The 112713-nt window shown below is 66.1% G+C and carries 106 protein-coding genes (1 of these 106 only partly in view); 47 read left to right on the top strand and 59 right to left on the bottom strand.

Going from position 1 to position 112713, the window contains the following annotated elements:
• The 16 genes from BN60_RS24630 to BN60_RS24560 form a co-directional block, all read right to left on the bottom strand.
• A protein-coding gene (locus tag BN60_RS24630) for a heme lyase CcmF/NrfE family subunit (RefSeq protein ID WP_020698846.1) crosses the window boundary here: on the bottom strand, positions 1–361 show its beginning. 1598 nt of this gene lie to the left of the window's left edge; the window shows 361 of its 1959 coding nt (coding positions 1–361); its start codon is at positions 359–361; the stop codon falls past the left edge of the window.
• 28 nt (positions 362–389) lie between these two features.
• Positions 390–824: a cytochrome c maturation protein CcmE gene (gene ccmE, locus BN60_RS24625; RefSeq protein ID WP_020698845.1), complete on the bottom strand. Its 435-nt coding sequence runs from the start codon at positions 822–824 to the stop codon at positions 390–392.
• Positions 821–961: a heme exporter protein CcmD gene (gene ccmD / locus BN60_RS30015; protein ID WP_020698844.1), complete on the bottom strand. Its 141-nt coding sequence runs from the start codon at positions 959–961 to the stop codon at positions 821–823. Before ccmD ends, ccmE begins: the two co-directional genes overlap by 4 nt.
• Positions 958–1692 carry a heme ABC transporter permease gene (locus tag BN60_RS24620; protein WP_020698843.1) on the bottom strand — a complete coding sequence of 245 codons (735 nt, stop codon included), beginning with the start codon at positions 1690–1692 and terminating at the stop codon, positions 958–960. Before BN60_RS24620 ends, ccmD begins: the two co-directional genes overlap by 4 nt.
• Positions 1693–1734: 42 nt before the next feature.
• Positions 1735–2400, bottom strand: a complete 666-nt coding sequence (gene ccmB / locus BN60_RS24615) for a heme exporter protein CcmB (RefSeq protein WP_020698842.1) — start codon at positions 2398–2400, stop codon at positions 1735–1737.
• A complete protein-coding gene (gene ccmA / locus BN60_RS24610; RefSeq protein WP_020698841.1) occupies positions 2397–3017 on the bottom strand; it encodes a heme ABC exporter ATP-binding protein CcmA in 621 nt (206 codons plus the stop codon). Before ccmA ends, ccmB begins: the two co-directional genes overlap by 4 nt.
• A gap of 345 nt (positions 3018–3362) precedes the next feature.
• Positions 3363–4544, bottom strand: a complete 1182-nt coding sequence (locus BN60_RS24605; protein ID WP_020698840.1) for an ABC transporter permease — start codon at positions 4542–4544, stop codon at positions 3363–3365.
• 7 nt (positions 4545–4551) lie between these two features.
• Positions 4552–5550, bottom strand: coding sequence for an ABC transporter permease (locus BN60_RS24600; RefSeq protein WP_020698839.1), 999 nt, complete (start codon positions 5548–5550; stop codon positions 4552–4554).
• Between the two features lie 2 nt (positions 5551–5552).
• A complete protein-coding gene (locus BN60_RS24595; RefSeq protein ID WP_020698838.1) occupies positions 5553–7511 on the bottom strand; it encodes an ABC transporter ATP-binding protein in 1959 nt (652 codons plus the stop codon).
• Positions 7508–8014 (bottom strand): hypothetical protein, encoded by a 507-nt coding sequence (locus BN60_RS24590; protein ID WP_020698837.1) that lies wholly within the window; start codon positions 8012–8014, stop codon positions 7508–7510. Before BN60_RS24590 ends, BN60_RS24595 begins: the two co-directional genes overlap by 4 nt.
• A gap of 25 nt (positions 8015–8039) precedes the next feature.
• Positions 8040–8792, bottom strand: coding sequence for a polysaccharide deacetylase family protein (locus BN60_RS24585; RefSeq protein ID WP_020698836.1), 753 nt, complete (start codon positions 8790–8792; stop codon positions 8040–8042).
• Positions 8789–9937, bottom strand: coding sequence for a glycosyltransferase family protein (locus tag BN60_RS24580; RefSeq protein ID WP_020698835.1), 1149 nt, complete (start codon positions 9935–9937; stop codon positions 8789–8791). Before BN60_RS24580 ends, BN60_RS24585 begins: the two co-directional genes overlap by 4 nt.
• Positions 9934–10527 (bottom strand): histidine phosphatase family protein, encoded by a 594-nt coding sequence (locus tag BN60_RS24575; RefSeq protein ID WP_020698834.1) that lies wholly within the window; start codon positions 10525–10527, stop codon positions 9934–9936. The genes BN60_RS24580 and BN60_RS24575 overlap by 4 nt, the downstream gene beginning before the upstream one ends.
• Entirely contained in the window at positions 10524–11681 is a 1158-nt protein-coding gene (locus BN60_RS24570) for a glycosyltransferase family 4 protein (RefSeq protein ID WP_148283520.1), read from the bottom strand. Before BN60_RS24570 ends, BN60_RS24575 begins: the two co-directional genes overlap by 4 nt.
• The gene (locus tag BN60_RS24565) at positions 11632–12924 is read right to left on the bottom strand and encodes a glycosyltransferase family 4 protein (protein WP_020698832.1); all 1293 of its coding nucleotides are present in this window, start codon (positions 12922–12924) and stop codon (positions 11632–11634) included. The genes BN60_RS24570 and BN60_RS24565 overlap by 50 nt, the downstream gene beginning before the upstream one ends.
• A 13-nt stretch (positions 12925–12937) precedes the next feature.
• On the bottom strand, positions 12938–14218 hold the full coding sequence (locus BN60_RS24560; RefSeq protein ID WP_020698831.1) for a glycosyltransferase family protein: 1281 nt from the start codon (positions 14216–14218) through the stop codon (positions 12938–12940).
• A gap of 187 nt (positions 14219–14405) precedes the next feature.
• On the opposite strand from BN60_RS24560, the gene BN60_RS24555 reads away from it, so the two are divergent.
• Genes BN60_RS24555 through BN60_RS24545 form a run of 3 tightly spaced genes read left to right on the top strand, consistent with a single transcriptional unit; the run spans position 14406 to position 18095 of the window.
• Positions 14406–17126, top strand: a complete 2721-nt coding sequence (locus tag BN60_RS24555) for an ABC transporter ATP-binding protein (RefSeq protein ID WP_020698830.1) — start codon at positions 14406–14408, stop codon at positions 17124–17126.
• 18 nt (positions 17127–17144) lie between these two features.
• Positions 17145–17597 carry a cyclic nucleotide-binding domain-containing protein gene (locus BN60_RS24550; RefSeq protein ID WP_020698829.1) on the top strand — a complete coding sequence of 151 codons (453 nt, stop codon included), beginning with the start codon at positions 17145–17147 and terminating at the stop codon, positions 17595–17597.
• Between the two features lie 9 nt (positions 17598–17606).
• Entirely contained in the window at positions 17607–18095 is a 489-nt protein-coding gene (locus tag BN60_RS24545) for a class I SAM-dependent methyltransferase (RefSeq protein WP_020698828.1), read from the top strand.
• Positions 18096–18108: 13 nt separating this feature from the next.
• On the opposite strand, the gene BN60_RS24540 is transcribed toward BN60_RS24545, so the two are convergent.
• Together BN60_RS24540 and BN60_RS24535 are read right to left on the bottom strand one after the other, a co-directional pair.
• Entirely contained in the window at positions 18109–18351 is a 243-nt protein-coding gene (locus tag BN60_RS24540) for a GlsB/YeaQ/YmgE family stress response membrane protein (protein ID WP_020698827.1), read from the bottom strand.
• A 22-nt stretch (positions 18352–18373) separates the two neighbouring features.
• Positions 18374–19195, bottom strand: coding sequence for an exodeoxyribonuclease III (locus tag BN60_RS24535; RefSeq protein ID WP_020698826.1), 822 nt, complete (start codon positions 19193–19195; stop codon positions 18374–18376).
• A 65-nt stretch (positions 19196–19260) separates the two neighbouring features.
• On the opposite strand from BN60_RS24535, the gene ypfJ reads away from it, so the two are divergent.
• Entirely contained in the window at positions 19261–20214 is a 954-nt protein-coding gene (ypfJ, locus tag BN60_RS24530) for a KPN_02809 family neutral zinc metallopeptidase (RefSeq protein WP_020698825.1), read from the top strand.
• A gap of 103 nt (positions 20215–20317) precedes the next feature.
• On the opposite strand, the gene BN60_RS24525 is transcribed toward ypfJ, so the two are convergent.
• On the bottom strand, positions 20318–21019 hold the full coding sequence (locus BN60_RS24525) for a fumarylacetoacetate hydrolase family protein (protein ID WP_020698824.1): 702 nt from the start codon (positions 21017–21019) through the stop codon (positions 20318–20320).
• Positions 21020–21071: 52 nt separating this feature from the next.
• On the opposite strand from BN60_RS24525, the gene BN60_RS24520 reads away from it, so the two are divergent.
• Complete coding sequence (locus tag BN60_RS24520) at positions 21072–21683, top strand: L,D-transpeptidase family protein (protein WP_020698823.1); 612 nt, start codon at positions 21072–21074, stop codon at positions 21681–21683.
• A 13-nt stretch (positions 21684–21696) separates the two neighbouring features.
• On the opposite strand, the gene hrcA is transcribed toward BN60_RS24520, so the two are convergent.
• Complete coding sequence (gene hrcA / locus BN60_RS24515; protein ID WP_020698822.1) at positions 21697–22806, bottom strand: heat-inducible transcriptional repressor HrcA; 1110 nt, start codon at positions 22804–22806, stop codon at positions 21697–21699.
• Positions 22807–22892: 86 nt separating this feature from the next.
• On the opposite strand from hrcA, the gene rph reads away from it, so the two are divergent.
• From rph to BN60_RS24495, 4 genes are read left to right on the top strand one after another with little or no spacing between them, the layout of a single operon-like run.
• Positions 22893–23612 (top strand): ribonuclease PH, encoded by a 720-nt coding sequence (rph, locus tag BN60_RS24510; protein WP_020698821.1) that lies wholly within the window; start codon positions 22893–22895, stop codon positions 23610–23612.
• Complete coding sequence (rdgB, locus tag BN60_RS24505) at positions 23612–24226, top strand: RdgB/HAM1 family non-canonical purine NTP pyrophosphatase (RefSeq protein WP_020698820.1); 615 nt, start codon at positions 23612–23614, stop codon at positions 24224–24226. Before rph ends, rdgB begins: the two co-directional genes overlap by 1 nt.
• Positions 24223–25389 (top strand): radical SAM family heme chaperone HemW, encoded by a 1167-nt coding sequence (gene hemW / locus BN60_RS24500; protein ID WP_020698819.1) that lies wholly within the window; start codon positions 24223–24225, stop codon positions 25387–25389. The genes rdgB and hemW overlap by 4 nt, the downstream gene beginning before the upstream one ends.
• On the top strand, positions 25386–26258 hold the full coding sequence (locus BN60_RS24495; protein WP_020698818.1) for a transporter substrate-binding domain-containing protein: 873 nt from the start codon (positions 25386–25388) through the stop codon (positions 26256–26258). Before hemW ends, BN60_RS24495 begins: the two co-directional genes overlap by 4 nt.
• A 55-nt stretch (positions 26259–26313) precedes the next feature.
• Here BN60_RS24495 and hspQ read toward each other — a convergent pair whose 3' ends face one another.
• Entirely contained in the window at positions 26314–26691 is a 378-nt protein-coding gene (gene hspQ / locus BN60_RS24490) for a heat shock protein HspQ (RefSeq protein WP_020698817.1), read from the bottom strand.
• A 233-nt stretch (positions 26692–26924) separates the two neighbouring features.
• On the opposite strand from hspQ, the gene BN60_RS24485 reads away from it, so the two are divergent.
• From BN60_RS24485 to BN60_RS29250, 9 genes are all read left to right on the top strand, one after another.
• The gene (locus tag BN60_RS24485; RefSeq protein ID WP_020698816.1) at positions 26925–27773 is read left to right on the top strand and encodes an MBL fold metallo-hydrolase; all 849 of its coding nucleotides are present in this window, start codon (positions 26925–26927) and stop codon (positions 27771–27773) included.
• A gap of 10 nt (positions 27774–27783) precedes the next feature.
• Positions 27784–28620, top strand: a complete 837-nt coding sequence (locus BN60_RS24480; protein WP_020698815.1) for a class I SAM-dependent methyltransferase — start codon at positions 27784–27786, stop codon at positions 28618–28620.
• Between the two features lie 10 nt (positions 28621–28630).
• On the top strand, positions 28631–29983 hold the full coding sequence (locus tag BN60_RS24475; RefSeq protein ID WP_020698814.1) for an adenylate/guanylate cyclase domain-containing protein: 1353 nt from the start codon (positions 28631–28633) through the stop codon (positions 29981–29983).
• A gap of 117 nt (positions 29984–30100) precedes the next feature.
• Positions 30101–30829, top strand: coding sequence for a Tim44/TimA family putative adaptor protein (locus BN60_RS24470; RefSeq protein WP_020698813.1), 729 nt, complete (start codon positions 30101–30103; stop codon positions 30827–30829).
• Between the two features lie 17 nt (positions 30830–30846).
• Entirely contained in the window at positions 30847–31950 is a 1104-nt protein-coding gene (gene mltA / locus BN60_RS24465) for a murein transglycosylase A (protein WP_020698812.1), read from the top strand.
• 244 nt (positions 31951–32194) lie between these two features.
• Positions 32195–32992 (top strand): (Fe-S)-binding protein, encoded by a 798-nt coding sequence (locus BN60_RS24460; RefSeq protein WP_425357818.1) that lies wholly within the window; start codon positions 32195–32197, stop codon positions 32990–32992.
• Positions 32992–34416, top strand: a complete 1425-nt coding sequence (locus BN60_RS24455) for a LutB/LldF family L-lactate oxidation iron-sulfur protein (RefSeq protein WP_020698810.1) — start codon at positions 32992–32994, stop codon at positions 34414–34416. Before BN60_RS24460 ends, BN60_RS24455 begins: the two co-directional genes overlap by 1 nt.
• Positions 34413–35087, top strand: a complete 675-nt coding sequence (locus tag BN60_RS24450) for a LutC/YkgG family protein (RefSeq protein WP_020698809.1) — start codon at positions 34413–34415, stop codon at positions 35085–35087. Before BN60_RS24455 ends, BN60_RS24450 begins: the two co-directional genes overlap by 4 nt.
• Before the next feature lie 10 nt (positions 35088–35097).
• Positions 35098–35874, top strand: a complete 777-nt coding sequence (locus BN60_RS29250) for a class I SAM-dependent methyltransferase (RefSeq protein WP_020698808.1) — start codon at positions 35098–35100, stop codon at positions 35872–35874.
• 88 nt (positions 35875–35962) lie between these two features.
• Here BN60_RS29250 and BN60_RS29245 read toward each other — a convergent pair whose 3' ends face one another.
• Positions 35963–37330, bottom strand: coding sequence for a porin (locus BN60_RS29245; protein WP_020698807.1), 1368 nt, complete (start codon positions 37328–37330; stop codon positions 35963–35965).
• A gap of 397 nt (positions 37331–37727) precedes the next feature.
• Here BN60_RS29245 and BN60_RS24435 point away from each other — a divergent pair, with 397 nt between their 5' ends.
• The 3 genes from BN60_RS24435 (at position 37728) to holA (ending at position 42106) form a co-directional block, all read left to right on the top strand.
• Entirely contained in the window at positions 37728–38303 is a 576-nt protein-coding gene (locus BN60_RS24435) for a DUF3576 domain-containing protein (protein ID WP_215905937.1), read from the top strand.
• Positions 38304–38460: 157 nt separating this feature from the next.
• A complete protein-coding gene (gene leuS, locus BN60_RS24430) occupies positions 38461–41055 on the top strand; it encodes a leucine--tRNA ligase (RefSeq protein ID WP_020698805.1) in 2595 nt (864 codons plus the stop codon).
• 7 nt (positions 41056–41062) lie between these two features.
• Positions 41063–42106, top strand: coding sequence for a DNA polymerase III subunit delta (holA, locus tag BN60_RS24425; RefSeq protein ID WP_020698804.1), 1044 nt, complete (start codon positions 41063–41065; stop codon positions 42104–42106).
• On the opposite strand, the gene BN60_RS24420 is transcribed toward holA, so the two are convergent.
• The 4 genes from BN60_RS24420 to BN60_RS24405 form a co-directional block, all read right to left on the bottom strand.
• Entirely contained in the window at positions 42103–42750 is a 648-nt protein-coding gene (locus BN60_RS24420; RefSeq protein ID WP_020698803.1) for a TIGR02466 family protein, read from the bottom strand. The genes holA and BN60_RS24420 overlap by 4 nt on opposite strands.
• Before the next feature lie 52 nt (positions 42751–42802).
• Positions 42803–43633, bottom strand: a complete 831-nt coding sequence (locus BN60_RS24415; protein ID WP_020698802.1) for a family 1 encapsulin nanocompartment shell protein — start codon at positions 43631–43633, stop codon at positions 42803–42805.
• 4 nt (positions 43634–43637) lie between these two features.
• On the bottom strand, positions 43638–44021 hold the full coding sequence (locus BN60_RS24410) for an encapsulin-associated ferritin-like protein (RefSeq protein WP_020698801.1): 384 nt from the start codon (positions 44019–44021) through the stop codon (positions 43638–43640).
• 61 nt (positions 44022–44082) lie between these two features.
• A complete protein-coding gene (locus BN60_RS24405; protein ID WP_020698800.1) occupies positions 44083–45453 on the bottom strand; it encodes an MATE family efflux transporter in 1371 nt (456 codons plus the stop codon).
• Positions 45454–45627: 174 nt separating this feature from the next.
• Here BN60_RS24405 and BN60_RS24400 point away from each other — a divergent pair, with 174 nt between their 5' ends.
• Positions 45628–46344 carry a response regulator transcription factor gene (locus BN60_RS24400; protein ID WP_020698799.1) on the top strand — a complete coding sequence of 239 codons (717 nt, stop codon included), beginning with the start codon at positions 45628–45630 and terminating at the stop codon, positions 46342–46344.
• Here BN60_RS24400 and BN60_RS24395 read toward each other — a convergent pair.
• The 7 genes from BN60_RS24395 to ligD all read right to left on the bottom strand — a co-directional run bounded on the left by BN60_RS24395 (position 46307) and on the right by ligD (position 54655).
• Positions 46307–46579 (bottom strand): hypothetical protein, encoded by a 273-nt coding sequence (locus BN60_RS24395; protein ID WP_148283519.1) that lies wholly within the window; start codon positions 46577–46579, stop codon positions 46307–46309. The genes BN60_RS24400 and BN60_RS24395 overlap by 38 nt on opposite strands.
• Before the next feature lie 113 nt (positions 46580–46692).
• Positions 46693–47655, bottom strand: coding sequence for a ParB/RepB/Spo0J family partition protein (locus BN60_RS24390; protein WP_020698797.1), 963 nt, complete (start codon positions 47653–47655; stop codon positions 46693–46695).
• Positions 47639–48469, bottom strand: a complete 831-nt coding sequence (locus BN60_RS24385) for a ParA family protein (protein ID WP_020698796.1) — start codon at positions 48467–48469, stop codon at positions 47639–47641. The genes BN60_RS24390 and BN60_RS24385 overlap by 17 nt, the downstream gene beginning before the upstream one ends.
• Positions 48470–48485: 16 nt before the next feature.
• Positions 48486–49121: a 16S rRNA (guanine(527)-N(7))-methyltransferase RsmG gene (gene rsmG / locus BN60_RS24380; RefSeq protein ID WP_020698795.1), complete on the bottom strand. Its 636-nt coding sequence runs from the start codon at positions 49119–49121 to the stop codon at positions 48486–48488.
• Positions 49122–49124: 3 nt separating this feature from the next.
• Positions 49125–50999, bottom strand: a complete 1875-nt coding sequence (gene mnmG / locus BN60_RS24375; RefSeq protein ID WP_020698794.1) for a tRNA uridine-5-carboxymethylaminomethyl(34) synthesis enzyme MnmG — start codon at positions 50997–50999, stop codon at positions 49125–49127.
• Between the two features lie 153 nt (positions 51000–51152).
• Positions 51153–52055 (bottom strand): non-homologous end joining protein Ku, encoded by a 903-nt coding sequence (ku, locus tag BN60_RS24370; RefSeq protein ID WP_020698793.1) that lies wholly within the window; start codon positions 52053–52055, stop codon positions 51153–51155.
• A gap of 5 nt (positions 52056–52060) precedes the next feature.
• Positions 52061–54655 carry a DNA ligase D gene (gene ligD, locus BN60_RS24365; RefSeq protein ID WP_020698792.1) on the bottom strand — a complete coding sequence of 865 codons (2595 nt, stop codon included), beginning with the start codon at positions 54653–54655 and terminating at the stop codon, positions 52061–52063.
• A 98-nt stretch (positions 54656–54753) separates the two neighbouring features.
• Between ligD and BN60_RS24360 the strand changes: the two genes are divergently transcribed.
• The 3 genes from BN60_RS24360 to BN60_RS24350 are packed head-to-tail and all read left to right on the top strand — an operon-like array spanning position 54754 to position 58492.
• A complete protein-coding gene (locus tag BN60_RS24360) occupies positions 54754–55413 on the top strand; it encodes a 2Fe-2S iron-sulfur cluster-binding protein (protein WP_020698791.1) in 660 nt (219 codons plus the stop codon).
• A complete protein-coding gene (locus tag BN60_RS24355) occupies positions 55410–56396 on the top strand; it encodes an FAD binding domain-containing protein (protein WP_020698790.1) in 987 nt (328 codons plus the stop codon). Before BN60_RS24360 ends, BN60_RS24355 begins: the two co-directional genes overlap by 4 nt.
• Before the next feature lie 2 nt (positions 56397–56398).
• Positions 56399–58492 carry a xanthine dehydrogenase family protein molybdopterin-binding subunit gene (locus BN60_RS24350; protein WP_020698789.1) on the top strand — a complete coding sequence of 698 codons (2094 nt, stop codon included), beginning with the start codon at positions 56399–56401 and terminating at the stop codon, positions 58490–58492.
• A gap of 9 nt (positions 58493–58501) precedes the next feature.
• Here the strand turns inward: BN60_RS24350 and mnmE are convergent, their stop codons facing one another.
• Both mnmE and BN60_RS24340 read right to left on the bottom strand, forming a co-directional pair.
• Entirely contained in the window at positions 58502–59848 is a 1347-nt protein-coding gene (mnmE, locus tag BN60_RS24345; RefSeq protein ID WP_020698788.1) for a tRNA uridine-5-carboxymethylaminomethyl(34) synthesis GTPase MnmE, read from the bottom strand.
• Positions 59845–60207: a ComEA family DNA-binding protein gene (locus tag BN60_RS24340; RefSeq protein ID WP_020698787.1), complete on the bottom strand. Its 363-nt coding sequence runs from the start codon at positions 60205–60207 to the stop codon at positions 59845–59847. Before BN60_RS24340 ends, mnmE begins: the two co-directional genes overlap by 4 nt.
• Positions 60208–60279: 72 nt before the next feature.
• Between BN60_RS24340 and BN60_RS24335 the strand changes: the two genes are divergently transcribed.
• A complete protein-coding gene (locus BN60_RS24335; RefSeq protein WP_020698786.1) occupies positions 60280–63072 on the top strand; it encodes a [protein-PII] uridylyltransferase in 2793 nt (930 codons plus the stop codon).
• Between the two features lie 15 nt (positions 63073–63087).
• Here the strand turns inward: BN60_RS24335 and BN60_RS24330 are convergent, their stop codons facing one another.
• From BN60_RS24330 to BN60_RS24315, 4 genes are all read right to left on the bottom strand, one after another.
• Complete coding sequence (locus BN60_RS24330) at positions 63088–63393, bottom strand: alkylphosphonate utilization protein (RefSeq protein WP_020698785.1); 306 nt, start codon at positions 63391–63393, stop codon at positions 63088–63090.
• 113 nt (positions 63394–63506) lie between these two features.
• Positions 63507–64490 carry a Bug family tripartite tricarboxylate transporter substrate binding protein gene (locus BN60_RS24325; protein ID WP_020698784.1) on the bottom strand — a complete coding sequence of 328 codons (984 nt, stop codon included), beginning with the start codon at positions 64488–64490 and terminating at the stop codon, positions 63507–63509.
• 10 nt (positions 64491–64500) lie between these two features.
• On the bottom strand, positions 64501–64908 hold the full coding sequence (locus BN60_RS24320; RefSeq protein WP_020698783.1) for a hypothetical protein: 408 nt from the start codon (positions 64906–64908) through the stop codon (positions 64501–64503).
• A gap of 17 nt (positions 64909–64925) precedes the next feature.
• On the bottom strand, positions 64926–65759 hold the full coding sequence (locus tag BN60_RS24315) for a pyruvate, water dikinase regulatory protein (RefSeq protein ID WP_043284311.1): 834 nt from the start codon (positions 65757–65759) through the stop codon (positions 64926–64928).
• 323 nt (positions 65760–66082) lie between these two features.
• Between BN60_RS24315 and hemE the strand changes: the two genes are divergently transcribed.
• Genes hemE through hemJ form a run of 3 tightly spaced genes read left to right on the top strand, consistent with a single transcriptional unit; the run spans position 66083 to position 68622 of the window.
• Positions 66083–67126 (top strand): uroporphyrinogen decarboxylase, encoded by a 1044-nt coding sequence (gene hemE, locus BN60_RS24310; protein ID WP_043284309.1) that lies wholly within the window; start codon positions 66083–66085, stop codon positions 67124–67126.
• A 39-nt stretch (positions 67127–67165) separates the two neighbouring features.
• A complete protein-coding gene (gene hemH / locus BN60_RS24305; protein ID WP_020698780.1) occupies positions 67166–68197 on the top strand; it encodes a ferrochelatase in 1032 nt (343 codons plus the stop codon).
• Positions 68197–68622: a protoporphyrinogen oxidase HemJ gene (hemJ, locus tag BN60_RS24300; RefSeq protein ID WP_020698779.1), complete on the top strand. Its 426-nt coding sequence runs from the start codon at positions 68197–68199 to the stop codon at positions 68620–68622. The genes hemH and hemJ overlap by 1 nt, the downstream gene beginning before the upstream one ends.
• Here the strand turns inward: hemJ and BN60_RS24295 are convergent.
• On the bottom strand, positions 68619–69560 hold the full coding sequence (locus BN60_RS24295; RefSeq protein WP_020698778.1) for a LysR family transcriptional regulator: 942 nt from the start codon (positions 69558–69560) through the stop codon (positions 68619–68621). The two genes, hemJ and BN60_RS24295, sit on opposite strands and share 4 nt — an antisense overlap.
• Before the next feature lie 120 nt (positions 69561–69680).
• On the opposite strand from BN60_RS24295, the gene BN60_RS24290 reads away from it, so the two are divergent.
• From BN60_RS24290 to BN60_RS24280, 3 genes are read left to right on the top strand one after another with little or no spacing between them, the layout of a single operon-like run.
• Positions 69681–70211 (top strand): thiamine pyrophosphate-binding protein, encoded by a 531-nt coding sequence (locus BN60_RS24290; RefSeq protein ID WP_020698777.1) that lies wholly within the window; start codon positions 69681–69683, stop codon positions 70209–70211.
• 1 nt (position 70212) lies between these two features.
• The gene (locus tag BN60_RS24285) at positions 70213–70833 is read left to right on the top strand and encodes a thiamine pyrophosphate-dependent enzyme (protein ID WP_020698776.1); all 621 of its coding nucleotides are present in this window, start codon (positions 70213–70215) and stop codon (positions 70831–70833) included.
• Between the two features lie 21 nt (positions 70834–70854).
• On the top strand, positions 70855–71991 hold the full coding sequence (locus tag BN60_RS24280; RefSeq protein ID WP_020698775.1) for a C45 family autoproteolytic acyltransferase/hydrolase: 1137 nt from the start codon (positions 70855–70857) through the stop codon (positions 71989–71991).
• Between the two features lie 3 nt (positions 71992–71994).
• Here the strand turns inward: BN60_RS24280 and BN60_RS24275 are convergent, their stop codons facing one another.
• The 4 genes from BN60_RS24275 to BN60_RS24260 are packed head-to-tail and all read right to left on the bottom strand — an operon-like array spanning position 71995 to position 74482.
• Positions 71995–72786, bottom strand: coding sequence for an enoyl-CoA hydratase-related protein (locus BN60_RS24275; protein ID WP_020698774.1), 792 nt, complete (start codon positions 72784–72786; stop codon positions 71995–71997).
• 4 nt (positions 72787–72790) lie between these two features.
• Positions 72791–73159, bottom strand: coding sequence for a nuclear transport factor 2 family protein (locus BN60_RS24270; protein ID WP_020698773.1), 369 nt, complete (start codon positions 73157–73159; stop codon positions 72791–72793).
• A gap of 15 nt (positions 73160–73174) precedes the next feature.
• Positions 73175–73540, bottom strand: coding sequence for a hypothetical protein (locus BN60_RS24265; protein ID WP_020698772.1), 366 nt, complete (start codon positions 73538–73540; stop codon positions 73175–73177).
• A 36-nt stretch (positions 73541–73576) separates the two neighbouring features.
• Positions 73577–74482 carry a LysR family transcriptional regulator gene (locus BN60_RS24260; RefSeq protein ID WP_020698771.1) on the bottom strand — a complete coding sequence of 302 codons (906 nt, stop codon included), beginning with the start codon at positions 74480–74482 and terminating at the stop codon, positions 73577–73579.
• A gap of 101 nt (positions 74483–74583) precedes the next feature.
• Between BN60_RS24260 and BN60_RS31700 the strand changes: the two genes are divergently transcribed.
• A complete protein-coding gene (locus BN60_RS31700; protein ID WP_020698770.1) occupies positions 74584–74715 on the top strand; it encodes a hypothetical protein in 132 nt (43 codons plus the stop codon).
• An 8-nt stretch (positions 74716–74723) separates the two neighbouring features.
• Here the strand turns inward: BN60_RS31700 and BN60_RS24255 are convergent, their stop codons facing one another.
• Entirely contained in the window at positions 74724–75290 is a 567-nt protein-coding gene (locus tag BN60_RS24255; RefSeq protein WP_020698769.1) for a TetR/AcrR family transcriptional regulator, read from the bottom strand.
• Between the two features lie 115 nt (positions 75291–75405).
• Between BN60_RS24255 and BN60_RS24250 the strand changes: the two genes are divergently transcribed.
• Positions 75406–76632, top strand: a complete 1227-nt coding sequence (locus tag BN60_RS24250; protein WP_020698768.1) for an MFS transporter — start codon at positions 75406–75408, stop codon at positions 76630–76632.
• 25 nt (positions 76633–76657) lie between these two features.
• On the opposite strand, the gene BN60_RS24245 is transcribed toward BN60_RS24250, so the two are convergent.
• The gene (locus tag BN60_RS24245) at positions 76658–79846 is read right to left on the bottom strand and encodes an efflux RND transporter permease subunit (protein WP_020698767.1); all 3189 of its coding nucleotides are present in this window, start codon (positions 79844–79846) and stop codon (positions 76658–76660) included.
• Positions 79847–79870: 24 nt separating this feature from the next.
• On the bottom strand, positions 79871–81013 hold the full coding sequence (locus BN60_RS24240) for an efflux RND transporter periplasmic adaptor subunit (protein ID WP_043284306.1): 1143 nt from the start codon (positions 81011–81013) through the stop codon (positions 79871–79873).
• 269 nt (positions 81014–81282) lie between these two features.
• Between BN60_RS24240 and BN60_RS24235 the strand changes: the two genes are divergently transcribed.
• From BN60_RS24235 to purT, 7 genes are read left to right on the top strand one after another with little or no spacing between them, the layout of a single operon-like run.
• Positions 81283–82311 carry an amino acid ABC transporter substrate-binding protein gene (locus BN60_RS24235; protein ID WP_020698765.1) on the top strand — a complete coding sequence of 343 codons (1029 nt, stop codon included), beginning with the start codon at positions 81283–81285 and terminating at the stop codon, positions 82309–82311.
• Between the two features lie 15 nt (positions 82312–82326).
• The gene (locus BN60_RS24230) at positions 82327–83220 is read left to right on the top strand and encodes a MurR/RpiR family transcriptional regulator (protein WP_020698764.1); all 894 of its coding nucleotides are present in this window, start codon (positions 82327–82329) and stop codon (positions 83218–83220) included.
• Positions 83217–84539, top strand: coding sequence for an aspartate aminotransferase family protein (locus BN60_RS24225; protein WP_020698763.1), 1323 nt, complete (start codon positions 83217–83219; stop codon positions 84537–84539). Before BN60_RS24230 ends, BN60_RS24225 begins: the two co-directional genes overlap by 4 nt.
• Positions 84540–84548: 9 nt before the next feature.
• Entirely contained in the window at positions 84549–85481 is a 933-nt protein-coding gene (locus BN60_RS24220; protein WP_020698762.1) for a diacylglycerol/lipid kinase family protein, read from the top strand.
• The gene (locus BN60_RS24215; protein ID WP_020698761.1) at positions 85478–86671 is read left to right on the top strand and encodes an efflux RND transporter periplasmic adaptor subunit; all 1194 of its coding nucleotides are present in this window, start codon (positions 85478–85480) and stop codon (positions 86669–86671) included. The genes BN60_RS24220 and BN60_RS24215 overlap by 4 nt, the downstream gene beginning before the upstream one ends.
• Positions 86671–89787 carry an efflux RND transporter permease subunit gene (locus BN60_RS24210; RefSeq protein ID WP_148283561.1) on the top strand — a complete coding sequence of 1039 codons (3117 nt, stop codon included), beginning with the start codon at positions 86671–86673 and terminating at the stop codon, positions 89785–89787. Before BN60_RS24215 ends, BN60_RS24210 begins: the two co-directional genes overlap by 1 nt.
• Positions 89784–90971: a formate-dependent phosphoribosylglycinamide formyltransferase gene (gene purT, locus BN60_RS24205; RefSeq protein ID WP_020698759.1), complete on the top strand. Its 1188-nt coding sequence runs from the start codon at positions 89784–89786 to the stop codon at positions 90969–90971. Before BN60_RS24210 ends, purT begins: the two co-directional genes overlap by 4 nt.
• Before the next feature lie 10 nt (positions 90972–90981).
• Here purT and purH read toward each other — a convergent pair whose 3' ends face one another.
• The 4 genes from purH to BN60_RS24185 are packed head-to-tail and all read right to left on the bottom strand — an operon-like array spanning position 90982 to position 95422.
• Positions 90982–92595, bottom strand: coding sequence for a bifunctional phosphoribosylaminoimidazolecarboxamide formyltransferase/IMP cyclohydrolase (gene purH / locus BN60_RS24200; protein WP_020698758.1), 1614 nt, complete (start codon positions 92593–92595; stop codon positions 90982–90984).
• A gap of 45 nt (positions 92596–92640) precedes the next feature.
• The gene (locus BN60_RS24195) at positions 92641–93870 is read right to left on the bottom strand and encodes a threonine ammonia-lyase (RefSeq protein WP_020698757.1); all 1230 of its coding nucleotides are present in this window, start codon (positions 93868–93870) and stop codon (positions 92641–92643) included.
• Positions 93871–93915: 45 nt separating this feature from the next.
• Positions 93916–95241, bottom strand: coding sequence for an NAD(P)/FAD-dependent oxidoreductase (locus tag BN60_RS24190; protein WP_020698756.1), 1326 nt, complete (start codon positions 95239–95241; stop codon positions 93916–93918).
• A 1-nt stretch (position 95242) separates the two neighbouring features.
• Positions 95243–95422: a DUF1674 domain-containing protein gene (locus tag BN60_RS24185; protein ID WP_020698755.1), complete on the bottom strand. Its 180-nt coding sequence runs from the start codon at positions 95420–95422 to the stop codon at positions 95243–95245.
• A 59-nt stretch (positions 95423–95481) separates the two neighbouring features.
• Between BN60_RS24185 and htpX the strand changes: the two genes are divergently transcribed.
• A complete protein-coding gene (htpX, locus tag BN60_RS24180) occupies positions 95482–96450 on the top strand; it encodes a zinc metalloprotease HtpX (RefSeq protein ID WP_020698754.1) in 969 nt (322 codons plus the stop codon).
• A gap of 3 nt (positions 96451–96453) precedes the next feature.
• Here the strand turns inward: htpX and BN60_RS24175 are convergent, their stop codons facing one another.
• Positions 96454–97506, bottom strand: a complete 1053-nt coding sequence (locus tag BN60_RS24175) for a DNA recombination protein RmuC (RefSeq protein WP_020698753.1) — start codon at positions 97504–97506, stop codon at positions 96454–96456.
• Positions 97507–97567: 61 nt separating this feature from the next.
• Here BN60_RS24175 and BN60_RS24170 point away from each other — a divergent pair, with 61 nt between their 5' ends.
• The 3 genes from BN60_RS24170 to rnk all read left to right on the top strand — a co-directional run bounded on the left by BN60_RS24170 (position 97568) and on the right by rnk (position 99845).
• Positions 97568–98263, top strand: coding sequence for a pyrimidine 5'-nucleotidase (locus tag BN60_RS24170; RefSeq protein ID WP_020698752.1), 696 nt, complete (start codon positions 97568–97570; stop codon positions 98261–98263).
• Positions 98260–99207: a 2-dehydropantoate 2-reductase gene (gene panE, locus BN60_RS24165; RefSeq protein ID WP_020698751.1), complete on the top strand. Its 948-nt coding sequence runs from the start codon at positions 98260–98262 to the stop codon at positions 99205–99207. The genes BN60_RS24170 and panE overlap by 4 nt, the downstream gene beginning before the upstream one ends.
• Positions 99208–99446: 239 nt before the next feature.
• Positions 99447–99845, top strand: a complete 399-nt coding sequence (rnk, locus tag BN60_RS24160) for a nucleoside diphosphate kinase regulator (RefSeq protein WP_020698750.1) — start codon at positions 99447–99449, stop codon at positions 99843–99845.
• Positions 99846–99852: 7 nt separating this feature from the next.
• Here rnk and BN60_RS24155 read toward each other — a convergent pair whose 3' ends face one another.
• Both BN60_RS24155 and BN60_RS24150 read right to left on the bottom strand, forming a co-directional pair.
• Complete coding sequence (locus BN60_RS24155; RefSeq protein ID WP_020698749.1) at positions 99853–100470, bottom strand: LysE family translocator; 618 nt, start codon at positions 100468–100470, stop codon at positions 99853–99855.
• 12 nt (positions 100471–100482) lie between these two features.
• Positions 100483–102780, bottom strand: a complete 2298-nt coding sequence (locus BN60_RS24150) for an NADP-dependent malic enzyme (RefSeq protein ID WP_020698748.1) — start codon at positions 102778–102780, stop codon at positions 100483–100485.
• A gap of 175 nt (positions 102781–102955) precedes the next feature.
• Here BN60_RS24150 and mutS point away from each other — a divergent pair, with 175 nt between their 5' ends.
• Positions 102956–105631, top strand: coding sequence for a DNA mismatch repair protein MutS (gene mutS / locus BN60_RS24145; RefSeq protein ID WP_020698747.1), 2676 nt, complete (start codon positions 102956–102958; stop codon positions 105629–105631).
• On the opposite strand, the gene BN60_RS24140 is transcribed toward mutS, so the two are convergent.
• Genes BN60_RS24140 through BN60_RS24125 form a run of 4 tightly spaced genes read right to left on the bottom strand, consistent with a single transcriptional unit; the run spans position 105632 to position 110532 of the window.
• A complete protein-coding gene (locus BN60_RS24140) occupies positions 105632–106648 on the bottom strand; it encodes a methionine synthase (RefSeq protein WP_020698746.1) in 1017 nt (338 codons plus the stop codon). It abuts the gene before it with no gap.
• Positions 106649–108037, bottom strand: a complete 1389-nt coding sequence (locus BN60_RS24135; RefSeq protein WP_020698745.1) for a heme biosynthesis protein HemY — start codon at positions 108035–108037, stop codon at positions 106649–106651.
• A 7-nt stretch (positions 108038–108044) separates the two neighbouring features.
• Positions 108045–110021, bottom strand: coding sequence for a uroporphyrinogen-III synthase (locus BN60_RS29240; protein WP_020698744.1), 1977 nt, complete (start codon positions 110019–110021; stop codon positions 108045–108047).
• A gap of 46 nt (positions 110022–110067) precedes the next feature.
• On the bottom strand, positions 110068–110532 hold the full coding sequence (locus BN60_RS24125; RefSeq protein ID WP_020698743.1) for a methylated-DNA--[protein]-cysteine S-methyltransferase: 465 nt from the start codon (positions 110530–110532) through the stop codon (positions 110068–110070).
• A 127-nt stretch (positions 110533–110659) separates the two neighbouring features.
• Between BN60_RS24125 and BN60_RS24120 the strand changes: the two genes are divergently transcribed.
• Positions 110660–111991: an alpha/beta fold hydrolase gene (locus tag BN60_RS24120; protein WP_202949838.1), complete on the top strand. Its 1332-nt coding sequence runs from the start codon at positions 110660–110662 to the stop codon at positions 111989–111991.
• Here the strand turns inward: BN60_RS24120 and BN60_RS24115 are convergent, their stop codons facing one another.
• Positions 111992–112486: an L-2-amino-thiazoline-4-carboxylic acid hydrolase gene (locus BN60_RS24115; protein WP_020698741.1), complete on the bottom strand. Its 495-nt coding sequence runs from the start codon at positions 112484–112486 to the stop codon at positions 111992–111994.
• Between the last annotated feature and the right edge of the window lie 227 nt (positions 112487–112713).

Below are 112713 nucleotides of genomic sequence, written 5' to 3'. Positions count from 1 at the left end.
GGGTGTCGGGCAGGCCTGCGCCGAAGACCGCGACCGCCGCACCGAACAGCGCGAGGATCAGCGCCCACAGGAGCATCGAGCCCTCGTGGTTCCCCCACACGCCGGAGATCTTGTAGAGCAGCGGCTTGGCGGAGTGCGAATTGGCGACGACGTTGGCCACGGAGAAGTCGGACGTCACATAGGCCTGCGTCAGCGCGCCGAATGCCAGGACGACCAGGAACGCCTGTGTCAGCGCCGCCGTCCGACCCAGCGCCATCAGCCGGTCGTCGTTCCGCGACGCGCCGATCAGCGGCACGGTTCCCTGAACCAATGCCACGGCCAGCGCCAGGATCAGCGCGAAGTGGCCGAGCTCCGCTACCACGAGGCACCAACGTAAATGATGCGGAGCATCATTTACGTTCCTTCCACTGTCCCGCTTCCTTGATCGCCTTCGCGACTTCGGGAGGCATGTAGTTCTCGTCGTGCTTGGCCAGGACCTCGCGCGCGGTGAAGACGCCGTCGCTGCCGAGGGCGCCTTCGGCAATCACGCCCTGCCCCTCGCGAAACAGATCGGGAAGGATGCCGCGATAGACGACGGCGATCGTCTTGTTCGTGTCGGTGACCGTGAAACGCACGACCTGGCCGTCCTTCTGGACGCTGCCCGCTTCGACCAGGCCACCCAGACGGAAGCGACGGTCCGGCCCGAGGCTCTTCTCGGCAACCTGCGTCGGCGAATAGAAGAAGACGAGATTGTCGTTCAGCGCCGACAGCACGAGAGCGGCCGCGACGCCCAGCGTCCCGAGCGACCCGATCAACAACCAGAGGCGGCGGCGTTTGGGTGTCATCGCTTTCTGTCCAATCCGCGCGCCGCCAACTCACGACGCACTTTGCTTCGCGCGCTCAACGAGGCGATGACCAGCCCGCCCAGAATAGCGAAAGCCGCCAGATAGGAGGCGAGGATGAAGGCCGCGTGGTTGCTCATGCCGCTGCTTCCTCTTCCTGCACGGCGGCATTCTCAAGGCGGCGCCGGTCGATCTCCGTCTCTGTCCGCACCAGCACCAGGAAGATGAACAGAAAGAGCAGCGACACCGCCATCCAGATGAGCGGAATCAGGATCGAATTGTGGATCGCGGGCGCATCGAGACGCGTCACCGACGCCGGCTGGTGCAGGGTGTTCCACCAATCGACGGAGAACTTGATGATCGGCAGGTTGATGACGCCGACCAGCGCCAGGATGGCGGCGGAACGATCGCCGCGCTCCGGCTCGTCGTAGGCGCGGCTCAAGGCGATATGGCCGAGATAGAGGAAGAAGAGCAGGAGCATCGACGTCAGCCGCGCATCCCACACCCAGTAAGTGCCCCACATCGGCCGTCCCCACAGGGAGCCGGTGAGCAGGCACACGGCCGCAAAGCTCGCCCCCACGGGTGCGGCCGCCCGCGCCATCAGGGCGGCGAGCGGATGACGCCACACCAGCAGCGAAGCGCCGAGGCCGGCCAGCAGCGCATAGCCTCCCATCGACAGCCAGGCGGAGGGCACGTGCAGGAACATGATGCGCACGGTCTGGCCCTGCTGGTAGTCCACCGGGGCCACGAAGAACGCCATGTAGAGGCCAAAGGCCAGCATCAGCACCGTGGCGAAGCCGAGGCCCGGCAGCACGCGCTGGCTGAAGCGGCGGAAGCGCGCGGGGTTGGCGAGGAAATGCAGGTCGGCCATGGCTTTGTCCCGCCCTTGTTTCTGGCTTGGCTGGTCTTTTGTCTATTCCCCGGCTTGCCGCAAGGCCGCGGCAATCGCCCACGGGGTCGTCGCCAGCGCGACCAGCGCCAGCGCCCCCAGGATCGCAAGATGGGTCCAAAGTCCCTCGCCCGCCGCCAGGGTTTCGACGGCGCCGGCGCCGAAAATCAGGGTTGGCACGCAGAGCGGCAACGCCAGGAGGGCCAATAGAGCGCCGGATTTGCGCGCCCCGAGCGTCAGGGCCGCCGCCAGCCCGCCAATCAACGACAGGGTCGGCGTGCCGATCAGCAGGGTTCCAAACAGGGCCAGCAGACTGTCGCCATCGAGCCCGAAGGCGACGCCCAGCACTGGCGCCAGGAGGCTGAGGGGCAGGCCGGTCACGATCCAGTGAGAGGTGCATTTCGCGAGCGCCGCCAGCTCGAGCGGCCACGGCGCCAGCAGCAGGAGATCGAGCGTGCCGTCCTCATAGTCGGCCGCGAACAGCCGTTCGAGCGACAGCAGCGCCGCGAACAGCGCCGCGCACCAGAGCACGCCTGCCGCAATGCGCTGCAGGGTGTTGGTCTCCGGTCCGATGCCCAGAGGAAAGAGCACGACCGCCACGACGAAGAAGGCCAGCACGACGCCGACATCGCCGGGACGCCGCCAGACGAGGCGCAAGTCTCGCGCCAGCAAGGCCGTGAAACCGTTCATGCGCGCCCCAGCTCCAAGGTTCGGGCGCCGTTCACACCCAGCTCCGCATGGGTAGCGGCAATGGCAAGCCCGCCGGCGGCGAGATGTCTTTGCAGAGCGGCGCGAAAAGCCTGCTGCGCCGGCACGTCCAGCGCGTTCAGCGGCTCGTCGAGCAGCCAGAGCGGGGCCGCGGACAGGACGATCCGCGCCAGCGCCGTACGGCGGCGCTGGCCGGCCGACAACGTCCGCACCGCCCGGCCTGCGAGTGCGCCGAGATCGAAGGCAAGCAGGGCCCCATCGAGATTGTCCGCCGAGCCGCCGCGCAACCGCTCGGCGACGAGCAGGTTCTCGGCCACCGACAGATCGCCCTTCAGTCCGTCGAGGTGGCCGAGCCATGCGAGCCTGCCGCGCCAGGCCTCGGGATCGTCGGCCACATCGGCGCCACACCATCGCACCGTGCCGGCATCGGGCCGGACCAGGCCCGCCAGGGCCCGCAGCAGAGTGGTCTTGCCGCTGCCGTTGCGACCGGTCAGCGCCAGTAGTTCGCCTTCGCCCAGTCCGAAGGACAGGCGATCGAACACGCGCCTGCCGCCGCGCCGGCAGGCCAGACCATCGATTTCGAGGGAGGGAGGCGCCATGACGCGCCGTGGTAGCACGGGGAAAAGAAAAAGGCCGTCATCTCGGGGGAGAGTGAGATGACGGCCTAAGCGCCTCCGAAGAGGCTAGAACGTGGCTTTGGGGGGACCACGTTCGGGGGAGATACAAGAGGAAGATGGAACCCCCCCATGGCGGTCGCTAGACCCAAATGGGGCAAGACTGTGATTTTTTAATCACACTCGCTGCGATGGGAAATGTAGGGAAAAAGACAGGAATCTCAAGGCATTGAGGATTCGGCTCGCCCCAACCTGCATCCATTCGGCAGTGCGGGCCCTCCGGGACCGATTGCGGCCCCCAGCCGTCCGCCACGCCTGCGTGCACCGCACTCAGGCGTAAGGATCCGCAGCGTCCCTCATGCCGTCGCCCATGAACTGATAGGCCAGGATCACCAGAATCACCGGCACCACCGGCAGCATCAGCCACCAGTTTACCGCAACGACGTTGATGTCGGTCGCCTCGTTCAACAGCACGCCCCACGACGTGATGGGCGGTCGCAGGCCGAGGCCCAGGAAGGAGAGCGCCGTTTCCGCCAGGATCATCGAGGGGATCGACAGCGTGGCCGAAGCGATGAGATGGCTCATGAAGCCCGGCAGCAGATGACGGCCGATGATGCGGGCCGGCTTGGCGCCCATCATCTGGGCGGCCGCCGCATAGTCCTCCTCGCGCAGGGACAGGAGCTTGGAGCGTACCGCGCGGCCGAGGCCCGGCCAGTCGAGCAGCGCCAGGATCAGCGTGATGCCAAAATAGATCAGCAGCGGCGACCAGGTGACGGGCAATGCCGCCGACAGCGCCAGCCACAGCGGCAGATGCGGGAAGCTCTTGATGATCTCGGTGATGCGCTGCACGACGCTGTCGACCCAACCGCCATAGTAACCGGCGAGCCCTCCCAGTATGAGCGCAAGAGCAAAGGAGAGCGAAATGCCGATGATGCCGATGGTGAGGGAGATTCGCGCCGCGTAGACGATGCGACTGAACATGTCGCGCCCCAGCCGGTCGGTCCCCAGCCAGAAGAACGTCCCGTCCTCCGGCGGACAGACGAGGTGGAAGCGGCCTTCGATCAGGCCCCAGAATTCGTAGCGCTCGCCGAGACAGAAGAAGCGCAGCTGCTGCGGCTTGGTCGTATCGGGCGAATAGACCCGCTGCAGGGTCGCCGGATCGCGTTCCATCTTCAGGCCGTAGACGAACGGCCCCATGAACCTGCCCTCGTGGAAGAGATGCACGGATTGGGGGGCTGCGAAGATGTAGCGCGAATTGCGCGTGTGCAGGTCGTAGGGCGCGATCCACTCGCTGATGAGCGTGGAAAAGTACATCAGCGCCAGGAAAATCGCGGAGACGACGGCCGGCCGGTGGCGGCGGAAGCGCCACCACATCAGCTTCCACTGGCCCGCCATGTAGTAGCGTTCCTGCTCCTTGGTCAGGCGCTCGGAGACGTAGGGATCCCACGGCTCCTGGCTGACGAAGTGCGGCGTGCGGCGCGGCGGGTTGGAATTGGGGGTGATATCGGTCATGTCCGGCTCACTTCTCCGAAGTCGCGCCGAAGCGGATACGCGGGTCGAGAGCGGCCAGCGCCAGGTCCGAAATCAGCATGCCGATCACGGTGAGAGCCGCCACGAACAGCAGGAAGGTGGCCGCGAGGTTGACGTCCTGGGTCTTGAGCGCGCCCAGCAGCATCGGGCCGGTCGTGGGAAGCGACAGCACGACCGAGACGATGACCGACCCCGAAATGACGTCGGGCAACAGGCCGCCGATGTCGGCCACGAACGGGTTCAGCGAATGGCGCAGCGGGTATTTCACCAGGAGCTTCATGGGAGGCAGGCCCTTGGCGCGGCCGGTGACGACATATTGCTTCTGCAGTTCGTCGAGCAGATTGGCGCGCAGGCGGCGGATCATGCCGGCGGTCCCCGACATGCCGATCACGATCACCGGAATGATCAGATGCTGCATGACCGACACGACCTTGCCCCAGCTCAGCGGCTTGTCGATGTACTCGGGATCCATCAGGCCGCCGATCGACAGTCCGAAATAGACCTTGCCGACGTAGAGCAGCACCAGCGCCAGCAGGAAGTTCGGGATGGCGAGCCCGATGAAGCCGATGAAGGAGGCGACATAGTCGCCGAGCTTGTACTGGTGCGTGGCGGCATAGGTGCCGATCAGGAAGGACACGATCCAGATGAAGGCGATCGTGCTGGTTTCCATGATGATGGTGAGCGTCAGCCGCTCGCCGATCAGGTCGGCCACCGGCACGGTATCCTGGCAGGACAGGCCGAAATCCCAGCGGAAGATGCCGCTGACCCAGCTCAGATAGCGCTGCCAGAGTGGCATATTGAGGCCGTAAAGCTCGCGCAGCTCGTCGGCGCGCTGATGCGCATCGGCGTCGCCGCGCGCCAGCAACTCGTCGATCTGCGAGGAAACGCAGTCGCCCGGCGGCAGGTCGATGATGAAGTAGACGAGCGCGCTGATCACGAACAGGGTCGGGATCATCAGCAGCACGCGGCGGACGATGAAGCGCAACATGCTCAGGCTCCTCCGCGCGCCATGCGGACATAATGGCCGGGCTCGGCCTCGGTCCAGAAGAGGGGCGCCTTGCCGTCGTCGCGGAATGGCGCCGGCCAGACGGTGGGATCGGAGGCCTTGCCTTCCATCAGGGCGCCGAGATCGAGGCGCGCGTCGGGATCGGGCATCGGCACTGCCGTAAGTAGGGCCTTGGTGTAGGGATGCATGGGATTGCGGAACAGCTCGCCGGCCGGCGCCAGTTCGACCAGGCGGCCGGCGCACATCACCGCGATCCGGTCGGCGATATAGTCGACGACGGCGAGGTTGTGGCTGATGAAAAGATAAGTGAGGCCGAGCTGCTTCTGCAGGTCCTTGAGGAGATTGAGAATCTGGGCCTGGATCGAGACGTCGAGCGCCGACACCGGCTCGTCGCAGATCACCATGTCGGGCCTGAGCGCCAGTGCACGGGCAATGCCGATGCGCTGGCGCTGGCCGCCGGAGAAGGAATGCGGATAGCGGCTGAGATGCCGGCGATCGAGCCCCACCATCTCCATCAGTTCGGACACCATCTCGCGACGATAGGCATCGTCGCCGATGCCGTGGATGACCAGCGGCTCGACCAGGATGTCGTAGACGGTCATACGCGGGTTCAGCGAGCCGAACGGATCCTGGAAGATGAACTGCAGCTTGGTGCGGAAGCGGTTCAGCTCCTCGCCCTCGAGCTTCAGCACGTCGGTCTTGCGGCCCCAATCGTCGAACACGACGCGGCCGACCTCGCCCCTTCCGTCTGGCGTCGAATCTGCCGAGATGCCGCGCATCAGCATCTTGCTGAGCGTGGTCTTGCCGCAGCCCGATTCGCCCACCAGCCCCAGACATTCGCCGCGTTTGACGTCGAAGCTGACATCGTTGACGGCATGGACCGTGCGCGTGGTGCCGCCGCCCATCATCGATTCGAGAAAGGTATCGGCCTTGCGGATGCGGAAGGTCTTGGAGACGTGCCGCACCTTGAGAACAGGCGCCTCGGGATTGAAGGTCGCGGTCGGCGCCTGGGCGGGCTTCTCCTTCAGGAGATGGCCGGTCGTGCCCTTGATCTCGCGGATCGGCACCAGCCGCTCGCCCGGCGCCATGTCGAAGCGCGGCACGGCATGCAGCAGGGCTTTGAGATAGGGATGCTGCGGATCGCGGAAGATGTCGTGCAGGTCGCCCGATTCGACGACCTTGCCGCGATACATGACGACGACATCGTCGGCGACGTTGGCGACCACCCCGAGATCGTGGGTGATCATCAGCAGCGCCATGCCGAGTTCCTTCTGCAGGTCCTTGATGAGCTGCAGGATCTGGGCCTGGATGGTGACGTCGAGCGCCGTCGTGGGTTCGTCGGCGATCAGCAGCGCCGGCCGGCAGACCAGCGCCATGGCGATCATCGCGCGCTGGCGCAGGCCGCCCGACAGTTCGAAAGGATAGGTCCTGAGCGCGCGCTTGGGATCGGGGAAGCCGACCATACGCAACATGGCGAGCGTCAGTTCGTCGACCTCGGAACGGCTGAGCTTGCGGCCGTTCGCGTCGGCGCCATTCTGGCTGCCAATCGGCACACCGTGCAGTTCGACGGCCTCGCCGATCTGGTCGCCCACCGTATGCAGCGCCGACAACGAGGTCATCGGCTCCTGGAAGATGATCGAGATCTGTCCGCCGCGGATGCGCCGCATGGCCGGGCCGGCGCGGTCGAGCTTGGCGATGTCGACGATACCTTCCTTTACGCGCGGATCCTGGAACAGGATCGAACCGGATGGAATCCTCGCGGTACGCGGCAGCAGGCCCATGATCGCCTGGCTGCAGACCGACTTGCCGGAACCGGATTCACCGACCAGCGCCACGGTACCGCCAGGCGGGATGGCGAAGGAAACCTTGTCGACCGCCCGCAAGATGCCTTCGTGGACGCCGAATTCGACGGTCAGGTCCTCGACGCGCAGCAGATCTTTCATACCGATTCTTCCTGACCCGCCACCACGATCCCCATCGCCCGCAAATTCGCGCGTGTCGCGTCACTCAACGTCACCCCCGTCGCCTCGGCTGCACGTGCCGCCCGCTCGACAATATCGTGAAAGCCGTCGAGGGAGGAATCGACCTTTATCAGCCGCCCGTTCGTCGAGCCGATGGCGAGCTGCATCCAGCCGTCCGACCGATCGCGTTTGGTCGAGAAATAACTGAGCTTCATCCGGTCGAGACGGCTCCATTCGACCAGCGTGCCGGCAGGGCCATCGGCACAGAGCGTGTCGGGCCCCAACACATAGCGGGTGCGATGTCGAAGCGCCGTGCGCAGGAGAAACAATGCGAAGAGCGCGAAACCGGCGCCCAGGATCGCGGCCAGCCAATAGTTGACTTCGAGCAGCAGAAGCGGCGCACCGCACAGCAGCACGCCGATGCCGGCGCGCGCATAGTCCGCCATGATTGTCGGGCGCGGATAGCGCAGATCGGCAGAACTCACCCGCGCTCCTCCCCTGATTGAACGCTCACGACGCGAAAAGCTCGCGCGCCGCGCGAACACACAGCCCTTGCGTCGTTTTTGTTGCTTCCAAAACCGACCTTAGGAAATCCCAAGCCCGGCCGTCCATCGCAAGATGATGACTGAGCAGACCTATCGGCTCGCCATCGCCGCGGCGCGAGCGCCCAAGCGCTTCGACCAGGATAGCGAGAGCGGCATCCTCGCCGACGAAGCCGCCGCCGGCCTTCCAGTCGATCAGGTCGATATGGGTGTTAACCTGAAGAAACCCGCGCACCGGCTGGGCGCGCTTGCGGGGGCCGAAGGTCGACAGACCGCGATAGCCGATCTCCGGCAGGGTCGGCACCAGGATGTCGGCGATGCGGTTCCATGGCGGGACCATGACCGGCAGGGCCTGCGCCGCGAACAGCCGCTCCAGGGCCATCCAGCCGGTGCCGAGTTCGCCCAGCACGATCATCGCGGGTCGCTGCAGCCCGAGTTCGATCTTCTTGTCGGGCGGCGCGGCATGATTCAGGTGGGCATAGCCGTGCTGCAGCACATCGATGCCCGGCTCACCGGCCAGCCGTTGCGCCAGTGCCGCCGTGGCACGCGCCGGCACGACGGCCAGGGCGAGCGGGGCGGCCGTGTCGCGCTGGATGGCCAGCAGACGATCCAAGGCAGGATCGACATCCGCCGCGTCGTCGTCGCGCCACCAGAGGTCGGCCGTGCGCCCCGCATCGCGCCAGCGCGCCGCCTCGTCGGCCAGAGCCTGCCAGGAGGTCATGGCGACAGCATCTGCTTCAAGGCGGCGACCGTCGCCGGGCCGCCATTTGCATCGACGGCCGGAAAGCTGCGGATCGACGGGCCGGCCCAGGCACGCGCAACGGCCGCCGCCAGGCTCTGTGGCGAGAGCGTATCCGGCGGCACCGACGCCACCATGCCGCGTTCGACCAGTACGCGCGCGCGGTCGGCCTGCTCCGTCTCGCGCGCCGTGCCGAACGGCACCAGGACAGCCCGGTCGGCAAGGCAGAGCGTCTCGACCACAGTGTTGTAGCCGGCCTGCGAGATCGAGAGCGCCGCATTGCGCAGCAGGCTCGGAAAGTCGGCCCGCGCGGGCTCGACGACGATGCCCTCGCTGGCTGCAGCGCGCAGCGTCTCCTCCTCCGCCCCAGACACGTTTGGCCCCAGCAACAGGCGCCACCTGCGGTCGGCCAGCCCGGTCATCGGGCGCGCCGCGATGGCGGCCTGCAACAGCGGCATGCCGACCGCGCCGCCACCGGCCGAGACGATCACCTCGCCCGCGCCAACCGACCCTTGCAGGGCGCGCGCCGGATCGACCTCGGCGACGTAGCCGGTGTAGAGCGCGCGATCCTGGATGTCGGGCCAGGCCGGAAAGCTCTCGTCGAGGCGCACCAGCGCCGGATCGGCATGGATCAGCACCGCGTCGAAAGCCTCGAAGGTCACGACCATCTCGTCGACCCGGGCCGGCGAGGCCGAGCGCCGCAGCACGTCGCGTACCGAAGAAACGATCCACGGGGCGGAGGCGCGGTTCTGCGCCGCTTCGAGCAGCGGCAGCAGCTCGAAGCGAAGCTGCGTGCGGCCGAAGGGAAACTGTTCCGTCAACAGTATGTCGGGCTGTTCCGCATCGAACAGCTCAAGCAATTGGCGCGTGCGCGCTGCACGGAAAGCCTCGTCGATCGGCGTGCCGTCGAGCTGCGCCAGCTCCTTCAGCCGCGCGTCGGCCGCACGCAACGGCGGTAGTTGATGGAAACGTGCGCCCCCGAGATCGATTCCCGCGACCGGCGCGCCGCCCGAAACCAGCAGCACGTCGAAACCGCCCGACACCAGCGCCCGCGCCAGAGTGGCCGCCCGGCGCAGATGGCCGATGCCCAGCAGATGCTGCACGTAAAGGAAGACACGCTCCGTCATGGCGCGCTCTCGAACGGCACATTGAGACGGTCGATCGCGACTCTGCCGTCGCCCGACACCACGAAGAAATGCACCGAACGCCAATCGAGCTTGTGGGGTGGACGTCCCAGCATGTCCCAGCCGGTGGCCAGCGCCAGCAGCGCCCGGATCGCCGCCTTGTGCGATACGGCAACGACGGGCTCGCGCAACGACGAGGCCCAGCCGGCAAGGCGAACCATGGTCGCGCGCGGCGACTCGCCACCCGGCGGCTGAAAATCGAGGCCGGCGGCTTCCGCAGCAGCAAAGCTCTCGCCGCCGTCGGCCCGCAGGTCGGCCAGCGTCCGGCCCTCCCAGACGCCGAAGCTCATCTCGCGCAGGGCCGAATCGGTGCCGGCCGGCATCGCCGGCCGCAGCAGCTCCGCCGTGCGGCGGGCACGCCGCAGCGGGCTGCACACCCGTTTCCAGCCATCGGCCGGCGGCGGCAATCGCCAGCGCCGCACCAACGCCTCACCATCGGGGCTGAGATCGGTATCGGTCAGGCCCTGCAGGCGGCCCGTCGCGTTCCAGTCGGTCGGCCCATGCCGCAGGATGGCGAAAGGAATACCCGTCATCGCAAGGTCCGGAGCGCCATCGCCAGGGCACGCGCCGCAGCACGCTCGTCGTGATGGGCCGCCACACGGGCCGCAGCAGCGGCGGCGAGACGCGCACGCTCCTGCGGCGCGTCGAGCAGATGCGCCACGGCAGCGGCAAAGGCATCGGCGTCGCCGATCGGCGTCAACAGGCCGGTGACGCCGTCGGCCACAACAGCCGGTACGCCGCCGGTCCGGCCAGCAACCACGGGAAGGCCCGACGCCTGCGCTTCGAGGAAAGCCATGCCATAGGCTTCGTTGATCGCCGGCCAAAGGTAAAGGTCCGCCGACCGATAGATCGCCGGCAGTTCCGCATGCGATCGTGCGCCAGCGAACACGACGCGGTCGCCCAGCGGCGCCATCAGCGATTCGATTTCGGGCCGCGCCGGCCCATCGCCCACCAGCAGCGCCCGCCAGGAACGGTCCTTCAACTTGCCGAGGGCGCGCGCCAGCACGCGGTAGGAGTCCGCCTTGTCGCGCGTGCGCATCATGCCGACGCTCAGGAGCAGCGGCGGAAGATTCGGGTCGCGGCGCGACGAGCAACGGAACGGTGCGGTATCGATGAACGGCGGCAGCCAGACCTGACGCGCGCCGGGCCGTAGCCGGGTCTTCACGCCGGGCACATCGCGCGGATTCAGGGTCAGCACGAGATCGGCAGCGGCCAGTGCCCGCTCGACGGCGCGATGGCCGAGCCGGGTCGGCCCCTGGGCGCGGCGCGGCGCGTGGCTGGCTTCGGCGATCACATAGGGAATGCCCAGCGCATCGGTGACCGCAGGCCCCAGCCAGTCGGGCTTGCGGTAGTAGCAATGGTAAGTGAACCAGAGATCGAAGCGTTGCGGATGATGGGCCGGCAGCGCCTTCCAGTGCGCGATCAGCCGCGCCGCCTGGGCCCGCGCGCGCCGCTCCAAGTCGATATGGGCGTCGGCGGCCGGCACGCCCGGCGCGACCCGGCTCGCGGCCGGCATCAGGACTTCATGACCGAGACGTCGCAGCAGGCGCGACAGGCCGCGCGCCATTTCGCGATCGCCCGACGGCACGGGACTGTCGGGGGGCTTCAACGGCGTGTGCAGGAGCACGCGCATGGCGCTACGCCGCAGCGCGTGCGGCAGCGGATTGCTGTGACGAACGCGGCTCACCGAGCGACGAGGCGATCCAGTCGACACCGGCCTCGAAAGAAAAACGTGTGCGTACGATCTCGCCCGCGGACTCGGCGAGGCGCTGGCGCAGATCGGGATCGCCGATCATGCGAGCCAACGCTGCACTCAGCGCGTCGGGAGCGCCCGGCGGAACGAGCAAGCCGTTCTCGCCATCTTCGATGAACTCGCCGATCGCCGCCGCCGAGGTCGAAACCAGCGGCAGGCCCTGGTAGGCCGCTTCCATCAATACGTTGGGCAGACCGTCCTGGTCGCCATCGGCCGCCTTCTTGGCGGCCAGCACGAAGAGATCGGCGCGCGCGAGCGCTGCGAAGACCTCCTTTTGCGGCTGGGCACCGCGCCAGATGCAGCGCTCCGCAATGCCAAGTACAGCTGCCTCCGCCTTCAACGCATCGGAGAGGCCGCCGGCCCCGATATGCTCGAACCGCCAATGCAGGGAGCGCGGCAGGCGGGCGAGCGCATCGAGGAGATCGCCGTAGCCCTTCTTCTCGACCTTGCGGCCGACCGACAGCACAGTGACGGGATCCTGCGGATCCGTGCCGTCGCGGCGCGGGCGCGCCAGAGGCGGCGGCGGCAGATGCGCAAAGTCGAGCCCGTGATAGACGAGACGCAGCCGCTCCGGATGCGGCGCCAACTCCTTCAGGCGCTGCAGGCCGAGATTCGTGCAGGTCACCAGCCAGGCGCAATCCTCCAGCTTCTCGCTCACGTCCCAGGATTCGCTGGTCCAGATGTCCTTGGCGTGGGCCGACACGCTCCACGGCAAACCGCGCATGGTGGCGGCATAGCGGGTCACCGACGCAGGCGTGTGCAGGAAATGCGCGTAGAGCCTTTCGATCGAGGGCGGCAGCTCGGCCGCCAGCACCAAGGCCTGCCCCCAGCGGCGCACCCGGTTCGGCGTGAAGTCGCGCCGCAGATCGGCGAGGAATTTCCGCCTAGCCGCGCCGTAGCCGGGAAACCGGCGCGCCTTCAGCCAGCCGGCGAAGACACGGCGCGGATCGTCCTTGAGGTATTCCGGCAGATAGACGACGCGACCCCGGACCCTGTCGTGCACCGGATGGCGTTCCTTGTCGGTCGGATGGCGCATCGACCAGAGTTCGAGCGCCACGCCGCGCGCCTCCAGACCCGCCAGCTCCTGAGCGATGAAGGTTTCCGACAGGCGCGGCCACCCCTTGAGGACGACCGCGACGCGCGCGGTCCCTGTTTTCTGACCGGAACTCTGAGACATGAAAGACCGGCTATCAGGTCCTGGCGCGCGACGGCAGCGAGGCCGTGTCCGTCGCTACCGGGCTGGCCGGCACCTCGGGAGGGTCGAGCGAGGCCGGGCCGCGATGCGGATTCGCGAGCTGCTTGGAGACGAGGCGCCAGACGTTGCCGAGGCCGTCGAGCAGGCCGGGCACCACGACTTCGCTCGGCAGGCCCTGCTGCGGCAACTGGCGCAGCGCGGTTGCCATATGCTGCGGATCGCAGCCGCGATCGGCATCGAGCATTTCGAGCAGGCCGACGTTGCGCGCCGCGCGCGCGCGAATGAACTGCTCCAGCCGTGGCCGCGTGCGCGGCACGATAATGGCCTTCTTGTCGAAGGACAGGATTTCGCAGAACGTGTTGTAGCCGCCCATCGCGACGACACCCGCTGCGCGCTGCATCAGCGCGCCGAGATTGTTGGTGAAGGTGAGCGTCCGGATGTTGCGGAACTTGGCCGCGCGTTCCTTGAAGGCCTCGCGCGCCGCGGCCGACATGAACGGACCGAACACGATCACCGCCCCGTAGGGGATGTTCGAATCGGTCTCGTAAGCGGACAGAACCCAGTCGACCAGCTCGACGCCATCGCCGCCGCCACCCGGCGTGACCAGGATGAACGGCCCGTCGATGTCCTCGCCCTCGTGCGGCACGTCGGTGTGCAACGGCAGCTCGCGGCGCAGGTAGCCGGTGTAGATCATCTTGTGGCGCACCGACGGCGGCACCTCGATGCCGGTCAGCGGCTTGTTGATCTGCGGCAGGCCATAGACCCAGATCTCGTCGTAGAGGTCGCGCAGCGCCGGCACGACATTCTTGCGCTCCCACTCCTTGGCGAGCTGGGCGGGGTCGTCCATGACGTCGCGCAGGCCCAACACCAGCGGGGTGCCACGCTGTTTCAGCAAGTGCAGCGCTGGGCCGACCTCGCCACGCAGGCCGAGCGGCTCCTTGTCGACGATGAAAAGGTCCGGCCGATAGATGTCGGCCGTATCGCGGATAATGCGGGTGCGCATCTCGAGTGTATGCTCGACGTTCACCCGCAGATTGGCCGAATCGTACTCGCCGGTGTCGATCTGCTTCACCACGCCGGGAATACGCACGAAGTCGATGCCCGAACGGAATTCGTAGGAACCGATGATCGGCGAGCCCGAAACGATCAGGACGGAGACCGTGTGGTCGGCCTCGACGATCGCATTGGCGATGGTACGGCACCGGCTCACATGGCCGAGACCGAAGGAGTCGTGGCTGTACAGCAGCACACGCTTGGACCGGCCGCTTAACGACATGCAGTGCGTCTCCCGTTGCCGAAGCGCTTCCTGCCCCGACCGGTGAAGTCTCGACAAATTATGCCATAAGGCAGGGTCGCCGCGCACCCCCACCAACTTTCCGGCCACTTCTTGCCCGAAAAAACCGAATGTAATCAAGGGCCTGATCGCCTATACGGGAGACGAGATCGCCGTAGTGCGGGAATCAATGGAACGCAGTCTCTTCGCTTACATCTGGCGCTACAGCCGACCTGAGCAGGTCGTGATCCTGGCGCTCGTCGTATTGGCCCAGGTCTTCTACTTCCTGTCGCTGACTGTCCCGAAGGATGTCATCAACAATGGCATCCAGGGCAACGCCTTCAAGAACCAGCACACCATCCCGTTCCTGGTCTGGGAGTTCGACCTCTCGGCCTTCCTGCCCGGCAAGGTGATTCGCCTCTTCGACGGCTTTCAGGTCGACCAGCTTCAATACCTCGTGGCGATGAGCTTCGTCTTTCTTGGAGCCGTCATCGTCAACGGCCTCTTCAAGAAGACGATCAATACCCAGAAGGGCCGCATGGGCGAGCGCATGCTGCGCCGCCTGCGCTACGAGCTTTATGACCGCATCCTGCGCTTTCCGCCGGCTCACTTCCGGAAGGTGAAACAGGCCGAACTCGCGACCATGATCAAGGACGAGGTCGAGCCGCTCGGCGGTTTCATCGGCGATGCCTTCGTGCAGCCGATGTTCCTGGGCGGCCAGGCGTTGACGGCCATCATCTTCATCATGCTGCAGAGCTGGGCCCTCGGAATCATCGTGATCGTGCTGCTGGCGGCGCAGATGATGATCATCCCGCGGCTCCGCAAGCCCGTGCTGGTGCTCGGTAGGGAACGTCAGATCACGGCCCGCCAGCTCGCCGGCCGGATCGCCGAGACCGCCGACGGCATCACCGAAATCCACATCCACGGCGCCGCCAACTACGAGCGCGCCGACATCACGGAGCGCCTGGGCCGGATCTTCAAGATCCGCTTCGATCTCTACCAGAAGAAGTTCCTGGCCAAGTTCTGGAACAACATCCTCTCCCAGGCCACGCCGTTCGCGATCTACCTGGTGGGTGGCTACTTCGCCATCACCGGCCGCATGGACGTGGGCGCCGTGGTCGGCGTTCTGCTCGCCTACAAAGACCTGCCCTCGCCGATCAAGGAGCTGATCGACTGGGACCAGCAGCGCCAGGACGTCCAGATCAAGTACGAGCAGGTGATCGACCAGTTCCAGCCCGAGGGCATGATGCCGCCGGAGCTGCAGGCAATCCCCGACGGTCCGCCGCCGGCTCTCGGCAAGGAACTCGCTCTGGCCGGCGTCGTGGTTTCGGAAGACGGGCGCGTGAAGCAGCTCGACAGCGTATCGCTCACCCTGTCGACGGCGGCGCGCTGTGCCATTATCGGCGCCGCCAGCTCGGGCAAGGACGTGCTGGGCCAGGTGCTGGCGCGTCAGGCGCTGCCGAGCAGCGGCTCGATCAAGATCGACGGCAAGGATTTCTTCCAGCTTCCCGAATACGTGCTCGGTGCACGCGTGGCCTATATCGGCCAGGACACCTACCTGTTTCCACTAACGGTCCGCGAGAACCTGCTGTTCGGCCTGAAGCTCCGGCCGATTGCGCCGGCCACCTACGACGAGGCCGCCAAGGCCCTGCGCGAGACCTTCTGGAAGGAATCGGAACGCGCCGGCAATCCGTCGCTCGATCCAAATGCCGATTGGGTGGACTACGAGCTGGCCGGCGCCACCGGCCCGGAGGACCTGCTGCCGTGCATCGTCAAGGTGTTGAAGCAGGTCGAGCTCGATGAAGACGTCTATTCGCTGGGCCTGCGTGGCACCGTCGATGCCGCGGCGCGGCCCGACCTCGCGGAGAAGATTTTGAAGGCGCGCCATGCGCTGCACGAGAGATTGAAGGACGGCACCTACGCCGGCCTCGTCGAGCGGTTCGACAAGGACCACTACATCCGCAACCTCTCGGTCGCGGAGAACCTGCTGTTCGGCACGGCGGTCGGCAAGCAGTTCGACGGCGACAATATCGCGGCGGACCCCTACGTCCGGTCGGTCCTGCAGGCCACCGGCCTCGATCTCGACCTGCAGCGCATGGGCCTGTCGATCGCCGAGACCATGGTCGAACTCTTCTCCGGCCTGTCGCCGGACAATCCGTTGTTCGAGCAGTACAGCTTCATCTCGGCCGACGAGCTGCCCAATGTGCGGCTGTTGTTGCAGCGGTTGGGCGGCAAGGGCATCGAAGCCGTGCCCGAGGCCGACCGCACGCGCCTGATGACCCTGCCGTTCCGGTACATCGAGGCACGCCATCGCCTCGGCCTGATCGACGCGGCGATGGAAGAGCGCATCCTGCAAGCCCGGCGCAGCTTCGCCGACGGCCTGCCGGAGAGCCTGCACGACGCCGTCGAGTTCTATGATTTCGGCCGCTACAACAGCGCAGCCACCCTGCAGGACAACATCCTGTTCGGCCGCCTGGTCTACGGCCAGGCGCAGGCGGGCGAGCGTATCGGCACGCTCATCGCCGAAGTGCTGGACAAGCTCGGCCTGCGCGATTCGGTGATCGAAGTCGGCCTGGAGTACAATGTCGGCGTCGGAGGCAAGCGCCTGCCGGCAACGCAGCGCCAGAAGCTCGGCATCGCCCGTGCACTGATCAAGCGGCCGCAGCTCCTGGTGGTGAACGAAGCGGTGGCCATGTTCGACGGCCGCACGCAGGATCGCATTCGCGACAACATCCTGGCCGCGGCGGCCGAAGAAGGGCGCGGCGTCGTGTGGATTGCCAACCGGGCGAGCCAGGCCGAGCCGTTCGAGCAGGTCGTCGTCATGCAGGGCGGGCGGGTTGCCGTACAGGGCGCACCGGCGGACCTGGCGGCAAAGGGTGGGCTCTATGCTGAGCTGATGGCGTCGGCGTAGCGGATCGAGGAGGACACGATGAACCTCAACGAGGAAGTCGAGCTGTTGAAGGGCGTTCCTATCTTTTCCAAGGTCGAGCAGGCGAAGCTGAAGCTGCTGGCCTTCACTAGCGAGCGCGTGAATTTCGCCGCAGGCCAGGAGGTCTGCCACCAGGGCGACCCCGGCGATACGATGTACGTCATCCTGGGCGGCGTCGCCGACGTGCTGATCGACACCGACAAGGGCCAGATCGTGGTCGCCGAGATGCAGCCCAACAGCTTCTTCGGCGAGATCGCCATCCTGTGCGATGTGCCGCGTACCGCCACCATCAAGGCGCGCGAACCGCTCAGCACGCTCAAAATCACCAAGGACATGTTCTACCGCCTGGTCGCGGAGTTCCCGCAGATGGCGGTCGAGATCATGCGCGAGCTGGCGCATCGTCTGGAAGACACCAACGAGAAGCTGCGTGCGGCGACAAGGGCAGCGGCCTGAGCATCACGCATGAGTCGTCTCGACAGTTTCATTGCGCGCATGAAGGCGCAGCGCGATTGCCTCAATTTTCTGAAGCCCGCCATCGACGCCCTGCCCGGACCGATCCTCGAAGTCGGGCTGGGCAACGGCCGTACCTACGACCATTTGCGCGATCTCTTTCCCGGTCGGGACATCTTCGTGTTCGAGCGCAAGGTGGCGGCCCATCCCGACTGCATCCCGCCCGACAACCGGCTGTTTCTCGGCGAAGCGAGCGAATCGATCCCGCGTGCCGCCGCCTCGCTCGGCGCGACGGCGGCGCTGATCCATACCGACCTCGGCACCGGCGATCATCAGGCCAACGTCGCTATGGGGAAATGGCTCGGCCCCGCGCTCGACGCCCTGGCCGCCAAAGGAAGCTATGTTCTCGCCAATCAGGCGCTCGACGTCGCACGCTGGCAGCGCCAGCCCGATCCCCCCGGCGTGCCGGAGGGCCGGTATTTCCTCTACCGGGTCGGCTAGCGCTGCCGGTCAGTTAACGCTGAATAAGGCGCAGGATCACCAGCAGTACGACCGCGCCGATCACGGAGCCGAAGAAGCCGGCGGGCTCACCGGGCTGGTAGAGGTTGAGCGCCTGGCCGCCGTAGGTCGCGATCACCGCGCCGACGATGCCGATCACGATCGTGACGATGATGCCGTGCGGATTGGGGCCCGGGGTGAGGAAGCGCGCGAGCAGGCCGACGATCAGGCCAATGATCAGAGTAATGACGATCGACATGTGATCTCCCTCAGATCCTGTTTCAAACCTCGAAGGTGGCCGACACCGGGACATGATCCGATGCAAGCTCCCAGTCTCTCAAATCTACATCGATATGATGACTGGAAATCGCGCCCGCCAGCGCCGGGCTGGCGAGAATATGATCGAGGCGTCGGCCGCGATTGGAGGCGCGCCAATCGTTATTGCGATAGCTCCACCAGGAATAGAGCTTCTTGTCGGGCGGCACGAACTGGCGCGGCACGTCGATCCAGTCGAGCGAAGCCTGCAGGCGGCCGAACAGTTCGACCTCGACCGGCGTGTGCGAGACGATCTTCAGGAGCTGCTTGTGGCTCCACACATCGTGCTCCAGCGGGGCGACGTTGAGGTCGCCGACGGTGATGCGGCGCAAGCCTTTGCGTGCACGTGGCCGCGGCTTGCGATCGGCGTACCAACCGGCCATCTCGCGATAGAAGTCGAGCTTGTGCGCGAACTTGATGTTGAGATCGGGATCGGGAATGTCGCCGCCGGCCGGGATGTAGAGATTGTCGAGCAGGATCGGATCGCCGCCGATATCGAGAGCGGCTTCGACGTGCCGGCAATCCTCTTTGCCGCAGCGGTGGTGAATATTGGTGCCGGAGAACGGCACCTTGGAGAGGATCGCCACGCCGTTATAGGCCTTCATGCCCTGCACGAGGCGATGGACGTAGCCCAGCCGCTCGAAGGCCGCGTGGGGAAAGAACTCGTCGGGACACTTGGTTTCCTGCAGGCAAAGCACATCGGGCTTGCGCAACTTCAGGTAACGTTCGACGTTGGCGATCCGCAGCCGGACCGAATTAATGTTCCAAGTAGCAATGGTGAGACTCATTGCCCGGCACTATAGACGATCCGGAGACGATCTCGACGCTACGATCTCGGTGAGGGAGACCGGCCATGCAGATGGATGGCGACCAGAGCAGCAACATCGAGGATCGCCGCAGCGACGACAGCATGGGCGGCGGCATGGGCGGCGGCATGGGTGGCGGCTTTCCCATCCCGATGGGCGGCGGCGGCGGCGGCCTGTTCAAGGGCGGCTTCGGCCTGGTGGCCTTCGTCGTCATCGCCATGATCATGGGCGCCGATCCTGGCGCGATCCTGAACGACATTGCCGGCGGCGGCGCGAGCTATTCGCCGGCCCCTTCCCCGCCGCCGCGCTCGGCACCGTCGCAAAGCGGGCCGTCAGCCTCGGCGCCCACGACAGATGCCGAATCGCAGTTCGTCTCGCGCGTGCTCAAGAGCACCGAAGACGTATGGGGTGATATCTTCCGCGAGATGGGCAGACAGTATCGCGAGCCCAAGCTCGTGCTGTTCCGCGACGCCACGCGGACCGAGTGCGGCGTCGGCCAGGCCGCGATGGGTCCCTTCTATTGCCCGGCCGATCAGCGCGTCTATCTCGACCTCGGCTTCTTCGACGAACTGGCCCGCCGCTTCCGCGCGCCCGGCCAGTTCCCGCAAGCCTATGTAATTTCCCACGAAATCGGCCATCACGTACAGAAGCTGCTCGGTATCTCCGACAAGGTACAGCAGATGCGCCAGAGCATGAGCCGGCGCGACGGCAACGCGCTTTCCGTACGCACGGAATTGCAGGCCGACTGCTTTGCCGGCGTTTGGGCCAACCGCGCCGACAAGCAGCGCGGCGGCAGGATGATCGACGACAAGGACGTGGACCAGGCGTTGGCCGCTGCGTCGGCGATCGGCGACGACGCGCTACAGCGTCAGGCGCAGGGCCGCGTCGTTCCCGACAGCTTCACCCATGGCACCAGCGCGCAACGCGCCCGCTGGTTCCGCAAGGGGTTGGACACGGGCGATCCTCGCCAGTGCGATACCTTCAGGGCGCAGCAACTCTGAGGCTGGGAGTGCGCCACTCCAGAGGTGCATTCTTGCCTTTTCTGCTCGGTGCGGGCTCTCGCGCCTCAGAAGGCGCTGCCGCCCGCCAGCGCATGTGAATGCGCTACACGAGCGTGCAGGTGACAGTGCCGCAGCCGTCGACGAAGCCCGAGAGCGTGTCGCCCCTGACGACGGCGGCCACGCCGTCGGGCGTGCCGGTGTAGATGAGGTCGCCGGCGGCCAGCGCCACGAGGCCCGAGAGGTAGGAAATCGTCTCCGGCACGCTCCAGATCAGCGCGTTGAGGTCCGACTTCTGGCGGGTCTTGCCGTTGACGTCGAGCTGGATGGTGCCCTTGGACGGATGCCCGATCTTGGCGGCCGGATAGATCTCGCCGATCGGTGCAGACTGGTCGAAGCCCTTGCCCATGTCCCACGGGCGGCCCATGTCCTTGGCTTGGTTCTGCAGGTCGCGGCGCGTCATGTCGAGGCCGACGCCGTAGCCGAACACATGCTCCAGCGCCTTCTCAACGGGGATGTCCGAGCCGCCAGACTTCATCGCCACCACCAATTCCATCTCGTGGTGCAGGTTCTTGGTGGCCGGCGGATAGGCAACCTTGGTCGGGTTCCTCGGGTCGGCGCAGATGACGATGGCATCGGCCGGCTTGGTGAAGAAGAAGGGCGGCTCGCGGTCGGGATCGTGGCCCATCTCGCGCGCATGGGCAGCGTAGTTGCGGCCGACGCAGAAGATGCGGCGCACAGGGAACAGATCGCCGGTTCCGTTGACCGGCACGCCGACCGTGGCCGGCGGCGTCACGACATAAGCCATCGCTTCCTCCCTCAAGAGCGTGCCTTTATGAAGGGCACCGGAGTACCAGGCAATGACCGACGAAAATGTCCTGATCGTGCAGGCCGATTCGGCCGAAACCTCGCTGGCGAGCGCCCGCCTGGGCGAGCGCCGGTGGCGTTGCACGCTGGGTGCAGGCGGCATACGCGAGGACAAGGTCGAGGGCGATGCCGCCACGCCCGTCGGCGAATTTCCGCTGCGCCGAATCTATTTCCGCAACGATCGGGTGGTCCTGCCCAAGACCGGCCTGCCGGCGCGACCGATCAACGAGCATGACGGCTGGTGCGACGACCCGCGTGCGCCCACCTATAATCACCTCGTCCATATTCCCAACGAGTGGAGCCACGAGAAGATGTGGCGCGAGGACGGGCTCTACGACGTCGTGGTCGTGGTCGGCTACAACGACGATCCACCCGAAGGCGAATGGGGCAGCGCCATCTTCCTCCACATTGCCCGCGAGGATTACAGCCCGACCCAGGGCTGCGTTGCTTTCGCCCGCGACGATCTTCTCGAACTGCTGCCATTGCTCAATCGCGACACGCGGCTGCGCGTGCTGTCACATCCTGCCGACGAAGAAGCGCGCCCGGCGTCTACTGCCGACGACGAGATGAAGCAGTTCGAGGACTTCGACGAGAAGGACTGGTAGCCAGCCCACCAGGTCAGCCCACCACGCGGCCGATGGCGCGGGCGGTGTAGTCGACCAGCGGGATGATGCGCGCGTAGTTGAGCCGCGTCGGACCGATGACGCCGATGGCGCCGAGAATGCGCTCCTGCGAATCGCGGAACGGCGCCACCACCATCGAGCAGCCGGTGTTGGCAAACAGCGGATTGTCGGCACCGATGAAGATCTGCACACCCGATGCGCCGTTGGCGAGTTCGAGCAGGCGCACGAAGCTCTCGCCGCGTTCCAGCGCATCGAACAGCAGGCGCACCCGCTCCAGATCCTCGATCGCGGTGATGTCTTCGAGAAGCCGCGCCTGGCCGCGCACGATCAGCGCACCGCCGGCGCCCGGCTCGCCGGCCCAGGTGGCCAGCCCCGATTCGATCACGCGCGCCGTCAGGTCGTTCAGTTCGGCGCGCTTCAGCTTCAGGTCTTCGAGGATCAGCCGGCGCGCTTCGTCGAACGTGCGGCCGCTCAGCCGTGCATTCAGGTAGTTGCTGGCTTCCGTCAGCGCGGACGGCGGCATGCCGATCGGCGTGTCGATCACGCGATTCTCGACATGGCCCGACTGCGTGACCGTGACGACCAGCGCCCGGCCGGGGCCGAGATTGACGAACTCGATATGCTTCAGCGGGTGCTCGGACTTGGGCGCCATCACCAGCCCGGCGCAGCGCGACAGGCCCGACAGCATGGTGGTCGCCTGTTCCAGCGCCTCGGTGACGCTGCGGCCGACCGTGGCGCAGCGTGCTTCGATCGATTCGCGCTCCTCCTCGGAGATATTGCCGATTTCGAGCAGGCCGTTCACGAACAGCTTGAGGCCCGCATCGGTCGGCAGACGGCCGGCCGAGGTATGCGGCGCGTAAAGCAAGCCGGCATCCTGCAGGTCCGCCATGATGTTGCGGATCGTGGCGGGCGAGAGCGTCTCGGTCAGCTTGCGGGTCAGCGCGCGCGAACCGACCGGCTCGCCGGTCTCGACATAGCTCTCGACGACGTGGCGCAGCACTTCGCGCGCCCGGTCGTTCAGCTCCGTGACCGAAGCCGCCTGCCGCTGCGCCGACGGAGTCTCGGCGAGGCCGCCTCCTTGAATACCGATACGGTGGATCGCCATGGCAAAAAATGTAGGTAGTGCAGGCATTGCGGTCAATGAAGGCCGGCGTTACACCCGGCGGCCTCACCCCCGTCAGGAGACCCTTCATGCGCCCTTCCGGCCGCGCCCCCGACCAGCTTCGCCCGGTTTCGCTGGAACCAGGGTTCTCGCGCCACGCCGAAGGCTCCTGCCTGGTGAAGTTCGGCGACACCCATGTGATCTGCACGGCGTCGATCGACGAGAAGGTGCCGCCGTGGATGCGCAATTCCGGTAAGGGCTGGGTAACGGCCGAGTACGGCATGCTGCCGCGCTCCACCCACACACGCACGGACCGTGAAGCCGCGCGCGGCAAGCAATCGGGCCGCACCCAGGAAATCCAGCGCCTGATCGGCCGTTCGCTGCGCGCCGTGGTGAACCTGCAGGCGATGGGCGAGCGCCAGATCAACATCGACTGCGACGTCCTGCAGGCCGATGGCGGCACCCGCACCGCCAGCATCACCGGCTCCTGGGTGGCGCTGCACTTCGCCTTCGAGCGCCTGATCAAGGAGGGCAAGCTCGCGGCCAACCCGATCACCGGCCAGGTCGCCGCCGTCTCCTGCGGTCTCTGGGAAGGCAAGGCCGTGCTCGACCTCGACTACCCCGAGGATTCCAAGGCCGAGGCCGACGCCAATTTCGTGCTGACCGGCAACGGTGGCATCGTCGAAGTCCAGGGCACTGCCGAGCAGGACCCGTTCAGCGAAGCGCAGTTCCTGGAGCTGCTGAGCCTTGCCAAGAAAGGCATCGGCGAACTCACGGTGTTGCAGCGCACGGCGGTCGGCAAGACCTGATGGCGCGCCGCTTCGTCCTGCCGAAACTGGTCGTGGCGACCCACAACCGCGGCAAGGCGGGCGAGATCCGCACCATGCTGTCGCCCTACGGCATCGAGATCGTCTCGGCCGGCGACCTCGGTCTGCCTGCACCGGACGAGACCGGCAGCACCTTCGAGGAGAACGCCACGATCAAGGCACTGGCCGCGACGCGCGCCAGCGGCCTGCCGGTCCTGGCCGACGATTCGGGCCTCAGCGTGCACGCGCTCGACAATCAGCCCGGTCTCTACACCGCCGACTGGGAAGGCCCGACGCGCGACGCGATGGTGGGCATGCGCCGCATCCAGGACGAGCTGGCCGCGCGCGGCGTGCCCCAGACCGACGAGGCCCGCACCGCGACGTTCCATTGCGTGCTGGTGCTGGCGTGGCCCGACGAGCATCTCGAACTCTTCCACGGCACGCTCGACGGCTCGATCATCTGGCCGCCCCGGGGAACCGGCGGCCATGGCTACGACCCCTGCTTCCAGCCGAAAGGCGACACGCGCACGACCGCCGAGATGTCCGACGCCGAGAAGAATGCCATCAGCCATCGCGGGCGAGCCTTCCGGATGATGGTCGAGGCCTGCTTCGGATGAGCGCGACGCCGCCCATTGCTCCCTTGGGCGTTTATGTTCACTGGCCCTTCTGCAAATCGAAGTGCCCCTACTGCGATTTCAACAGTCACGTTCGCGACGGCGTCGAGCAGGCGCGTTGGCGCCAGGCGCTGCTCACCGAGCTGGAACATGCCGCACGCGAAGCGCCGGGTCGCCGCGTCGAAACGATGTTCTTCGGCGGCGGCACGCCATCGTTAATGGAGCCGGATACCGTTGCGGCCTTGATCGCGCGCACGCGGTCGCTCTGGGATACCGCCGACGACATCGAGATCACGCTCGAAGCCAATCCGACCTCGGTCGAAGCCAGCCGCTTCGCCGCCCTGGCTCAGGCTGGCGTCAATCGGGTGTCGCTCGGCATCCAGGCGCTCGATCCCGAAGCGCTGAAGTTTCTGGGCCGCGAGCATTCTGTCGACGAGGCGCTCGCCGCCTTCGAGACCGCGCGCCGTCATTTCGCGCGCCATTCCTTCGACCTGATCTATGCCCGCCCCGGCCAGACGCTAGAGACGTGGGCCGCCGAGCTGGATCGGGCGCTCGGCCTCGCCGGCGAGCACCTGTCGCTCTATCAGCTCACCATCGAACGCGGCACGAAGTTCTTCACCCAGCACGCCCGCGGCGCCTTCGTTCTGCCGGTCGAGGACGAAGCGGCCGCGATGTACGAACATACCCAGGCGCGGCTCGCCGCGGCCGGGCTGCCCGCCTACGAGATTTCCAATCATGCGCGCCCTGGGGCTGCCTGCCGCCATAATTTGATCTATTGGCGATATCAGGATTACGTCGGCATCGGGCCGGGCGCCCATGGCCGCTTCGCCGAGGCCGCCGCCAAGAAGGCAACCCGACGCGCCAGTGGTCCGGAAGCCTGGCTGGAGGCCGTGGAGCGCGATGGTCACGGCACGGCGGAAACGTCGTCGGTCGAGGGCCGGGATCTGGTGGAGGAGGCGTTGATGATGGGATTGCGGCTGGCCGACGGCATCGACCGCGTCACCTTTGCCGCCGCCACCGGCGCCGATCCCGTCGAAGCCATCGGTGAAAAGCGCCTGGCTCCGCTGCTCGCCGCCGGGTTCCTCGAGGTCGACGCCACGCATCTGCGCGCCACGCCGGCCGGACAGCAGCGGCTGAACGCGCTTCTGGAGCGGCTGGTCGCATGAAGTTTCTGGCGCCCCTCCTTGCCCTGCTGGCAATGGTCGCCAGCGCCTCGGCCCAGCAGCAACAACCGCCTCAACAGCCGCAGCGCCCGCCCGCCAAGCAAGCGCCGGGGGCCAAGCCGGCGCCGCAGCCTGCCGCCAAGCCCGGTCCCAAGTCGCCGTTCACGCCGCCTGCGTTCAAGATCACCATCGCGACCGAAGGGGCCTTCCCGCCCTTCAACTATCTCGACCGCAAGGGCATGCCGGCGGGCTTCGAGATCGAGCTGGCGCAGGACGCCTGTCAGCGCATCAAGGCGGAGTGCGAGTTCATCGCACTCAAGTGGGACGAACTGATTCCGGGCCTGCTCGACAAGAAGTTCGACGTCATCATGTCGTCGCTGGAAGTGACGCGCGAGCGGCGCCAGCGGCTCGGCCTGTCGCGGCGCTATTATCTCTCGCCCGGCGCCTTCATCGCCGCCAAGGGTGCGCTGTTCGACGGGCCGCCGTCCCTCCTGCGCAACAAGCGGATCGGCATCCAGAAGGATTCGATGCATGCCGACTGGGCCGACAAGAGCTTCCGCCGCTCGGCGCAGCTCAAGCGCTACGGCACCGTCGACGAAGCCCTGAACGCCCTGGCGAACGACGAGGTCGACGCAGTGTTCGGCGACAAGGCGCAGCTGTGGCTGTGGAGCCAGAAGCCGGAGGGCAAATGCTGCGAGCTGGTCGGGCAGGACATCAAGGACACCCAGACCCTGGGCGTCGGCGTCTCCGCCGGCCTGCGCAAGGAAGACGTCAAGCTGCGCGACGCGCTCAACAAGGCCTTCGCCGACATGATCAGCGACGGCACCTACAAGAAGATAAACGAGAAATACTTCCCGTTCCCGCTGAATTGAACGTTCGCGTCAGGCGGCGGCGACGGTCGACCAGGTCTCTGCGGCGCTCTGCCGATCAGTGAAGCGAGCGGTCGCGCGAGACGTAGTGGCCGCGCTTCAATTCCTTGAAGAACTGCGGGACCTGCGGGTGCGACACCGGCTTGCCGGTCTCGTCGGCCAGCAGGTTCTGTTCGGACACGTAGGCGACGTAGGTCGTCTGCGCGTTCTCGGCCAGCAGATGGTAGAACGGCTGGTCGCGACGCGGCCGGACCTCTTCGGGAATCGAGGCGAGCCACTCCTCGGTGTTGGCGAACACCGGGTCGACGTCGAAGATGACGCCGCGGAACGGGTAGATCCTGTGCTTTACCACCTGGCCGATGGCGAACTTGGCGCGACGGGAGATGCCAAGTGCCGCCCCGGGGGCAGGGCCAGAGGCTTGGTTATTGGGTTCCATACACAAAGTATTGCTCCGAAGCTGCCGAGAGGCAACGCAGTAGGTCCGCGGATTCGACTTCGGACTGCAACAATGCGTGAAAAATGGCCGCATGGCCCACTCCGCCGGATTCCGGCCAATACGCCCGCGATCATGGGCCGGCTGGTCGGCGCAGGGTCTGCACGGGTGGCTCGGTTGACGGGAACCGCCAGCCTGTGGACTCTGGCGTCGAAAGGCTGCACGGGAAGGTATCGTTGGCCGAGGGCTTGAAAGTACGGTTCTGGGGTGTGCGGGGTTCGATTTCCTGCCCTGGGGCTGAATATGCGCGCTACGGCGGAAATACCTCATGTCTGGAGGTCACCGCTGGCGGCCGTCGCCTGATTTTCGATGCGGGCACGGGTATTCGCACGCTGGGCGTAGAGCTTGCGCGCCAGACGCCGCTCGACCTCGACATCTACTTCACGCATACGCACCTCGATCACATTTCCGGCCTCACTTTCTTTGCGCCGCTGTTCGAACGTCGCAATTCGGTGCGCATGTGGGCCGGCCATCTCGAGGCGCCCTACACGTTGAAGAAGGTCGTGGGCCACCTGATGCAGGCGCCGCTCTACCCGGTGTCGCTCGACGTCTTCCAGGCCAGCGTCGAGTTCCGCGAATTCCGCGCCGGCGAGATGCTGTCCTGCGGCACGGTCGGCCTCCGCACGGCGCCGCTCAACCATCCCAATGGCGCCACCGGCTACCGCATCGATTATCGCGACAAGTCGATCTGCTACATCACCGATACCGAGCATCGCGAGGGCCGGCGCGACCAGACCATCGTCGACCTGTGCCGCGGCGCCGACGTGATGATCTACGATTCGAGCTACACCGACGACGAATATGAGCGCTATCGCGGCTGGGGCCATTCGACCTGGCAGGAAGGCGTGCGGCTTGCCGATGCAGCCGGCGTCGGCACGCTGGCGATCTTCCATCACGACCCCAGCCACGATGACGCCTTCATGGACGGCGTGGCACGCGAGGCGGCGGCGCTGCGTCCTGGCACCGCCACAAACGGCCTGCCGCGTGTGATCGTCGCCCACGAAGGTCTTACTCTTAGCCCGTGAGCATATTGTCATGACTGCCAGGCTCAGCCTGCGCGGCCGCTGGCGGCGGTTCGCGCTCGGATTGCCGACCGTTCTCGGCATGAAGCCGCGCGGCTGGTTCATCCCGCACCGCTATGCGCCGCTTCTGCCGCCGCCCGGCGCGCAGCCGCCCTATCCCGCGATCGAGCAGATCTTCGAAAGCAGGCTGGCCGACTTCACCGCCGTGATCGATGCCGTCGACGCCCAAGCGACCGCGCTCGAAGGGCTCAAGAGCCTGCTCGACCAAGCGTGGTTTCCCTCGCTCGACGCGGCCGTTGCCTATGCACTGGTGCGCGATCGCAAGCCGCGCCGCATCGTCGAGGTCGGTTCCGGCCATTCGACCCGCCTGCTGTCGAAGGCGCTGGGGGGTCTCGGCGAGATCCTGGCCATCGATCCCGCGCCGCGAGCCGACATCGCCGACCTGCCGGGCGTGCGCGTCGTGCCCTCGACCTTGCAGGCCGCGCCACCGGAAATCCTCGATGGATTGCAGCCCGGCGATGCGCTGTTCATCGATTCCAGCCACATCCTGATGCCCGGCAGCGACGTCGACATCCTGCTCAACCGCGTGCTGCCGAAGCTTCCGGCCGGGGTCTTGGTCCATATCCACGACGTTTTCCTGCCCTATGACTATCCGGCCATCTGGGGCTGGCGGGCCTACAACGAGCAGCAAGGGGTGATGCCCCTGCTGGCGACCGGCGCCTATACACCCCTGTTTGCCAGCGTCTGGGCCGAGCGGCGGCTGGCAGATCGGTTGGCCTCGTCGGTCGTGGCAAGGCTGCCCAGGCTGCCCGATGCCCTGCCGGCGAGCCTCTGGCTCGAGAAGCGCTAGGTATCGACGAATGCTTGGCCGCCTGCGCGCATGGTTGTTCGATGGCGCAGGCGACGGGCAACTGCCGGAGCGCGTGCTGGCGGCGATCCGCCGCCAGCAGGAGCAAAGCGAAATCCTGATCGGTTGGGTCCAGCTCGCGATCGTCGTGCTGGTCACCACGGTCTACGAGTCGACCGCCATGCCTACAGGGGTGGTGCAGGAGGACTACTCCTTCGAGGTCGAGGTGCTCGCGATCTATGGCCTCTTCTGCCTGCTGCGGCTCGGCCTCGCCTATGCCCGCCTGCTCAAGCCCTGGATGCTCTACCTGTCGGTGATCGCGGACATGGCCCTGCTGATGGGCCTGATCTACTCGTTCCACTACAAGTATGCGCAGCCGGCCGTCTTCTATCTGAAGGTGCCGACGCTTCTCTACGTATTCCTGTTCATCGCCCTGCGCGCGTTGCGCTTCGAGGCGCGCTTCGTCCTGTTTACCGGCCTGGTCGCCATTCTGGGCTGGATCGGTCTCGTCCTTTACGCCATCGGCGGCCGCGGCGGCCCGCCCAACCCGACTGACGACTTCGTCGAATACATGACCGGCAATGCGCTGCTGCTCTACGCCGAGATCGACAAGATGGTCGCCATCCTGCTGACGACCATTGTGCTGGCTCTTGCCATTGCCCGCGCACGCTATCTGCTGGTGCGTGCGGTGAGCGAGGGCGTCGCCGCCCGCGATCTCTCGCGCTTCTTCGATCCCGGCGTCGCGGCACGTATCCGGGGCGCCTCGATGTCGATCAGGGCCGGCGAAGGCGAGCTGCGCGACGTCGCCATCCTGACGGTCGACCTGCGCGGCTTCACGCGGCTGTCGACCGAACTCGCCCCCGACGCGGTGATGAAACTCCTGCAGGAGTATCAGGGTCGCATCTGCCCGCTGATCGCCGCGCACGGCGGTAGTATCGACAAATTCCTGGGCGACGGCATCCTCGCGTCGTTTGGCGCAGTTGCGCCATCGCCGACGGCCGCGGCCGATGCGCTGCGCGCCGCCGACGCCGTGATGGCGGCCGCCACGCAATGGTCACGCGAGCGTCAGGCTGCGGCCATGGCGCCTCTCCAGGTCGGGCTGGCCGTATCCTCCGGGCGGGTCGTCTTTGGCGCGGTGGGCGACGGCGAACGGCTGGAGTTCACCGTGATCGGCGACGCCGTGAATTTCGCGGCGAAACTGGAGAAGCACAACAAGGAGGAACATACGTGTGCCCTGACAGATGTTGCGACCTACCGATTGGCCGAGCATCAGGGTTACGTACCCGCCGAACCTCGGGAACGACGGATGAATCGGACGGTCAGCGGTGTCGCGGAGCCCGTCGACATCGTGATTCTCGCCATTTGAGGTCGGCCGGGCCCCAAAAGGGCGGCATCTCGTTGCCTTGCCCTTTCCCAATTCGGGGCCTATGTAATTTGGGGACAGGGTAAGGACGCTTGAGTAGCGAGCTGGCGGAGCGCCATCGTGGGTAACAACTACGACATCATCCTTATTGGACTGGTCGCAGTCTTTCTGATTTTGCGACTGAGGTCCGTGCTTGGAAAGCGTACCGGCAACGAACGGCCGCCGGCGCGCGATCCGTTCGCACCGCCGACGCCACCTCCGGCAACGCCGCGCAGCGGTGGCGACGCCGCACAGGGCAACGACAATGTCGTGCCGCTGCCCACAGCCAATCAGCCCGCACCGCGGCCCTCGAGCGCGACGAGCGGTCCAGGCGGCATTCGCGCGACGGTGATGCCGACGGCAACAGCGGGTGTCGCCGCGATCCGCGCCGCCGATCCGTCCTTCGATCCGCTGGGCTTTGCCGCTGGCGCCCGCGCCGCCTTCACCGCCATCGTCGAAGCTTTCGCACGCGGCGATACGGGAACGCTGAAGCCGCTGCTCGACGGCCCCACGTTTGCAAGCTTCGAGGCCGCCATCCGCGGCCGCGCCGAGCGCAACGAAAAGGCCGAAGGCACGTTGATCGGCTTCGAGGCTTCCGACATCGCGGGCGCCGAGATGCAGGGCACGCATGCCGCAGTGACCGTGCGCTTCGTCAGCGAACAGATTAACGTCGTGCGCAATGCCGAAGGCCAGATCGTCGACGGCAATCCGAACGAAGTGCAGAAGGTCGTGGACCTCTGGACCTTCCGACGCGACACCAAGTCCAGCGATCCCAATTGGCAGCTCATCAAGACCGAAAGCGAAGGCTGAAGGAGGCGTTGCCGATAATGCGTTGGAGCGTCCTCGCCAGCGGCGCGGCATGGCTGGCCGTTGCAGGTCTTCTTTCTGCTTGCGCAAGCACACCGGGTGCCGCGCCCGAGGCGCGTGTCGCGATGGCGCCGATCTCCTACAACGAAATTCCCGGCTGGGCGGACGATCGGCACGGCGAAGCCTTGGTCACGTTCCGCCGCTCCTGCCCTAAGCTGACGACGGGCCCCGACACCAAGATCGCCACTGACGGCGGCGAAAAGACGATTACCTCGGCCGAATGGAGAAACATCTGCGCTTCGGCGGCCGCCGTGAAATCCGGCGACGCGCGTGCCGCACGCCTCTTCTTCGAAGACAATTTCCGCCCGCTGGTCGTCCAGTCTCCGGGCAAGTTTACCGGCTACTTCGAACCGGAACTGCGGGGCAGCAAGGCGCCGTCGCGTCTTTTCACCGTGCCGGTCTATCGCAAGCCGCCCGACCTTACCGACAAGCCCTACTACACGCGCGCCGAGATCGAGAGCGGCGTGCTGAAAGGCAAGGGCCTCGAGATCGCCTGGGTGCAGGATCCGGTCGGGCTGTTCGAGGTGCAGGTCCAGGGCAGCGGCCGCATCCAGCTCGCCGAGGGCGGGACCATGACCCTGGGCTTCGACGGCTCCAACAATCGCCCCTATACGGCGATGGCCGCGGTGCTGGCCGAGATGGGCGTGATGAAGAGGGAAGATGCGACCTGGCCCGCCATCCGCGACTGGCTGAAGCACAATCCGCAGCAGGCGCGGGATGTGATGCGCCGCAACGAGCGCTACATCTTCTTCAAGGACACCCGGACCTCCGCGCCGATCGGCGCCGAAGGCGTCGTGTTGACGGCGCAGCGCAGCATGGCGATCGACCCGACGATCACGCCCTATGGCACGCCGATCTGGATCGACACCAAGCGCCCGGTAGCGCGCAAGCCCGGCGTAACGGAGCCCTATCGCCGGCTGATGATCTCTCAGGATACAGGTGCGGCCATCAAGGGCCCGGCGCGCGGCGACGTTTATTTCGGCCCCGGCAAACAAGCGGCCGATTGGGCCGGCCGCATGGTCGGTGACGGCCGCGCCATCGTTCTCGTCCCCAATAAGACCTGATACCGCGTCGGCTTGCCGATCGCGATCAATCGCGCCTTTGCGGATCGCGAATGACGAAGATCGGCGCGCCGTTGCCCACCAGATCTTAGTAGCCCTCCTCGGTATGGAACTTGAGCGGAAAGCCGCGCCAGCTTTTCGATCGAGGCGATGATCCTGCAACAGTGGCGGGCCGTTCGGGCCGGCGAGAATGATTCTAAAAAAGGGGCCATTGCACCCTATTTTCGCCGCTGCCATGGTGGCCGGCGTGTCCACTTCGATTGAAAACCACCGCCCCCCGCCGCGCCGTGTTGCGCTCTTCGTCACCTGTCTGGTCGACCTCTTCCGGCCCACGGTAGGCTTCGCCGCCGTCAAGCTGCTCGAGGAGGCAGGCTGTACTGTCGAGGTCCCACCGTTGCAGGTCTGCTGCGGTCAGCCCGCCTACAATACCGGCGATCGCGCCACGACCCGGGCCATCGCGATACAGGTCATGGACGCCTTCGACGGGTACGACGCCGTGGTGGCGCCCTCGGGTTCCTGCGGTGGAATGCTGTCGCACCACTACCCTGCTTTGTTCGACGACGATCCAGCCCTCAAGGCTCGGGCGGAGGATCTCGCCGCGCGCAGCCACGAGCTGATCTCTTTCCTGGTCGACGTCCTGCACGTCGACAAGGTCGCCGCCCGCTACGACGGCACGGTCACCTATCATGATTCATGCTCCGGCCTGCGCGAACTTGGCGTGAAGCAGCAGCCGCGGCAGTTGCTCGGGTCGGTGAAGGGTCTTGCCCTTCGCGAGATGAAGACGCCTGAAGTCTGCTGCGGCTTCGGCGGGACGTTCTGCGTGAAGTATCCGGAGATCTCCAATGCCATGGTCGGCGAGAAGTCGGCCGACATCGCGGCAACGGGCGCAGATACTCTGCTGGCGGGCGACCTTGGCTGTCTGATGAACATGGCCGGCAAGCTGCAGCGTGAAGGCAGCGCAGTGCGCGTACGTCACGTCGCCGAGGTTCTGGCCGGCATGGGCAACCTGCCTGCAATCGGCGAGCCCGATACGGGAGCCCGCTGATGCAATCCACCGCCCACGCTTTCAAGGACAATGTCGGCGCAGCCCTGGCCGATCCCAACCTGCAGGATTCGCTTTCCAAGCTGAAGGTCGGCTTTTCCGAGCGCCGACGCCAGGCGGCCGAACGGCTGCCCGAATTCGAGGCGCTGCGCGACCGCGCGCGCGACATCAAGAACCACACGCTGGCCAATCTCGATTTCTATCTCGAGGAGTTCGAGCGCAAGGTCATCGCCCTCGGCGGCCACGTCCATTGGGCGCCGACGGCCGCCGATGCGCGGCGCATTATCGCCGATCTCTGCCGCAGCGTCGGCGCACGCACCGTCGCCAAGTCGAAATCGATGGTGGCGGAAGAGATCGCCCTCAACGAGCATCTCGAAGAACTGGGCATCGCGCCGATCGAGACCGATCTCGGCGAGTACATCATCCAGCTCCGCCACGAGCCGCCCAGCCACATCATCGCGCCTGCCGTTCATCTCACCAAGGATCAGGTGGCCGACACGTTCCTCGAGCATCACCGTAAGTTGGGGTTCGACAAGCGGCTGACCGAGCGCAACGATCTCGTCGCCGAAGCGCGCTATGTCCTGCGCCAGAAATTCCTCGATGCCGATGTGGGACTGACGGGCGCCAACTTCCTGGTGGCCGAAACCGGCTCGTCGATGCTGGTGACCAACGAGGGCAATGCCGATCTCTCGAACACGCTGCCCAAGATGCACATCGTGCTGGCCAGCATCGAGAAGGTGATCCCGACGCTCGAAGACGCCGCCGTGCTGCTGCGCGTGCTGGCACGTTCGGCTACGGGCCAGGAATCGTCGGCCTACACGACACTCAATACCGGACCGAAGCGGTCCGGCGATCTCGACGGACCGGAGCAGTATCACGTGGTGCTGCTCGACAACGGCCGCTCCGGCGTCCTGGGCACCGAGATGCAGGAGATTCTACGCTGCATCCGCTGCGGCGCCTGCATGAATCACTGCCCGGTCTATGGCGCCGTCGGCGGCCACGCCTATGGCTGGGTCTATCCCGGTCCGATGGGCGCGGTGCTGACCCCCCAGCTCGTGGGCGTCGAGGAAGCGAGCAACCTGCCCAACGCGTCGACCTTCTGCGGCCGCTGCGAGAGCGTCTGTCCGGTACGCATCCCCCTGCCAAAGCTGATGCGACACTGGCGCGAACGCGAGTTCGAGCGACACCTGACACCCAAGGCCGTTCGTCAGGGCCTCGCGCTCTGGAGCTTCGTGGCCCGACGGCCCGGTCTCTATCGTAGCCTGACGGCCATCGCCAACCGCGTGCTCTCCCTGTTCGGGCGCGCCGAGGGTCGCTACCGCAGCCTGCCGCTGGCCGGCGGCTGGACGCGTTTCCGCGACTTACCCGCACCGCCGCCTGGCGGCACCTTCCACGCGCAATGGAAGGCTGCGAGGAGGCAGTCATGAGCGCCGACCGCGCGCAGATTCTGAACGGCATCCGCCGCTCATTGCAGCGGGGCGAGCTTGCCGGCGATGGATTGAAGAACGTTCAGGGCCGGCTGGCCCAGCCGCCCCGCGGTCCCACCATCGCGCGCGCGCAGGTCGCACCGGCCGACAAGGTGGCACTGTTCTGCCAGTGGGCGGAGTTCAACAACGCCACCATTGCACGCATCGGCACAGCCGACGTGCCGGGCGAAGTGACGGCCTTTCTCGCACGCAGCAACCTGCCCGCCACCGTCGCCATGGCACCCTCGCCGCTTCTCGAGGGCTACAACTGGGCAAGCGAGAAGATGCTGTCGATCCGGCGCGGGCGTGGCGAGGGCGGCGACCAGGTCTCGATCACAGGAGCTTTCGCCGGCATCGCCGAAACCGGAACCGTGGTGATGGCCTCTGGGCCCGACCATCCTGTGTCGCTCAATCTGCTGCCGGACACGCACATCGTCGTCTTGCGGGAAGGCGATATCGTCAGCGGCTACGAAGATGTCTGGACGCGGCTGCGCGAGCGCTACGGGAAGGACCGCATGCCGCGGACCGTCAACACCATCACCGGCCCGTCGCGGACCGGCGATATCGAGCAGACCATCGAGCTGGGTGCGCATGGGCCGCGGCGCATGCACATCCTGGTCGTACGTGAATGAGATCGCAGCCATGAAGTCCGCCGGCGACGCACCTGCTTCAGAGCCAGCAGGCTCCGGCCCGAGGAGCGAGCTCCGCGTCGTCGGCACGAGCGTCAGCCGGGAGATCGAGTTGCTGTTCGATCGCGTCGCCCAGTCGGTCGGGCGACGCGCGCCCCGCGTGCTGCAGGTAGGCTCGCGCAGCCTCCTCTCCGATCGCAACGAACGCAACTGGCGGAGTCTGGTCGCCAAGCGCTTCGGCCCGCGGGCGCATTTCGTCGGCCTCGACGCCTTCGATGGCACCAATGTCGATTGCGTTGCCGACATCTGCAGCGATCCCCGCACGCTCGGCGGCAAGCTCGACGAGAAGCAGTTCGATCTCGTGATCAGTCGCCACGTGCTGGAACGGACGCGCCATCCCGCGCGGGCTGCCCGCAACATCGAACGGCTGCTGCGGCCGGGCGGTATCGCCTATGTCTCGACGGCCTGGTCGCAGGCCTTCCATGCCACGCCCGACGATTACTGGCGCTTCTCGTTAAGCGGGTTGCGACTGCTGTTCGGCCGGTTGGAAGTCGCCCGCACCTTCTACTGCGGCGGTGATGTTGGGCTCGACGTTGCCTATCGCGTGGAAAGAGACGGCAAACCCGATCTCGATCCTCGGGCCGGCGCCGTCGAGCAAGGTCTCTTCCAGCTCGTGCTCGACCACGAGGACAACAAGGCGGTTCTGGCGCGCCAGGCCACCGAACGCTTGCCTGTCTCGCGGACCTACCTGCCGACACTGTTCGTCAACATGGTGGCCTGCAAGTCCTGAGCCGGCCTGTTCCATCGGACGGACTGGACGCAAAAGAAAAGAGCGGGCTTTCGCCCGCTCCTTCCAATTTTATCCGTAGGACTTGCGACTAGAAGCGCAGGTCCATACCGACCAGGATGCCCCAGGAATTGCCGGAGACGGCATTCGAGGGACCCGAGGCGGCGTAGTACAGACCACCGCCGGTCAGCTTCACGCCCGGTCCGAGCGCGTAGTTGACACCAACTTCGAACTTCTGGACCGACTCTTGACCGAAGCGGAGAACGCCGAGCGAGTTCGCGTTGAAGGCATTGGCATTGATGCCCGGGACACCCGTGGAGGCAACAGTCGACTGAGCGCCCGTGCCCGTTGCGATGTTCGAGACCGAAGCCGAGCCGTTACCGTTGGTGTTGAACGAGCCAACCCACACGAACGACATCTGCCACGGACCCGTCTCGTACATCACGCCCGCGGTGTAGAAGCGGGTGTCGTTGTCGACGTTGGTGTAGTAGTTCGAGCCGAGGCCGTTGTTGTCGTAGCCGATGGCGCCACCGATGGTGAAGCCGGCGTAGCCCAGCTGAGCACCAACGACCCACTGCTTCCACGACGTCAGGTTCGCACCGTTCGAGTAGTTCTGGGTGCCGAAGGGCTGATTGCCGGGGATGAACGAAGCGTACATGAACGCGCCGTAGAGGGCGACGGTCACATCACCGAACTTGTTCAGGTAGTTGACGCCGACGTCGAACACGTCCTGCCACGAGTAGTCAGCCGACGGGCAGTTCGGGGAGGTCGTCGGATCGTTGTAACCGCAAACGCCTGCGACGCCTGCCGGACCCGGGCTGCCGAGGCCGGAGAGGGCACCCGCCTGCTGGCCAAGGTTGGCCTTCGGGCGATAGCCGACACCGATCTGCAGACCCTGGAAGCGGGGCGTGAAGTAGTTGATGCCCTGACCGTCCTGGAACTGACCGGCGTTGGTTGTCGTCGTGGCGTGGAACCACGCCTTGTTGTTCGACATGACCGACTGGTTGGCCCAGGCGAACGACGTGTTGTGCTGGATGGCGCCGAAGCCGATCAGAGCGGACGGCGTGCCGTAGTACATACGGTACGAAGCCGGATCGCGGCCACCGAACTCGAGACGACCCCAGTCGCCGAAGGCGAAGAGGAACGCTTCGTCGATCGTACGGGCCTGGGTACCACTCGGATTCCAGCCTTCGAGCTCCACATGCAGACCGACCGACGTGCCGTTGTCGAGCTTCGTCTGGCCGATGAAGTGGATTTCACCTTCCTGCTGGAAGTTGAGGCCCTTGTACTGGGTCCAGGTTCCGTCCATGGCGACGGTGGAATCGATGCCGCCGGCGATCGCGTAGAAGGTGTAGTAACCACCCACGCCGATCTTGATCGGATCGGCTGCCATGGCCGGGGCGGCCATCAGCCCGCCGACGACCAAAGCGGTCGAGCCGAGTAGAAGCTTTTTCATCATTCTCCCTCTCTCATTGATCAGAGACTGGTACGTACCAAAAGGCCTGTCCGACCGGCGGAAAGTGGAAGCCTGAACGCAGCGACTCACGGCTCCCGCCAATGCGGCCGGCCTATAAAACACTTCGCCAAAAAGGGGGTCAAGAAATGGACGCGCCGTTGCACCATTCTGTCCGCACCTGTGGCGTCTTTGTCACATTTTCCAGAGGCTTCCGTGCATCTCCTGAGCTACAAAATCAAATTAGTTTCGAGATAGAACTCACCTGAGGAGTTGTTATAGTTTTTATTGAAAACTTATTGTGATGCGCTGTCTCGCGCGCTTGCAGTCCACCACCGCTTGGGCCTATGGTCCGGCCGCCGCCGTGCCGTCCACGGCCAGAGAAGATAAGGGCGTCAAAATCATGCCGGGCTCGTCTAGATCGCCGATCGTTATCGCGTGCAGCATCGTGCTTGCTCTGGCCGCTCCTTTGGCCATGGGAGCCTGCGCCGACGGCAGCAGCTCGCTGGAGAAGAGGACCGGACCGTCCGGTGATCGTTCGACGCGTGACGTCCGAGAGGGCCTCGGCGGCCGTAACCGTGATGAGGGCAGTCTTTTCGGTCCCGGCGGCCTGTTCGGCTCCAAGCAGCAGAAGAAGGACGATACAGGAACGGGCGTGGCCGTGAACGCCTATCTGTGGCGCGCTTCCCTCGACACCATCAATTTCATCCCGCTGGTTTCGGCCGATCCGTTCGGCGGGGTCATCATCACCGACTGGTACACGCCTTCCGAGACGCCCAACGAGCGCATGAAGGTCCAGGTCACCATCCTCGACCGCGACCTGCGCGCCGACGGCGTCCGCGTTTCGGTGTTCAAGCAGCAAACCTCGCCGCGTGGTGGCAACTGGGTCGATGCCCAGGTGGATCCGCGGACCAATATCGATATCGAGAACGCGATCCTGACGCGTGCGCGCCAGCTTCGTATCGCAGGCGGGTCCTGAGCCCATCCTGAGAGACCAACCGTTGTCATCGCACGGGGCTAACGCCCCGCGCCCCGCCGGCGGCTCCTGACGCATTCCAGGCCTGTCGCCAAAAGCTTGACGTGAGAGGCCGCAGCGGGCATCCGCTGCGGCCTCAGTCTTTTTCGGGAACAAGTCCGTGTCGTCGACGCCCACAGCACCCGCGCGCTACAATTTCCACGAAACCGAAGCCAAGTGGCAGAAGGTCTGGGAGGATCGTCAGACCTTCAAGGCCGTCATGGATAAGGCGCGGCCCAAGTACTACGTGCTCGAAATGTTCCCCTATCCGTCGGGGCGCATCCATATGGGCCACGTGCGCAACTACACGCAGGGTGACGTGATCGCCCGCTACAAGCGCGCCAAGGGCTTCAACGTCCTGCATCCCATGGGCTGGGACGCTTTCGGCCTGCCGGCCGAGAACGCCGCCATGGAAAAGAAGGTCCATCCGAAGAAATGGACCTACGAGAACATCGCCACCATGAAGGCGCAGCTCAAGTCGATGGGCCTGTCGCTCGACTGGAGCCGCGAACTCGCGACCTGCGATCCGACCTACTACCGTCACCAGCAGAAGATGTTCCTCGACTTCTGGAAGGCGGGGCTCGCCTACCGCAAGGAAGCCTGGGTCAACTGGGATCCCGTCGACAACACCGTGCTGGCGAACGAGCAGGTGATCGAAGGCAAGGGTTGGCGTACCGGGGCGCCGGTGGAGCGCCGCAAGCTCACGCAGTGGAACCTCAAGATCACGCATTTCGCCGACGAGCTGCTGAGCCGCCTCGACACGCTCGAGCGCTGGCCGGAGAAGGTGCGCCTGATGCAGGCGAACTGGATCGGCAAGAGCCGCGGCGCGCGTGTCTTCTGGAAGCTCACCGACACGTCCGGGAAGGATCACGGCAAGCTCGAAATCTTCACCACGCGTCCTGACACGCTCTACGGCGCTTCGTTCATGGCGCTGTCGGCCGAGCATCCGCTGGTCGCAGGCCTCGCGGCCGACGATCCCGGCCTGCAGCGCTTCGTTGCCGAATGCCGCAAGACCGGAACGGCGGCGGCCGAGGTCGAGACCGCGGAGAAGCAGGGCTACAAGCTGCCGCTGCTTGCGCAGCATCCGTTGATGCCGGGCAAGACGGTGGCGGTCTATGCCGCCAACTTCGTGCTGATGGAATACGGCACCGGCGCGATCTTCGGCTGCCCCGGCCACGATGAGCGCGACCATGAATTCGCGACCAAGTACGGCCTGCCGATCCTGCAGGTGGTGGCGCCGGCCGACGGCGCGAAGATCGACATCGCGGCGGCGCCGTTCATCGAGGACGGCGTCATCGTGAACTCCGACTTCCTGAACGGACTCGACGTCGAGGAAGCCAAGAGCCGGGTCATCGCGCGGCTGGAGGAGATGGGTGTCGGCAAGGGCACCACCCAGTATCGCCTGCGCGACTGGCTGGTCTCGCGCCAGCGCTACTGGGGTTGCCCGATCCCGGCGATCCACTGCGAGAGCTGTGGCGTCGTGCCGGTGCCGGACAAGGACCTGCCCGTCGAACTGCCGGAAGACGTCACCTTCGACCGGCCGGGCAATCCGCTCGACCGTCATCCGACATGGAAACACGTCGCGTGCCCGAGTTGCGGCAAGCCGGCGCGGCGCGAGACCGACACGTTCGACACCTTCATCGATTCGAGCTGGTACTTCGACCGATTCACCTCGCCGCAGCTGGCGACGGCGCCCTTCGATCGCGACGAGAATCACTACTGGATGCCGGTCGATCAGTATATCGGCGGCGTCGAGCACGCGATCCTGCATCTGCTCTACTCGCGCTTCTGGACGCGCGCCATGCGCGAAGTCCAGCTGACCAGCCGCGACGAGCCGTTCGACGGGTTGTTCACGCAAGGCATGGTCTGCCACGAGACCTATCGCGCAAGTGACGGCACCTGGCTGACGCCCGAAGAGATCGAGCGGGTGGAGGGCGGCAAGGTCGTGCGCCTCTCGGACAAGAGCCCTGTCGAGGTCGGCCGTTCGGAGAAGATGTCCAAGTCGAAGAAGAACGTCGTCGACCCGGACCAGATCATCCGCGACTACGGCGCCGATACCGCGCGCTGGTTCATGCTCTCCGACAGCCCGCCGGAGCGCGACCTTGAATGGACCGAAGCCGGCGTCACCGGCGCCTGGCGCTTCCAGCAGCGGCTGTTCCGCATTGCCACGGCCGCCATCGAGAAGCTGCCGCCTGCCGGCACACCCAAGCCCGGCGTTTTCTCCGATGCCGCCATGGCCCTGCGTCGCGCGGCGCACAAGTCGATCGCCGGCATTTCGACCGACATCGAGGCCTTCCACTTCAACAAGGCCGTGGCGCGCCTCTACGAGTTCGCCAACATCATCGACTCGGCCAAGGCTGAGGAGGAGTCGGCCAAGTGGGCGTTGCGCGAGGCGCTGGAGATCTTCGTGCGCCTGATCGGGCCGATGACGCCGCATCTCGCCGAAGAGCTTTGGGGGGCGCTCGGCCACAAGAGCCTGCTGGCCGACTCGCCCTGGCCGTTGCCCGACGACGCCCTGTTGGTCGACGACACCGTCACCGTGGCGGTCCAGTTGAACGGCAAGCTGCGCGGCACGATTGCGCTAGCCAAGGACGCGCCCAAAGAGGTTGCCGAGAAGACCGCCCTTGCTCTGCCGGAGCTGGCGCGCGGCCTCGACGGCAAGACGCCCAAGCGCGTCATCGTCGTGCCCAACCGCATCGTCAACGTCGTGGTATGAAGACGGCGTGAAGATCGAGCCGCGCAACGCCGAAGCTTTTCTCCGGAAGCCGGATCCCAAGATCCGGGGCGTGGTGATCTACGGCAATGACGACGGGCTGATCGCCGAGCGGGCGGCCCAGCTCGCCAAGACCGTCTGCGAAGACCTCAAGGACCCGTTCCGTGTCGTCGACATTGCCGGCGACGTGCTGAAGGGCGATCCGGCGCGGCTGGCCGACGAGTTCGGCGCCATGTCGCTGATGGGCGGCAGGCGCGTGATCCGCGTGCGGCCAGCCGGCGAGGAGTCCGCGACCGCGCTCCAGAATCTGGTGGAAGCAACGGCAGGCGATGCGTTGATCATCGTCGAGGGTGGCAATCTCACGCCGCGCTCGACCCTGCGCACGCTGGCCGAAACCGAGCCCACTTTGGCAGCCCTGCCTTGCTACATGGACAACGAAGCCGCTCTCGAAGGGCTGGTCGAGAGCTCGGCCCGCGCGCTCGGCCTGGCGGTCGAGCCCGAAGCGCTGGAATGGATCGTCGAGCGGCTGGGCGGCGATCGCGGCCAGACGCGCAGCGAGATCGACAAGCTCCTGCTCTACAAGGGCACCGACGCCGGCAAGACCGTCACGCTCGAGGATGCGATGGCAGTGCTGGGCGACACGGCCTCAATCGGCATCGACGACGTGATCGCGGCGACCTTCGACGGTGAGCCGGTGGCCCTTGACCGTGCGCTGGACCGCGTGTTCGCCGAAGGCGGCAATCCGGTGCAGCTCGTACGCTCCCTGCAGCGCCACGCCGACCAGCTTCATCTCGTGTCGGGACACGCCGCCAAGGGCGGCAACCTCGAAGCCGCGATGTTCAAGGCGCGCGGATTGCCGCGCGGCGGCCCGGTGCGCCAGCGGTTCGAGCGTCACCTGCGCAACTGGCCGCTGCCGCGACTTTCCGCAGCGCTGACGACGATCCTGGAGGCCGAGATCGAGTGCAAGCGGACCGGCCTGCCCGACGAGGCGATCGCCCGCCGGCTCTGCCTCAGATTATCCCAGGCTGCACGCGCGGGACGGGCGCGGCGTTAGCCGGTCTTCCCGGCGGTGGGATCCCAGAGCGGCGAGGCCATGGTTTCGCTGAAGTTCTTGAACATCAGGTTGAACGAAATGCTTACACGATCGCTCTGCCCATCGTTGGGCGGCACCGTGTGCTTCAGCCATGACGGGAAGATCAACAGGCGCCCTTCCTTGCTCTCGGCATTGGCGCCGTTGGCGGTCATTCGCGTGTACTGACGCGGCTTGGGCATGATCATCGACGCCTGTCCGCGCGGATCCTGGAACAGGATCAGCGAGCCCGGCGGCGGCACCGCCACGTAGTAAACGCCGCTCAGGTAGTTGTTCGGATGGTGGTGCATCGGATGATAGGCACCCGGCGGATTGATGTTGGCCCAGCAGCCGGTGATGGCCATGGGATACTGATCGACCTGCAGGAAGCGCGCGACGCCGCGCGCTGCCGTCTCGACCAGCTTGATGAATTCGGCAAACGCCGGGCGCGTATGCAGGTCCTGCGGAGTCTGCCAATTGCTGCCCACCGGGACAGCCGGACGTGGCGTGATCAGCCGCTCGATCTCGGCGTTCAGCCGAGCATTCAGCGCCACCGCCGCGGCGGGCTGGAGATCCACGATCCACAAAGGGGTCGGGAAGAGTTCCTGGACGTCCTGCTTCTCGATCATGCCGGACGATCATATCCGGCAATGTCCACGAAGTCGCCGCCGAGGGAAGGGACTAGCGTTTCCCCTTCGTCGCACCACCGGCACTGAGCGGAATGGCCGCCTGGGCGGACAGAACCAGGAAGGTAAAGCTTTCCTCGATATAGAGCCGCACGCGCTCTGCATCGTGGTCGAGGTAGCCGATGGAGAAATCCTGGCCTACGGTCAGCTCGAAATCGCCGCCGCGCAGCGAGATCACCAGGCCGCCCTCGAGACCGGGGGCGGCATGGACATCGCCGTCGATCAGCCGCTGCACATGGCTCAGGATCGGATAGCCGCCGTCGGTGCGCGCAGTGAGGTCCTTGTAGAGCTGTTCGCTCAGCACCACGGCGAAAGGCCCATCGACGCCTTCGTCGCGCAGCGCCTTCAGCGCCGCGGCCACCGCATCGGGATAGTCGGCATGGCTGCCGCCCAAGGGCACGGCATTGGCCGCCTGCGCCTCGCAGATACCGGAAATCTGCGCCGCCTCGTAGCCGTGAAAGATCGCGCGGTCCTCCGCAATGGCGATCTCGCGTGCGGCCGCCGTCACCGGATCGAGGTCGGGATCGCGGGCACCGCGATCGATCGCATCGAGCTCGCTGCGGCTCATCTCGAAGGGAATGCGCAGTTCGACCAGAGGCTGGATGCGACGCAGCCGCGCCTGCACCCTGTCGGCCGACGGCGGCGAGGCAATGGCATCGGCTCGGCCAAGCTCGACATCGGAGGCACCCCATCCCAGAGGCCCCTTGAAGTCGACGACACGGCGGGCGGCGAGAAGCGCGTGCAAGGTGCGCTTCGCCTCCTTCTCGATCTCTTCCCAGCCGGCTTCGGTGATCGGCGCGCGATCGCGAAAAAGATGGTTCTTCATGGCGTCACTTCCCCCGCCGCTGGCGCAGGCTGCCGATGCCGAGGCTTCCCGCAGGGGCGGCCTCTTCGGCTTTGCTCTCCGTACTGCTTTCCATGTTCGCTTCGATCTCGGTGATCGGCCCTTCCTTGAACAGGAACGTCCGCAGATGCTTGTCGAGCACAGGATCGGACCGGCGCAACCATTCCAGCGCCATGGCCGCGTGCTCCTTCTCCTCGTCGCGATTGTGCTCGAGGATGGCGCGCAACTCGGGATTCGCAGTGGCCTTGGCTCTCTGGTCGTACCAGTCGACGGCCTCGAGCTCTTCCATGAGAGAGACGATCGCGCGGTGACGATCGATGACCTCCGGACCGAGAGCGGCCGGATCCTCGTGAAGTGTTTCGCTTGCCATGATCTGGCAAACGCGTGATGCCGCGGCTGGTTCCTTCCACGTGTCCGCTGGCGCGGCTGTTTCAGTGTTTTGCCAACGTATTGAAACGCCAGCGCGCCAACAGGAAGACGCCGCCCCCGAACAACGCGAAGGCCGCGGCACTGGCGAGCGCAATGCCGATCAATCCGCCGCCAAGCTGCAGCGCCGCCCAGCCGCCAACGACGACCACGCCGACACGCGCGACGGCCAGCAGGAACGGCCCCGTCACATAGCCGATGGCGAGGCAGGCGAAGTAGCAGGCGAGCCCGACCCCGGTCAGCGGGAACACCGCGGCGAGACCCAGGAGATAGAGCGAGCCAGCCGCCCGGATGGAAGGATCGGCGGTGAACAGGCTCATCCAGCCTCCGCCGACCAAGGCGATGCCGGAGAAGATCAGGCCGATGACGCCGGCCACAGCGGCCCCGGTATAGGCGGCCCGCCGCGCCCGCGCGAAATCCCGCGCGCCCGCCGCCGTCGCGACCATCGTGATGACAGCCGCACCGAAGGCGAAGGTGATGGGATACTGCAGCAACTCCAGCCGGTTGGCCGCGCCGTACGCGGCGATCGCGGTGCTGCCCAGTCCGGCGATCAGCCCCGCGACCAGGAACGTCGTGATCTGGAAAGCAAGCGCACTTGCCGCCGACAGCGCGCCGACGCTCAGGATCTCCTTCGCTTCGCCGCCACGCCACCTCCAGTTGCGGCGCTCCAGTCGGACGAGCGCGTGCCGCGAGACGAGGTGGAGCACGAGAACCATCGTGCCGACGGCGTAGGCTGCAATGGCCGCGATGCCGGCACCGACGATGCCCATCGCCGGCACCGGCCCCCAGCCGAGGATCAGCAGGGGCGACAGCGCGAGGTGGAAGAGTTCGCCGATAGCGATGGCGAAGGCCGGCACCAGCATATTGCCGGCGCCGCGCGAGACATTGGCCAGCAGGTTCATCGCCCAGACGAAGCCCGAACCACCGAACATCACGGCGCTGTAAAGCGCGGCCATCTCGAGGGCGCCCGACGCCAGACCCATGGCTGCATAGAGGCGGGGGCCCACCAGGAGCATCAGCGCCGTGGTGAGGGCTGCACCGACCAGCGCGATGGCGACGGCGACACCGGCGAGCGATCGCGCACGTTCGGCATTCCCGGCCCCCAACGCGCGACCGATGGAGGAGGAGACGCCGGAGCCGATGCCCGAAGCGGTCGCGGTCTGCAGGATCAGGAACAGGGGAAAGACGACCGCGGCGGCCGCCAGGGCATCGCTGCCCAGCCAGGAGACGAAAAGCGCATCGGCCGTGAGGAAGGTGATGCGTGCGGCGGCCTCGCCGATATTGGGCAAGGCCAGGGTCAGCAGCAACGGCAGGACCGGCGCTTCGAGAATGCGTTGGGTGCGGGCGGACAGGCCAGAGGTAGACGACGCGGACATGGAACTCTCCCAAGCTTGTCCTGGAGAGGTGCGCCCCTGCGGCGGTCGCGTCGATTACCTGGCTGATAATTCGGCCAGGCCGGCCAGCCGCCCTTTGACTGTAAGGGAGCCGTCAGGTGCCGCGCGCAGCATGGCCCGGACGGCGACAAGGAAGTTCGGAGGTGGAGCGCGTCGATGCGGATTCTCGTTGTCGAGGACAATGTCGCCTTCTGCCGGCTGGTCGCAGAGGGCTTGGTGCGCGTGGGCTTCAGCACCGACGAAGTGAATACGGTCGGAGCCGCGCGAAAGGCGGTTGCGGCAATCGAGTATTCCGCCGTCGTGCTGGATCTCGGCCTGCCGGACGGCGAGGGCGTCGATTTGCTGCGAACGCTCAGGTCGTCGGCGCGCGCGCTGCCGATCATTGTCACGACCGCACGCGATGGTCTCGACGACAGGATGGTCGGCCTCCAGAGCGGGGCCGACGACTATCTCGTGAAGCCTTTCGCCATGGACGAACTCGTCGCACGGTTGCATGCAGTGCTTCGCCGGGTCGATGCGCCCACGGAACAGGTTCTGCGTACCGGCAACGTGACGCTGGACGTCGCCAATCGTCTCCTCAAGGTCGACGGCGAAGTACAGTCTTTGCCGGCACGCGAACTCGAGGTGCTGGAGCTGCTGATGCGCAACCAGGGCCACGTCATCAAGCGCGAGGCCCTGGCCAACCAGATATTCGGCAAGCATGGACATCAGAGCGACGGCGCGCTCGACGTCTATTTATGCCGGTTGCGCAAGCTCTTTGGCGATGCGAACGCGACGGCGAGGATCGACACCATTCATGGCCTTGGATTCCTGTTGTCGGAGACCTGCCAGGCGATCAGCTCCGGGGCGGTAGGTCGTAGCCTGCGTTCCTGAGCGCCTTTTCGAGGCCGGCGATGCCGATAGGGTCTCCCGCCTTGCACTGCTCGAACGAGCTGCGGGCTTCGAGGCTCTGCGACTGGATGCCTCGATGCACGTTCTGGTTGAGGTACTTTTCATACTTGGCAGCCAGCGCGCTGCAGTAGGCGGCGTCGCTCGACTGCGCAAACGCGGCTGCCGGCGCCAGCAGCGCCACCGCAACCACGATCCACGCGGAAATCGTCTTCATCATCGTGTCCTCCATTGCTCTGTTTGGAGCGAGGACATTTCACTGCCGGAAGGGGGCTGCTTTCCGGCGTTTCTCTTTCGGAGTTCTTACGCGTTCCCGCCAAACCGGGGCGTCGACTAGCGCCGCGTGAGCTTGTCCACGACCGTGTCGAGCTGGTCGAAGTCGCGGATCTCCAGGGTGAGCAGGCTCTGCTCGCCAAGGCCGCGCAATTTCAGGTCGGCCTTGAGGCCGAGCGCCTCTTCGATGCGCCGTTCGAGCGCGCGCGTGTCGGCGCTCTTGGCAGAGTCCGTCGATGGCGACTTGCCGTTCGGCTTGCCACCCTTGCGTTGCGGCGTCTGCTTTTCCTCGCCGCCGAGCTTTTCGAGGTCGCGCACCGAAAGCTTTTCGTCGATGGCGCGGCGGGCCAACGCCAGCGGGTCGGGCAGGCCGATCAGGGCGCGGCCATGGCCGGCCGTCAGATCGCCGTCCTTGATCATCTCCTGGATCGTCGGGGGCAGGTCGAGCAGGCGCAGCGTGTTGGCGACATGCGGCCGGCTCTTGCCCATGGTGCGGGCGATTTCTTCCTGGGTCTGCTTGAAGTCGGTAATCAGGCGCTGGTAGCCCTTGGCCTCGTCGATGGCCGTCAGATCTGAGCGCTGCAGGTTCTCGATCAGGCCGATCTGCAGGGCATCCTGGTCGGTGATGGTGCGCAGGACGACCGGCACGTCGTGCAGTTGGGCGAGCTGAGCCGCCCGCCAGCGCCGTTCGCCGGCAACGATTTCGTAGGCGTCGGCCGAATCGCCCAGCGGCCTTACAAGGATCGGTTGTAGAAGTCCGAATTCCTTGATCGATTCGACGAGCTGCTGAATGCCCTCGAAGCTGGTACGCGGCTGCATCTTGCCGGGCTTGAGCTGGCCGATCGGCAAGGTGAAGGGCGTCCGGCTGGGGGCCGCGCTCGCGGTTTCCTTGACCGCGGGTTCGGGCGGCGCGGCAGGTGGCGGCGACGAGGGGGGCGGGGCGACGGCAGCGGCGACTTCATCGTCGCCGAGGAGCGCGCTGAGGCCGCGGCCGAGGCCGCGCGACTTAGGAGGCTGGCTCATGCGGGGCCTTTTGTTCTGCCTTTTCTGCGATGGTGCGGCGACGGCGAATGAACTCGCTCGCCAGCAGGATATAGGCCTGCGATCCGGCGCAGGCATTGTCGTAGATCAGCACCGGCATGCCGTGCGAGGGCGCTTCGGCGATGCGGACGTTGCGCGGGATGGTCGTTCCGAAGACCAGCTCGCCATAGTGCCCGCGCACGTCGGCCTCGACCTGCTGGCTGAGCGTCATGCGACGGTCGACCATGGTCAGGACGACACCGGCGATGTGCAACTTAGGGTTGAGTCTCTTCTTCACGCGCTCGATCGTGTTGCCCAGCGCGCCGATGCCTTCGAGCGCCAGGAACTCCGCCTGCAGCGGAACGAGGACGGCGTCGACGGAAACCAAGGCATTCAGGGTGACCAGACCGAGGGACGGTGGGCAGTCGATCAGGATGATATTCCAGCGCTGGCGCGCTTCGCCGCCCGGGCTGTTCAGCGCCTGATCGAGACGATGCTCACGGTCGTCCATGTCGATCAGCTCGATCTCTGCACCCGCCAGCTGGACGGAAGCGGGCATCACCTCCAGACCGGGGATCTGCGAGCTTCGCACGCATTCGCCGAGCGGGTTCAGCCCCAGCAGGAATTCATAAGATCCGGGTGAGCGCTCATTTCGGCCTACCCCTAGTCCCGTGGAGGCATTTCCCTGGGGATCTAAGTCTATCAAAAGGACTTTCTCGCCGACAGCGGCCAAAGCCGTGGCAAGGTTGATCGCAGTCGTCGTTTTCCCGACGCCGCCCTTTTGATTGGCGATCGCGAAGATCTGGGGAGCCGCCAACGCCTTTGGAGGCGTTTCAGGAGCCTGAGGGGGCGCCGGAGGCGGTGGCTCGGTAGGAGCCGATTCGAAGGATGACGGCGTCACGGTCTGTTACGCTGGCGATAGGCTCGGGCGAAAAATCCCATTCCTTCTTGGCCTCCTCGACTTCCGTCTGCCAGTCCTTCCCCTTGTGGAAAAGGCAAATAGCGGTATCCTTTCGGTGACGCTGCGCCCAATGGAGTAATTGTTTCATTGGTGCCAATGCACGCGCCGTTACGATATCCGCTGCGGCCGGCGGAGCCACCTCTATACGAGAAATGGCGATTTTCGGTTGGTTTTCCAACCCCATACGCCTGCCAACTTCACCTAGAAACGCGGCCTTGCGCGCATCCGATTCGATCAGCGTCACCCGAAGGTCGGGGCGCATCGCCGCAATGACCAGGCCCGGAAACCCGCCGCCGCTTCCCAGATCGGCCAGCGTTTCGGCGGTCGCGGGAATCAGGGGCACGACCTGGGCGGAATCCAGAATATGGCGCTTCCAAACGCCATCCAGTGTGTTCCGGCTGACCAGATTGATGGCCTTTTGCCAGCGCTCCAGTGTTTCGACGAAAACTTCCAGGCGGCGGCGTGTTTCACGTGAAACATCCGCCAGGGGATCCTGTTTGGGCGCCATGGCCTAGGCGGCCCGGCGACGGACGTGCTTCAGGAGGGCAACGAGAGCCGCAGGCGTCACGCCGGAAATCCGGGCGGCCTGACCCAGGGTCGCCGGCTTCCCATCCTGGAGCTTCTGCCGAACCTCGTTGGACAGACTGCCGATGGCGCCATAGTCCAGGTTCGGAGGAAGTTCCAACGCCTCGTCCCGACGATAGGCGGCGATGTCCTGGCGCTGCCGGGCAAGGTAGCCCTCGTAGCGCGCATCGATGGTGAGCTGTTCGGCGATCTCCGGCGCCACGCCCGCCAGCTCCGGCCACAGGCTCCCCAGCCGCGCCCAGTCGATATCCGGATAGGCAAGCAGGTCCAGCGCCGAGCGGGCCACGCCATCTTGATTGATGGAAACGCCCTTCTTTGCCAGGACGGACGGGCTGAACCGCAGGCTACCGGCCAAAGCGCGCGCCGTCTCCAGGTCCCGTTGTTTCACGTGAAACATCTCGGCCCGGCGGGAACCGACGCATCCGATTTCCAGCCCCCGCGGCGTCAGGCGCTGGTCGGCATTGTCCGCCCGCAGCCAGAGCCGATACTCGGCGCGCGACGTGAACATCCGATAAGGCTCGGTCACCCCCAACGACACCAGGTCGTCGATCAGGACGCCGAGATAGCCATCGGCACGGTCGACAGTGAAAGGCTTGTCGAGGGCGGCGTTCAGCCCGGCTATCAGCCCCTGGGCGGCGGCCTCCTCGTACCCCGTGGTGCCGTTGATCTGGCCCGCCATGTAGAGGCCCGGAACCCGCCGCGTCTCCAGGGTTGGGTGAAGCTCCCTCGGGTCGATATGGTCGTATTCGATGGCATATCCCGGGCGCAGCATCGTCGCGCGTTCCAACCCCGGAATGGTCTGCAGCATCGCGAGCTGCACCTCCTGAGGAAGCGAGGTCGAAATGCCGTTGGGATAGACCGTGTCGTCGTCCAGCCCCTCGGGTTCGAGGAAGATCTGGTGGCGCTCGCGATGGCCGAACCGCACGACCTTGTCCTCGATGGACGGACAGTAGCGCGGACCGACACTCTCGATCTGGCCCGAATACATCGGCGCGCGGTGCAGGTTGGCGCGGATGATCTCGTGCGTCGCCGGCGTGGTCGTCGTGATGTGGCAGGCAATCTGCGGCGTGGTGATGCGATCGGTCAGGTAGGAAAATGGCTGCGGCGGGTCATCGCCGTCCTGCTGGTCCAGCGACGCGTAATCTATTGTCCGCCCATCCAGCCGTGCCGGCGTGCCGGTCTTCAAGCGTCCCAACGCGAAGCCGAGGCGATGCAACGTCTGCGCAAGCGCCGTCGACGGTTGCTCGATCACATCGTCCCGACCGTTGCCGCGCACGCGGCCGGCGGGAATCTTAGTCTCGCCCATATGGATCAGGCCGCGGAGGAACGTGCCCGTCGTCAGGATCACACGCCCGGCACTGATCTCATCACCGGATTCGGTGACAACGCCGGCACACGCACCAGTTGCATCCAGAACTATATCTGCAACGGCTTCGCCCCGGATATCGAGGTTGGCTTGCTCGGCCAGCAAGTCCTGCACCGCCGCCCGATAGAGCTTGCGGTCGGCCTGGGCGCGGGGCCCGCGCACGGCTGGCCCCTTAGACAGGTTCAGCGTGCGGAACTGGATGCCCGCCCGGTCGATGGCCCGGCCCATGATGCCGTCCAGGGCGTCGATCTCGCGGACCAGGTGGCCCTTGCCCAGGCCGCCGATGGCCGGATTGCACGACATCTCGCCGATGGTCTCGACCCGATGGGTCAGGAGCAGGGTGCGGGCGCCCAGGCGCGCGGCTGCCGCCGCGGCTTCGCAGCCGGCATGGCCGCCACCCACTACGATCACGTCATATGAAGAAAAGGCCCGCATGGCGGTGCCTTTTACGCCCCTCGATCCCACGCGGTCCAGATGGCCTTCGAGATGGCCGATGGTCGGCGACCGCGCATCAGGACCGTGGCCTACATTACACCGACCTGTGTAACAAAACCCGCCAAGCCCGGACAGCCAAGACGTGGCGACGATCTAGGCCGCGCGTTTGCGGGCGGCCGACTTGCGACGGCTCCTGCCCTTGGGCTTCGTTTTCGCGCGGCGGCCATGGGCTTCGAGGAAGCGCTCGGTCTTCTCGCGCGAAGGCCCGCCACCGCCCTTCAGGCTCTTTCTCAATGCTTCCATAAGGTCGACGACCTTCTCCTCGTCTTCCTCCGGCGCTGCCGTCGTCACGGTCTCGCCCTTCTTCTTGCGGGCGATCAGGTCGCGCAAGGCATCCTCATAACGATCCTTGAAGCGTCCCGGTTGAAACTCCGCTTCCTGCTGCTCGATGATCTTCTCGGCGATCTGCAGCATGCGCGGTTCGGGCTTGGGCAGGCTGCGATCGAAGACCTCGGAAGCATCGCGAATCTCGTCGTGCGTGCGCAGCGTCGTGAGCAGGATGCCCTTGCCCCTTGGCTCCAGCGCGCAGATGCGCTCGCGTTGATGCATCACGACACGACCCAGCGCGACCTTCTTCTGCCGCACCATCGCCGCCAAGATCACGGAGAAGGCCTCGATGCCTGTCTTGCCGGACGGCGCGAGGTAATAGGGCTGATCCCAATAGATGCGATCGATGCCGGCAGCATCGACGAACTCCTCGATGTCGAGGGTCCGCGTCGATTCCAGGCGCACCGCGTCCAGTTCCTCCTTGTCGAGCAATACGTATTTGTTCTTCGACACCTCGAAGCCGCGCACCAGGTCGGCACGATCGACGGCCTTGCCCGTGCCGGCATCAACCGTCTGCATGCGGATGCGGTTGTTGGTCTTCGGATTGATCAGGTTGAAATGAATGTCCGCGCTGCGCTCCGTCGCCGTATACAGCGCAACCGGACACGTAACGAGCGACAGACGCAGACGGCCTTCCCAGGTCGGCCTCAGTCCCTTCTGTCTGGCCATGGCGCTTATCCTTTCATCTTCAGGAGACGTTCGATCGCCGCGCGGAGCGGCTTCGCCGATTTCGCGTAGGTGCGCCATGGCTTGCTGCGTTTCAGCAGCGCCGGCGCCGTGCGCACGGTGTACTTCGCAGGATCGAGTCCTGCCTTCACCTGGCTCCATTCGAGCGGCATGGAGACCGTGGCGCCCGGCCGCGCCCGCGACGACAGCGGCGCCACCGCGGTCGAGGTCCGATCGTTGCGTAAGTAGTCGAGGAAGATGCGGCCCTTCCGCTCCTTCTTCGCCATGTTGATCACATAACGCTCCGGTTCGTCCTCGGCGATGCGGCGGCAGATCTCCTTGGCGAAGGTCTTGGCCGTATCCCAGTCGGGGCTCTTGGAATCAGAGGTGAGCGGCACCACGACATGCAGCCCCTTGCCGCCCGTCGTCTTGCAGAAGGGCACCAGCCCGAGCGGCTCCAGCCGATCCGCCACTTCCCGCGCACCCGCGATCACCGCGGAGAATGCCACGTCGGGACCGGGATCGAGATCGAAGACCAGCCGTCCCGGCAGCTCGGGATTGCCGGGCTGGCAGTTCCAGGGATGCAGCTCCGTGCCGCCCATCTGCGCCACCGCAATCAAACCTTCGACCCGGTCGATCTGCAGGTAAGGCTTCTTGTCGCCTTTGACCTTCACTTCCTCGAGCAGGTGCGAGGAACCAGCCATGGCATGACGTTGAAAGAACGTCTGTCCGTCGATGCCGTCCGGCGTCCGCACGATGGAGCAGGGGCGACCTTGCAGATGATCGATCATCCAGTCGCCCACGGTCTCGTAATACCGGGCGAGCTCGAGCTTGGTGACGGGCGGCTTTTCGTCCGGCCACATCGGCTTGTCGGGATGAGAGATCGACACCCCCCTCACGATGGCGCGTCCCGACGCGCTCGATGATTTCACGGTCGTGCGCGACTTGCGTTTGGTCGACGTTGGCTTGGCCATTCGGGTCTTCCCCGGCTTGGCGGGCTTCTCCGCCTCGACCTCGTCAGCCGGTTTGTCGGCGCGCAGCCCCTTGAAGGCAGCCTGACGCACATTCCCTCCGCCGGTCCAGCCGGCGAACTCGATTTCGGCCACCAGCTCGGGCCGCGCCCAATGCATGTTGGCTTCCTTGGGTGGGCTTGCGCCTGCCGCGAAGGGGCTGGTGTCGCTTTCCAGGTCGCGCAGCTTGGGCAGCAGCGAGCCCATGACGGCCGCGCCAAATCCTGTGCCGACGCGTCCGACATAGACGAGCTTCTTCCCCCTATGCACGCCCGCCAGCAGCGAGCGCAGCCTCCTGCCTTCGCTGGTCCAGCCACCGATCACCACCTCGTGGCCGGCCCGGCACTTGGCTTTGGTCCAGCTGCCGACGCGGCCGGAGCGATATGGCGCCGCGAGCTCCTTGGAAATGATCCCCTCGAAATGCATGCGGCAGGCCGACTGAAGCACAGCATCTCCGCCGGTCTCGAAATGGTCGACATAGCGAATGCCCGGATGCTTGGTCTTCAGCCCCGTCAGCACGTCCTGCAACCGCGCCTTGCGCTCCACCAAGGGCAGGGCCCGCAAATCCTCGCCTTCGACGAACAGCAAGTCGAAGGCATAGTAGATCAGGTTCTTGGAGTCGCTCTCGGAAAGAGCGACCTGAAGTGCAGAGAAATCGGGCGCGCCGTGACGGTCGAGCGCCACCACTTCGCCGTCCATGATGCAGTCCGGAAGCTTCTCGGCCTGCCGCGCGATAGTCGTAAATTTCCCCGTCCAATCCAGCCCTTTGCGAGTACGCAGTACAGCTTCGCCATCCTCTACTCTGAGTTGCAATCGGTAACCATCGAACTTCACCTCATGCGCCCAGCCAGCTCCCGACGGCGCCCGCTTCACCAGCTTGGCAAGCTGCGGTTCGACGAAGCGCGGCATCGACGCGGCCTTGCGGACTTTCGCCGCCTGCTTCCCTGCGGCCTTCGCGTTCTTGTTCCTTGCCGTTATGAACGGTGTCGGAGGTTTGCCGGTACCGAGTGCGATCTGCTTAAGCGTCCGGCCTGACGCAATCGATTTTGGGTCGTCTAGAATCGCGTCGTCGTCGCCCTCGTGGGCCGCGGCATCGCGATGCTTGATCAGCAGCCAGTTGATCCGCTTGCGGCTGCCCTTGCCGGCCTTGCGGTCCCAGCGCATGCGCACCAGCACCCAGCTCCCTTCCAGCCGGCTGCCGACCAGCGTGAACTTGAGATCGCCGCGCTTCAGCCCTTCGTGGGGATCGCCTTCGGGGATCCAGTAGCCGCGATCCCAAAGCTGCACGGTCCCACCGCCATACTGCCCCTTGGGGATCGTGCCTTCGAAATCCCCATAATCTAGAGGATGGTCCTCGACTTCCACGGCGAGGCGCTTGACCGTGGGATCGAGCGACGGCCCCTTGGTCACCGCCCACGACTTGAACGTGCCGTCGAGCTCCAGGCGGAAATCGTAATGCAGCCGCGTCGCATCGTGCCGCTGGACGACGAAGCGGAGCTGCTTCGCTGCGCCGACGGTGCCCTTCCCGGACGGCTCGTCCGTCCGACTGAAGTCACGCATCGCGCGGTAGGAAGCGAGCCGGTCTTTACGCATGGTGACACGAGGAACGAGCCGGCACGCGACTCGTTGCCGACACCTGTGACGATCGCCACGGCATGCAACGAACCCCGACGCCGGGTCGTTCGCCTTCCATGATCAATCTTCCCTCCGCGATCGGCCGCCGAGTGCTGGGTGTCGCCGCTGTCGTCACCGCCGTATTCGGGCGCGAACTCGCCGCCCAGACGGGCGCCCCTCAGACTAGCGCCCCGCCGCCGCGGCAGGAAAGCGGCGACGACGGCGCTCTCGCAAAAGTGCGCCTGACCGTCAACGATCAGCCACGCGACATCGCCGTCGACCCGCGCACGACTTTGCTCGATGCGCTGCGCGATCACCTCAATCTCACCGGCACGAAGAAGGGCTGCGACCACGGCCAATGTGGCGCCTGCACCGTGCTGGTGAACGGCGTCCGCATGAACTCCTGCCTGTCGCTTGCCGTCATGCGCGACGGCGATCGCGTCGTCACCATTGAGGGCCTGGCCGACGGGGAGGAGCTGCATCCGATGCAGGATGCGTTCGTCAGGCACGACGGCTTCCAATGTGGCTTCTGCACGCCGGGCCAGATCTGCTCGGCAGTCGGAATGCTGGCCGAGGTGCAGAAGGGCGTGCCGTCAATGGTCAGCGCGGACATGGTCGGCGTTCCTCGCGTCACGCCGGAAGAGATTCGTGAACGCATGAGCGGGAACATCTGTCGCTGTTCCGCCTACCCCAACATCGTTGCGGCCATTATCGACGCCAAAGAGAGTGCAACATGAGGCCATTCAGCTATGAGCGCCCCGACGATCTCGCAAGCGCCGTCCAGGCCGGCAGCCAGCAGGGGGCCTACTTCATCGCCGGCGGGACGAACCTGCTGGATCTGATGAAGGTCGACGTCGAGCGTCCTCGGCATCTCGTCGATGTCTCTCGTCTACCTCTGAGGGAGATGGAGGAAACGCCCGGAGGCGGCCTCAGGATCGGCGCGCTCGTCAGCAACGCCGATCTTGCGACCAACGAACATGTGCGACGGCGCTATCCCATGCTGGCGTTGGCCTTGCTCAATGGCGCGTCGGCCCAGCTTCGCAACCAGGCGACGACGGCAGGCAACCTGCTGCAACGCACCCGCTGTTCGTATTTCTACGACGTGTCCAAGCCCTGCAACAAACGCGCGCCCGGCAGCGGTTGTTCTGCCCTGGAGGGATACAATCGCATGCACGCGGTTCTGGGCGGCAGCGACGCCTGCATTGCCGTGCATCCCTCGGACATGGCCGTTGCAATGACTGCGTTGCGCGCGGAGGTGGAGGTGCAGGGCGCCGAAGGGGCGACGCGCAAGCTGGCGGTCTCCGAGCTGCATCGTCTGCCCGGCACGACCCCGGAACGCGATACGACGCTGTTGCCGGGCGACCTCATCACAGGTGTCGTCCTGCCGCCACCCCCGGCGGGCAGGCAGACCTATCGCAAGGTGCGAGACCGAGCCTCCTATGCCTTCGCCTTGGTCTCGGTCGCGGCCGTCCTCGATACCGTCGACGGGCGGGTGCGCGAGGCGCGTCTTGCCTTGGGCGGCGTCGCCCACAAGCCCTGGCAAGCAGCCGACGCCGAAGCAATGATGGCTGGTGTCGTGCCCGACAAGGACGCTTTTGAGGCGGCCGGCGCCATCGCGATGAAGGACGCTGCCGCCGGGAAGCACAACAGGTTCAAGGTCGAGCTCTCGCGACGAACCATCGTCAGCACGCTTGGCGAACTCGCAGGAACGGGAGGCTAGGCATGCCCGACAGCATCATCGGCCAGCCGCTCGACCGCATCGACGGCCACGCCAAGGTCATGGGGCGCGCGCTCTACAGCGCCGATCACAGCGTCGACGATCTGGCCTACGGCCACATCGTCACTGCCGCCATCGCCCATGGGCAGATCAAGGCCATCAACACGGCCGCCGTTAGAAAGATGCCGGGTGTCCTGCTCGTCATGACACACGAGAACGCGCCGAAGCAGACGCCGGCCCCGGCGAAGGCGGAGAATCGCCATGCACGGCCCAAGCCGCAGCTCGCTAGCGCCCAGGTTCAATACTTCGGTCAGGCGGTCGCACTGGTCGTCGCGCAGACACCGGAAGATGCGCGCGCCGCCGCCGATGCCCTGGAGGTCACCTACGCGCGCCAGCCCGGCGCCTACGATCTCGAGGCCGAGCGTCCCAGGGCCTACGATCCCGAAGGAGGCGACAGCAAGGTAGGCGATGTGGAAACCGCTCTGTCGCGGTCGCCGGTGCGGGTCGACGCGACCTACACGACGCCCTACCAGTCGCACAACATGATGGAGCCGCCTGCCAGCGTTGCTCGCTGGAACGGCGACAAGCTCACCGTCCATTGCGCCGTCCAGCTCGTGGAGGCTGCACACAAATCGATAGCCGACACCCTCAAGATGCCGCCGGAAAAGGTGGAGGTGATCTCCGAGTACATTGGCGGCGGCTTCGGCGGCAAGCTGCCCGTCTATGCCGATGCCATCCTGGCCGCCCTTGCGGCCCGCGAATTACGGCGACCTGTGAAAGTCGTGCTGACGCGACAGCAGCTTTTCCATCTCACGACACACCGTCCCGCGTCGATCCAGCGCGTGCGGCTGGGCGCCGAACACGATGGTACCCTGATTGCGCTCGCCCATGAATCCTACGCGCAAAGCGCGCGCGCAGATGAATTCTCCGAACCCGTCGTCAGTTCGACGCGCTCGCTCTACGCCGCGCCCCATCGCCTGACCACCGAGCGCATTTCCGCACTCGACCTGCCGGTGGCCGATTCGATGCGCGCACCCGGCGAAGCGATCGGCCTCCTGTCGCTCGAACAGGCTATGGACGAGCTCGCCGAGCGCTTGCGCATAGACCCGGTCGAATTGCGCCTCAAGAACGAACCCAAGGAAGATCCCGAGAAGAAGGTGCCCTATTCGACTCGCGCGCTGGTGTCCTGTCTGCAGGAAGGCGCCAAGCGGTTCGGCTGGGACAGGCGCCAGGCGCAACCGGGGCAGGTACGGGACGGTCGCTGGCTGGTGGGTCTCGGCATGGCCGCCGCCATTCGCGGAAACTTCCTGCGGCCCGCCGAAGCGCTGGTGCGCCTCGACAGCGCGGAGCGGGCCGTGGTCGAGATGGACATGACCGACATCGGCACCGGCTCCTACACGATCTTTGCGCAGATCGCGGCGGAAACGCTGGGCTTCAAGGTCGAGAACATCGACGTGCGTCTCGGCCACAGCTCCTTCGCCAACACACCGGGCTCCGGTGGCTCCTTCGGCGCGTCGAGCTGTGGCGCCGCCCTCCACGATGCATGCCGCAAGCTCAAGGCGAGGCTCGATGCCGGCGAGGGCGCACAGGGCTTGAGCGAGATCGGCCGCGTCGAACCGGGCGACGACTACAAGAAATACTCTCAGTACGCCTACGGCGCGCATTTCGCCGAGGTCGGCGTAGATGTCGCGACGGGCGAGGTTCGCCTGCGTCGGATGCTCGGCGTGTTCGAGGCAGGCCGCATCCTGAACGCCAAGACCGCGCGTTCACAGCTCATCGGCGGCATGATCTGGGGGGTGAGTTCGGCGTTGCATGAAGAGTCCGTCCTCGATACGCGCTTCGGCTCGTTCGTGAACAACGACCTCGCCAACTATCACGTGCCCGTACACGCCGATGTGCCGGACGTCGATGCCGTGCTGCTGGACGCCTTCGACAGCCATGCCAACGTGCTGGGTTCCAAGGGCGTGGGCGAGCTTGGCATCTGTGGCGCCGGCGCTGCGGTCGCCAATGCCGTCTACAATGCCTGCGGCGTTCGCGTGCGCGAGTATCCCATCACGCTCGACAAGATCCTCCCGGGCCTGACGAAGCAGAGCGGCTAGAAAGCCTCGTCACTTCCCGATGCAGAAGTCGCGGAAGATCACGTCCAGCAGCTCGTCGATGCGCACCGTGCCGGTGATACGGCCGATGGCCCGCACGGCAAGCCTCAAATCTTCGGCTGCGAGAGCCACTTCCGGCGCGAGCAGCGCGCGGCCCAGCGCGGCCTGGCACTCGACCAGCGCCTCCCGGTGGCGCGCGCGGGTGAGCGGCACGACGCCGGCACCTTCCTGCATAAGCTCGCCGGCAGACCGTTCCAGGCGCGTCAGCAATGCCGGCAGGCCATTGCCGCTGTTGGCCGAAAGCGCCACCACATCGGCATCTTCCGCGGGGGCCAGATCGCTCTTGTTGGCGACCACGATGTCGAAGGCGGGGTTCCAGTTTTCCGTCGCCGCGATCAGCGTATCCCTCTCGGTGCGCCAGTCTCCGGAAGCATCGAGCACCAGCAGCCGCAGGTCGGCGGCTGCCGCGCGCGCCTTTGCCCGACGTACCCCTTCCTGTTCGATGGCATCCGGCGAGGCACGCAGGCCGGCGGTATCGGCCAGCACGACCGGCCAGCCGCCGAGGTCGAGATGCACTTCGATCACATCGCGCGTCGTGCCCGCCGTCTCGGACACGATCGCCGCATCGCGCCGTGCCAGCAGATTGAGCAGCGAAGACTTGCCGGCGTTGGGTGGACCGATGATGGCAATGGACAGGCCCTCGCGCAGCCGCTCGCCGCGTCTGTCTTCAAGATGCGCCGAGACATCTTTCCGCAGCGCCGCGATGGCAATCCGCACCTCGTCGGCAAGCCCGCCCGGCAAATCCTCGTCGGGAAAATCGATGGCGGCTTCGAGATGGGCCAGCGCTCGCAGGCCTGCGCTGCGCCACGACTCGTAAAGCCGGTGAAGCGCGCCATCCATCTGCTGCAGTGCCTGCCGCCGCTGCGCCGCCGTCTCGGCTGCGACCAGGTCGGCAATGCCCTCAGCCTCGGTGAGATCGAGCTTGCCGTGCTCGAAGGCCCGCCGCGTGAATTCTCCGGGCTCGGCCAGGCGGCAGAAACCCAGTCGGGCGATGGCGTCGAGCGCGGCGCCGACGACGGCGCGACCGCCGTGCAGATGCAGCTCCGCCATCGGCTCGCCGGTTTCGCTGTTGGGCGCCTCGAACCGGACGACCAGGCCGCGATCGATGGCCTCGCCAGTCGACGGATCTCGCAGGGTTCGCAGCACCATGCGGCGCGGCTCGGGCAAGGCGTCCTTGCCGGTAAGGGCGATCAAGGCGTCGGCCGCGCACGGACCGCTCAGCCGGATGACCGAAATCGCACCGGGATGCGCACGCGAGGGCGTCGGCGTGCCCAGCGCATAGATCGTGGCCTCGGTCACGAGCGTTTGGGCGGGGCGGGCTGTCCCGGCCGGGCGGGCGGCTGTGCCGGCTGGCCGGGGACGGGACGCGCCATCACCTTGTCGGAAATCTTCTCGTAGAGGGATTCGGGGATCAGCCGGCGCTCGACCAGCTCGGTCTTGGCCCTGAACGGCCGCGCCCGGATGATCGCATTGGCCCGCACTTCGCCGATCCCGTCCAGGCTCATGAGATCGTCGCGGCTCGCGCTGTTCAGGTCGATCAGGCTGGATGCGGGAGCCGCCGGCGCCGGCCGGCCGGCACCCTGCGCAACCGCGCCACCAACTGCACCCACCGCGCCAAAAACCAGCGCTGCGGCGGCAAGGAAAGGCTTGAACCTCATGGCATGCCTTTATGACACGAAAACCGCCCGGGCTGGCAGGGGGCAGGGTCGGACCTGTAGTATCGGCCGCACATGGCCACACCCTACGACCAGATTCCCGATCGGCGTGCCATCGTCCGCCGGCGCGCCTTGGAAGAGGCCCTTGCCGCGCTGGTCGAAGACATGCCGGCCGGCGGCGAGCCGCCGCGTACGGCAATTCTCGCCCTGCTGCGCGAAGCCCTGACCAAAGGCCGTGCGGAAATCCGCTGCCGGTTCGAGGAACCGGGCCCGCTGCGCAACGACGGTCCGGCGGTCCTCATCGCGACTTCCTATCTGATGGACCAGATCATCCGGGTCCTGTTCGACTTTGCCGATCAGCATGCCTACCCCGCGGCCAATCCAAGTACCGCCGAACGGCTGGGTGTGGTTGCCACGGGTGGTTACGGCCGCGGCGAGCTGGCGCCGCTGTCCGATATCGACCTCCTGTTCCTGCGTCCCTACAAGCAGACGCCGCGCGGCGAGCAGATCGTCGAGTTCATGCTCTATCTGCTGTGGGATCTCGGCCTGAAGGTCGGGCATGCCACGCGCACCGTGGACGAGAGCCTTCGCTATGCCGAACGCGACCAGACGATCCGCACGGCGCTGCTGGAAGCGCGCTATCTCTGGGGTGACCGCGAGCTGTTCGACGAGTTGACTCGCGGCTTCGCGCAGAAGTTCTATGTCGGAGATGGCCACGACTTCGTCGAGGCCAAGCTCGAGGAGCGCGACCAGCGGCATCATCGCATGGGCGACTCGCGCTATGTCGTCGAACCCAACGTCAAGGAAGGCAAGGGCGGGCTGCGCGACCTGCACCTGCTCTTCTGGATCGCCAAATATCTCTATCGCGTCAGCGAGCCCGGCGAACTGGTGGCCAAGGGTGTGCTGACGAGGGGCGAAGCGCGCCACTTCGAACGGGCCGAGCGCTTCTTTGCCACCGTGCGCTGTCACATTCATTATCTGACCGGCCGTGCCGACGATCGCCTGTCCTTCGACCTTCAGCGCGAAATCGCGGTGCGCCTCGGCTATCAGGATCGTCCGGGCAGCCGTGGCGTCGAGCGTTTCACCAAGCACTATTATCTTCACGCCAAGACGGTCGGCGATCTCACGCGCATCTTCGTTGCCGCGCTGGAGGACAGCCGCCGGCGCAAACCCAAACTCGCGGCACTGTGGCAGACGCTGCGGCCGCGCCAGCTCGAAGGCTTCCGGCTCGATGGCGAGCGGCTGGCGGTCGCAAGCTCCGATGCCTTCACCAAAGATCCGGTGGCGATCCTGCGGCTCTTCCATGTGGCGCAGGAGAACGGCCTCGACATTCATCCGGCAACGCTCAGGCTCATCACCCAGAGCATCCGTCTGATCGATCGGCTCAGGAACGATCCCGAAGCCAATCGTCTCTTCATGGCGATGATGACGTCGCGACACGATCCGGAGACGACGCTGCGGCGTCTCAACGAAGCCGGCGTGTTCGGCCGCTTCATTCCCGATTTCGGCCGCGTCGTCGCGCAGACGCAGCACGACATGTATCACACCTATACGGTCGACGAGCACACGATCCGCGCCATCGGCATCCTCTCGCGCATCGAGTCGGGGGCACTCAAGGAAGATCATCCGCTGTCGGCCGACATGGTACACAAGATCCTGTCGCGGCCGGTGCTCTATCTCGCGGTGCTCTTGCACGACATCGCCAAGGGCCGCGGCGGCGACCACTCCGTCCTGGGCGCCGATGTGGCGATGCAGCTCGGGCCGCGCCTGGGGTTGAGCGCCGCCGAAACGGAAACCGTCGCGTGGCTGGTGCGCCATCACCTCGCCATGTCGGCGACAGCGTTTCAGCGCGACCTGATGGACCCCAAGACCATCGACACCTTCGCCGCGCTGGTGCAATCGCCGGAACGCCTGCGCCTGCTGCTGGTCCTGACGGTCTGCGATATCCGCGCGGTCGGGCCCAATGTCTGGAACAACTGGAAGGCGGCCCTGCTGCGCCAGCTCTACGGCGCCACGGAGCAGGTCCTGTCCGGCGGCACGCTGGCCGGTGGCCGCGCCGAACGCATCAAGCACATCCAGGCCGACGTCGCAGGCCGTCTCGTCGGCTGGTCGGACGCCGACAAGGAGGCGCATTTCGCGCGCGGCTACTCGCCTTACTGGCTCTCGTTCCCGCCCGAGACCCTGGCCCGCCAGGCCGAGCTGGTACGCAGCGCCGAGCGCGACAAGCAACCGCTCGCCTTCGAGCATCGCGTCGACATCGAACGGTCCGTCACCGAGATCACGATCTACACGCTCGACACGCACGGCCTGTTCGCGCGCCTTGCCGGCGCCATGGCGATCAGCGGCGCCAACATCGTCGACGCCAAGATCTTCACCCTCGCCAACGGCATGGCGCTCGATGCATTCTGGATTCAGGATCTCGAAGGCAAGCCATTCGAGGGCCCGCAGCGGCTGGCGCGACTGGCGGCCCGGGTCGAGCTGGCGCTGTCGAACCGCCTCGACATCCAGCGTGAACTCGACGGCCAGCGTGCATCCTGGCCCAAGCGCGATCGCGTCTTCACGGTCGAGCCGCGCGTGCTGATCGACAACAATGCCTCGGACACGTTCACGGTGATCGAAGTCAACGGTCGTGACCGTCCGGGCTTCCTGCATGTCGTGACGCGCGCGCTGACCCGCCTCAACCTGCAGATCGCCTCGGCACATGTCACGACGTACGGCGAACGCGCCGTCGACGTTTTCTACGTGAAGGACCTGTTCGGCCTGAAAGTCGTAAACCAGGAAAAGCTCAAGCAGATCGCGACCGCCGTCGAAGCCTCCATCCAGGACTTCGATGCCCGCTTCGATCCCCTGCCGAAGGCGGCTGCGTAATCGGCTGGATCCCTTTCAGCGCTTTCGGACGAATTCAGCACGCAGCACGAGGCCCTTGATGCCTTCGTAACGGCAATCGATTTCCTGAGAATCTCCGGTCAGACGGATCGATCGAATGGTCGTGCCGCGCCGCAGCGTCTGGTTTGCGCCTTTGACTTTCAGGTCCTTGATCAGAACGACGCTGTCGCCATCGGCGAGGACATTGCCGACAGCATCACGTACTTCGACAGCATCCGCTGCCGGCTTCTTTGCGGCTTCGGCAGCGGGTATCCATTCGCCCGTGGCTTCGTCGTACACATACTCGTCGTCGGGATCGGCCATTCTCGTCTCGCTCCTTGCAACGGCTCCACTGGAGAGCCGCGAAGGCAGCGCTCTACGCGCCGGTGATCGTCGCCGCAAGGCGACGAAGTTGCCGTCCGGGAACAGGCCGCAAACTACTCCGGCTTGAACCCTGCGTCCTTCAGGAGAGCGGTGTTGGTTTCGACTTCCTGCTTGATAAAGGCCGCGAACTCCTTGGGACCGCGCGCCGTCGGCACGATGCCGAGCGACGTGGTCTTGTCGACGAAGCCCTTGTCCTTGGAGACTTCGGCCATCGCGCCCGCGAGCTTGTTTACGACGGCATCGGGCGTGTCTTTGGGCGCCCAGATGCCGTACCAGGAACTCAGATGGAAGTCCTTCAGGCCGACCTCGTCGGTCGTCGGGATGTTGGGCGCCAGCGACGTACGCTGCTTGGAGGTGACGAACAGGCCCTTGGCGCGGCCCGAGGTGGCCAGCGGCAACAGCGCCGTCCAGGGGTCCATGAAGAACTGCACCGCCCCCGACATCAGGTCGGTGTTCGCAGGCGCCGTACCCTTGTACATGATCGTGTCGAGCGGCAGCCCGGTTTTCTTCAGGAAGGCCAAGGTCGCGATATGGCCGGCCGAACCGCCGGAGGAGAGGGCAAAGAAGTACTTCTTCGGCTCTTTCTTCACGGCGGCCATGACCGCCGCATAGTCGTTGCCCGGCACGTTGTTGTTGGCCAATAGCACCAGCGGCGCCTCGCCCGCCTGGGCAATGGCGCGGAAGTCCGTCTGCGGATCGTAGGGACAGGACGGCACGACGGTCTTGCCCAGGACGAAGAGGCTGGCGTTGAACAGCAGGGTATAGCCGTCGGGGTCAGCGCGCCGAACCGTATCGGACCCGATGGTGCTGGAAGCGCCGCCGATGTTCTGGATCACGATTTGCTGGCCGAGCTTTTCGCCCAGGAACTGAGCCGTGATGCGCCCCAGCCCGTCCGTGCCGCCGCCGGGCGGGTAGGGGACGATCATCTTCAGCGGTCTGTTGGGAAAATCGCTCTGCGCCCGTGCCGGCCCGATCGCCGGAGCAGCCAGAAGGGAGACGCCGGCGGCGCCGAATAGAGTCCTGCGACGGAGAGTCATGGAAAGTGCCTCAGGGTTTCACGGAGACTGACGATGCACAGGCTGTGCCACGCGCTGTCTCGCAGATCGTCCGAGAGACCTTGCGTTCCTTGACCTCGCCGCAGGGCACGCCGAGCGCCCGCGACAGGTCGAGATGCTGCTTCAGGGTCGCCGTTGCCCCGGGAGCGATGGGAAACGGCGCACCGTCGCGATAGGCCGATGCCAGTTCGACCGTCCGCTCGCGCCCGTCGTTCAGCGCCAGCACGACGTCGACTTGGAGATAGCCGATCGTCTCGCCCGACTTGTTCTCGACGACGAGGCTCGGCACGCAGTTGCCGTAGATGTTGGCGTCGCCGCCGCGCTTTACGTCGATACCGTTCGCGGCGACCGCCGCTGTACTCAAAAAACCCAGACCCAACGCTACAAAGGCTGCCTTCATGGTCGCCTCCTGCTTCGTTATCCGGCCTGCAACCTCTGCTCGCGACGGGTCGCCAACATTTGCAGGATCGACGCTGCCGTCTCTTCGATGGAACGGCGCGTGACATCGATGGTCGCCCACTTGCGGCGGGCATAGAGACGGCGCGCTTCCTGGATCTCGCGCTGCACTCTTTCCATGTCGGTATAGTCCGTCTCGGTCTCCTGGTGCAGGAGACGCAGACGATTGACCCGGATCTGCACCAGCCGCTCCGGATCGGTAATCAAACCGACCACCAAAGGTCGCTTGGCTTCTTCGAGCTCGACAGGCGGCGGTACGGCCGGCACCAGCGGCACATTGGCCGCACGCACGCCGCGGTTGGCGAGATAGACACAGGTCGGTGTCTTGGAGGTACGCGACGGTCCCACCAGGATCACGTCGGCATCCTCGAGATCGTGCGTCGACTGGCCGTCGTCGTGCGCCAGCGTGTAGTGCATGGCATCGATGCGATCGAAATAGCCCTCGTCGAGCTGATGCTGGCGGCCCGGCCACTGCTCGCTCTTGGAGTGGAAGTGGACAGCCAGCACGCTCATCGCCTGGTCGAGCACGCCGACGCAGGGCAGTTGCAGGCGCCGGCAATGGTCGCGCACGACGTCGCGCAGCTCCGGGTCGACCAGTGTATAGAGGACAGGGCCGCGGTCGCGCTCGACCGCCTGCATCACCTTCTCCATCTGGCCGGGCGTGCGCACCAGCGACCAGACATGCTCCTGCACGAAGATGCCCTCATATTGCACGAGGCAGGCACGCGCCACGCTCGACACGGTCTCGCCGGTCGAGTCGGAAACGAGGTGCACATGGAAATTTCGATTCGCCACGGCTCGTTTTACCCCACAGGGCCCTCGGGAGAAACGTGGGATTGGCCATTGGAACACGGGGACAGGTTGGCCCGTTGCCCACGAGTGCCGGATTCGAGACCCGACTCGCCCGGCCGCTCCCAAGAATGGTCCCTTGCGGACAAGCCTGAATGAATGTTCTGGGAATCGTGAATTAGGTGATCGGATCGCGTGGAATCGGCGTTTTCTGGTCCACAGGCGTCTGGGGAAAGCTGGCCAATAAGGCGCATCCCCACATGCCACAGGCCCTACTACTGCTACTACCTATTATGAATAGAGTAAGAGGGAAGGCATGAGGATGACGCGTGAACGGCAGTAAATTCCTGGAGACGTTGGCCGGGCGGCGCTTTGCGACGCCACCGATCTGGTTGATGCGACAGGCGGGTCGGTACCTGCCGGAGTATCGTGCCGTGCGCGCGACGACCAAATCGTTCCTCGAATTCTGCTACACGCCGGACAAGGCCGTCGAGGTCACCCTGCAGCCGATCCGGCGCTTCGGGTTCGACGCCGCCATCATCTTCTCCGACATCCTCGTGGTTCCCGATGCCCTCGGCCAGAAAGTCTGGTTCGAGGAGGGCGAGGGGCCGAAGCTGGAGGCCCTGACCGATCCGGCGCAGTTCGGGAAGCTCTCGCGGGCCCGGCTCGGCGATTTTCTGGCGCCGGTCTATGAGGCTATCAGGCAGACACGCGCAGCGCTGCCCAGGGAGACGGCCCTGCTGGGCTTCGCCGGCGCGCCCTTCACGCTCGCCTGCTACATGATCGAAGGAAGCGGCAGCAAGGATTTCGCCAAGGTCAAGAAGTGGGCCTATGCCCATCCCGAATCCTTCGGCCTGCTGATCGACCTGCTGGTCGATTCCGTGGTCGACCATCTTTCCAACCAGGTCGAGGCCGGCGCCGATGCCGTGCAGCTTTTCGATTCGTGGGCCGGCGTGCTGCCGGAGGAACAGCTCTTCCGCTGGTCGCTCGATCCATTGGTCCGGATCGCCAAGGGGCTGCGCGAGCGTCATCCCTCGGTCCCCATCATTGCCTTTCCGCGCGCGGTAGGCCCGGCGGCACTGATGTATCGGCGGCCCGACAGTTTCAGCGCGCTCTCGATCGATACCGGCATCGGCGCGCACTGGGCGGCCAAGGAACTGCAGCCGCATATCTGCGTGCAGGGCAATCTCGACCCCATCATGCTGGTGGCGGGCGGCGCGGCGCTGGAGCGGGAGGCCAGGCGCATCCTCGACAAGCTCGGCCACGGTTCCTTTGTGTTCAATCTCGGCCACGGCGTAGTGCCGCAGACTCCGCCCGAGCATGTCGCGCAACTGGTCGAGATCGTGCGCAACTGGAAGCCGAACGACTCTTGAGGATCGACCGGATGAAGTTCGCGTCATGAAGATTGCCCCATGAAGATCGCCATCGTCCTGTTCAATCTCGGCGGCCCGGATTCACCCGAGGCCGTGCAGCCTTTCCTGCGCAACCTGTTCAGCGATCCCGCCATCCTACGCCTGCCGTCGCTGCTGCGCGGTCCGTTGGCGAACTTCATCGCCAGCCGCCGCGCGCCGAAAGCACGGGACATCTACGCGAAGATCGGCGGCAGCTCGCCGATCCTCGGCCAGACCGAAGCGCAGGCCCGTGCGCTCGAAGAGGCGCTGGGCACGGAACACGAATGGCGCGGCTATGTCTGCATGCGCTACTGGCATCCGATGACGGAGGCCGTCGTGCGGTCGGTGAAGCGCTTTGCGCCGGACCGCGTCGTGCTGCTGCCGCTCTATCCGCAGTTCTCGACCACGACGACGGATTCTTCGGTCAAGGCGTGGAAGGAAGCCGCCGCCAAGGCGAAGCTCTCGGTGCCGACGCAGACCGTCTGCTGCTATCCCGACGAGGAAGGCTTCATTTCGGCGTCGGTCGAACTCTTGAAACAAGGGCTGCGCGAAGCCGGAAACCAGCCGTCCCGTGTGCTCTTTTCAGCGCATGGTCTGCCCGAGCGGGTGATCAAGGCCGGCGATCCCTATCAGGCGCAGGTCGAACGCACGGCACAGGCGATTGCCGACCGGATCGGCGGTCTCGACTGGTCCGTCTGCTACCAGAGCCGTGTCGGCCCGCTGAAATGGATCGGCCCATCGACGGATGCCGAGATCGCACGCGCCGGCGCGGACAAGAAGGCAGTCGTGCTCTATCCGCTGAGCTTCGTGTCAGAACACTCGGAAACGCTGGTCGAGCTCGACATGGAATATCGCCATCTTGCCGAGAAGAGCGCCGTCCCGACCTATGTCCGAGTGCCGACAGCAGGGACTCACCCCGCCTTCATCGCAGGCCTGGCGGGTCGTGTGCGTGCGGTGCTCGCCGAGCCGCAAATCGCTGTCTGCCACGGCGCGAAGTCGATGCCCTGCAGTCAGGTCCATGTCGGCTGCCCGTTGATCGCCAGAGGCGTGTGATGCTCTACGAGGTTCTGAAGGCGCTGCACATCGTGGCCGTGATCGCCTGGATGGCGGGGCTTCTCTATCTGCCGCGCCTGTTCGTCTATCACGCCGATGCGCCGCCAGGTTCGCCACAAAGCGAGACCTTCAAGGTGATGGAGCGCCGCCTGCTGCGCGGTATCATGAATCCGGCGATGATCCTCGTCTGGATCTTCGGCCTGCTGCTCGCTTGGCAGGGCGAGTGGTGGCATGCCGGCTGGTGGCACCTGAAGTTCGCCCTCGTCTGCATACTCACTTACGTGCACCACCTTTACGGCCGCTGGCGCAAGACGTTCGAAGCCGATCGCAACACGCGAACCGCCACCTACTATCGCTGGTGGAACGAAGTACCGACCCTGCTGATGATCGGGATCGTGTTCCTGGTGGTGCTCAAGCCACTCTAAGCCGACGCCTTCTGACCCAGCAACTGGCCGGGCCAGATTCCTCGTTCGACATGATCGGTCACGATGCCAGAAATCGTATCGCCGGCAAATCGCGCGAGGCGCAGGACGGGCCGGTCCGCAGGGTAGGACAGGACTAGGCGTCTGACCGGCACGGGATCGATCAAGGGGGCGGCTGCCAGACGATTGGCCGCGATGTCGTCGTGAATGGGCGGCAGGGGCAGGATCGTCCAGCCATGGCCGTGGCGCACCAGGTCCTTCAGCGTCGCATAGGAATCGGCTTCGACCGCGACGTTGAGAGAAATGCCGGCTTCGGTGGCGCATTGTTCGACAATCGTCCGCAATCCATGGCGCGTGCTGGGCAGCAAGACGCGCCTGCCGTCGAGGTCCTTGAACGGAATCGCGCGGGTGGCTGACAGGCCCGAGTCGGGTGGCCCGATCAGGAACAGGTTTTCGAGCAGCAGCGGTTGCGAGCGCAGCGACCGTGCCGAGTGCGGATCGTAGAGGACGGCGAGGTCGATCTCTCCGCGATGCAGCCAGTCGAGCAGGTAGCCGGTGTAGGCGCCGACCAGACGCAGCTCGACCTGCGGATGCGCCTTGCCGAAGGCCGCGACCAGGGGAACCGAGACGATGTCGGCAACCGTCGGCGGAAAGCCGATACCGATCCGGCCGCGCAAGGGCGTGTCGAGGTCGGCCGCCGCGGCGCGGATTTCTTCCAGCTCGACCATGACCCGCGTGGCGTGTTCCAGGATTTCGCGACCCTTGTCCGTCAGGATCATGCCGCGACCGTGACGCGCGAATAGGGGCACCGCGAGTTCGTCTTCCAGCATCCGGATCTGGCGGCTGAGGGCCGGTTGGGCGATGCCCAGGCGCTCGGCCGCTTTGCTCAGGCTGCCGAGCTCGGCGACGTGGATCAGCGTGCGGAGTTGGGAAAGCTCCATGGAGCTATACAATATCGCTATAGCTGATCACAGAGAATGGTCTTCGATGGCGATCTAGGTGATAGCTAGTATCTGCCCTTCGTTATCGCCTTCCTTGAAGCAGCCCGAGACGGGAGAGACATGAACGCCAGCGTGACGCCTGATTGGCGCGACCAGATTTTCGAGGTCCTGCAGGATCACGACGTGAAGCAGGTCTATCACGTGCCCGACGCCGGGCATGGCAAGCTGATCGAGGCCTGCCAACGCTCCAACTCCATGCGCACCCTGGCGCTCACGACCGAGGAGGAGGGCATTCCGCTTGCCGCCGGGGCATGGCTGGGCGGCCAGCGTTCGGTGCTGCTGATGCAGAGCTCGGGCGTCGGCAACACCATCAACCTGATGGGCATGCCCAAGACCCTGCGCTTTCCGTTCCTCACCCTGATCACGATGCGCGGCGACTGGGGCGAGTTCAATTCCTGGCAGTATCCTATGGGGCAGGCGACGCCCAAGGTGCTCGAAGCGATGGGCGTGCTGCTCTACTCGGTCGAGACCGCGGCCGAGGTGAAGGCGACCGTCGACGCGGCCGCCCGCTCGGCGTTCAACGGCGGCCAGGCCGTCGCCGTGCTGCTGCGCCAGAAGCTGATCGGCATCAAGAATTTCGGGAAGAAGTAGCATGAGCACGCAGAAGGCAACGCTCCAGCGCCGCCCGCTGGTGAAGAAGATTCTCGAAGGCGCCGACGACAACCTGCTGGTGATCGCGGGCCTCGGTTCGTCCAACTGGGACATCACCGAAGCCGGCGACCGTCCGCTCAACATGCCGCTCTGGGGCTCGATGGGCGCGCCGGTCGGCATGGGCCTCGGGCTCGCCTTGGCGCAGCCCAAGAAGCGCGTGCTGGTCATCACCGGCGACGGCGACATGCTGATGAGCCTGGGCTCGCTGGCGACCGTCGCGGCTCAGCAGCCGGACAATCTGGCCATCGTCGTGCTCGACAACGAAAAGTTCGGCGAGACCGGCAATCAGGCCACGCACACCAGCCCGCTCAACAATGGCCCGACCGATTCGGGCGCCGGCACCGATCTCGCCATGATCGCCAAGGGCTGTGGCATCGCCGATACCGGCACGGTCCGCGATGCCTCCGAAGTCGCGGCGCTTGTGAAGGACGTCCGCACCAAGAAAGGGCCGGTGTTTCGGCTCGTAAAGGTGATGGTCGAGAAGCTAGAGTTCGTGATGCCACCGCAGGACGGCGCGCATCTCAAGGATCGCTTCCGCCAGACCCTGCTCGGACATCCATAGGCGACAGCGCCCGGAGGCTTCATGACCGACTACGCTCCCTTCCCGCTGATCGACCTTTCGGGCAGCCCGCGGGAGCGGGGTCGGACACATGGCAAGGCCGCCGCCGACCGGCTGCGGCGCGGTGCCAAGATGTACGCCGAGTCGCTGCTGAAAAGTGGCGTCGACTGGAAGGAGCTGGAGCGGCGCGCCGAGGCGATGGTGCCGCTGATCGAGAAGTTCGATCCAGCCTATGTCGAGGAAATGCGCGGCATCGCCGAAGGCGCCAACGAGCCCTTCGCGGCGGTGGTGCTGATGAACGCCCGCACCGAGATGGTGGTGGCGGCTCGCAAACAGCAGGCGGCTAAGCACTTTCCCGACGGCTGCACGGCGGCGCTGGCGCTGCCCGAGGCCAGCGCGGACGGCGTGCTGCTGCATGGCCAGAACTGGGACTGGCGGGCGGAGTGCGCGGAGACCGGCGTCGTGCTGCGCATCCGTCGCGACGATGGGCCCGACATCCTGACCTTCACCGAAGCCGGCGGCCTTGCCCGCTCGGGCCTGAACTCGGCCGGCATCGGCCTGACGGCCAATGCGCTGGAATGCGACCGCGACTATCAACGTGGCCCCGGCGTGCCGCTGCCCTTCATCCGCCGCAAGGTACTGGAGGCCACGCATTTGGCGCTTGCCGTCCACACGGTCGTCGCGACACCCAAGCCCGGCTCCAATCACATGGCCATCAGCCATTGCGGCGGCGAGGCTTTCGGCTTCGAATGCGCGCCCGACGATACGTTCTGGATCGCGCCGGACCGCGGCCTCTACGTGCACGCCAATCACTGGATCGCCGAATCGGCACGCGCCAAGGTGAAGGATACCGGCCTCGCCGAGACGCCGGATTCGATCTACCGCGACAAGCGCGTGCGCGACCGGCTTTCACCGAAGCTTGGCAAGCTCACGCTCGAAGATTTCCGCCAGGCCTTCTTCGACGATTGGGGAACGCCGCATTCGGTGTGCCGCCCACCACGGCTCAGCAATCGCGGCGTCATGGTCGCGACCACGGCGATGATCCTGATGCGGCCGGCGGAAGGCCATCTCGAAGCCTGTCCGATGCCGGCCCTCAATCGTCAGTTCACGACCTATTCGCTGACGCCTGACCGCCTCGCCCAGAAGCAGGCCGCCGAGTAGCAATCAGCCCGGATACCAGGACGGCTTGCGCTTCTCGCGGAAGCTCGCGAGGCCCTCGCGGGCTTCGTCCTGCTGGCGGGTGCGGGCATGTTCTTCGATCAGGTCGCGCAGCTGGCCATCGTCGACGAAGGCACGGGCCGAGGCCAGCGAGCGCAGCTTGGTCGCTGTCGTCGCGCGCGGCGCGTTCATCAACACGGCGTCGACGATCCTGTCGCCGGCCGCGTCGAGGCCGCCGGTCGGGCAGACTTCGTGCACCAGGCCGAGGCGGCAGGCTTCGGCCGCGCCGAAGCGTTCGCCGGTCAGCGCATAGCGGCGGACCTGGCGGAAGCTCATCGACTGGCAGAGCTGCGGCAGGATGATGCCGGCCATCAGTCCCCAGCGCGTCTCGCTGATCGAGAAGATTGCATCCTCGGACGCGACGACGACATCGCAGGCCGCGGCAATGCCGGTGCCGCCGCCGAAGCAGCCGCCCTGGATCAAGGCGAGGGTCGGCACCGGGCAGGTGTCGAGCCGGCGGATCGCCTCGGCGGTGAGGCGACTCACTTTGTCGTTCTCCGCAGGCGACTGGCTGGCGACGCTGGTAATCCAGGAGAGATCGGCGCCGGCCTGGAAGTGCTTGCCGTTGCCGCGCAGCACTACGATGCGCAGATGCGCCTCGCGGCCGAGCGCATCCATGGCGTCGTGCAGGCCCTGGATCAGATCGCCGTTGTAGGCGTTGTTCACCTTCGGCCGGTTCAGCGTGACGGTGGCCACGCCGCGCCGGTCGATTTCCCAAAGAACAGTGTCGTTTGCCATTTTCTCAGTCGACCTTTGCGTAGCTGTCTTTGAGGGAGATCTTGCCGTCTCTCACTTCGTAGAGATCGATGCCGTAGCGGTCGAACGGCTTGCCGGCATGGTCGATGCCGGTGACGCGGAACGTGCCGAACAGCTTGTCGCCGGCGCGATGGATGCGCGCTTCGGAGTAGCGCGCCTCGCGAGGAGCCTTGCTCTTGTCGGCGAAGTGGGCCCGCAGGTCCTCCTTGCCCTTGAGCACGCGGCCGGACGGCGCACCGCCGGCGCTGAGGCGCCATTCGAAATCGTCGGTGACGCAGGCAGCAATCTCCTCGACGTCGGCCTTGTTGAAGGCCTTGCCGAAACGGCGGAACAGGTCGTCGATGGCGTCGGCCATGGTGTCCTCCTCGGGTTACTCTGGTGGAAGCAGTGTGGCGAAGGCTGCCGCCAGCTCGCGCTTTACGACGGCGAGGTCGATCTGGGCCAGATCGTATCGACGCGGCGTTTCGAGAGCCGATACGAAGAGGGCATCCTTGGCGACGACATCGCCGCGCACGAGCAGTGACGCCGTGTAGGATCCCTTGGGGTGAACCGTCAGCACCATTGCGGGCGCTGCATCGGCGTTGCCGGCCTCGTCCGGCGAGAATTCGAGCGTCGCCACATTGGCCTCATGGCCGGCACCGCGCAGCACATCGACGGCCTCGTCGAATTCCGGGCGGATGATGTCGCGGCACTTCACCCAGAAGGCCTGCACGAACAGATCGGTCTCGGTGTCCATCTCCCCTCCTGCCATAGGTTGTAGCAACCCTAGCACCTAAACCTCCCAGGGCGGGGGCGAGAACTTTTCGAGGATGAAGTCGATGAAGGCCGCGACCTTGGGCGCGAGATGGCGGCGGTGCGGATAGACTGCATGGATCGGCACCGGCTGCTCGGCGCGGAACTCTTCGAGCAGGGAAACCAGTTCGCCGCTTTTGACTGCCGCGGCGACCGTAAGGCGGGTCAGGCGGACGATCCCCAGCCCCTGCAGCGCCAGCCGCATCTGCGCCTCCCCTTCGGTGACGGCGAGGCGGCCGCCGACTTCGATCTCCCGCACCTCGCCGTCGATGCGGAAGGGCCAGCGATTGAGGTAACTGTGCTCGCGCGAGACGATGCAGGCGTGGCGCGTCAGATCCTCCGGCCGCAGCGGCGCGCGGCGATGTTCGAGATAGGCGGGCGAGGCGCAGACCAGGCGCACGTCCTCGCCGATCTTGCGCGCGATGAAGCTGGTATCGGCCAGCCGGCCGATACGGATCGCGACATCGACGCCCTCCTCGATCATGTCGACGACCCTGTCGGTCGGCATCAGTTCGAGCTGGAGCTGCGGATAACGTTGCAGGAACTCGCCGATGACCGGCGCGAGCTGGTGGGTCGAGAAGGCGAGCGAGGTCGTGACCTTGAGCAGCCCGTAGGGCGTGCTGCTGTGCCGGCCGATCTGGTCCTCGAGCGCTTCGATCTCGCCCACGATGCGCCGCGCCGTCGCGTAGAAGGTCTCGCCCTCCTCGGTGAGGTGCAGGGCCCGGGTCGTACGCTGCAGCAGCCGCACGCCCAGCTGTGTTTCCAGCCGCGTCACCAGCTTGCTGACGGCCGACGGGCTGAGGCCGAGCGCCGGCGCCGCGGCGGAAAAGCCCTTGGCCTCAACGACCCGCACAAAGGCGGCCATCTCGCTGGCATGATCGATCATGTCGCGATTAATGAAAATCGTTCACAGGTAATAGTCAATCACACTCTATTAACCAACTTCCGGGATGGAATTAGGTTCGTTTCTATCCTTTGGAGATTCTCATGTTCACGACTGCCTATCCCACCATTGCCGAACGCCAGGCCTATGAGGTCCGCGCGCTGCGGCTGCGTGGGGAGGTCGTGGCCAGCCTCGCCCGCGCTGTCGCCCGCTGGCTTTCCGCTGCCACGCGCTGAGCGCCCGCTCACGCCGATCTGAGCTTTTTCGGTACCTTCACCCCGGCCGCCTGCAGCAATACGGCGGCCGCCTGGCGTGCCGCCGTTGCGACCTTGGGGTCGCCGCGCACGATTGCCGCAGCAATGGCGCCGTCGATCAGCAGCAGGAGCTGCATCGACAGCGTTTCCGGATCGGCGACGCCCAGCTGCACCAGCAGGGCCCGAAACCATTTGCGCCGCTGCTCCTTGAAGGCCAGTGCGATCTTGTTGGCGGCGTGCGTCGGTTCCTTGAGTTCGGCCACGGCATTGACGAAGGGGCAGCCGCGAAAGACGCCCGTGCCGCCCCCGGTTCCTATTGTGCGCTCCAGCCGCTCGAAACTGCCCAGGATCTGCTCGACTGGCGGCCGTTCCGACGGTGGTGCGGGCTTCAGGCGCCGCGACAGGTAGGCCACGATCAGGTCGTCCTTCGACGCGAAGTGGTTATAGAGCGTGCGCTTGCTGATGCCGATCTCGGCGGCGATCGTGTCGACGCCGACGGCGCGGATGCCCTGCCCATAGAACAGCCGGTCTGCCGTCTCGAGGATGCGTTCCTGCATGGCAGCTCTGTCTTCGGATCGCGTCATATTACACAGACCTGTTTACTTAATTATTGACCAGCCCGCCCTCGAAACTAAGGTGCACCGACCTGTGTAATCAAGGTGGAGCGTCGCGATGACCGTCCTCAAGGAACTGCGGCCGGTCATGCCGATCCTGATCGGCGCCTCGCTCATGTTGAGCCTCGGCATGGGCGTGCGCCAGAGCTTCGGCCTGGTCATGCCGTCGCTGACCCGCGACATCGCGCTCACCGTTTCCGACTTCGCGCTGGCCATGTCGGTCCAGAACCTCGCCTGGGGCTTCCTGCAGCCGGTGGCCGGCGCCGTGGCGGTCCGGATGGGCTTCCGGCCGGTGATGATGGCGGGCTCGGCGCTCTACATCGCCGGTCTCGCCTTGTTTTCGATGGCCGACGGCATGATGGGCGTGATGCTGGGCGGCGGCATACTCGTCGGCATGGCGCTCGCCTGCACGGCCTCGGCCATTTCGCTCGCCGTCGGCTCGCGCGCCGTGTCCGGTCCGTTGCGCAGTTTCGTGCTGGGCGCCATTACCGCCACCGGCTCGCTGGGCGCCCTGCTCGCCGCGCCGCTCGGCCAGACGCTGACCGCCGATATCGGCTGGCGCGCCGGCATCGTGGGGTTCCTCGTGCTCGTGGTCGGCATGCTGCCGGCGGCATGGATCGCCGGCCGGGTCGACAAGCTCCCCTTGCCGCCCACGACCGCCACCCAGATCGGCAACGTCTCGGCGCGAACGGCGCTCGCCGCTGCATCGCGCAGCCTGCCGTTCCTCGTCATGACCACGGCTTACTTCGTCTGCGGCATGCAGCTCCTGTTCATCACCACCCACCTGCCGTCCTATCTTGCGATCTGCGGCATGGATCCGTCGCTCGGCGCCGAAGCGCTGGGCGCGATCGCGCTGTTCAACGTGTTCGGCAGTCTGTTCTTTGGCTGGGCCGGTGGCCGCTGGTCCAGGCTCGCCCTGCTGGGCGGCATCTACATCGCCCGCTCGATCGTGCTGGCGGCCTATTTCTTCTTCCCGCCGACGCCGCTCTCCACCCTGGTCTTCGCCTCGATCATGGGCTTCCTGTGGCTGGGCGTCGGCCCGCTGGTCGCGGGCTCCGTCGCCGAGATGTTCGGCGTACGCTGGCAGGCGATGATCCAAGGCGTCGCCTTCATGAGCCATCAGGTCGGCAGCTTCCTCGGCGCCTTTGGCGGCGGGCTGATCTTCGACGCGATGGGCTCCTACGACCTTGCCTGGCGCCTGGGCGTCGCCATGGGGCTGGTGGCCGGGATCGTGCAGGTGAGCTTTGCGCTGCTCGGGCCGCCGCCGAAACCGGCGACGGCCTGAGAGTCGAGGGTCAAGGCCGGAGGGCTCAGCTCTCCGGCTTGAACTCGTGCTTGATCTCCTGCTTGCGCCACTTGAAGCGCAGCTCGGCCAGGCCGACGCTCAGCACGTAGAAGACCGGCGTGAAGATCAGGCCGAAGATCGTGACGCCCAGCATGCCGGAGAACACGGCGGTACCCAGCGACTGCCGCATCTCCGCACCTGCGCCGGTGCTGAACACCAGCGGCACGACGCCCAGGATGAAGGCGAGCGAAGTCATCAGGATGGGCCGCAACCGGGTACGCGCCGCCGTGACCGCGGCGTCGAAGCGGTTCATGCCCTGCTCGTGGGCCTGCTTGGCGAACTCCACGATCAGGATGGCATTCTTGGCCGCGAGGCCCACCAGCACGATCAGGCCGACTTCGACCAGCACGTTGCGGTCGAGCCCGCGGATGTTGACGCCGATCATGGCTGCAAGAATGCACATCGGCACGATCAGGATGACCGCGAGCGGCAACAGCCAGCTCTCGTAGAGCGCCGCCAGCAGCAGAAACACGAACAGCACGGCGAGGCCGAAGGCCAGGACCGCGGTGTTGCCCGCGAGCTTCTCCTGCAGCGCGATCTCGGTCCATTCGAGGTCGAAGCCCGAGGGCAGAACCTTCTGCGCCAGGCCTTCCATGGTGGCGATGCCCTGGCCCGACGAATAGCCACGCTGCAACGCCACCTGCACTTCAGCCGCCGGATAGAGATTGTAGCGCGCCACGCGATAGGGGCCAGTGATGTCGCGGAAGGTCGCGACGGCGCCGATCGGCACCATCTCGCCGCTGACGCTGCGGGTCTTGAGGTTCTCCACGTCGCGCAGGGTCAGGCGGTAGGGATTGTCGGCCTGCACGGTCACGCGATAGGTGCGGCCGAGGATGTTGAAGTCGTTGATGTAGGCCGAGCCCATGTAGGCCGACAGTGTTTCGAACACGCGGGTAATCGGCACGCCGAGCTGCTCGGCCTTGGTGCGGTCGATGTCGGCAAAGATCTGCGGTGTGCGCGTGTTGTAGAGCGTGAAGGCCTGGGTCAGGCCGGGCGCCTGTCCTGCAGCACCAGCCAGGGCCCAGGTCGCGCCTTCGAGCGCCGTGAGGCCGCGCGACGCACGATCCTGCACATAGCCCTTAAGGCCGCCGCCGGTGCCGATGCCGGGCACGGCCGGCGGCTCGAGCACGAACACGAACGCCTCACGCAGGCCGAACATGCGGCCGCGCAGGTCGGCCAGGATCGCGTCCTTGCTAATGTTCTGCCGCTCCTTGAACGGCTTCAGGGTGACGAAGATGACGCCCGTGTTGGGCGCGTTGGTGAAGGTGGCGCCGTCGAAGCCGACGAACGCCACCGCATGTTCCACGCCCGGCCGCGACATGATGATCTCGCTCGCTTGCCGCACCAGCGCATCGGACCGTTCCAGGGTCGATCCCGCCGGAAGCTGCATGGCGGCGATCAGGTAGGAGCGGTCGAGCTGCGGCACGAGGCCGGTCGGCGTGACGGCCAGCCGGTTCCAGGTAAGCCCGACCAGGCCGGCATAAATCACCAGCATGATGAAGCCCATGCGGATCAGGCGCGACGTCGTGCGGCCATAGGCGTTCGACAGCCAGTCGAAGCCGCGGTTGAAGTGCCGGAAGAACCAGTGCATCGGCCAGGCGATGCGATCCATCAGGCTGGGGTTCGACTTCTCGACATGGGAGAGCGCATGGGTCTTGAGCAGCAACGCCGCCATGGCTGGAGAGAGCGTCAGCGACACGAAGGCCGAGATCGCGGTTGAAGCGGCGATGGTGATGGCGAACTGCTTGTAGAAGGTACCCTGCAGGCCGGTGATGAAGGCCGTCGGCAGGAACACCGCGATCAGCACCAGCGAGATCGCGATCAACGCGCTGCCGACTTCGTCCATGGTCTTGTGCGCCGCCTCCTTGGGCGACATGCCCTGGGTGAGGTAGCGCTCGACGTTCTCGACCACGACGATGGCGTCGTCGACCACGATGCCGATGGCCAGCACCAGGCCGAACAGCGAGAGTGTGTTGAACGAAACGCCGACCGCGGCCATCACCGCGAAGGCGCCGATCAGCGACACCGGAATGGCGAGGATGGGGATGATCGCTGCCCGCCATGTCTGCAGGAACAGGATCACGACGATGACGACCAGGATCACCGCTTCGAACAGCGTCGTGATAACGGCGTCGATCGAGGCCTGGATGAAGGTGGTCGGATTATAGACGATCGAATAGTCGATGCCGGCCGGGAAGCTCTTCTTGAGCCGGTCCATCTCGGCGATGATTGCGTCCGAGGTCTTGAGCGCATTGGAGCCGGGGCGCTGGAAGATGCCGAGCGCCACGGCCGGCTTGTTGTCGAGATAGGAATTCTGCGTGTAGTCCTGCGCGCCCAGCTCGACGCGGGCGATGTCGCGCAGGCGGGTCACCGAACCGTCGGGCTCGGCGCGGATCACGATGTTCTCGAACTGGTCCGGCGAACTCAGGCGGCCCAGGGTACGGACCGAGAGGGTGAAGGCGCCCGGCGATACCGCCGGCGCCTGGTTCACCGCGCCGGCGGCGACCTGAAGGTTGGCTGCCCGCAGCGCCAGGATCACTTCGCCCGCCGTCAGGTTGCGTGCGGCGACGCGGGCCGGATCCAGCCAGACGCGCATCGAGTAGTCGCGGCCGCCGAACACAAGCACGTTGCCCACGCCGTCGACGCGGGTCAGCACGTCCTTCACGTAGAGCGTGGCGTAGTTGGAGATGTACTGCTGGTCGCGGCTGCCGTCGGGCGACGACATATGGACGACCATCATCAGGTCGGGCGAAGCCTTGCGCACGACGATGCCGAGCCGCTGCACGTCCTCGGGGAGGCGCGGCTGGGCGACGGCGACGCGGTTCTGCACCAGCACCTGGGCCTGGTCGATGTTGACGCCGGGCTTGAACACGACATTGATCGAAAGGCGTCCGTCGCCGGTCGACTGCGACTCGATGTAGAGCATGTCGTCGACGCCGTTGACTTCGAGCTCGATCGGCGTGGCGACGGTTTCCGCGATGACCTCGGCCGAGGCGCCGGGATAGGTCGCGGTGATGTTCACCGTGGGGGGCGCGATGTCGGGGTATTCCGCCACCGGCAGTCCGCGCTGGGCGATGAAGCCCACGATCACGATGATGACCGACAGCACCGAGGCAAAGATCGGCCGGTCGATGAAGAAGTGCGAAAAACGCATGGGCTGACTCTGAAGGAGGAGGTCTTAACCGGCTTTGGCGACGATCTCTGACTTCTGCGGGACGACCTTCGCGCCGGGCCGCACAAACGGATTGGCGAGGCCGTCGAGTACGACCCGGTCAGTCGGCGCCAAACCACTGCGGATCACGCGCAGCCCGTCGACGATGGGGCCCAGGGTCACAGGCTTCGCCTGCACGACGTCGTCCTTGCCGACGGTGAACACGATCTTGCGCGACTGATCGGAGACGATCGCGGAGTCAGGGATCAGGAGCGCGTCGTACTCGCCGCCAAAGAGCTGCAGACGGCCGAAGATGCCGGGCGTGAGAAGCTGGTCCTTGTTGTCGACCAGGGCGCGGCCGCGGATCGTACCCGAGCGCGCGGTCATCGTATTGTCGACGAAGTCCATCTTGCCCTTGCGGGTCCACTCGGTTTCGTCGGCGAGCCGAATGCGTACCGGATTGTCGCCGTCGCGCGAGGAGGCGAGCGCACCCGACAGGACGAGGCGCGAGTAGCGCAGGTGATCGGCTTCGGAAATATCGAACACGAAGCGGATCGGATCGAGGGTGACGATGGTGGCGAGCAGGGTGGCGCCGCTCTGGCCGCCGGCGATCAGGTTACCGGCATCGACCTTGCGGTCCGAGATGCGACCGCTGATCGGCGCCCGTACCTCGGTCCATTCGAGGTTGAGTTCCGCGGTCTTGAGCCCCGCTTCCGCGGACTTCAGCTGGGCGTTCGCGACGCTCAGATTGGCCTTGCGGGTGTCGAACTCCTGGTCGGTGATGGTCCTGGACTTGATCAAGGACGCACCGCGATCGACCTGCAGGTCGGCCAGATCGACCTGCGCCTTGGTGCGAGCGACCTCGGCCTGCGCACTTTCGACGGCGATCCGGAAGGGGCGCTGGTCGATGGTGAACAGCAGGTCGCCGGCTTTCACCAGCTGACCGTCGCGGAAGTGCAGCTTGTCGATGAAGCCCGAGACACGGGCCCGCACCTCGACCGAGGCCAAGGCCTCGAAGCGGCCGGAGAATTCGTCCCACTGGGTGACACGCTTCGCCACGGGTTCGGCGACGCCCACCGGCATGGCCGGCGGTCCGCCCTGGGCGAAGGCTATCGACGAAGCAACGAAGAGTAGGCCGGCGGCAGCCAGCAAACGGCGATGAAGTGACAAGCTGGACTCCCCCGCGAAAAATTCAGCGGCGCGAGGGCGAGATGTGGTTGCCCATCAGCCCTCTGTCAATTGCGGCGCAGGTTTGACGGCGCGCTATGTCGTGCTGGTCACACTCGCAAAAGATGTGCCGTCAATGCAGGCATTTTCACCTTAGTTTTCCTAAGGGAAAATGATCCAAACGGATTATCTAGATCATAAAAGATTCAACCGTTGCGAATGGCCGCGGCAAGCGGTACCCGTGGCGATCTTTACTTTCCGTGGGGGAATTGATGCTCGACCTCAAACGACTCCTTGTGGCCGGTGTCGCAGCCGGCGTCTCGCTCGTCGTCGCGTCGACGGCCTTTGCTCAGTCGACTCTGGAGACGGTGAAGAAGCGCGGCCACATCATTTGTGGCGTCAATGTCGGCCTGGGCGGCTTCTCTTTGCCGGACAGCCAGGGCAAGTGGGCCGGTCTCGATGTCGACATGTGCAATGCTGTGGCGGCTGCCGTGCTGGGCGACGCCACCAAGGCCAAGTACGTGCCGCTCTCGGCGCAGCAGCGCTTCCTTGCCCTGCAGTCCGGCGAGATCGACGTCCTGTTGCGCAACTCGACGATCACGCTCCAGCGCGATGCCGGACTCGGTATTCAGTATTCGGGAGTCAATTTCTACGACGGCCAGGCGTTCATGGTGCCGAAGAAGCTGGGCGTGAAAGGCCTCGCGGAATTGGCCGGCGCCACGATCTGCGTGGCCCAGGGCACGACGCACGAGTTCAACATGGCGAGCTGGTTCCGGGCCCGTAACCTCCAGATCAAGACGGTCGTCTTCGAAAGCCAGGACGTCATGTACGAGGCGTTCTTCAGCGGCCGTTGCGATGCCATGACCCAGGATTCGTCCGCGCTCGCCTCGGCGCTGGCCACCCGCGGCAAGCAGGCCGATTACATGACCCTGCCGGAGCTCATCTCGAAAGAGCCGTTGGGGCCGTTCGTCCGTCGCGGCGACGATGTCTGGAACGCGGTTGTGCGCTGGTCGCTGTTCGCCATGCTCGAAGCCGAGGAGCGCGGCATCACCAAGGCCAATGTCGACGAGCAGCTCAAGTCGACCGATGCCACGGTGCAGCGCCTGCTGGGCGTCACGCCGGGCAATGGCAAGGCCCTGCAGCTCGAAGAGAACTGGGCCTACAACATCATCAAGCAGATCGGGAACTACGGCGAAAGCTTCGAGCGCAATGTCGGTCAGGGCAGCCCGCTCAAGCTCGACCGCGGCGCCAATGCGCTGTGGACCAAGGGTGGGTTGATGTACCCGCTGCCGCTGCGTTGATTTGACAGGCCGGCAATGACTGCGGGGCCCCTCAACGCGACCATCGTGGAGGCCTTCGAGACCATGCCGCCGCAGCTCCAGGCTGCGGCGCGCTACGTCCTCGACAAGCCTGACGACGTGGCCCTGCTGTCGATGCGTGAACAGGCCCGCCGGGCGGGCGTGCCGGCCGCGACCATGACGCGGCTGGCCAAGCGTCTCGGCCTCGAAGGCTATGACGAGGTGCGGGCGCTCTATGCCGGTGCCGTCCGCGCCGGGACGCTGGGCTTCGCCGGCAAGGCCGGCGTCCAGGTCCAGCAGCAGCATCTGCGCGGCGAGCGGGCGCTGGCGGCCGACATGGCCCTTTCCCTGTCGCGCCAGATCGCGCGGCTGGCCGAGCCCGAAGCTCTGGAGCGTCTGGCCGACGCCGCGGGCCGGCTCCATCGCGCACGTCGCGTCTATTGCCTCGGCTTGCGCGCCTGTCACGCGGCGGCCTGGCACTTCCACTACATGCTGTCGCTGCTGGGCGACAAGACGGTGATGCTGGACGATGCCGGCGGCACCGGCCTCGATGCCATCCGCGACGCCGGCCGCGACGACGTCGTGTTGGCCGCCAGCGTCGAACCCTACGCGCGCGCCACCGTCGAGGCGGCGCGCTACGCGGCGACCGAAGGCGTGCCGCTGGTGGCGGTGACCGACAGCGCGGTCTCGCCGCTCGCCCGGCTCGCCAGCACGGTCATCTTGGTGCCGACCGAAAGCCCGTCCTTCTTTCATACGGTGACGCCGCTGCTCGCGGTCGCGGAGATCCTCGCGGCGCTGGTGGCGGGTCGCAGCGGCCACAAGGCGCTGGAGGCGCTGCAGCGCACCGAGACGCAACTCACCGCGTTCGGGGTCCACCTGCCGCGTCGGGCGCCAAAGGAGCCTAGATCATGACGCATATCCTTCATCGCCAAATCGGCGGCACTCTGCCGGTCGCGGCCGGCGGATCGGGCATCGAGATCGTCGACAGCACCGGCAAGCGCTACCTCGATGCCTCGGGCGGCGCGGCCGTCTCCTGTCTCGGACATGGCCATCCTGCCGTCACGGCGGCGCTGCACGAGCAGCTCGACAAGCTGGCTTATGCCCATACCGGCTTCTTCACTACCGAGGTGGCCGAGAAACTCGGTGACCGGCTGATCGCGGACGCCCCCAAGGGCATGAGCCACGTCTATCTGGTGAGCGGCGGATCCGAAGCGGTCGAGGCCGCGCTTAAGATGGCGCGGCAGTACTTCACCGAGCGCGGCGAGAAACAGCGCCGCCACGTCATCGCACGGCGGCAGAGCTATCACGGCAATACGCTGGGCGCGCTGGCGGCGGGCGGCAACGCATGGCGGCGCGCGCCTTTCTCGCCGCTCCTGATCGAAACGCACCACATAGATCCCTGCTTCGCCTACCGTTTCCAGCGGACTGGCGAGTCGGAGGAGGAGTATGGCCGGCGCGCCGCCGATGCGCTGGAGGCCAAGATCCTGGAACTCGGCGCCAGGACGGTGATGGCTTTCGTCGCCGAGACGGTGGTCGGTGCCACGGCCGGCGCGGTCCCGCCGGTGGCCGGCTACTTCAAGCGCATTCGCGAGATCTGCGACCGCCACGGCGTGCTGTTGATTCTCGACGAGGTGATGTGCGGCATGGGCCGCACCGGCACCCTGCATGCCTGCGAGCAGGAGGGCATTGCCCCCGACCTGATGACGATCGCCAAGGGCCTGGGCGGCGGCTACGAGCCAATTGGCGCCGTGCTGCTCGGCAGGCACATCTACGACGCCTTCGCGGGCGGCAGCGGCTTCTTCCAGCATGGCCATACCTACATGGCCCATCCGTTGGCTTGCGCCGCGGGCCTTGCCGTGCAGGAGACGATCCGGTGCGACAATCTCCTGGCCAACGTGCGCACGATGGGCGCGCTGCTGCAGCGACGGCTCGGCGAGCGCTTCGGTAACCATCCGCATGTCGGTGACATTCGCGGCCGTGGCCTGTTCCAGGCCGTCGAGCTGGTCGAGGACCGCTCGACCAAGGAGCCGTTCGATCCGGCACGCAAGCTCCATGCGAAGGTCAAGAAGGCGGCGATGGCGCGCGGGCTGATGGTCTATCCCATGGGCGGCACGATCGACGGCCAGCGCGGCGATCATGTGCTGCTGGCGCCGCCCTTCATCGTCACGTCCGATCAGATCGGCGAGATCGTGGACCGCCTGGGGAGTGCGATCGACGACGCGTTGGCCTAGTCTTTCGGAATGAAGACAGCGGTTATCGTCAACCGCATGGCCAACAAGGGCAGCGCCGGCAGGCGCTGGCCCGCGATCAAGGTCGAACTCGAGAAGCGTCTGGGTCCGCTCGAGCCGTCCTTCACCGAAGCCCCAGGCCACGCGACATCGCTCGCCCGCGCCGCGCTGGCCCGAGGCGCGCGCCGCTTCGTGGCCGTTGGCGGCGACGGCACCGTGAACGAGACCCTGAACGGCCTGCTCGATTCCTCGGGCAAGCTCGACGTGCCCGACGCGGTGCTGTGTCCGGTGCCGGCGGGTACGGCCAATGAGCTTTGCCGGGCGCTCGGCCACCTTGCCCGTCCCGAGCTTGCCTATGATTCCGCCGCCGCCAGCGGCCGCCGGACGATCGATCTGCTGCGCGTCCGTTGCACGGGCCTCGATGGCCGGCCGATGGAGCGCTTTGGCTATCTGATCGTCTCGCTGGGCGCCGCCGCGTCGATCAGCCATCGCACGTCGCAGTCGCGCTGGGTGAAGAAGCTCGGCGAGATTGCCTACCTTCTGATGACGCCCGTGGTCACTCTGGGTTATCGCAACAGGGAGGTCGCGGTTGTCGTGGATGGTGTCGCTATGGGCAAAAGGCGTCTGTTCACGGCGATGGTGGCCAACACCGAGAATGGCGGGGGCGGCATGAAGCTGGCGCCGGGCGCGGCGTTCGACGATGGTGTGCTGGATCTCGTGGAACTGGGTGACGTGTCGAAATCTACCGTCCTCTTCAGCATCCTGCCCAAGACCTACAGCGGCGGGCACATTCACCATCCCCTGGTGAGAATGAGCCGCGGCCGGTCCTTCAGCTTCGAGGCTGACGGCGACACCCTGGTCGATCTCGACGGCGAGACCATCGGGCGCCTGCCGCTCGACGTCAGCGTGTTGCCGCAAGCCTTCTCCGTCGGATCGGTGCAATGAAGAGTGGTGCTTTTGCCGGCCGCATGGTGGCGGTCCTCCTGCTGCTCGCGATTGCAGCCGGCGCGGTCTACTGGTTCGCTTTCCGCGAAACCAAGGCGCCACCGGTTGCCGCCGCGCCGCCCCCGCCCGAAGTCGGCGTCGTTCAGGTTAAGACGGCCGAGGTGCCGTTGCCGCTGCACTATGCCGGCCGGGTGGCCGGCTTCCGCGTCGTCGAAATCCGCTCCCAGGTCGGCGGCTTCCTCCAGAAACGCGAGTTCGTCGACGGCGAGCCGGTGAAGGCGGGGGACGTATTGTTCCGCATCGATCCGCGCAGCTTCGAGGCAGCCCTGGCGCGCGCCAAGGCGCAGGTCGCGCAGGCGCAGGCCACGCTCACCCAGGCGACGGAGAACTATCAGCGCATCCAAGGCCTGGCGGCGCAGAAAGTCTCGACACAAAAGGCTCTGGAAGATGCGACGGCGGCCCGCGAGCAGGCGACGGCGGCGCTGGCATCGGCCAAGGCCGATGTGCAGACCGCCGAACTCAACCTCGAATACACGGTGATCCGCGCGCCGATCTCGGGCCTCACCAGCATCGAAGCCTCGCCGCCGGAGGGCACGCTGATCCAGCCGCAGCAGACACTGCTGACCCGGATCACGCAGCTCGATCCGGCCTACGTCTATTTCACCACCACCGACAGCGAGCAGCGCGAGCTGCGCGAGGTGAACGAGAAGCGGGCCCAGCCGCTGAAGCCCGAAGACGTTACGGTGCAGCTCCAGTTCGGCAACGGCGACCGCCACCCGATCGACGGCAAGATCGACAGCAGCTCGGGCATCGTCGATCCGCGCACCGGCACGGTTCAGGTCCGCGCCGTGTTCCCCAACGAGAAGAGCGACCTGCTGCCGGGTCAGTTCGTCCGGGTCAACCTTGTCGGCGTCACGATGCCCAACGCCATCGTGGTGCCGCAGACGGCCATCGTGCAGGGCCCGCAGGGTGCCATTGTCTACGTCGTCGGTGCCGACGACGTGGCGACGGCCCGTCCGGTCACGCTCGATCGCGAGGTCGGACGCGGCTGGATCGTGAAGAGCGGCCTCCAGCCCGGGGAACGAGTTGTTTCCGATGGCGTGATCCGCGTCCGCACGGGGATCAAGGTCCGGCCGGTTCCTATGGCCGTGCCGCCGGCGGGTGGGGCGTCAAGCGGGACGAAGAAGTGATCTCCAAGTTCTTCATCGACCGGCCCGTTTTTGCGAGCGTCCTGTCGATCGTCATCGTGCTGGCGGGGCTGGTGGCCATGCGGGCGCTGCCGATCTCGCAGTATCCGCAGATCGTGCCGCCGGATGTCGTGGTCACGGCCAACTATCCCGGAGCCACCGCCGAGACAATTGCCTCGACCGTGGCGGCACCGCTCGAACAGCAGATCAACGGCGTAGAGCGCATGATCTACATGCGCTCGACCTCGACCGGCTCGGGCACGATGAGCCTCACCGTCAGCTTCGAGATCGGCACCAACCCCGACCAGAACGCCATCAACGTCAACAATCGCGTGCAGCGCGCGTTGCCGCTGCTGCCGGCCGAGGTGACGCGCCAGGGCGTCGTGGTGCAGAAGCGGTCGACCTCGATCCTGATGGTGATGACCATGTCGTCGCCCGAGCGGCGCTACGACACGGTGTTCATCAGCAACTACGCGCTGGTCAACGTGATCGACGAGCTGCGCCGTCTGCCGGGCGTCGGCGACGCGGCGCTGTTCGGCGCCTCGGACTATTCCATGCGCATCTGGCTTCGGCCCGACAAGCTCGCGCAGTTCAACCTGACGCCCGGCGACGTCGCCGCCGTGATCCGCGAGCAGAACTCCCAGTTTGCAGCCGGCCGCTTCGGCGACGAGCCGATGAAGAACCCGCAGACCTTCACCTACTCGGCAACGACGCCCGCGAGGCTGGTCGATCCCTCGCAGTTCGAGGACATCATCATCCGGTCCGACGAAATCGGTGGCGCGCTCAGGCTGAAGGATGTGGCGCGGGTCGAGCTGGGCGCGCTCACTTACGGCTTCTCGGCGATCTTCAACGGCGCGCCGGCCGTGCCGATCGGCGTCTACCTGCAGCCCGGTGCCAATGCGCTGGAAGTGGCGCAGTCGGTCAAGGATGCCATGCAGCGCATCTCCAAGCGCTTCCCCGAAGGGCTGCGCTACGATATCCCTTTCAACACCACGCGCTTCGTCGAGGTGTCGATCGAGGAGGTGGTGATCACCTTCGTCGAGGCGATCGCGCTCGTGGTCCTGGTGGTGTTTCTCTTCCTGCAGAGCGTGCGGGCGATGATCATTCCGGTCATCGCCATTCCGGTGTCGATCATCGGCACCTTCGCCGGCATGTACATGCTTGGCTTCTCGATCAACATGCTCACCTTGTTCGGTCTCGTGCTGGCCATCGGCATCGTGGTCGACGATGCGATCGTCGTGCTGGAGAACGTCGAACGCATCATGGCGACCGAAGGTCTGTCGCCGCGCGCCGCCGCCATCAAGGCCATGCAGCAGGTGACGGGCCCGGTCATCGCCATCGTGCTGGTGCTCTGCGCGGTCTTCGTCCCGGTCTCCTTCCTGGGCGGCCTGGCGGGCGAACTCTATCGCCAGTTCGCCGTCACCATCGCGGTCTCGGTGGTGATTTCGGGTATTGTCGCCCTGACGCTCACACCTGCGCTCGCCGCGCTGATCCTGAAGCCGGGCCATAGCGAACCCTGGTGGCCCTTCGCCAAGTTCAACGCGGGCTTCCAGTGGCTGAGCGACCGCTATGCCGGCGGCGTCTCCTTTCTGCTGAAGCGCGCGGTGGTCGGCATCGCCGGATCGTTGATCATCGTCGGGCTGGCGGTCGCGCTCTATCAGCGCGTGCCGGGCGGACTCGTACCCAACGAGGATCAGGGCTACGTCTTTCTGGTGACGGCCCTGCCACCGGCGGCCTCGCTGTCACGCACGCGCGAGGTGACCGCGAAGGCGAGCGAGGCGCTCATTCAAAATCCGGCGGTCGCCAATGTCGTCACCTTCTCGGGCTTCGACCTCCTGTCGCTGGCGCAGAAGACCAACTCGGGCATTTCCTTCGTTACCCTGAAGGATTGGTCGGAACGCAAGGATCCGACGCAGGACGCGCGCAACCTGGCGCCGTCGCTGTCGGCGCTGAATGCCAATTTCAAGGATGGCGTGGTGATCGGCTTCAACCCGCCGCCGATCCTGGGCATGAGCACGACGGGCGGCTTCGAGTTCTACTTGCAGGATCGCTCCGGCGGGACGCTCGCAAGCCTCTCGGATGCCGCCAACAAGGTCGTGCAGGCGGCCGCCCAGCGGCCGGAGCTGCGGGGCGTTTCGACTACCTTCACGACGGCGGTGCCGCAATACCGGATCGACGTCGACCGCGAGAAGGCCAAGGCGCTCGGCATTCCGATCAATACGATCTTCGACACGATGCAGGCCTCGTTCGGCAGCTTCTACGTCAACGACTTCACCTTGTTCGGCCGCACCTATCGCGTCAGCCTGTCCTCGGAACCCGACTTTCGCGAGAAGCCGGACGATCTGCGGCAGGTCTTCGTGCGTTCCGACCGCAATCTCATGGTGCCGTTGAACGAGCTGGTCTCAGTGACGCGTGTCGTCGGCCCCGATACCGTCGATCGGTTCAATATCTTTCCATCGGCCAAGATTCTGGGCGGGCCGGCGCCGGGTTACTCCTCGGGTCAGGCGATCGCCGCCATGCAGCAGGTCGTGGCCGCGACCTTGCCCAACGACTACACGATTGGCTGGACGGGCTCGGCCTATCAGGAGCTGGCGACCCAGGGCTCGGGTCGGCTGGGCTTCGTGTTCGGCCTCGTCATGGTGTTCCTGATCCTGGCGGCTCAGTACGAACGCTGGTCGCTGCCACTCGCGGTCATCACGGCGGTGCCCTTCGCGGTGTTCGGCGCCCTGCTCGCCGTGTGGCTGCGCGGCCTGGAGAACGACGTCTATTTCCAGATCGGGCTGGTGACCCTGATCGGCCTTGCCGCCAAGAACGCCATCCTGATCGTCGAGTTCGCCTCGCAGCGCTATCAGGACGGGCTCTCGGCCTACGATGCGGCGATGGAGGCGGCGCGGCTGCGCTTCCGGCCGATCGTGATGACCTCGCTGGCTTTCATCCTGGGCGTGCTGCCGCTGGCCACCAGCACCGGCGCCGGATCGGCCAGCCGGCATTCCATCGGCACGGGCGTGATCGGCGGCATGCTGGCTGCGACTTTCATCGCCATCCTGTTCGTGCCTTTGTTCTTCCGGCTGCTGACCCGTCGCCGCAAGGCGGAGCCGCCTGCTAATATGGAGTCATGAAAAAGACATTCGGCACGCCGCTCAAACCCTCCTCGATCAAGATCATGCTTCTGGGCTCCGGCGAGCTCGGGAAGGAAGTCGCCATCGAGGCGATGCGGTTCGGCGTCGAGGTCATCGCCTGCGACCGCTATGCCGCCGCGCCGGCGATGCTGGTGGCCAACAGCGCCCATGTCTTCAACATGCGGGACGGCAGGCAGGTCCGGCGCATCGTCGAGAAGGTCCAGCCCGACTTCATCGTGCCCGAGATCGAGGCCATTGCTACCGACACGCTGGTCGAGCTGGAGAAGGAGGGATGGACGGTCATCCCGACGGCCCGTGCCGCGCAGCTCACCATGGATCGCCGCGGCATCCGCAAGCTCGCCGCCGAAAAGCTCAAGCTGCCGACCTCGCCCTATCGCTTCGCCGCCAGCCTCGAAGAGCTGCAGGCCGGCGCCGAGGCCGTGGGCTTCCCCTGCTTCATCAAGCCCACCATGTCGTCGTCGGGCCACGGCCAGAGCGTGGCGCGCAAGCCGGCGGACATCGCCAGGAGCTGGAAGTACGCGATGGAAGGCACACGTGCGGTCACCGGCCTGGTGATCGTCGAGGGCGCCATCGACTTCGACTACGAGATCACCCAGCTCACCGTGCGCCACGAGGGCGGCTTCGCCTTCTGTGACCCGATCGGCCATGTCCAGGTCGATGGCGACTATCGCGAGAGCTGGCAGCCGCACGCCATGTCCAAGGCGGCGCTGAAGAAGTCCCGCGACATCGCCAAGAAGGTCGTGAACGAGCTGTGCGGCGCCAAGGGCCGCGGCCTGTTCGGCGTCGAGCTGTTCGTGAAGGGCGACAAGGTCTGGTTCTCGGAGCTGTCCCCCCGGCCGCACGACACCGGCATGGTGACGATGGTGTCGCAGAACATGAGCGAGATGGAGCTGCATGTCCGCGCCATCCTCGGTCTGCCGATCCCGCAGATCACATGTATGCCCGGCGCGTCGGTGCCCGTGCTGGCCGACGGCAATATTGCCGATCCAACCTACACCGGCCTTGCCAAGGCGCTGGCCCAGCCCGGTACGTCGGTGCGCATCTTCGGCAAGCCGGAGGTCAAAGGCCATCGCCGCATGGCCGTGGCGCTGGCGACCGGCCGTAGTGTCGCCGAAGCCCGCCGCAAAGCGATGGCGTCGGCCAGGCAGTTGAAGGTGCGCTGACCCGAAAGCGTCAGTGGCGGAAGTGGCGCATGCCGGTGAAGACCATGGCGAGGCCCTTTTCGTCGGCGGCGTCGATCACTTCCTGGTCGCGCATTGAGCCGCCGGGCTGAATGATCGCCGTGGCGCCGGCTTCGGCGGCGGCCAGCAGGCCGTCGGCGAAGGGGAAGAAGGCGTCGGAGGCGACCACGCTGCCGATCGCCGGGCTTTGCGCCAGCTTGGCCATCTCGCCCGATTCGGCGGCGCGGATGGCGGCGATGCGCGAGGAGTCGCGACGGTTCATTTGGCCCGCGCCGACGCCCACGGTGGCGCCGTCCTTGGCGTAGACGATGGCGTTCGACTTCACATGCTTGCAGACGGTGAAGGCGAACAGGAGATCATCGAGTTCCTGTGCCGTCGGCGACCGCTTGGTCACGACCTTGAGGTCGCTCTTCTTCACATGGCCGTTGTCGCGGGTCTGGAAGAGATAGCCGCCGGCCACGCTCTTCAGGGTCATGCCGGCGGTGGTCGGGTCGGGCAGGGTGCCGGCCAGCAGCACGCGCACGTTCTTCTTCTTCTCGAGGATCGCCAGCGCCTCGGGCGTCGCGTCGGGGGCAATCACGACTTCGAGGAAGAGCTTGGACAGGTCCTCGGCCGTCTTCGCTTCGAGCGTGGTGTTGACCGCGACGATGCCGCCGAAGATAGAGACCGGATCGCACGCATAGGCCTTGAGGTAGGCGTCGTACTGATTCTTGGCGACGGCGACGCCGCAGGGATTGGCGTGCTTTACCACGACGACCGCCGGTTCCTTGAACTCGGCCACGCATTCGTAGGCCGCTTCCGTGTCGCCGATGTTGTTGTAGGAGAGTTCCTTGCCCTGGACGATGCGCGCCGTGGCGACACCCGGCCGGTTGCTGCCGTCGCTGTAGAAGGCGGCCTTCTGGTGGGGGTTCTCGCCATAGCGCAAGGTCTGCACGCGCGCCGCCGACAAGGTCAGCCGCTCGGGGAAGGTCTCGCCTTCCTGCTGCGCGAACCAGTTGGCAATGGCCGAATCGTAGGAAGCGGTGCGGGCATACGCCTTGGCCGCAAGCTTGCGGCGCAGGCCGAGCGTCGTGGCGCCCTTGTGCGCCTGCAGCTCGTCGAGCACGGACTTGTAGTCGGCCGGATCGATGACGACCGTGACGAAGTCGTGGTTCTTGGCCGAGGCGCGGATCAGGGCGGGGCCGCCGATGTCGATGTTCTCGACGCAGGTCGGGAAGTCCGCCCCGCGCGCCACCGTGGCCTCGAACGGGTAGAGGTTCACCACCACGAGGTCGATGCCGGCGATCTTGTGATCGCTCATCGCCTTCTTGTGCCCGGCGTCGGTGCGGCGGGCCAGGATGCCGCCATGGATCGAGGGCTGCAGCGTCTTCACGCGGCCGTCCATGATCTCGGGGAAGCCGGTGTGGTCGCTGACCTCGATGACCTTGAGGCCGGCGTCGCGCAGCGACTTGGCCGAGCCGCCGGTCGAGAGGATCTCGACCCCCTGGGCGGCCAGCGCCTTGCCCAATTCGACCAGGCCCTCCTTGTCGGAAACGGAGATCAGAGCGCGCTCGATCCTGGCGAGGTCGGGCGTGGGCGAGGGGACGTATTGGGTGGCGGCGGACATGGCCGGTCTTTTAGCCCGCGCCCCAGTGGGGGCAAAGCGGCGGATTTACGCGTCCGCGCCTTCGAGCACCCGCACCTTGAAACCTTCCGTCTCCAGGGCCTGGACCAGCTCGCGGGCATGGCCGCGGTCGCGGGTTTCGACGGTGACGTCGAGCTCGGTGGCCTTGGCGACGACGCTGCCGAACAGGCGCTGATGCTGCACTTCCACGATGTTGCCGCCGGCGCCGCCGATCAGGCCGGCGACCCTGGCGAGCTGGCCCGGCAGGTCGCCGATCATCAGCCGCAGCCGCACGATGCGGCCGTCGCGCACCAGGCCGCGCAGCAGCACGGAGGCGAGCAGGCGGGTGTCGATATTGCCGCCGCACAGCACGAGGCCGACCTTGCGGCCGGTGAAGTGTTCCGGATGGGCCAGCAGCGCGGCCAGGCCGGCCGCGCCCGCCCCCTCCGCCACCGTCTTCTCGACTTCGAGGAGCAGGGCGATGGCGCGCTCGATGGCCACCTCGTCGACCGCCAGCACGCGATCGACCAGGGCGCGGGCGATGGCCAGCGGCGCCTTGCCGATGTCGCGGACGGCGATGCCCTCGGCGATGGTGTCGCCGCCCACCGTGACTTCCTCGCCGGCCAGGAGCTGGCGCATCGCCGAATAGCCCGCCGATTCGACACCGATCACCTTCACGTCGGGCCTGAGGCCGCGCGCTGCGACGGCGCAGCCGGCGATCATGCCGCCGCCGCCCACCGGCACCACCAGGGTGTCGAGCTGGGGCACGTCCTCGAGCATTTCCAGCGCGATCGTGCCCTGGCCTGCGATGATGCGCGGGTCGTCGTAGGGATGGACGAAGACCAGCTTCTCGGCCTCGGCGAGACGATGAGCCTCCGCCGCCGATTCCGACAGCGTGTCGCCCTTCAGCACGACGCGCGCGCCGTGATCGCGCGTATGCTTCACCTTGTTGTTGGGCGTGAAGGACGGCATCACGATGGTAGCGGGAATTCCCAGCCGCCCCGCATGATAGGCGACGCCCTGCGCGTGGTTGCCGGCCGACATGGCGATGACGCCGCGTTTGCGTTCATCGTCGGTGAGCTGCAGCAGCGTGTTGAGCGCGCCACGTTCCTTGAACGATGCGGTGAACTGCAGGTTCTCGAACTTCACCCAGACATCGGCCTTGGCGATGCGCGACAGCGTCTCGCTGCGCAGGCAGGGCGTGTGGACGACCGCGCCGGCAATGCGGGAGGCCGCGGCGCGGATATCGGCTAGGGAGACGGGGAGAGCTTGGGTCACGCGACTAGTCTTGCCCCGGCCCCGCTCGCCCCGCAAGCAGGTGCGCTAGGCGGCCATCCGCCGATCGAGCCAGTCGCGCGTGCGGTACCAGGCGCCGACGATCGGCAGGAACCATGAAGGATCGCCGTTGTAGAGCGCGTGTTCGGGGAAGTCGCGGCCATCCAGCGGATTGACCGGCACGTTGCGCCCACCGGCGATCTTCCGCGCCGTCTCGGTGCCGAGATAGGTCATCATCGCAACGCCGTTGCCATTGCAGGCCAGCAGGTAGTGGACGCCCTGGTCGGTGCCCATATGCGGCATGTAGTCGAGCGCGAAGGCGACGTTGCCGGTCCAGACATGGGTGATGCGGATGCCGTCGAGCTGCGGGAAACGGTCGATCATGTACTGATAGAGCGCCGGAGCGCTCACTTCTGGCGGTGCCGCCGTGAAGCGTGCGCGACCGCCGAAGATCAGCCGCGTGCCGTCGGGCGAGGGCCGGTAATAGGTCAGCACCCGCTTGGTGTCGCCGATTGCCCGCATCTCGGGGATCAGCTTGCTGGCGGGCTCGGGCAGCTCTTCGGTGGCGATGATATGGCTCGCCACCGGCACGACGCGGCGTTTCAGGCGCGGCGTCAGATCGCCAGTATAGCCGTTGGTCGCGACCACGACCTCGCGGCATTCGATTGGCCCCTTAGGGGTCAGAACGCGCCAGCCGTTCGCGATCTTCTCCAGCCGCTCCGCCTCGACCTGGGCGCACAGGATCGCGCCGGCGCGATGCGCGGCTTCAAGCAAGCCCTTGTAATAGAGTGCGGGGTGCAGATGGCCGGCGCGCGTCGCATGCATGCCGCCGAAATAATAGTCGGACGCGATCATCTCACGCTGGCGCTCGCGCGGGATCATCTCGGCGCCGGCGTTGGCGTATTTGTTGTAGGTCTCGACCTTGGTCGCGAGGTCGTCGTAGTGGCGCGGCGTCCAGGCGCCGACAAAGCGGCCGTTGCGGTGCAGGCCGCATTCGATCTTCTCGCGGGCGATGATGTCTTCCAACACGCTGAGCGAGTCGGCACCGGCCCCCATCAGCTCGGCTTTCATCCGCTCGAACTCTTCGGCGATAGGGCTCTTGCCGCCCAGTCCTTTGCCGAGATTGGTGCCGCCCGAGATCATCCCGCCGTTGCGCGTCGAGGCGCCGATCCCGAAATCGCCGCGCTCCAGCACGACGGCGCCGACGCCGTTGCGCCGCAGCTCCAGCGCCGTAGAGAGGCCGCCATAGCCTGCGCCCACGATCACAACGTCGGTGCGTGCCGGCGGGTCCTGCGACAGGGCGTTGTTCGGCGTCCACGCCTCCCACCACCAGGGTTGTGCCTTGAAATCGGGGTGGAAGATGTCGGTGCGCATTTTAGAAGTCGGTCACTTTGCCGTTGAACTGCCAGTCGCCGTAGCGCGTCGGTTCGGGACCGGGCGGGCCGCCGATCTCCTCGACCTTCTTCGGCTTCTCGGGCGGGACGGGCGCGGCCGGCTCGGCCTTGGCAGGCTCGGGTGGCGCGGGCTGCGACGCAGCTTTCTGAGGCTCGGTCATACTGTCATGATGCCTGCGCACGCCTTGTTTCGCCACAGTTTGAAACCATCTATCCGGCCATGAACTATTTCAAGACTGCCCTTCTCCTGGCCGGCCTGACAGGCTTTTTCCTGGTCGCGGGCTATCTGTTGGGTGGCCAATCCGGCCTTGTCCTGGCGCTCGTCGTGGCGCTGGGCATGAACCTGTTCGCGTACTGGAACAGCGACAAGATGGTGCTGCGCATGAGCAACGCGCAGGAGGTCGGGCCGGAAACCGCGCCCGAACTCTTCGGCATCGTCCAGCAGCTCGCCCAGCGTGCCAACCTGCCGATGCCCAAGGTCTACCTGATCGACGAGGACCAGCCGAACGCGTTTGCGACCGGCCGCGACCCCGAACACGCCGCCGTTGCCGCCACGACCGGCCTGCTGCGCAACCTCTCGCGCGAGGAGATCGCGGGCGTGATGGCGCACGAGTTGGCCCATGTCCGCCATCGCGACACGCTGATCATGACAGTCGCCGCGACGCTTTCGGGTGCCATCGGCATGCTGGCGAGCTTCGGCGGCTTGATGGGCGGCGGCCGCGATTCGGAAGGCCGGCCTCTGGTAAACCCGATCGTGGCCATTGCCGCGATGATCCTGGCGCCGATGGCCGCCATGCTGGTCCAGATGGCGATCAGCCGTGGCCGCGAATACGAAGCCGACCGCATGGGCGCCGAGATCTGCGGCCAGCCGCATTGGCTTGCCTCGGCGCTGGCCAAGCTTCACGCCGGCACGCAGCAGATCCACAACCAGGCGGCGGAGCGCAATCCGGCGACGGCGCACATGTATATCGCCAACCCGCTGGCGGCCGCCGGCGGCATGTCGAGCCTGTTCTCGACCCATCCGCCGATGGAGGAGCGCATTGCGCGCCTGCAGGCGATGGCAGGGGCCGGCGGCTACAGCCCGCGGCCGGCCGGCGCCTCGCGTCCGGCCCGGTCGAGCATCCCGCAGACGGGCGGTAGCCCGTGGGGCTCTGCCCAGCAGGACTCGCGCCGCGGCCCCTGGGGCTAACCCTTACTTGGGCTTGGGGAGCGCCGTCGGCTCCTCGCCGAGATCGACGTCGAGGATGCGCTGACCGCGCTTGGTGATGCGGTCGGCCGAGATGTCGACGTCGCGCAGGTCCTTTTCCGTCATCGCGAAGTGTGACTTGAGCTTGTCGACGCGCTCATCGAGACGCTTCACGTCGTCCAGAAGCAGGCCGACCGTCTTCTGGATCTCGCCGGCCTGCTCGCGCATGCGCACGTCCTTCAGGACGGCGCGCACCGTATTGAGCGTGGCCATCATGGTGGTCGGCGACACGATCCACACACGCGCCTTGTAGGATTCCTCGACGATTGCCGTGAAATTGGCGTGCAGCTCGGCATAGACCGCTTCCGAGGGCAGGAACATCAATGCCGATTCGGCGGTCTCGCCGGGCACACCGACATATTTCTCGCGGATGTCGCCGATATGCTTGCGGATCGCCTGCTGGAAGGCCCGTTGCGCGACCTGCAGAGCTGCGGTGTCGCCCGGTGCCACTGCACGCAGCGCGCGGTAGCTCTCCAGCGGGAATTTGGCGTCGATGGCGATCGGGCCCGGCGGATGCGGCAGCTTCAGCAGGCAGTCGGCGCGCACGCCCGAGGAGAGCGTCACCTGGAAGGCGTAGGCCGAAGGCGGCAGGGCGCTCGATACGAGGTCGTTCAACTGCACTTCGCCGAAGGCGCCACGCGCCTGCTTGTTGGAAAGCACTTCCTGCAGGCTCACGACCTGCGTAGACAGCTCGCCGATCTTCTTCTGTGCCTCGTCGATACGGACCAGCCGCTCGCGCAGGTCGGTGACGATCTGGCCGGTGGCCTTCTCGGTGCGGTCCAGCCGTTCGTGGACGACCTTGCTCAGCGCCTGTTCCTGCTCGCGCAGCGAACGTTCGACCCGCTGCACGGTTTCGGCCTGCTGGCTGAGGGCCAGGCCGAGCTGATGGCGCATCTGCTCTGCCTCGCGGCTGCTGCCGCCCTGGCGCAGCAGGATCGCGAGCAGAAGCAGCACCAGCAGCCCGACGGCGGCGAGGAGGACGATCGTCAGCGTATCCATTGCTTTCCTTATAATCCGCCGCCTCGACAAGCGCACGGCTGGCGGCTAAGCCAGCCGTGCCATGCCTCTCCAATATGATCCCCCAAGGCACGATCCTGACGTCTGGCTGTTCGACCTCGACAACACGCTCTATCCGGCGCGCTGTAACCTGTTCGCCCAGATCGACGTGCGCATCGGGCGGTATATCTCGGACTGGCTGAAGGTCGACGCCGAGGAAGCGCGTCGGGTCCAGAAGCAGTACTGGCGGGATCACGGCACGTCGATGCGCGGCATGATGAGCCTGCATGGCGTCGACCCGAAGCACTATCTCGATTACGTCCACGACATCGACTATTCGCCGGTCGAGGCCAATCCCGCGCTCGAAGCGTCGCTGCGCGCGCTGCCGGGCCGCAAGATCATCTTCACGGCCGGCGACGTGCCGCACGCCGAGAGGGTCATGGAACGGCTGGGCGTGGCGCACCATTTCGAGGCGATCTTCGACATCGCCGCCGGCGACTATTGGCCGAAGCCGCACAAGCAGATCTACGAGAAGCTCGTAAAGCAGCACAACGTCGACCCGACGCGTGCCGCCTTTGCCGACGACATCTCGGTCAATCTCAAGCCCGCCGCCGACATGGGCATGCGCACCGTGTGGATCCGCACCGACGAAAGCGTGAAGCGCGCGGCCGACACCGATCTCAGCCACATCCACCACCAGACCGACGACCTTGCGACATGGCTCGCGGACTGGCTGGCCGAAAGGAGTTCCAAGTCGTGAAGATCCTGATTCTCGGTGCCGGCGCGGTCGGCGGCTATTTCGGCGCGCGTCTCCATCAGGCCGGTGCCGACGTGACGTTCCTGCTGCGCGAGAAGCGTGCGGCAAAGGTCAAGGCCGAGGGCCTGGTCATCAAGAGCCCCAAGGGTGATGCGGTGCTGCCCGTGAAGGTCGTCACCAAGGGCAGCGACGGCGGGCCGTACGATGTCGTGATCCTCGCCTGCAAGGCCTACGACCTCGACTCGGCAATCGACTCGATCGCGCCGGCGGTCGGCGCCAACACCACCATCGTGCCGATGTTGAACGGCCACGCGCATTTCGGCGTGCTCGATGCCAAGTTCGGCGCCGACAAGGTTGCGGGTGGCCTGGCCCGCATCGGCGGCATGCTGGGTCCCAACGGCGAGGTGCTGCACACCAGCCCGTTCGCCGGCGTTTCCTTCGGCGAACGTTCCGGCCAGTCGGCGCGCCAGTCGCTGAAGGATCTCGACGCGGCCTGCAAGAAGGCCGGCATCGACGGCGGCCTGAACGACAAGATCAACCAGGATCTCTGGGACAAGTGGATCATGCTGACCTCGCTCGCCGCGATGTGTTGCACGCTGCGCGGCACGACCGGCGACATCATGACGGCCGATGAAGGCGAAGCGCTGATGGTCGAGACGGTCGAGGAATGCCGCAAGGTGGCCGCTGCTGAAGGGTTCGATCCGGGCGACAAGGGCATCGCCAATCTCAAGACCTACCTCACGCAGCGCGGTTCGGGCTTCGCGGCGTCGATGCTGGGCGACCTGGAGAAGGGCGGCCAGATCGAAGGCCGGCACGTGATCGGTGACATGCTGGGCCGGGCGCGCAAGTACGGCATTGCGGCACCGCATCTGCGCACGGCCTATGCGGTGGTCCAGGCCTACGAGGCACGGCGCGAGCGGGGCGGGCTGGGCAAGCCGACGAAGTAGCTCCCCCTGCCGGGGTGAAAGCGCGATCGGGCTTGAAAGCCCGCGCGCGCGGGCTTACCTCTTAGGGTATGAACTTCTCGGCAGTCCTTTCCCTGGTGCCGCGGCGGAACCATCCGATCGCGGAAGCGTAGTCCCCGAGCCGGCTCATCGTGTCCCGGTATCGGGGCACTCAATCGCCGTGCGCGATTGCTGACAGTTCTTTCACATTCAATCGTTTTCTAAGAGCAGGAGCATCAGCGATGCCCGCAGTCGTGCGGAACCGATCGGTTCCCAACATCGTCGTAAGCGCCGCAGACTATGAGCGGCTGACCGATCTTGCCACCGCCTCGCTCGAGCGCCTTCCCGAAGTCGCCGAGGAGCTGTTGAACGAGATGGAACGCGCCAAGATCGTGAAGGATGGCAGCGTGCCGGATGACGTGGTGCGCATGGGCTCGACGGTGACGTTCCGGTCCCACGACGGGCGCGAGCGGACGGAAACGCTGGTCTATCCGGTCGACGAGGACAGCAACGCACACAAGATTTCGGTGATGACGCCGGTCGGTGCCGCGCTGATCGGGCTTGCCGAGGGCCAGTCGATCTCCTGGACGGCGCGCGACGGCCGCAAGCATGAGCTTACTGTCGTGACGGTGAAGCCGTAGCGGTCTGTCAGGGCTTGTAGCGGAGCAGGGCGGCGCCAAATCCGATGAAGACCAGGCCGCTGGCCCGGTTCATCCGGCGCCGCCAGAGTCCGTGCATCAGCCGGTCCGCGAGCTTGCGGCCGGAGAGCGCGTAAATCCAATAGAAGAAAAGCTCGACGCCTACGAAGGTTGCGACCATCAGGGCGAATTGCGGCATCCACGCTGTCGAGGGCTCTATGAATTGCGGGAAGAAGGCTGCCGCGAAGATCAGCAGCTTGGGATTGCTGATGCCCACGAGGAAGCCATCGCGAAACAGCGCTGTCTTCGACGTGCCAGTCGGCAATGGCGCCGAGGCGGGTTCGACCGGCTCGCGCCAGAGCTGAATGCCGAGATAGACCAGATAGGCGGCGCCCGCGATCTTCAGGACGTCGAAGGCCGTCGGCAGCGCCAGTAGAAGCGCACTCAGCCCGGCGACCGAACCCGTGAGCATCAGCACGAGCGCCACGAGACATCCCGTCATGCCGATTGAAGCCGGCCCCAGCCCGAAGCGGATGCTTCGGGTGGTGACGTAGAGCACGTTCGGCCCCGGCGTGCAGGCGATCAGTACGACGGCGCCGAGATAGAGGCACCAGGTCTGCAGCGCCATTGCCGGGCGCGTCTAACGACCGTTGCTGAGCGCGCCGTAGGCGGCGAGGGCAGCATGGTTCACCAGGTCGCTCACCGTGGCGCCCATTTGCACGATCTGCACCGGCTTCTGCAGCCCGTCGATCACCGGGCCGATCACCGTCACGCCGCCCAGCGACTGCATCAGTCGCGAGGAGATGTGGGCGGAGTGCAGGCCCGGCATCACCAGCACGTTGGCCGGGCCGGTGAGGCGGCAGAACGGATAGGTCGAGCGCAGCAGCTCGTAGTCGAGCGCCATGTCGGCCTGCATCTCGCCGTCGTACTCGAAGTCGACTTCCTCGGCGTCGAGCAGACGGATTGCCTTGCGGATGCGGTCGATCCGCTCGATCTCGCGGCTGCCGAAGTTGGAGAAGGAGAGGAAGGCGACGCGCGGGTCGTGGCCCATAGTGCGCGCATTCTTCGCCATCTGCTTGGCGATGGTCGCAAGCTGCTCGGGGCTGGGCGTCTCGTTGATCGAAGTGTCGGCCAAGAACACCGTGCCCTGGCGCGACACGATGATCGAATAGCCGATCGGCACCTTGTTGGGCTCCATGTCGATCACGCGCTTGACGTCGCCGTAGCACTCCGGGAAACGCCGCGTGATGCCGGTCACCATGCCGTCGGCGTCGCCCATCGCCACCATGCAGGCGCCGAACACGTTGCGGCCCTGGTTGACCATGCGCTGCACGTCGCGATGCAGGAAGCCGTCGCGTTGCAGGCGTTTGTAGACCATGTCGGTGTAGGGCGCGTTGCGGGTCGAGAGCCGCGCATTGTGGATTTCGAGGCCCGACTCGTCGTTGATGCCGAGCGCCTTCATGGTCTCGCGCACTTGCTCTTCACGACCGATCAGGATGGGCGTGCCGTAACCGTTGTCGCGGAACATGACGGCCGCACGGATGGTGCGTTCCTCCTCGCCCTCGGCGAAGACGATGCGGCGCGGATTGGCCTTCACCTGCTCGAACAGGCTCTGCAGCCAGTGGCTGGTCGGGTCGAGGCGGCCCGACAGGGAGCGGCGGTATTCCGCCATGTCGGGGATCGGCTTGCGGGCCACGCCGGAATCCATGGCGGCCTGCGCCACCGCACAGGAGACGAAGGAAATCAGGCGCGGATCGAACGGCACCGGCACGACATAGTCGGGCCCGTAGCGCAGGCGGCGGCCGGAATAGGCGCGGTCGACCTCGTCCGGCACGTCCTCGCGGGCGAGCTTGGCCAGTGCCTCGGCGGCAGCGATCTTCATTTCCTCGTTGATGGTCCGCGCCCGCACGTCGAGCGCGCCGCGGAAGATGTAGGGGAAGCCCAGGACGTTGTTGATCTGGTTGGCGTAGTCGCTGCGGCCGGTGGCGATGATGGCGTCGGCGCGCACCGACTTCACGTCCTCGGGCGTAATCTCGGGATCGGGATTGGCCATGGCGAAGATGATCGGCTTGGCCGCCATCGACTGGACCATCTCCTTGGTCACCGCGCCCTTGACCGAGAGGCCGAAGAAGACGTCGGCGCCCTTCATGGCCTCTTCCAGCGTGCGCGCCTTGGTCTTCACTGCGTGGGCGCTCTTCCACTGGTTCATGCCCTCGGTGCGGCCCTGGTAGATGACGCCCTTGGTGTCGCACAGGATGGCGTTGTCGTGCGGCAGGCCCATGGCCTTGACCAGCTCGATGCAGGCGATGGAGGCGGCGCCGGCGCCGTTCACCACCATCTTGACGTCCTTGATGTTGCGGCCGGTGAGGTGCAACGCATTGATCAGGCCGGCCGCCGAGACGATCGCGGTCCCGTGCTGGTCGTCGTGGAAGATCGGGATGTCCATCAGCTCGCGCAGGCGCTGCTCGATGATGAAGCATTCCGGCGCCTTGATGTCCTCGAGGTTGATGCCGCCGAAGGTCGGTCCGAGGTAGCGCACGCAGTTCACGAACTGGTCGACATCCTTGGTGTCGACTTCGAGGTCGATGCAGTCGACGTCGGCGAAGCGCTTGAAGAGGACGGCCTTGCCCTCCATCACCGGCTTGCCGCCCAGCGCGCCGAGATCGCCCAGGCCCAGCACCGCCGTACCGTTGGAGATCACCGCGACCAGATTGCCCTTGGCCGTGTAGTCGTAGGCCGTGTCCGGGTTCTTCGCGATCTCCAGGCAGGGAGCGGCGACGCCCGGGGAATAGGCCAGAGCCAGGTCGCGCTGCGTGACCAAGGGCTTGGTGGCAATGATTTCGATCTTCCCGGGCCGCCCTTCGCGGTGCATGCGCAGCGAATCGCCGTCGAGATCGCCCATTTCATTGACCATTGCTTCCGAGCTGCTGCTCGCCATACGTTTCTCTCCCGGTTGAGGTGGCATATTGGCGGCAATCCAAGGTCTGTGCCAGCAGGCCATGCCGCGCTGCAACGCCACCTTTCATATCGGCATCCGGCCCCCGGATATCGTCCACCTGTCGTCCACATGGCCCGCCCGGTCGCCTGTGCTAGACCGGGCGCGGAGGAGTTTCGTGCCGGACAGTTCCGCCATTCCCGCCGACGCCACGCCGATGATGCGCCAGTATCTGGCGATCAAGGCCGCGCATCCGGACCATCTGGTTTTCTACCGGATGGGCGATTTCTACGAGCTGTTCTTCGACGACGCGGTGAAGGCTTCGGCGGCGCTCGATATTGCACTGACTAAGCGCGGTCAGCATCTTGGCGAAGACATCAAGATGTGCGGCGTGCCGGTGCACAGCCACGAGGCCTATCTGTCGCGTCTGATCCGCCGCGGCTTCAAAGTTGCAGTATGCGAGCAGGTCGAGGACCCGGCCGAGGCCAAGAAGCGCGGCGCCAAGTCGGTGGTCGAGCGCGCCGTGGTGCGCGTCATCACGCCGGGCACCCTGACCGAGGACGCGCTGCTCGATGCGCGCAGCCACAACTATCTCGCCGCCCTTGCCGAAGCGCAGGGCGAACTGGCGCTGGGCTGGCTCGACCTGTCGACGGCCGATTTCGCCGCCCAACCGCTGCAGCTGGGGCAGGTCGCGGCCGCGCTGGCGCGGCTGGCGCCGGGCGAGTTGCTGGTGCCCGACCGGCTGCTGGCACGCGAACCCCTGAAGACGGTGCTGGAGGAATGGAATTCCGTCCTGACGCCGCTGCCGTCGGCGCGGTTCGACAGCGACAATGCCCGCAAGCGCCTGCAGACGGCGTTCAATGTCGCCGCCCTCGACAGCTTCGGCAGCTTCTCGCGGGCCGAGATCGCGGCCTGCGGCGCGCTGCTCGACTATGTCGAACTGACCCAGGCCGGCAAGCGGCCGGCGCTCTCGCCGCCGCGCCGCGAACGTGCCGACGGCACGATGGAGATCGACCCGGCGACGCGGCGTAACCTTGAACTGGTGCGCAGCCTCGACGGACGGCGCGACGGCAGCCTGCTCGCCACCATCGATCGCACGTTGACCGGACCGGGCGCGCGCCTGCTGGCCGAACGTATCGCAGCACCTCTGACCGAACGGCCCGAAATCGAGCGGCGCCTCGACCTGGTGCAGCTGTTCGTCGAGCGGCCGGCGGTGCGCGAGCGTGTCCGCGAGGCGCTGCGCCGTACGCCGGACATCGAGCGGGCGCTGCAGCGGTTGAGCGTCGGCCGCGGTGGTCCGCGCGATCTCGCAGCATTGCGCGATGGGCTTGAGTCGGGAGAGACGCTCGCAGAATCGTTGAAGGCCGAGCCCGAAGCGCTGGCGCCCCCGCCCGCACCGCTCGCCGGCATCGTGGCGGATTGCTCGGGGCACAAGGCCACGGTCGCGGCTCTCGCCGAAGCGCTGGCGGACGAACCGCCCCTGCTGACGCGCGACGGCGGCTTCGTGCGTCTGGGCTATCGCAGCGAACTCGACGAACAACGCACCCTGCGCGACGACAGCCGCAAGACCGTCGCGGCCCTGGAAGCCAAATATAGGACCTCGACCGGCGTCCCCTCGCTGAAGATCCGTCACAACAACATGATCGGCTATCATATCGAGGTGACGGCGACGCACGCCGACAAGCTCGATATCGCAGCCCTCGGTTTCACGCGGCGGCAGTCGATGTCGAATGCGACACGCTACAGCACCGCCGAGCTTGCCGATCTGGAGACCCGCATCGGCCGCGCTGCTGATCAGGCGCTGGCGCTGGAACTGGCGATCTTTGAGCAACTCGTCGCCGGGGTGATGGCCGTGTCGACGGCCATCGCCGCCGCCGGCCGCGCGCTCGCTGCCCTCGACGTTGCTGCCGCGATGGCGGAGCTGGCGGTCTCCAGCAACTACGTGCGGCCGATGCTTACCGACGAGCCGTCCTTCGCCATCGAAGGCGGACGCCATCCCGTGGTCGAGGCAGCCTTGTCCAAGCAGGGCGGCGCAGGCTTCGTGCCCAACGATTGCGATCTCGGCACCGAGCGGCGGCTCTGGCTGCTGACCGGCCCCAACATGGCCGGCAAGTCGACCTTCCTGCGCCAGAACGCGCTGATCGTCGTGCTGGCGCAGGCCGGCTCCTTCGTGCCGGCCCGGACGGCGACCATCGGCATCGTCGACCGCTTGTTCAGCCGCGTCGGCGCTGCCGACGACCTGGCGCGCGGCCGCTCGACCTTCATGGTCGAGATGGTGGAGACCGCCGCGATCTTGAACCAGGCGACGGCGCGCAGCCTCGTCATCCTCGACGAGATCGGCCGCGGCACGGCGACCTTCGACGGTCTCTCGATCGCCTGGGCAACGCTCGAACATCTGCACGACGTCAACAAGAGCCGCGCTTTGTTTGCCACCCATTATCACGAGCTGGGCGCGCTCAAGGAACGGCTGACTGCGCTGGCGCCCTACACGATGCGTGTGAAGGAGTGGCAGAACGAAGTCGTGTTCCTGCACGAAGTGGCGCCGGGTGCCGCCGACCGCTCCTATGGCATCCATGTCGCCCAGCTCGCGGGCTTGCCGGCGGCTGTCGTCACGCGGGCCGAGGAAGTGCTGGCGGTGCTGGAGAAGGGCGAGCAGTCGGGCGCGGTGACCAAGCTTGCCGACGACCTGCCGCTGTTTGCCGCTGCTCCGGCCCGGCCAGCCAGTGGTTCGGGCAAGACGAAGGAATCCGAAGTCGAGAAGGCGCTGGCCGAGGTCAATCCCGACGAGCTGTCGCCGCGCGAGGCGCTGGACGTGCTCTATGCGCTCCGCCAGCGGCTTCCGCGGACGCCTTAGCTAGAAAGCCTTTCGCGCCAGCGCAGCGCCTTCGGCGAGGGCGCGCAGCTTGCCGTAGGCGACGCCCAGCGTCATCGGCGCCATGCCGCAGTTGGTGCAGGCCTGGATGCGTTCGGGATCGACGAACTTCGTCGCGAGCTTCAGCGTTTCGGCGACCTGCTCGGGCGTCTCGACTGTCTCCGAGGCGACATCGATGGCGCCGACCAGAACCGTTTTGGTCTTGAGCAGCTTCATCAGTTCCGGCGGCACGTGGCTCTCGCGGCACTCCAGCGACACCTGCTGGATCGAGCTGCGGTCCAGAGCCGGGAAGGTCTCTTCGTACTGACGCCAGCTTTCGCCCAGCGTTTCCTTCCACTTGATGTTGGCTTCGATGCCGTAGCCGTAGCAGATGTGGACGGCGGTGGTGCATTTCAGGCCCTCGGCCGCCTTCTCGAGCGCCGGCACACCCCAGTCCACAGTCTCCTTCAGGTAGACGTTGAAAGCGGGCTCGTCGAACTGAATGACGTCGACGCCGATATTCTCCAGCTCCTTCGCTTCCTGATTCAGCAGTTCGGCGAAGGCGAAGGCCATCTTCACGCGGTCGCCGTAGTAACCGTCGGCCAGCGTGTCGATCAGCGTCATCGGGCCGGGCAGGGTGAACTTGAGCTTGCGCGACGTCGCGGCGCGGGCGACGCGCGCCTCGCGCTCGTGCACGAACCGGCGACGCTTGAGCGGTGCCGTCACGGTCGGGCAATCGGCATCGTAGCGATTGTTGCGGATGCCCATGCGGACCTTCTTGCCGAAGTCGACGCCGTCGACCTCGGCCAGGAAGCCGTGCACGAAATGCTGCCGCGCCTGCTCGCCGTCGCTCACGATGTCGAGCCCGGCTTCTTCCTGGCGGCGGATCGCGAGGAACGTCGCGTCGTCCTTCGCTTCGAAGAGCGGTGCACCGGAGAGAGTCCAAGGTGCCCACAGCACGTTCGGCGTGGCGAGCCAGGCCGGCTTGGGCAGGCTGCCGGCAAGAGTGGTCTCGAACATCTAGGCCCCCGCAGAAGGAGGTGGCGGCGCCGGAGCCGGCGCCGGAGCGGAAAGTGCGGGTGCAGCCTGCACCTCCGGCGGCAGGATATGGCCATAGGTACCCGGTGCGCGCCACTGCAGGGTGCCGAAGGCGCCGCAGCTCTCGCAGACCGGCCGCCAGGTTTCGTGATGAGCGCCGCACGCGGTGCAGCGCCAGCTGCGGTCGGCCGGTGCATCGGCGACCTTCGCCAGCCAGTCGTGGACCTTCGCCGGATCGGATTGCGCGCGCTCCTCGACTTCGGCCATGAGGCGGCAGACGCGCACCGGCGGATTGGTGCCGGCGGCGATTTCGAGCTGGCGCCGCGCCTCGCCCCACAGACCCGCGTCGAGCGACGCCTGCGCCAAGGCAATGTGACTTTCGATATCGTCCGGGTTCTGGTCGGCCAGCTTTCGCACCACGCCGATCCGTCTCAGCGCTTCGCTTTCGTCCGAGGCTTCGAGGTAGAGCGGCACCAGATCGGGATGCGGCGCCACGGCCCAGCCGCGCTCGATCGTGCGCATCGCCTTCTTCTTGTCGCCGGTCTTGATCTGCAGCTCGGCCAGTCGCTGCGTGGCGGCAATGCGTTCCGGCGCCAGGCCGAAGGCTTCGCGCGCCAGGGTGAGTGCGTCGGTCATGCGGCCTTCGCGTTCGGCTTCTCGGCTGCGCTCGACTTCGAGCAGCGCCTTCAGCGTCCGGCCCTTGTCCTGCGTCACCACCTTGCGACGGATGCCCGACTCCAGCGTCGCCTGCGCTTCCCGCCAATGGCCAGTCTGGGCCTGCATGTCGAACAGCGAATGCACCACCCACGGCGTCTGCGGGCGCAGCTTGAAGGCGCGCTCGGCGAGCGCCAGCGCCTTGGACTGGTCGCCGTCGCGCAGTGCCTGGCCGATCAGGCCGCGCAGGCCGAGGAACGCCATCTGCTCGTCCTCGAGCATGGCGTTGAAGGCGCGCTGCGCTCCGTCGCGATCGCCGGTGAGTTGCGCGGCCTGCGCCGACAGCAGCAACGTCAACGCCGGCTCCGAGAGAAGCTGTTCGGCCTTGCGCGCGTGCTTCTGTGCTTCCGCGCCGTCGCCCGCGGCGACGGCTGCGAGGCCCTGGGTCAATTCGCGATAGCCGCGGCGGCGGCGGCTTTCGCCCCAGCCTTCCAGCAAGGCGCCGGGCGCGCCGACGATCGAGCGATAGAGCAGCCACCCGCCGATGCTGACCAGGATCAGCACGACGACCGTGACCAGCAAGGCGCCGACGCTGGTATCGAGACGCCAGCCCTGCCATTCGGCCGTTACGTTGCCAGGGCGTTCGGCTAGCCACACCGCGCCCAGCATGGCGACCGCGGCAACGACGAACCAGATGAGCGTGCGCAGGGTGGTCATGGTCCGCCTACCGAGTCGCGCCGAGAAGGGCGACCGCCTGTGCCGCGAGCTGATCGATCGCGCGTTTGGCCGCGAGGTAGTCCTCGGCACGCGATAGCCATCCCGCCGTTGCTCGCGCGGTCTGCGGCGGCATCGATTTCACCAATTCCACCGCCTTGCCGAGGTCGCCAGCTTCGACAGCCGCTTCGGCGCGCGCGAGCTTGGCCTCGACGCTGTCGCCCTGAACGTCGGCGCCGACACGGCGCAGCGAGACGAGATTGCGGATCTTGCCCATCAGCCGTTCGCCGAACGAATCGTCGGCGACATCGTCGGCCAGGGCCGCCTTGGCCATCGCCGGAAAGGTGGCCGCGAGTGTCGCGCGCGAGCTGACGCCGGATTGGGCGTAGGGCTGCAGGGCCGCGACGATCTCGCCGAGCCTGGCGTCGTTCTGCGCCAGCGGCGCCAACAGTTTGAGGTCGGCAGCGAAGGGCAGATCCGAGTCGAGCGCGGCGTTCAGGCGGGCCGCGATGCCGATCACGGCCGAGGCGTTGGCGGCAGCGAGGGCTTTCTGTTCGCCGGCACCGCGTGCGCTCACTTCGCTGCGCGCCTTGTCGACGGCATCGGCCAGCACCTTGGCCTGATCGCGTTGACCGGACACCGCCTGGTCGAGCGACTGCAAGGCATTGCGCAGGGTGGCAATCTCGAGCTTCAGCGACGAGATTTCCCTTTCCTGGTCCGGGTTCGGTGCGGCCACGGTGGGGGCCGGCGGAGCGGGATCGGCCGCTGGTGCGGATGTGGGGCGGCTTTCCAGTGCCTCGACCTTGCGACGCAGCTCGGCAATGGCGGGATCCGGCGTCGATGGCGGAGCGGGAGCCGCGCCGTGCCGCTCCGCTGCCGTCGCCGACAGGGCGCGCAGACGCTTCTCCAGGTCGTCGAGCCTGACCGTCATTTCGGCACGGGCGGCCGTGACCGTTGCCGTCGCGGCGGCAGCGGCATCCTGACGGACGGCCTGAAGATCCAGTGCCGGCGTCGGTGCCGGCACGGCAGCCTCGCCGCGCCACAGGGTGCGGATTTCGGCGGGCCAGTAGGGCAACGACACCAGCGCGCCGGCCAGCACGACGCAGGACGACACGATGCCGGTGAGAAATGCACCCGCCACGCCGATACCGCGGCGCACCTCGACGCGTGGAGGAGCCGTGGGCGCGATGGGCGGCGCAGGATCGGCGGCGGCGCGATCAGGGGACGAAGGTGTGTCGCTCATGGTGCTCGGTCCTTCCATGCCGGTGGCGGCAAGTCGGTCGATTTCGTCAAGAACGGCCTGACGGGTCGGCCGTGTCGCCGCGACCACTGCCTTGAACGGCAATGTCTTCAGGGGGGCGGCCGCGGCCGGGCTGATGGCGATGGCGGTAACATTGCCGAGCGCGCTCGACACGCCGGCCTCCTGTACCAGCCGCACGAACAGGGCGGCGGCGCGCGGCGAGAAGAAGGTCGCCGCATCGAGGGCGCGGCCTTCGATCGCGGCGCGAGCCGAATCGGGAAGGGTAGTTTCCTCGCGCGCTTCGTAGAGGGCGAAGCGCTGGACCTCGAAGCCGTCGGCCTTCAACGCTTCGGCAAAATCGAGCGCGATATCGGCGCCGGACACATGCAGCAGCGGCCCCGCTTTGGGATCGAGTTCTCTGCGCACCATTTCGGCGAGTGCCAGACCATCGCCCGATGCCGAGGCGACGGCGCTGAAGCCCAGCCCTTCGGCCGTCGAGGCCGTCGTGTCGCCGACCGCCAGGATCGGCCGTCCGCGCTGGTCGCTCGCGTCGGCGAGGGCGCGTGCGCCATTGGCGCTGGTCAGCAGGATTGCCTGGGCAGCCGCAAGGGCGGCAGAAAAATCTGCAGGTGGCCGCAGGAGCTGCAGATGGAACAGTGGCGCGATCACCGGCACATGGCCGCGCTCGCTCAGCGCTGCCGCCAGCGTTGTCGCCTCGCGTTCCGGCCGGGTGATCAGCACGCGCATGACGTCTCCGTAGCCGGGGCTTCCCGTCGACGCAACGACAGAGAAGCTACAGAAGGACGACGCCTTCCAGTGCCAGCAATTTGCGTTTGGTCGGCAGGCCCTGTCCGCCGGAGAAGCCGCCTTCCTTGCCACCGCTGCCCAGGACGCGATGACAGGGCACGATGACGGGGATGGGATTGCGCCCGCACGCCATGCCGACCGCCCGTGGTCCGGAGCCTAGAGCCGTCGCCATGCCGCCATAGGTCGCAGTCTCCCCGTAGGGGATCTCGCTCATCATCTTCCAGACGCTCTTCTGGAAGTCGGTACCGCGTGCAGCGAGCGGCAGCTCAAAGCGTTTGAGCTTGCGGGCAAAGTAACGTTCGAGCTGGTGCATGGCCTCTTTCAGTACGGGGCTCATGCTCTGGTCGTGCGCCCGCTCGCCGTCGCTCGCCCAGCGTAAGCCGGTCAGGGCGTCGTGGTCGGCCTCGATCGCCAGCCGACCAACGGGGCTCGTGACGTAACAAATTGACATGTCGCGAGCGTAGCGTCGGACGCCAGCATTTGCCAACATAGGGACAATGTCAGGGGGAGTGATGAGCAAGGGCCTGAGATCCTCGTTTGGGGGCCCCAATCGACGCGCATTCTTGGGCGGCGCAAGCTTGCTGTTGCCTTCGGTGGCGCTCGCCCAGACGCAGGGCACACCGCGCCGCCAAGCGCCGGCCGAAGCCGGACCGCCGCCGGTCGTGTTCGTGCACGGCAACGGCGATTCGAGCGCGCTCTGGATCAACAATATCTGGCGCTTCGAGGCCAACGGCTACAAGCGCAACCAGCTCTTCGCCATCGACTTTGCCTATCCCAATGCACGTAGCGACGATTCCAAGCCGCAGCCATTCCGGTCTTCATCCGAGGATCAGATGAAGGAGCTGACGGCTTTCGTGGCGCAGGTGCTGAAGGCCACGCGCCGGCGCAAGGTGGCGCTGGTCGGTTCGTCGCGTGGCGGCAACGCGATCCGCAGCTTCCTGAAGAACGGTGGCGGCGCGGAGCAGGTGAGCCACGCCGTGCTCTGCGGCACGCCGAACAAGGGCATCGTGATCTCCGACACGATATTGCCCGGCAGCGAGTTCAACGGCGCCTTCCCGTTCCTGAAGGGGCTGAATGCCGGTGCCGACGACCTCATCCCCGGCGTCGAACTGATGGCGATCCGCTCCGACAAGAACGACAAATACTCCCAGCCCGACGGCCGCTTTGTCGGCGCACCCGGCAAGCCGACCGGCGTCAGCTACGACGCGTCGGAGCTGCGCGGCGCCAAGAACGTGATCCTCGACGGACTCGACCATCGCGAGGTCGCGTTCCACAAACTCGCCTTTGCGGCGATGTACGAACACATCACGGGCAAGGCGCCTGGCAGCATGTTCATCGCCCAGGAGCCGCGGCCGGTGCTGAACGGCAGGGTCACCGGCATCGCCGAAGGCGTCTATACCAACGTCGCCGCGAGCGGCGCCGAGGTCGAGATCTTCGAGGTCGATTCCCGCACCGGCGATCGTCTGAGCGCAGTGGCGCTGCATCGCAAGACCACTGGCGAAGACGGCGTGTGGGGTCCCTTCATCGGCCGCTCCGATGCCTACTACGAGTTCGTGCTCCACATGCCGGGCCAGCCGACGACGCACACCTATCGTTCGCCCTTCCTGCGCTCGAGCGATGTCGTGCATCTCCGGCCGCAGCCCTTCGTCAAAGTGGATGAAGGCGCCGGCGCCGTCACGATCATGAGCCGGCCGCGCGGCTATTTCGGCGTCGGCCGCGACAAGTTCACGCTCGACGGCAAGGTGCCGCCCGGCATCAACGATGGTGTGCCGGGGACATCGATGGGCAGGCTCGCCTTCGAAGCTTCGCCTGCGCGCACGGTCGTCGCGGTGTTCAACAACGAGACCGTGCCGACCCGCACCTGGCCCGCCAAGGACGGCCACATCGTGGTGGCCGAGTTCCTGAACTGACTACTTCTCGTACGTGTAGTGGAAGTTGCAGTGGCTGGCGCCCTGCATGATCGTCTGCGTGCGTTCGAGTTTGAGCTTGGGATCGTAGCCCTCGCAGAAGGCGCCGTCGCGATTGCAGGAGAGGAGATGGCCGATCTCGCCCAGGCCCATCGCCTTGTAGGTCTCGGCATAGCGGCAGCGTACGACGTTGAAGGTGAAACTGTTGTCGCCCTGTTCCTTGACCTCGATCTCGAGGGCCCCGCCCTTGGTCCAGAGCGGCATCACATCCTGAAAGGCCTTGAGCGAGGTGCCGCCCGGCGTCGCCGCGGCGAACTGGCGGGCCTGCTCGATGGCCGAGCGGCGCACCGATTCCTCGATGGTCTTCTTGGCGACGGCCTCCCCGTGGCTCGCCTTCAGGGTTTCGTAGACTTCTTTCAGGATCTCGGCCTCGATCGTTCGCTTCTCGAGCATCGACAGGCCGTCGGGGTGAGGGGCGGAACGCAGGGACTGATTCATGGTTGCCTCCAATGGGAAGAATCGAACCTACTCGGTCTCGACCGTCTTGACAGGGGGGCTCCCCGATGAAATATCCGGCCCACCATGATCCAGCCGTCCGCTCCTTTCCGGTCGCGACGTCGCCGCTTTTCCGAGCGGCGTGAAGACGCGCGCGCGTAACAGGCGCGCCGTATCGTGAAGCCGCTGGAGAGGATCAGGCGGCTTCCCATCACCTTCTTCTCCAGTTG

The sequence above is a fragment of the Reyranella massiliensis 521 genome (genome assembly GCF_000312425.1).
GTDB lineage: Bacteria > Pseudomonadota > Alphaproteobacteria > Reyranellales > Reyranellaceae > Reyranella > Reyranella massiliensis.
This window is presented reverse-complemented; position numbering and strand designations above follow the sequence as displayed.

Excerpts from the sequence above, each read along its gene's own strand:
- ccmE (WP_020698845.1), bottom strand. The coding sequence starts at position 824 with ATGACACCCAAACGCCGCCGCCTCTGGTTGTTGATCGGGTCGCTCGGG.
- ccmD (WP_020698844.1), bottom strand. The coding sequence starts at position 961 with ATGAGCAACCACGCGGCCTTCATCCTCGCCTCCTATCTGGCGGCTTTC.
- BN60_RS24620 (WP_020698843.1), bottom strand. The coding sequence starts at position 1,692 with ATGGCCGACCTGCATTTCCTCGCCAACCCCGCGCGCTTCCGCCGCTTC.
- ccmB (WP_020698842.1), bottom strand. The coding sequence starts at position 2,400 with ATGAACGGTTTCACGGCCTTGCTGGCGCGAGACTTGCGCCTCGTCTGG.
- ccmA (WP_020698841.1), bottom strand. The coding sequence starts at position 3,017 with ATGGCGCCTCCCTCCCTCGAAATCGATGGTCTGGCCTGCCGGCGCGGC.
- BN60_RS24605 (WP_020698840.1), bottom strand. The coding sequence starts at position 4,544 with ATGACCGATATCACCCCCAATTCCAACCCGCCGCGCCGCACGCCGCAC.
- BN60_RS24600 (WP_020698839.1), bottom strand. The coding sequence starts at position 5,550 with ATGTTGCGCTTCATCGTCCGCCGCGTGCTGCTGATGATCCCGACCCTG.
- BN60_RS24595 (WP_020698838.1), bottom strand. The coding sequence starts at position 7,511 with ATGAAAGATCTGCTGCGCGTCGAGGACCTGACCGTCGAATTCGGCGTC.
- BN60_RS24585 (WP_020698836.1), bottom strand. The coding sequence starts at position 8,792 with ATGACCTCCTGGCAGGCTCTGGCCGACGAGGCGGCGCGCTGGCGCGAT.
- BN60_RS24580 (WP_020698835.1), bottom strand. The coding sequence starts at position 9,937 with ATGACGGAGCGTGTCTTCCTTTACGTGCAGCATCTGCTGGGCATCGGC.
- BN60_RS24575 (WP_020698834.1), bottom strand. The coding sequence starts at position 10,527 with ATGACGGGTATTCCTTTCGCCATCCTGCGGCATGGGCCGACCGACTGG.
- BN60_RS24565 (WP_020698832.1), bottom strand. The coding sequence starts at position 12,924 with ATGTCTCAGAGTTCCGGTCAGAAAACAGGGACCGCGCGCGTCGCGGTC.
- BN60_RS24560 (WP_020698831.1), bottom strand. The coding sequence starts at position 14,218 with ATGTCGTTAAGCGGCCGGTCCAAGCGTGTGCTGCTGTACAGCCACGAC.
- BN60_RS24555 (WP_020698830.1), top strand. The coding sequence starts at position 14,406 with ATGGAACGCAGTCTCTTCGCTTACATCTGGCGCTACAGCCGACCTGAG.
- BN60_RS24550 (WP_020698829.1), top strand. The coding sequence starts at position 17,145 with ATGAACCTCAACGAGGAAGTCGAGCTGTTGAAGGGCGTTCCTATCTTT.
- BN60_RS24545 (WP_020698828.1), top strand. The coding sequence starts at position 17,607 with ATGAGTCGTCTCGACAGTTTCATTGCGCGCATGAAGGCGCAGCGCGAT.
- BN60_RS24540 (WP_020698827.1), bottom strand. The coding sequence starts at position 18,351 with ATGTCGATCGTCATTACTCTGATCATTGGCCTGATCGTCGGCCTGCTC.
- BN60_RS24535 (WP_020698826.1), bottom strand. The coding sequence starts at position 19,195 with ATGAGTCTCACCATTGCTACTTGGAACATTAATTCGGTCCGGCTGCGG.
- ypfJ (WP_020698825.1), top strand. The coding sequence starts at position 19,261 with ATGCAGATGGATGGCGACCAGAGCAGCAACATCGAGGATCGCCGCAGC.
- BN60_RS24525 (WP_020698824.1), bottom strand. The coding sequence starts at position 21,019 with ATGGCTTATGTCGTGACGCCGCCGGCCACGGTCGGCGTGCCGGTCAAC.
- BN60_RS24520 (WP_020698823.1), top strand. The coding sequence starts at position 21,072 with ATGACCGACGAAAATGTCCTGATCGTGCAGGCCGATTCGGCCGAAACC.
- hrcA (WP_020698822.1), bottom strand. The coding sequence starts at position 22,806 with ATGGCGATCCACCGTATCGGTATTCAAGGAGGCGGCCTCGCCGAGACT.
- rph (WP_020698821.1), top strand. The coding sequence starts at position 22,893 with ATGCGCCCTTCCGGCCGCGCCCCCGACCAGCTTCGCCCGGTTTCGCTG.
- rdgB (WP_020698820.1), top strand. The coding sequence starts at position 23,612 with ATGGCGCGCCGCTTCGTCCTGCCGAAACTGGTCGTGGCGACCCACAAC.
- hemW (WP_020698819.1), top strand. The coding sequence starts at position 24,223 with ATGAGCGCGACGCCGCCCATTGCTCCCTTGGGCGTTTATGTTCACTGG.
- BN60_RS24495 (WP_020698818.1), top strand. The coding sequence starts at position 25,386 with ATGAAGTTTCTGGCGCCCCTCCTTGCCCTGCTGGCAATGGTCGCCAGC.
- hspQ (WP_020698817.1), bottom strand. The coding sequence starts at position 26,691 with ATGGAACCCAATAACCAAGCCTCTGGCCCTGCCCCCGGGGCGGCACTT.
- BN60_RS24480 (WP_020698815.1), top strand. The coding sequence starts at position 27,784 with ATGACTGCCAGGCTCAGCCTGCGCGGCCGCTGGCGGCGGTTCGCGCTC.
- BN60_RS24475 (WP_020698814.1), top strand. The coding sequence starts at position 28,631 with ATGCTTGGCCGCCTGCGCGCATGGTTGTTCGATGGCGCAGGCGACGGG.
- mltA (WP_020698812.1), top strand. The coding sequence starts at position 30,847 with ATGCGTTGGAGCGTCCTCGCCAGCGGCGCGGCATGGCTGGCCGTTGCA.
- BN60_RS24455 (WP_020698810.1), top strand. The coding sequence starts at position 32,992 with ATGCAATCCACCGCCCACGCTTTCAAGGACAATGTCGGCGCAGCCCTG.
- BN60_RS24450 (WP_020698809.1), top strand. The coding sequence starts at position 34,413 with ATGAGCGCCGACCGCGCGCAGATTCTGAACGGCATCCGCCGCTCATTG.
- BN60_RS29250 (WP_020698808.1), top strand. The coding sequence starts at position 35,098 with ATGAAGTCCGCCGGCGACGCACCTGCTTCAGAGCCAGCAGGCTCCGGC.
- BN60_RS29245 (WP_020698807.1), bottom strand. The coding sequence starts at position 37,330 with ATGATGAAAAAGCTTCTACTCGGCTCGACCGCTTTGGTCGTCGGCGGG.
- BN60_RS24435 (WP_215905937.1), top strand. The coding sequence starts at position 37,728 with ATGCCGGGCTCGTCTAGATCGCCGATCGTTATCGCGTGCAGCATCGTG.
- BN60_RS24420 (WP_020698803.1), bottom strand. The coding sequence starts at position 42,750 with ATGATCGAGAAGCAGGACGTCCAGGAACTCTTCCCGACCCCTTTGTGG.
- BN60_RS24415 (WP_020698802.1), bottom strand. The coding sequence starts at position 43,633 with ATGAAGAACCATCTTTTTCGCGATCGCGCGCCGATCACCGAAGCCGGC.
- BN60_RS24410 (WP_020698801.1), bottom strand. The coding sequence starts at position 44,021 with ATGGCAAGCGAAACACTTCACGAGGATCCGGCCGCTCTCGGTCCGGAG.
- BN60_RS24405 (WP_020698800.1), bottom strand. The coding sequence starts at position 45,453 with ATGTCCGCGTCGTCTACCTCTGGCCTGTCCGCCCGCACCCAACGCATT.
- BN60_RS24400 (WP_020698799.1), top strand. The coding sequence starts at position 45,628 with ATGCGGATTCTCGTTGTCGAGGACAATGTCGCCTTCTGCCGGCTGGTC.
- BN60_RS24395 (WP_148283519.1), bottom strand. The coding sequence starts at position 46,579 with ATGATGAAGACGATTTCCGCGTGGATCGTGGTTGCGGTGGCGCTGCTG.
- BN60_RS24390 (WP_020698797.1), bottom strand. The coding sequence starts at position 47,655 with ATGAGCCAGCCTCCTAAGTCGCGCGGCCTCGGCCGCGGCCTCAGCGCG.
- rsmG (WP_020698795.1), bottom strand. The coding sequence starts at position 49,121 with ATGGCGCCCAAACAGGATCCCCTGGCGGATGTTTCACGTGAAACACGC.
- mnmG (WP_020698794.1), bottom strand. The coding sequence starts at position 50,999 with ATGCGGGCCTTTTCTTCATATGACGTGATCGTAGTGGGTGGCGGCCAT.
- ku (WP_020698793.1), bottom strand. The coding sequence starts at position 52,055 with ATGGCCAGACAGAAGGGACTGAGGCCGACCTGGGAAGGCCGTCTGCGT.
- ligD (WP_020698792.1), bottom strand. The coding sequence starts at position 54,655 with ATGCGTAAAGACCGGCTCGCTTCCTACCGCGCGATGCGTGACTTCAGT.
- BN60_RS24360 (WP_020698791.1), top strand. The coding sequence starts at position 54,754 with ATGATCAATCTTCCCTCCGCGATCGGCCGCCGAGTGCTGGGTGTCGCC.
- BN60_RS24355 (WP_020698790.1), top strand. The coding sequence starts at position 55,410 with ATGAGGCCATTCAGCTATGAGCGCCCCGACGATCTCGCAAGCGCCGTC.
- BN60_RS24350 (WP_020698789.1), top strand. The coding sequence starts at position 56,399 with ATGCCCGACAGCATCATCGGCCAGCCGCTCGACCGCATCGACGGCCAC.
- BN60_RS24340 (WP_020698787.1), bottom strand. The coding sequence starts at position 60,207 with ATGAGGTTCAAGCCTTTCCTTGCCGCCGCAGCGCTGGTTTTTGGCGCG.
- BN60_RS24335 (WP_020698786.1), top strand. The coding sequence starts at position 60,280 with ATGGCCACACCCTACGACCAGATTCCCGATCGGCGTGCCATCGTCCGC.
- BN60_RS24330 (WP_020698785.1), bottom strand. The coding sequence starts at position 63,393 with ATGGCCGATCCCGACGACGAGTATGTGTACGACGAAGCCACGGGCGAA.
- BN60_RS24325 (WP_020698784.1), bottom strand. The coding sequence starts at position 64,490 with ATGACTCTCCGTCGCAGGACTCTATTCGGCGCCGCCGGCGTCTCCCTT.
- BN60_RS24320 (WP_020698783.1), bottom strand. The coding sequence starts at position 64,908 with ATGAAGGCAGCCTTTGTAGCGTTGGGTCTGGGTTTTTTGAGTACAGCG.
- hemH (WP_020698780.1), top strand. The coding sequence starts at position 67,166 with ATGAAGATCGCCATCGTCCTGTTCAATCTCGGCGGCCCGGATTCACCC.
- hemJ (WP_020698779.1), top strand. The coding sequence starts at position 68,197 with ATGCTCTACGAGGTTCTGAAGGCGCTGCACATCGTGGCCGTGATCGCC.
- BN60_RS24295 (WP_020698778.1), bottom strand. The coding sequence starts at position 69,560 with ATGGAGCTTTCCCAACTCCGCACGCTGATCCACGTCGCCGAGCTCGGC.
- BN60_RS24290 (WP_020698777.1), top strand. The coding sequence starts at position 69,681 with ATGAACGCCAGCGTGACGCCTGATTGGCGCGACCAGATTTTCGAGGTC.
- BN60_RS24285 (WP_020698776.1), top strand. The coding sequence starts at position 70,213 with ATGAGCACGCAGAAGGCAACGCTCCAGCGCCGCCCGCTGGTGAAGAAG.
- BN60_RS24280 (WP_020698775.1), top strand. The coding sequence starts at position 70,855 with ATGACCGACTACGCTCCCTTCCCGCTGATCGACCTTTCGGGCAGCCCG.
- BN60_RS24275 (WP_020698774.1), bottom strand. The coding sequence starts at position 72,786 with ATGGCAAACGACACTGTTCTTTGGGAAATCGACCGGCGCGGCGTGGCC.
- BN60_RS24270 (WP_020698773.1), bottom strand. The coding sequence starts at position 73,159 with ATGGCCGACGCCATCGACGACCTGTTCCGCCGTTTCGGCAAGGCCTTC.
- BN60_RS24265 (WP_020698772.1), bottom strand. The coding sequence starts at position 73,540 with ATGGACACCGAGACCGATCTGTTCGTGCAGGCCTTCTGGGTGAAGTGC.
- BN60_RS24260 (WP_020698771.1), bottom strand. The coding sequence starts at position 74,482 with ATGATCGATCATGCCAGCGAGATGGCCGCCTTTGTGCGGGTCGTTGAG.
- BN60_RS31700 (WP_020698770.1), top strand. The coding sequence starts at position 74,584 with ATGTTCACGACTGCCTATCCCACCATTGCCGAACGCCAGGCCTATGAG.
- BN60_RS24255 (WP_020698769.1), bottom strand. The coding sequence starts at position 75,290 with ATGCAGGAACGCATCCTCGAGACGGCAGACCGGCTGTTCTATGGGCAG.
- BN60_RS24250 (WP_020698768.1), top strand. The coding sequence starts at position 75,406 with ATGACCGTCCTCAAGGAACTGCGGCCGGTCATGCCGATCCTGATCGGC.
- BN60_RS24245 (WP_020698767.1), bottom strand. The coding sequence starts at position 79,846 with ATGCGTTTTTCGCACTTCTTCATCGACCGGCCGATCTTTGCCTCGGTG.
- BN60_RS24235 (WP_020698765.1), top strand. The coding sequence starts at position 81,283 with ATGCTCGACCTCAAACGACTCCTTGTGGCCGGTGTCGCAGCCGGCGTC.
- BN60_RS24230 (WP_020698764.1), top strand. The coding sequence starts at position 82,327 with ATGACTGCGGGGCCCCTCAACGCGACCATCGTGGAGGCCTTCGAGACC.
- BN60_RS24225 (WP_020698763.1), top strand. The coding sequence starts at position 83,217 with ATGACGCATATCCTTCATCGCCAAATCGGCGGCACTCTGCCGGTCGCG.
- BN60_RS24220 (WP_020698762.1), top strand. The coding sequence starts at position 84,549 with ATGAAGACAGCGGTTATCGTCAACCGCATGGCCAACAAGGGCAGCGCC.
- BN60_RS24215 (WP_020698761.1), top strand. The coding sequence starts at position 85,478 with ATGAAGAGTGGTGCTTTTGCCGGCCGCATGGTGGCGGTCCTCCTGCTG.
- purT (WP_020698759.1), top strand. The coding sequence starts at position 89,784 with ATGAAAAAGACATTCGGCACGCCGCTCAAACCCTCCTCGATCAAGATC.
- purH (WP_020698758.1), bottom strand. The coding sequence starts at position 92,595 with ATGTCCGCCGCCACCCAATACGTCCCCTCGCCCACGCCCGACCTCGCC.
- BN60_RS24190 (WP_020698756.1), bottom strand. The coding sequence starts at position 95,241 with ATGCGCACCGACATCTTCCACCCCGATTTCAAGGCACAACCCTGGTGG.
- BN60_RS24185 (WP_020698755.1), bottom strand. The coding sequence starts at position 95,422 with ATGACCGAGCCTCAGAAAGCTGCGTCGCAGCCCGCGCCACCCGAGCCT.
- htpX (WP_020698754.1), top strand. The coding sequence starts at position 95,482 with ATGAACTATTTCAAGACTGCCCTTCTCCTGGCCGGCCTGACAGGCTTT.
- BN60_RS24175 (WP_020698753.1), bottom strand. The coding sequence starts at position 97,506 with ATGGATACGCTGACGATCGTCCTCCTCGCCGCCGTCGGGCTGCTGGTG.
- BN60_RS24170 (WP_020698752.1), top strand. The coding sequence starts at position 97,568 with ATGCCTCTCCAATATGATCCCCCAAGGCACGATCCTGACGTCTGGCTG.
- rnk (WP_020698750.1), top strand. The coding sequence starts at position 99,447 with ATGCCCGCAGTCGTGCGGAACCGATCGGTTCCCAACATCGTCGTAAGC.
- BN60_RS24155 (WP_020698749.1), bottom strand. The coding sequence starts at position 100,470 with ATGGCGCTGCAGACCTGGTGCCTCTATCTCGGCGCCGTCGTACTGATC.
- BN60_RS24150 (WP_020698748.1), bottom strand. The coding sequence starts at position 102,780 with ATGGCGAGCAGCAGCTCGGAAGCAATGGTCAATGAAATGGGCGATCTC.
- BN60_RS24140 (WP_020698746.1), bottom strand. The coding sequence starts at position 106,648 with ATGTTCGAGACCACTCTTGCCGGCAGCCTGCCCAAGCCGGCCTGGCTC.
- BN60_RS24135 (WP_020698745.1), bottom strand. The coding sequence starts at position 108,037 with ATGACCACCCTGCGCACGCTCATCTGGTTCGTCGTTGCCGCGGTCGCC.
- BN60_RS29240 (WP_020698744.1), bottom strand. The coding sequence starts at position 110,021 with ATGCGCGTGCTGATCACCCGGCCGGAACGCGAGGCGACAACGCTGGCG.
- BN60_RS24125 (WP_020698743.1), bottom strand. The coding sequence starts at position 110,532 with ATGTCAATTTGTTACGTCACGAGCCCCGTTGGTCGGCTGGCGATCGAG.
- BN60_RS24115 (WP_020698741.1), bottom strand. The coding sequence starts at position 112,486 with ATGAATCAGTCCCTGCGTTCCGCCCCTCACCCCGACGGCCTGTCGATG.